73 protein-coding genes and 1 pseudogene are annotated in these 88,569 nt (G+C 69.2%); 42 read left to right on the top strand and 32 right to left on the bottom strand.

Annotated features, from left to right (window positions below; all coding sequences use genetic code 11):
• The first annotated feature begins 2 nt into the window (after positions 1–2).
• Together FMP39_RS14820 and FMP39_RS14815 are read left to right on the top strand one after the other, a co-directional pair.
• A complete protein-coding gene (locus tag FMP39_RS14820) occupies positions 3–1,754 on the top strand; it encodes an MDR family MFS transporter (protein ID WP_141590585.1) in 1,752 nt (583 codons plus the stop codon).
• A 9-nt stretch (positions 1,755–1,763) separates the two neighbouring features.
• Positions 1,764–2,690: a phosphotransferase gene (locus tag FMP39_RS14815; RefSeq protein WP_141590583.1), complete on the top strand. Its 927-nt coding sequence runs from the start codon at positions 1,764–1,766 to the stop codon at positions 2,688–2,690.
• Positions 2,691–2,698: 8 nt separating this feature from the next.
• On the opposite strand, the gene FMP39_RS14810 is transcribed toward FMP39_RS14815, so the two are convergent.
• The 4 genes from FMP39_RS14810 to FMP39_RS14795 form a co-directional block, all read right to left on the bottom strand.
• Complete coding sequence (locus tag FMP39_RS14810) at positions 2,699–3,025, bottom strand: hypothetical protein (protein ID WP_141590581.1); 327 nt, start codon at positions 3,023–3,025, stop codon at positions 2,699–2,701.
• Positions 3,026–3,213: 188 nt separating this feature from the next.
• Positions 3,214–3,984: a hypothetical protein gene (locus FMP39_RS14805; protein WP_141590578.1), complete on the bottom strand. Its 771-nt coding sequence runs from the start codon at positions 3,982–3,984 to the stop codon at positions 3,214–3,216.
• Positions 3,981–4,931 carry a hypothetical protein gene (locus FMP39_RS14800; protein ID WP_228558001.1) on the bottom strand — a complete coding sequence of 317 codons (951 nt, stop codon included), beginning with the start codon at positions 4,929–4,931 and terminating at the stop codon, positions 3,981–3,983. Before FMP39_RS14800 ends, FMP39_RS14805 begins: the two co-directional genes overlap by 4 nt.
• A 305-nt stretch (positions 4,932–5,236) precedes the next feature.
• On the bottom strand, positions 5,237–6,742 hold the full coding sequence (locus FMP39_RS14795) for a M20/M25/M40 family metallo-hydrolase (protein WP_141590573.1): 1,506 nt from the start codon (positions 6,740–6,742) through the stop codon (positions 5,237–5,239).
• A gap of 450 nt (positions 6,743–7,192) precedes the next feature.
• Between FMP39_RS14795 and FMP39_RS14790 the strand changes: the two genes are divergently transcribed.
• The 6 genes from FMP39_RS14790 to FMP39_RS14765 all read left to right on the top strand — a co-directional run bounded on the left by FMP39_RS14790 (position 7,193) and on the right by FMP39_RS14765 (position 14,779).
• The gene (locus FMP39_RS14790; protein WP_090491067.1) at positions 7,193–8,866 is read left to right on the top strand and encodes a DUF262 domain-containing protein; all 1,674 of its coding nucleotides are present in this window, start codon (positions 7,193–7,195) and stop codon (positions 8,864–8,866) included.
• Position 8,867: 1 nt separating this feature from the next.
• On the top strand, positions 8,868–10,097 hold the full coding sequence (locus FMP39_RS14785) for a type II toxin-antitoxin system HipA family toxin (protein WP_141590571.1): 1,230 nt from the start codon (positions 8,868–8,870) through the stop codon (positions 10,095–10,097).
• Between the two features lie 13 nt (positions 10,098–10,110).
• Positions 10,111–10,857: a class I SAM-dependent methyltransferase gene (locus tag FMP39_RS14780; protein ID WP_141590569.1), complete on the top strand. Its 747-nt coding sequence runs from the start codon at positions 10,111–10,113 to the stop codon at positions 10,855–10,857.
• A 165-nt stretch (positions 10,858–11,022) separates the two neighbouring features.
• The gene (locus tag FMP39_RS14775) at positions 11,023–13,299 is read left to right on the top strand and encodes a PAS domain S-box protein (RefSeq protein ID WP_194858404.1); all 2,277 of its coding nucleotides are present in this window, start codon (positions 11,023–11,025) and stop codon (positions 13,297–13,299) included.
• A 42-nt stretch (positions 13,300–13,341) separates the two neighbouring features.
• Positions 13,342–14,418, top strand: coding sequence for an amidohydrolase family protein (locus FMP39_RS14770; RefSeq protein ID WP_141590564.1), 1,077 nt, complete (start codon positions 13,342–13,344; stop codon positions 14,416–14,418).
• Entirely contained in the window at positions 14,411–14,779 is a 369-nt protein-coding gene (locus FMP39_RS14765; RefSeq protein WP_090491072.1) for a metal-sulfur cluster assembly factor, read from the top strand. The genes FMP39_RS14770 and FMP39_RS14765 overlap by 8 nt, the downstream gene beginning before the upstream one ends.
• Before the next feature lie 51 nt (positions 14,780–14,830).
• On the opposite strand, the gene FMP39_RS14760 is transcribed toward FMP39_RS14765, so the two are convergent.
• From FMP39_RS14760 to FMP39_RS14740, 4 genes are all read right to left on the bottom strand, one after another.
• Positions 14,831–17,971: an efflux RND transporter permease subunit gene (locus tag FMP39_RS14760; protein WP_141590562.1), complete on the bottom strand. Its 3,141-nt coding sequence runs from the start codon at positions 17,969–17,971 to the stop codon at positions 14,831–14,833.
• Positions 17,972–17,985: 14 nt separating this feature from the next.
• On the bottom strand, positions 17,986–19,122 hold the full coding sequence (locus tag FMP39_RS14755; RefSeq protein ID WP_228558000.1) for an efflux RND transporter periplasmic adaptor subunit: 1,137 nt from the start codon (positions 19,120–19,122) through the stop codon (positions 17,986–17,988).
• A gap of 400 nt (positions 19,123–19,522) precedes the next feature.
• Entirely contained in the window at positions 19,523–20,167 is a 645-nt protein-coding gene (locus tag FMP39_RS14745; protein WP_141590560.1) for a glutathione S-transferase family protein, read from the bottom strand.
• Between the two features lie 87 nt (positions 20,168–20,254).
• The gene (locus tag FMP39_RS14740) at positions 20,255–21,325 is read right to left on the bottom strand and encodes an isopenicillin N synthase family oxygenase (protein ID WP_141590557.1); all 1,071 of its coding nucleotides are present in this window, start codon (positions 21,323–21,325) and stop codon (positions 20,255–20,257) included.
• A 62-nt stretch (positions 21,326–21,387) separates the two neighbouring features.
• On the opposite strand from FMP39_RS14740, the gene FMP39_RS14735 reads away from it, so the two are divergent.
• On the top strand, positions 21,388–22,599 hold the full coding sequence (locus FMP39_RS14735) for an MFS transporter (RefSeq protein WP_141590555.1): 1,212 nt from the start codon (positions 21,388–21,390) through the stop codon (positions 22,597–22,599).
• A gap of 30 nt (positions 22,600–22,629) precedes the next feature.
• Here FMP39_RS14735 and FMP39_RS14730 read toward each other — a convergent pair whose 3' ends face one another.
• The 3 genes from FMP39_RS14730 to FMP39_RS14720 are packed head-to-tail and all read right to left on the bottom strand — an operon-like array spanning position 22,630 to position 27,969.
• Complete coding sequence (locus tag FMP39_RS14730; RefSeq protein ID WP_141590553.1) at positions 22,630–24,624, bottom strand: acetyl-CoA carboxylase biotin carboxylase subunit; 1,995 nt, start codon at positions 24,622–24,624, stop codon at positions 22,630–22,632.
• 14 nt (positions 24,625–24,638) lie between these two features.
• Positions 24,639–26,255 (bottom strand): acyl-CoA carboxylase subunit beta, encoded by a 1,617-nt coding sequence (locus tag FMP39_RS14725; RefSeq protein ID WP_141590550.1) that lies wholly within the window; start codon positions 26,253–26,255, stop codon positions 24,639–24,641.
• Positions 26,256–26,259: 4 nt separating this feature from the next.
• Positions 26,260–27,969, bottom strand: coding sequence for an acyclic terpene utilization AtuA family protein (locus FMP39_RS14720; RefSeq protein WP_194858403.1), 1,710 nt, complete (start codon positions 27,967–27,969; stop codon positions 26,260–26,262).
• Positions 27,970–28,034: 65 nt separating this feature from the next.
• Here FMP39_RS14720 and FMP39_RS14715 point away from each other — a divergent pair, with 65 nt between their 5' ends.
• Both FMP39_RS14715 and FMP39_RS14710 read left to right on the top strand, forming a co-directional pair.
• Positions 28,035–28,703: a TetR/AcrR family transcriptional regulator gene (locus FMP39_RS14715; protein ID WP_141590546.1), complete on the top strand. Its 669-nt coding sequence runs from the start codon at positions 28,035–28,037 to the stop codon at positions 28,701–28,703.
• Between the two features lie 43 nt (positions 28,704–28,746).
• The gene (locus tag FMP39_RS14710) at positions 28,747–29,625 is read left to right on the top strand and encodes an SDR family oxidoreductase (protein WP_141590544.1); all 879 of its coding nucleotides are present in this window, start codon (positions 28,747–28,749) and stop codon (positions 29,623–29,625) included.
• 51 nt (positions 29,626–29,676) lie between these two features.
• Here FMP39_RS14710 and FMP39_RS14705 read toward each other — a convergent pair whose 3' ends face one another.
• The 3 genes from FMP39_RS14705 to FMP39_RS14695 all read right to left on the bottom strand — a co-directional run bounded on the left by FMP39_RS14705 (position 29,677) and on the right by FMP39_RS14695 (position 35,048).
• A complete protein-coding gene (locus FMP39_RS14705) occupies positions 29,677–30,831 on the bottom strand; it encodes a hypothetical protein (RefSeq protein WP_228557998.1) in 1,155 nt (384 codons plus the stop codon).
• A gap of 284 nt (positions 30,832–31,115) precedes the next feature.
• Entirely contained in the window at positions 31,116–31,592 is a 477-nt protein-coding gene (locus FMP39_RS14700; RefSeq protein WP_141590542.1) for a macro domain-containing protein, read from the bottom strand.
• Positions 31,593–31,640: 48 nt separating this feature from the next.
• Entirely contained in the window at positions 31,641–35,048 is a 3,408-nt protein-coding gene (locus FMP39_RS14695; RefSeq protein ID WP_141590539.1) for an amidohydrolase family protein, read from the bottom strand.
• A gap of 160 nt (positions 35,049–35,208) precedes the next feature.
• On the opposite strand from FMP39_RS14695, the gene FMP39_RS14690 reads away from it, so the two are divergent.
• From FMP39_RS14690 to FMP39_RS14675, 4 genes are all read left to right on the top strand, one after another.
• Positions 35,209–36,210, top strand: a complete 1,002-nt coding sequence (locus FMP39_RS14690; RefSeq protein ID WP_141590537.1) for a hypothetical protein — start codon at positions 35,209–35,211, stop codon at positions 36,208–36,210.
• Between the two features lie 68 nt (positions 36,211–36,278).
• The gene (locus FMP39_RS14685; RefSeq protein ID WP_141255415.1) at positions 36,279–36,731 is read left to right on the top strand and encodes a PaaI family thioesterase; all 453 of its coding nucleotides are present in this window, start codon (positions 36,279–36,281) and stop codon (positions 36,729–36,731) included.
• The gene (locus FMP39_RS14680; RefSeq protein WP_090491085.1) at positions 36,728–37,192 is read left to right on the top strand and encodes a PaaI family thioesterase; all 465 of its coding nucleotides are present in this window, start codon (positions 36,728–36,730) and stop codon (positions 37,190–37,192) included. The genes FMP39_RS14685 and FMP39_RS14680 overlap by 4 nt, the downstream gene beginning before the upstream one ends.
• A 157-nt stretch (positions 37,193–37,349) precedes the next feature.
• Positions 37,350–38,081 (top strand): DUF4142 domain-containing protein, encoded by a 732-nt coding sequence (locus FMP39_RS14675; protein WP_228557996.1) that lies wholly within the window; start codon positions 37,350–37,352, stop codon positions 38,079–38,081.
• 2 nt (positions 38,082–38,083) lie between these two features.
• On the opposite strand, the gene FMP39_RS14670 is transcribed toward FMP39_RS14675, so the two are convergent.
• Complete coding sequence (locus FMP39_RS14670) at positions 38,084–39,520, bottom strand: protein kinase (protein WP_141590534.1); 1,437 nt, start codon at positions 39,518–39,520, stop codon at positions 38,084–38,086.
• Between the two features lie 188 nt (positions 39,521–39,708).
• On the opposite strand from FMP39_RS14670, the pseudogene FMP39_RS38425 reads away from it, so the two are divergent.
• Positions 39,709–39,819, top strand: a pseudogene (locus FMP39_RS38425) (hypothetical protein); the annotation flags it as partial.
• Positions 39,820–40,500: 681 nt separating this feature from the next.
• Here the strand turns inward: FMP39_RS38425 and FMP39_RS14660 are convergent.
• From FMP39_RS14660 to FMP39_RS14650, 3 genes are all read right to left on the bottom strand, one after another.
• Positions 40,501–40,812 (bottom strand): pilus assembly protein N-terminal domain-containing protein, encoded by a 312-nt coding sequence (locus FMP39_RS14660; protein WP_194858402.1) that lies wholly within the window; start codon positions 40,810–40,812, stop codon positions 40,501–40,503.
• Positions 40,813–40,922: 110 nt separating this feature from the next.
• Positions 40,923–41,837, bottom strand: a complete 915-nt coding sequence (locus FMP39_RS14655; protein WP_228557995.1) for a sigma-70 family RNA polymerase sigma factor — start codon at positions 41,835–41,837, stop codon at positions 40,923–40,925.
• 359 nt (positions 41,838–42,196) lie between these two features.
• Positions 42,197–42,529 carry a hypothetical protein gene (locus tag FMP39_RS14650; RefSeq protein WP_141590527.1) on the bottom strand — a complete coding sequence of 111 codons (333 nt, stop codon included), beginning with the start codon at positions 42,527–42,529 and terminating at the stop codon, positions 42,197–42,199.
• A gap of 277 nt (positions 42,530–42,806) precedes the next feature.
• On the opposite strand from FMP39_RS14650, the gene FMP39_RS14645 reads away from it, so the two are divergent.
• The 4 genes from FMP39_RS14645 to FMP39_RS14630 all read left to right on the top strand — a co-directional run bounded on the left by FMP39_RS14645 (position 42,807) and on the right by FMP39_RS14630 (position 46,958).
• Entirely contained in the window at positions 42,807–44,159 is a 1,353-nt protein-coding gene (locus tag FMP39_RS14645) for an RtcB family protein (RefSeq protein WP_141590525.1), read from the top strand.
• 141 nt (positions 44,160–44,300) lie between these two features.
• On the top strand, positions 44,301–45,230 hold the full coding sequence (locus FMP39_RS14640; RefSeq protein ID WP_194858401.1) for a TIGR02266 family protein: 930 nt from the start codon (positions 44,301–44,303) through the stop codon (positions 45,228–45,230).
• Between the two features lie 184 nt (positions 45,231–45,414).
• Complete coding sequence (locus FMP39_RS14635) at positions 45,415–45,918, top strand: cupin domain-containing protein (protein ID WP_020477949.1); 504 nt, start codon at positions 45,415–45,417, stop codon at positions 45,916–45,918.
• 140 nt (positions 45,919–46,058) lie between these two features.
• On the top strand, positions 46,059–46,958 hold the full coding sequence (locus tag FMP39_RS14630) for an MBL fold metallo-hydrolase (RefSeq protein WP_141590521.1): 900 nt from the start codon (positions 46,059–46,061) through the stop codon (positions 46,956–46,958).
• Positions 46,959–46,967: 9 nt separating this feature from the next.
• On the opposite strand, the gene FMP39_RS14625 is transcribed toward FMP39_RS14630, so the two are convergent.
• Positions 46,968–49,244 (bottom strand): ATP-binding protein, encoded by a 2,277-nt coding sequence (locus tag FMP39_RS14625; protein WP_141590519.1) that lies wholly within the window; start codon positions 49,242–49,244, stop codon positions 46,968–46,970.
• Positions 49,245–49,488: 244 nt separating this feature from the next.
• Here FMP39_RS14625 and FMP39_RS14620 point away from each other — a divergent pair, with 244 nt between their 5' ends.
• On the top strand, positions 49,489–51,678 hold the full coding sequence (locus FMP39_RS14620; protein ID WP_141590517.1) for a tryptophan synthase alpha chain: 2,190 nt from the start codon (positions 49,489–49,491) through the stop codon (positions 51,676–51,678).
• Between the two features lie 71 nt (positions 51,679–51,749).
• Here the strand turns inward: FMP39_RS14620 and FMP39_RS14615 are convergent, their stop codons facing one another.
• Positions 51,750–52,304 (bottom strand): hypothetical protein, encoded by a 555-nt coding sequence (locus FMP39_RS14615; protein ID WP_141590515.1) that lies wholly within the window; start codon positions 52,302–52,304, stop codon positions 51,750–51,752.
• Between the two features lie 99 nt (positions 52,305–52,403).
• Entirely contained in the window at positions 52,404–52,901 is a 498-nt protein-coding gene (locus FMP39_RS14610) for an outer membrane protein assembly factor BamE (protein ID WP_228557994.1), read from the bottom strand.
• 182 nt (positions 52,902–53,083) lie between these two features.
• Here FMP39_RS14610 and ppk1 point away from each other — a divergent pair, with 182 nt between their 5' ends.
• Positions 53,084–55,246 carry a polyphosphate kinase 1 gene (ppk1, locus tag FMP39_RS14605; RefSeq protein WP_141590511.1) on the top strand — a complete coding sequence of 721 codons (2,163 nt, stop codon included), beginning with the start codon at positions 53,084–53,086 and terminating at the stop codon, positions 55,244–55,246.
• A gap of 32 nt (positions 55,247–55,278) precedes the next feature.
• Here the strand turns inward: ppk1 and FMP39_RS14600 are convergent, their stop codons facing one another.
• On the bottom strand, positions 55,279–56,400 hold the full coding sequence (locus tag FMP39_RS14600; RefSeq protein ID WP_194858400.1) for an App1 family protein: 1,122 nt from the start codon (positions 56,398–56,400) through the stop codon (positions 55,279–55,281).
• 153 nt (positions 56,401–56,553) lie between these two features.
• Here FMP39_RS14600 and FMP39_RS14595 point away from each other — a divergent pair, with 153 nt between their 5' ends.
• Positions 56,554–56,994, top strand: coding sequence for a DUF6209 family protein (locus FMP39_RS14595; RefSeq protein ID WP_141590507.1), 441 nt, complete (start codon positions 56,554–56,556; stop codon positions 56,992–56,994).
• 46 nt (positions 56,995–57,040) lie between these two features.
• Here the strand turns inward: FMP39_RS14595 and FMP39_RS14590 are convergent, their stop codons facing one another.
• Entirely contained in the window at positions 57,041–57,583 is a 543-nt protein-coding gene (locus tag FMP39_RS14590) for a hypothetical protein (protein WP_228556398.1), read from the bottom strand.
• Between the two features lie 86 nt (positions 57,584–57,669).
• Between FMP39_RS14590 and FMP39_RS14585 the strand changes: the two genes are divergently transcribed.
• Complete coding sequence (locus FMP39_RS14585) at positions 57,670–58,713, top strand: DUF2169 domain-containing protein (protein ID WP_141590503.1); 1,044 nt, start codon at positions 57,670–57,672, stop codon at positions 58,711–58,713.
• Between the two features lie 5 nt (positions 58,714–58,718).
• On the opposite strand, the gene FMP39_RS14580 is transcribed toward FMP39_RS14585, so the two are convergent.
• On the bottom strand, positions 58,719–59,504 hold the full coding sequence (locus tag FMP39_RS14580) for an immunity 49 family protein (protein ID WP_141590500.1): 786 nt from the start codon (positions 59,502–59,504) through the stop codon (positions 58,719–58,721).
• 74 nt (positions 59,505–59,578) lie between these two features.
• Between FMP39_RS14580 and FMP39_RS14575 the strand changes: the two genes are divergently transcribed.
• Genes FMP39_RS14575 through FMP39_RS14555 form a run of 5 tightly spaced genes read left to right on the top strand, consistent with a single transcriptional unit; the run spans position 59,579 to position 62,662 of the window.
• On the top strand, positions 59,579–60,451 hold the full coding sequence (locus tag FMP39_RS14575; protein ID WP_194858399.1) for an AHH domain-containing protein: 873 nt from the start codon (positions 59,579–59,581) through the stop codon (positions 60,449–60,451).
• 21 nt (positions 60,452–60,472) lie between these two features.
• Entirely contained in the window at positions 60,473–61,057 is a 585-nt protein-coding gene (locus FMP39_RS14570; RefSeq protein ID WP_141590495.1) for a DUF1629 domain-containing protein, read from the top strand.
• 17 nt (positions 61,058–61,074) lie between these two features.
• The gene (locus tag FMP39_RS14565) at positions 61,075–61,659 is read left to right on the top strand and encodes a DUF1629 domain-containing protein (RefSeq protein WP_141590493.1); all 585 of its coding nucleotides are present in this window, start codon (positions 61,075–61,077) and stop codon (positions 61,657–61,659) included.
• A gap of 6 nt (positions 61,660–61,665) precedes the next feature.
• On the top strand, positions 61,666–62,025 hold the full coding sequence (locus tag FMP39_RS14560) for a hypothetical protein (RefSeq protein WP_141590491.1): 360 nt from the start codon (positions 61,666–61,668) through the stop codon (positions 62,023–62,025).
• Positions 62,026–62,077: 52 nt separating this feature from the next.
• Entirely contained in the window at positions 62,078–62,662 is a 585-nt protein-coding gene (locus tag FMP39_RS14555; protein WP_141590489.1) for a DUF1629 domain-containing protein, read from the top strand.
• On the opposite strand, the gene FMP39_RS14550 is transcribed toward FMP39_RS14555, so the two are convergent.
• On the bottom strand, positions 62,619–63,740 hold the full coding sequence (locus FMP39_RS14550) for a hypothetical protein (protein WP_194858398.1): 1,122 nt from the start codon (positions 63,738–63,740) through the stop codon (positions 62,619–62,621). The two genes, FMP39_RS14555 and FMP39_RS14550, sit on opposite strands and share 44 nt — an antisense overlap.
• Before the next feature lie 120 nt (positions 63,741–63,860).
• Between FMP39_RS14550 and FMP39_RS14545 the strand changes: the two genes are divergently transcribed.
• Genes FMP39_RS14545 through FMP39_RS14535 form a run of 3 tightly spaced genes read left to right on the top strand, consistent with a single transcriptional unit; the run spans position 63,861 to position 68,378 of the window.
• Positions 63,861–64,325, top strand: a complete 465-nt coding sequence (locus FMP39_RS14545) for a DUF4150 domain-containing protein (RefSeq protein ID WP_090491111.1) — start codon at positions 63,861–63,863, stop codon at positions 64,323–64,325.
• Positions 64,322–65,662 (top strand): TIGR02270 family protein, encoded by a 1,341-nt coding sequence (locus FMP39_RS14540; protein ID WP_141590485.1) that lies wholly within the window; start codon positions 64,322–64,324, stop codon positions 65,660–65,662. The genes FMP39_RS14545 and FMP39_RS14540 overlap by 4 nt, the downstream gene beginning before the upstream one ends.
• Positions 65,663–65,702: 40 nt before the next feature.
• On the top strand, positions 65,703–68,378 hold the full coding sequence (locus FMP39_RS14535) for a hypothetical protein (RefSeq protein ID WP_141590483.1): 2,676 nt from the start codon (positions 65,703–65,705) through the stop codon (positions 68,376–68,378).
• A gap of 16 nt (positions 68,379–68,394) precedes the next feature.
• Here the strand turns inward: FMP39_RS14535 and FMP39_RS14530 are convergent, their stop codons facing one another.
• Positions 68,395–70,260 (bottom strand): glycoside hydrolase family 15 protein, encoded by a 1,866-nt coding sequence (locus FMP39_RS14530; RefSeq protein ID WP_141590480.1) that lies wholly within the window; start codon positions 70,258–70,260, stop codon positions 68,395–68,397.
• 22 nt (positions 70,261–70,282) lie between these two features.
• Positions 70,283–71,368: a glucose 1-dehydrogenase gene (locus tag FMP39_RS14525; protein WP_141590478.1), complete on the bottom strand. Its 1,086-nt coding sequence runs from the start codon at positions 71,366–71,368 to the stop codon at positions 70,283–70,285.
• A gap of 212 nt (positions 71,369–71,580) precedes the next feature.
• On the opposite strand from FMP39_RS14525, the gene FMP39_RS14520 reads away from it, so the two are divergent.
• On the top strand, positions 71,581–72,147 hold the full coding sequence (locus FMP39_RS14520; RefSeq protein WP_228557993.1) for a hypothetical protein: 567 nt from the start codon (positions 71,581–71,583) through the stop codon (positions 72,145–72,147).
• Between the two features lie 25 nt (positions 72,148–72,172).
• Here the strand turns inward: FMP39_RS14520 and FMP39_RS14515 are convergent, their stop codons facing one another.
• Positions 72,173–72,526, bottom strand: a complete 354-nt coding sequence (locus FMP39_RS14515; protein ID WP_141590474.1) for a hypothetical protein — start codon at positions 72,524–72,526, stop codon at positions 72,173–72,175.
• Positions 72,527–72,724: 198 nt separating this feature from the next.
• Here FMP39_RS14515 and FMP39_RS14510 point away from each other — a divergent pair, with 198 nt between their 5' ends.
• From FMP39_RS14510 to FMP39_RS14495, 4 genes are all read left to right on the top strand, one after another.
• Positions 72,725–73,624: an ABC transporter ATP-binding protein gene (locus FMP39_RS14510; protein WP_141590472.1), complete on the top strand. Its 900-nt coding sequence runs from the start codon at positions 72,725–72,727 to the stop codon at positions 73,622–73,624.
• A gap of 9 nt (positions 73,625–73,633) precedes the next feature.
• Positions 73,634–74,395 (top strand): ABC transporter permease, encoded by a 762-nt coding sequence (locus FMP39_RS14505; protein WP_090491119.1) that lies wholly within the window; start codon positions 73,634–73,636, stop codon positions 74,393–74,395.
• Positions 74,396–74,474: 79 nt separating this feature from the next.
• The gene (locus FMP39_RS14500; protein ID WP_141590470.1) at positions 74,475–75,485 is read left to right on the top strand and encodes an ABC transporter substrate-binding protein; all 1,011 of its coding nucleotides are present in this window, start codon (positions 74,475–74,477) and stop codon (positions 75,483–75,485) included.
• Positions 75,486–75,543: 58 nt separating this feature from the next.
• The gene (locus FMP39_RS14495; protein WP_141590467.1) at positions 75,544–76,314 is read left to right on the top strand and encodes an HAD family phosphatase; all 771 of its coding nucleotides are present in this window, start codon (positions 75,544–75,546) and stop codon (positions 76,312–76,314) included.
• Between the two features lie 6 nt (positions 76,315–76,320).
• Here the strand turns inward: FMP39_RS14495 and FMP39_RS14490 are convergent, their stop codons facing one another.
• Positions 76,321–76,812: a hypothetical protein gene (locus FMP39_RS14490; RefSeq protein WP_141590465.1), complete on the bottom strand. Its 492-nt coding sequence runs from the start codon at positions 76,810–76,812 to the stop codon at positions 76,321–76,323.
• Positions 76,813–77,434: 622 nt separating this feature from the next.
• On the opposite strand from FMP39_RS14490, the gene FMP39_RS14485 reads away from it, so the two are divergent.
• On the top strand, positions 77,435–78,400 hold the full coding sequence (locus FMP39_RS14485; RefSeq protein ID WP_141590464.1) for an NYN domain-containing protein: 966 nt from the start codon (positions 77,435–77,437) through the stop codon (positions 78,398–78,400).
• A 16-nt stretch (positions 78,401–78,416) separates the two neighbouring features.
• Here FMP39_RS14485 and FMP39_RS14480 read toward each other — a convergent pair whose 3' ends face one another.
• Positions 78,417–80,456 (bottom strand): PilZ domain-containing protein, encoded by a 2,040-nt coding sequence (locus FMP39_RS14480; RefSeq protein WP_194858397.1) that lies wholly within the window; start codon positions 80,454–80,456, stop codon positions 78,417–78,419.
• A 317-nt stretch (positions 80,457–80,773) separates the two neighbouring features.
• Between FMP39_RS14480 and FMP39_RS14475 the strand changes: the two genes are divergently transcribed.
• Both FMP39_RS14475 and FMP39_RS14470 read left to right on the top strand, forming a co-directional pair.
• Positions 80,774–81,268, top strand: coding sequence for a YkgJ family cysteine cluster protein (locus FMP39_RS14475; protein ID WP_141590462.1), 495 nt, complete (start codon positions 80,774–80,776; stop codon positions 81,266–81,268).
• Positions 81,269–81,378: 110 nt separating this feature from the next.
• On the top strand, positions 81,379–82,107 hold the full coding sequence (locus FMP39_RS14470; RefSeq protein WP_228557992.1) for a hypothetical protein: 729 nt from the start codon (positions 81,379–81,381) through the stop codon (positions 82,105–82,107).
• A gap of 10 nt (positions 82,108–82,117) precedes the next feature.
• Here FMP39_RS14470 and FMP39_RS14465 read toward each other — a convergent pair whose 3' ends face one another.
• A complete protein-coding gene (locus tag FMP39_RS14465; RefSeq protein ID WP_141590587.1) occupies positions 82,118–82,549 on the bottom strand; it encodes a hypothetical protein in 432 nt (143 codons plus the stop codon).
• Between the two features lie 28 nt (positions 82,550–82,577).
• Positions 82,578–84,473, bottom strand: a complete 1,896-nt coding sequence (locus FMP39_RS14460; protein ID WP_141590461.1) for a ribonuclease R family protein — start codon at positions 84,471–84,473, stop codon at positions 82,578–82,580.
• 319 nt (positions 84,474–84,792) lie between these two features.
• Between FMP39_RS14460 and FMP39_RS14455 the strand changes: the two genes are divergently transcribed.
• Positions 84,793–87,594 (top strand): serine/threonine-protein kinase, encoded by a 2,802-nt coding sequence (locus FMP39_RS14455; protein ID WP_228557991.1) that lies wholly within the window; start codon positions 84,793–84,795, stop codon positions 87,592–87,594.
• A 91-nt stretch (positions 87,595–87,685) separates the two neighbouring features.
• Positions 87,686–88,420, top strand: a complete 735-nt coding sequence (locus tag FMP39_RS14450; protein ID WP_141590459.1) for a head GIN domain-containing protein — start codon at positions 87,686–87,688, stop codon at positions 88,418–88,420.
• Positions 88,421–88,569 lie beyond the last annotated feature (149 nt).

Here is an 88,569-nt window from a genome sequence, read left to right as displayed (position 1 = left end):
CCATGGCCCCGCCCGCCGCTCCCGCCACCGACGATGCGCCGCCCGCCTTCCCGGCGTTCACGCGCTCCCAGAAGGTCTTCACCCTGCTGGGCGCGGTGCTGGGGCTGTTGCTCGCCGCGCTGGACCAGACGATTGTCGCCACCGCGGGGCCAGCCATCCAGGCGGACCTGCGAATCCCCGCCTCGCTCTACCCGTGGCTCACCACGTCGTACTTCGTCGCGTCGACGACGATGGTGCCCGTGTGGGGCAAGCTGTCGGACCTGCTGGGCCGGCGCGCGGTGTTGGCCGCGGGCATCCTCATCTTCCTCGCGGGCAGCTTCCTGTGCGGGGTGGCGCGCTCCACGGTGGCGCTCATCCTCTTCCGCGCCGTGCAGGGGCTGGGCAGCGCGGCGCTGTTCACCGCCGCGCTGGCAGTGGTGGCCGACCTCTTCGAGCCCCGTGAGCGCGGCAAGTACCAGGGCCTCTTCGGCGCCATGTTCGGCCTGTCCAGCGTGGTGGGGCCGCTGGCCGGTGGGTTCATCACTGACCACCTGGGCTGGCACTGGGTGTTCTTCATCAACCTGCCCGTGGGCGCGGTGGCGCTGGCGCTGGTGCTGTCGCGCATGCCGCGGCTGAAGCCCCAGCGTGAGTCCCGGGGCGGGCTGGACCTGGTGGGGGCGTTCGCGCTCGCGGTGGCGCTGGTGCCGTTGCTGCTGGCGCTCAGCCTGGGGCAGACGGACGGCGGCGACTGGGCCTGGACGTCGTGGCGCATCCTGGGACTGTTCGCGCTGGCGGCGGTGGGCCTGGTGGCCTTCCTCTGGGCGGAGCGGCGCGCGCCCGAGCCGCTGCTCGACCTGACGCTGTTCCGCCTGCGGGCCTTCAGCGCGGGCAACGCGGCGGTGTTCATCGTCGGCGGGGCGTTCCTGTCGGGCATCGTCTTCCTGCCGCTGTTCATGGTGAACGTGGTGGGGCTGTCGGCGACGCGCTCGGGGCTGACGGTCATGCCGCTGACGCTGGGCGTGGTGGCGGGGAACGTGCTGAGCGGGCAGCTCGTGTCCAGGGTGGGCCGCTACAAGGCGCTGCTGCTGGGCTCGCTGGTGTTGCTGATTGCGGGCTTCGCCGTCATGGCCTTCACGCTGACGCCAGACTCCACCCAGGCGGAGGTGACGGCGAAGATGGTGCTGGTGGGCCTGGGGCTGGGGCCTTCGATTCCGCTCTACACGATGGCCATCCAAAACGCGGTGCCGCCGGACCAGATTGGCGTGGGCACCGCGGCGGCCACGTTCTTCCGGCAGCTGGGCATGACGTTGGGCGTGGCGCTGCTGGGGACGGTGTTCGCGTCCACGCTGTCCTCGGAGCTGGAGGCGCGCATGGCGCAGGCCACCTCGGCGCTCCCGGACTCCGTGAAGGCCGAGGTGACGCGCGCCGCGCCCGGCGTCAGTGGCGAAGGCGGGCCCACCGGGCAGGTGTTCCGCGCGGATGAGGTGAAGGCGCGGGTGCGCGCGGAGTTCGACGCCGAACGGCGCCGTGCGGAGACAGCGGCCACTCCCGAAGTCCGGGCGAAGGTGGACGCGGACGAGCGGCAGGCACTGGCGGCGGTGGACGCGGCGGACCAGGCGCTGAAGATGGCGTTCACTCGCGGCGTCTCCGCCGTGTACCATGTGGCCCTGTTCATCGCCGGCGCGGCGCTGCTGGTGACACTGTTCCTTCCGGAGCAGGACCTGCGCCGCAAGCGCCGGCGCATCGAGTCGCGTGCCAGCGCCCCGGAGCAGTAGAGTCGCGGCATGGCTCACGACGCGGAACAGCCACCCGCGCTCACGGACGCGGAGGCCGCCGAGCGCATCCACGCGCGCTTTCCCTCGCTCGCGACGGCTCGAGTCGTCCGCCTGGGGGAAGGCACGGACCATCAAGCCTTCGAGGTGGAGGGGCGCTACGTCTTCCGCTTCCCCAAGAGCGACGAAGCCGCCGAGCACCTGAAGTGGGAGGCACGCCTGCTGGCGTGGCTCGAGCCCCGGCTTCCCCTGCCGGTCCCCGACTACCGTTTCCTCGCGCCCCCTGCCGCCGACCTCGCCGCAGGCTTCGCGGGCTACGCGAAGCTCCCAGGGACGCCCGCGCTCCTCGTCGAGCCTGAGCGGCTGGACCTGTCGGGCCTCGGCCGCAGGCTCGGCGCCTTCCTAGGCGCGCTCCATGCGCTCGACCCCGCCGAAGCCGATGCGCTCGGCGTTCCGGCGGATGACGACCCGGAACTCGAAGCGTGGTCGGCCGCCGCCGTGGACGATTTGCGGCTCGCCGTCGAACACCGTCATGTGGAGCCGCACCGGGCGGCGGACTGGGAGCAGCGGCTCAGGGTGCGTCCCACGGAGGGACGCGGCGTGCCCCGGCTGGTCCACGGCGACTTCGCCGCGGAGCATGTCCTGGTCGATGCCCACGGTATTCCCACGGGGATCATCGACTGGAGCGATGCCTGCGTCGCAGACCCCGCGAGGGATTTCGCCGGACTGCTCCACTGGGGCGGAGCGCCCATGCTGACCGCCGCGCTGGAGACGTATGGCGCGGTCAGCCCCGCCGTCCTCACGCGGGCGCGGTGGTTCGCCGCCTGCCGCGCGGTGGCCGACATCGCCTTCGGCCAGACACAGGGACGGCCGGAGTACATCGCCGCCGGGCAACGGGCGCTCACCGGACTTGGGGAGCACCCGCCCTTCGACGCGTAACGCGCGACTCAGGAGCCGCTGCAACGAACCTGGATTGGATGGCTCTCCAGCACCACGCACTCGCCGCTGCTGCACTTGAACAAGTCACAGATTTCCGGGGACTGGACACAGCGGATTTCGGGGCCCGAGCCCAGGTTGAACGAGGCGCAGGAGAGCCCCTCGGGGCATTGCTTCTGCTCCCCGGTACACGCCGGGCCGAGCACCTGGCCCTCCTTCAACGACAGCCTGGACTCGGTCTCCGTGGGCACCTCGCCCTCGGCGCCACGACAACCCGCCAGGATGAACGCGGCAATGACCCACTTCAGCCCCGGAACACGCGTGCCTTGCTTCATCATGAATGTCCTCCCACGAACCAGTGACTGTCCGAGCCGAGCAAGACATACGCCAACGTAGACGAGGCCCGTCAACTGAGCAGCCACCCGCGTGACGCCGGCGACGCCATGCTCCAAGGGGTGCCTCGGAAATCCAAGGGCCCCCAAGCCGCCCTCAGTTTCCCGAGGTCTTCGACTGACCAGAAGTGAGCTTAGAGATCGGCGAACAAGTCGACGGTCGCCTGAGCAAGCAAAGCCCGGTCGACCTCTTCGAGTCCTTCTGCATAGGCAATGATATCCAGCACACCTGCGGCATCTGTGCTCCAGAACAAGCGCTGCAGTTTGGCACGAAGCGCCTGCCCTTCCTCGCCGGCCTGCTTCAGTGATGCGCGCACGTCATCCAGCCCCACGAGCTTGACGTAGGCAAAGATGTCGAAGCAGTCCTTGGTCTCCGTTGGCCGCTGCTCCAACTTGGCGCGAACCTTCATCGAGAGGAATCCAACTGCGTCCGGCAGCCGGATTCGCAGCGAGGTCTCTCCCATGGGGAGCGATACGGGCTGACTTCCACGCAGCGCCAGCCGCGCATCCGGCAGCGGCGTCATGCTCGTGGGGAGTTGTTCCAGATCGACGCCAGCAGGTGCGAACAGGTCGAGGTGCATCACCCCTCCCGGAAGGGTTTTCGACCAACGAAAACTGCGCGTTCGCTCGTACCCCCGGAGCTTGAGGACCTCAGGTAGACGCTCCGCCCCGAATTCGGTGCCATCCATGTCGAAGAGCAGATCAGGCTCGTGGGAATAGCCGCGCTCAATCACGGCGCCTGTGTCGGTCGTGACGGCGATGACCCCCGACCCACCCTTGCGGAGCGACTCCAACGCGAGCACCTGCCCGCCGATGAGCACGACGTTCCAGGAGAGATCTCCCAGTTGCAGCAGGAGTTCACCCAGTTCTCGCAGAATCTCTTCGAACTGCTCCTGCTCGGTCATGGCGCTTCCTCTGAAATGGGCAGCGCTCGTGCGAATCGCTGCACCAACTCATCCGCCTGCTCCTTGCCGCGCCCCCCACTTTGATGGAAGTCCACGGTCAACTGAGGCAACGCCACACCCAGGCCATGAGGAAGCGTTCGTGGCGAAAAGAAGACCCCTCCGGCATCCGTCTCAGCCGAGGACTCCGCCCGCAGCACCCAGAAGTTATGAGGCATCAGACGGCGCAGCCCGAAGGCTTCGACAGCCGCGTCGATAGAGCCCGTGAGATAGAGCCCGTGAGGCAGTCCCGACACGAAGCGCTCTTCAGGCAGCAAGGCGCTTGCCAGCGTGTAGATGCCCCGAATGCCTTGGGCCTTCAATCGCTCAAGGCCCTTCCCCAACAACTCCGGCGTGGTGGAAGGTGCGTTGAAACCGTCCAGGGTCACGGAGGTCTTCTCTCCACTTGCCATCCACGCCCTCAGCAGGCGCACAGGAGCCCTCAGCCGAAACCCACTCCGCTTGCCGACCGGCTCGACATACCCATCGAGCACGAGGTGGCGGACGACGCCGTACGCATAGGAGTAACTGGTCTGCGTCCGCTCCGACAACGCGCGGACCGTCTGCGCTTCTCCCGGCGACTGCAACAGGGTCCGGACGATGCGGCACCCCTTCCCGTGGAACACCGGCTCACGGGGACGCCGCTGCGACGGTTCGCGCCCCTGTACACGAATGAAGGTGCTGCCTGAGCGCAGGAAGAATGTTCCTCGCTGATCAACCAATGCGACGTCTTCTTGCTCACAGGCCGCGATGACTCCAGATGACGCGGAATCCGTCGCAATCATCGGGATGCGGACAACGGGCAGGCGCTCGGCAGTCCCATCCCGCTGGTCCAGCGCCACGCTCGCCGCGCGCAGGCGTTCCCGAAGTGAGTGCACGTCCGCCGGGAGCAACGGCGCGCGGTAGGCCATCAGGACCGGCACTCGTACCTGGGGGAGGACCACCTCGGCGAGCTCATAGATCGCCTGCCCACCAGGCCCTCGGCGCGGCAACAGAAAGACGTCTCGGCGCAGGAGCTCCACCCCCCGAGGTAGCCGGAGGTCCTGCTTCCAGAATGCGTCTCGAAACTCCGCAGTCGAGTCCATTAATTCTGTCGATAATACGCAATATGCACAAAATACGTGCGCATATTTCGCCAGAAGCGACCATTATCGACAAAATTTAAAGAATCATGCGGTCCAAGAGCATCCCGGCTGGCCTCCCCCCAAGCGGCCCCTTAGTTCCCTGAGGTCTTCGGCTGCTGCGCGGGCGCGGTTACTGGCGCGGGCCCACGTGGTGTCGGCGCCTCGGGGCGCGCGAGTGTGCCGGGCATCTCCGCCAGCGCGTACGTCATCCACGCCACGGCGGCGGTGCTGCGCGCCAGGTCCTGCGGGTCCACCTTGTCCAGCGTGTCCGCCTCCGTGTGGTGCACGTCGAAGTAGCGGCTGCTGTCCACCTCCACGCCGAAGAAGGGCACGCGCGCGGGCATCAGCGGGCTGATGTCCGCCCCGCCCGCCTCACGCGCGGAGAACTGCGTCACGCCCAGCGCCGTCAGCGGCGGCAGCCACGGGCGCAGCAGGTCCTGCCCGCCATCGCCCGCGCGCACGCTGACGCTCACGGGCCGCCCGCCGCCCGCGTCCATCTCCAGCGCGCCCATGTGCCGGGGCAGCTCCGCCGCGTGCGCCTCCGCATAGGCCCGCCCGCCGCGCAGGCCGTTCTCCTCGTTCATGAAGAGCACCACCCGCACCGTGCGCCGGGGCGCCTGCGGCAGCTTCGCGATGAGGCGCGCGGCCTCCATCACCATCACCACGCCCGCGCCGTCGTCATGCGCGCCCGTGCCCACGTCCCACGAATCCAGGTGCGCGCCAATCAGCACGATTTCCTGCGGCTTCTCCCGGCCGCGAATCTCCGCCACGACGTTGGAGGAATCCGCGTCCGGCAGCTCGGAGCTGCCCAGCATCAGCTTCACGCGCACCGGGCCGCCCGCCAGCAGCCGGTGGAGCAGGTCCGCGTCCTCCGTGGCCACCGACGCCGCCGGAATCCGCGGCCCCTCACTGGGGAAGTACGTCGAACCCGTGTGCGGCGTGCGCAGCGACGCCGTGGCCAGCGAGCGCACCAGCGCGCCCACCGCTCCGTGGTTCGCGGCGGCCAGGGGGCCTCGCGAGCGCAGCCCCGCGAAGCGCCCGTAGTCCGCGGCCACCGTCATGGTGTGGTTGAAGAAGACGAACTTCCCCTTCACCGCCGCGCCCAGCGACTCCAACTGCTCCAGCGACGTCACCTCCACCACCTCGGCGGTGAGTCCCTCGGGCGCGGTGGGCGGACTGCCGCCCAGGGCCAGCAGCGCCAGGGGGTGCCCCCGCGTGCGCTCGGAGGCCAGCACCTCGCCGGACGCCTCGCCTCGCACCCAGTGCGGCACCTTCACCGGCTCCAGCCACGCCTTCACCCCGTCGGCCTTGAAAGAGCGCAGCGCCCACTGCACGGCGGCCTCGGCGCCCGGCGAACCCGACAGGCGCGGGCCAATGCCGTCCGTCAGCTCGGCGAGCCGCGCATAGGCATGGCCATCCGTGAGCGCGGGCCCAATGAGCTTCTCCGCGGTCGCCTGCGCATACACGGGCGCGGCGCGCTTCGCGGTGGCGGTGGGCTTCGCGGGGACGGCCTTGGGCGCCGACTTCGCGGCGGGTGCGGCTCCCGACAACAACTGGAGCGCGAGAGAGGCGGGCAGGATGAAGGTGGCGACGGGCAAGGGGGCCTCCAAGGGGAGGCGCTCACTCTCCGTCGAGCCCCTGGGCCTCGCAAGCGACGGGGAGCGTCACCACCGACGAAGCGGATGACGCCCGTGCGTCATGCATGCAGGGAACCGAGGGGCGGAGCGAGAATCCCAGGGGCCACCGCGCGCCGAGAGGGGGAACGCGGCGCGCGGGGCTCAACTGGGACTTCCACGACGGTGTCGCTTTTGGGGGAGGCAATCACCGCCGCCGCGTCTCACTCCGAAGAGGAAACGTGGACGGCATGTTGAAGGGCGAGCGAGCGCCCGTCAAGCACGCGCCCCCTCCGAGCCCATAATCGAACATTCACACCCGGTGAACACAGACGATTCCACTGTCACTGTCCAAATCAGGCGTTCCCCGAGGGCAGCCACCGGAAGGCGGGCATCCCGTGCGGGGCGTGTTACAGGCCGGACAGAGGTAAGCGCATGCAATCCACCCTGACGCGGCGGCCCCAGGCGACGGCATTCAGCATCGAGGACCTGCTGGACCGCGTCCGGCGAGGTGAGGTGCGGCTGCCCCACTTCCAGCGGCCCCTGCGCTGGGAGGCCGGCGATGTGAGGGATTTGCTCGACAGCGTGTACCGCGGCTACCCCATCGGCACGCTCCTCTTCTGGAAGCGCGAGGCTCCCGCCGCCAGCGTGAGCTTCGGCCCGGTGCGCATCGACGCGCCCTCCCACAGCCAGGCGCTGTGGGTGGTGGATGGGCAGCAGCGCATCACCGCGCTGGCCGCGGTGCTCCTCCACCCGGAGCAGGAGCCCGCCGCGCGGGACGGCTTCACGCTCTTCTTCGACCTGGACACACACGAAATCGTCCAGCCCGCGCACGGCGAGCCGACGCCTCCGCACTGGCTGCCGCTCAACCGGGTGCTCGACAGCGAGCAACTGCTGGGCTGGCTGGACCGCTACCCGGGGCGCGAGAAGAACCCGGAGCACGTGCGCGCGGCCATCCGTCTGGGCAAGGCGGCGCGCGAGTACCAGATGCCCGCGTACGTCGTCGAAGCCGCGGAGGAGAAGACGCTGCGCATCATCTTCAAGCGGCTCAACACCTCCGGAAAGCCGCTCACCGACGACGAGGTCTTCAACGCGCTCTACGGCGGCACCGCGGGCTCGCGGCTGCCCAACCTGAAGGCGCTGGCCACCAGCCTGCTGGAGCTGGGCTTCGGCCGCATCGATGAATCCCTGCTGCTCAAGGCCGTGCTCGCGGTGCGCGGCCTGGACTTCACCCAGGACTTCCAGAAGCAGCTTCGCGAGGAGGACGACCTCACGCAGACGCTGCTCCAGACGGAAGCGGCCCTGCGCAGCGTCATCGTCTTCCTCAAGCGCGACGCGGGAATCCCCCATGGGCGCCTGCTGACGAACCCGCTCTACTTCGTGCTGCTCGCGCGCTTCTTCCACCTGCACCCGGAGCCGTCGCCGCGCACGCGGGATTTGCTCGCGCGCGGGTTCTGGCGCGGCAGCCTGGTGGACAGCTTCCTCGACAGCCGGGCCCTGTCGCCGCAGGAGCTGCTGGCCGCCATCGGCCCCGACGAGGAGCAGTCCGTCCAGTCCCTGCTGGCGCAGGTGCGGCCCCTGTCCGACGAATGGCTGGCCCAGCACGCGCAGCCCGCGACGTTCGGCCTCGCGCTGCGCTCGCGGGGCATGGCCCTCAATGCCTTGTACGCGCTCCAGCCGCGGCACCTGCGCACCGGCGCCCTGCTGGAGCCATCCCAGCTCTTCAGCGACACCGACCCCGCCAGCCTCAGCCCCGTGCTCAAGTCCCTCACCGTGCAGGAGCCCGACGCCGAGCTGAAGCTGGACCCCGCGCTGTACCGCTCCTTCCTCTACACCCCCGCCAACTACCTGATGCACCCGCCCCTGCCCGGTCAGCCCCTGCTGGACGTGCTGCGGGACGAGCCCGCGCCGCCACCCGAGGTCCTCCAGAGCCAGGCCATCACCCCCGCCATGCGCGACACGCTGCGCGAGGGCGGCACGCTCGAATTCCTCATGCAGCGCATGGAGCTCATCGATAGACACATCATCGAGTTCCTGCGGGCCCGCACCCGCTACGAGGAGTCGGACCGTCCGTCCCTCCAATCGCTGGTCGTCGAGGAGGAGGACTGACTTGGAGCCCACCCGCACCACGGCCGGAATCCTCGACGTCCACCTGGGCGACGTCCACGTCGGCACGCTGACGCTCCTGGAGGACGAACGCATCGAGTTCGTCATCGCGGAGGAGTACCGCCAGCGCTACCCACGCCCGGTGCTGGGACAGATTTTCGAGGACGACCTCTCGCGCCGGCACGTCAGCCGCCTGCGCCTGCCTTCGTACTTCTCCAACCTGCTCCCGGAAGGCTCACTGCGCGAGCTCATCGCCGAACGCGAGCAGGTGGCCCGCCAGCGCGAGTTCTTCCTCATCGCGCGGCTGGGTGAGGACCTGCCCGGCGCCATCGTCGTGCGGCCCGCCAGCGTACTGTCACTCAGCGGAATGGAGCCGCTGGAGGAGCCCCAGACGCCCCACGCGCCGCAGGAGCAGGAGCCGCTGCGCTTCTCGCTCGCGGGCGTGCAGCTCAAGTTCTCCATGCTGCGCCGGGACAAGGCGATGACGCTCCCGGCGGGCGGACGCGGCGGCAACTGGATTGTGAAGCTGCCGGACAACCGCTACGACCGCGTCCCGGAGAACGAGTTCTCCATGATGACGTGGGCCCGCGCCGCCGGCATCACCGTCCCCGAGGTGGCGCTGCTGGACGTGGCCGACATCCAGGGCCTGCCCGAAGGCATCACCCTGCGCGAGGACGTGGCCTACGCCGTGCGCCGCTTCGACCGCCCCGAGCCCGGCCGCCGGGTCCACATGGAGGACCTGACGCAGGTGCTGGGGCTGTACGCGGATGAGAAGTACAAGAAGTACAACTACGAGACGGTCGCCAACGTCATCTACAAGGTCGCCGGACTGGACGCGCTGCACGAGTTCCTGCGGCGGCTGGTGTTCATCACCGTCATTGGCAACGGGGACGCGCACCACAAGAACTGGTCCCTGCTCTACCCGGACGGCACCCGCGCCACGCTGTCACCCGCGTACGATTTGGTGTCCACGCTCCAGTACATGCCGGCGGACACGCTCGCGCTCAACTTCGCGAAGTCGAAGCGCTTCGAGGACATCTCCCTGGGCAGCTTCGAACGGCTGGCGCGCAAGCTGGCGCTGCCCCCCAGCGACGTGCTGCCGGTGGTGACGTCCTCGGTGGAAGCGTCGCTCGACACCTGGTCCTCGCTTCACGCGCAGCTGCCCCTGCCGGATGAGAGCCGCCGCCGCATCGAAGCCCACTGGAAGCGCGTGCCCCTGCTCCAGGGGCACTGAACCGGAGCCCGCCATGAGCGAAGACGCCTTCTTCACCGTCTATGACAACCTGCCCCGTCACGGCCCTGGCAGCGACGACTGCACCCGGGAGGCCCTGCGACGGCTGCCTCCGCTGCCACCGCACCCGCGCGTGGTGGACCTCGGCTGTGGCGCGGGCGCGCAGACGCTGGTGCTCGCCGAGGCGCTGCGCACCCGGGTCATCGCGGTGGACCTGCACAGGCCCTTCCTCGACCAGCTCCAGGCGCGGGCGCGCGAGCGGGGCCTGGACGCGTTCATCGAAATTCAGCAACAGGACATGGGCGCACTGTCGCTGCCCGAGGCGTCCTTTGACCTCCTCTGGTCCGAAGGCGCCATCTATCACCTGGGCTTCGGTCCGGGACTGCGGCGCTGGCGCCCGCTGCTCGCGCCCGGCGGCCTGGCTGCCGTCACCGAATGCACCTGGCTGACCGATGAGCGCCCCGACGAAATCGCGCGCTTCTGGGGTGAGGTCTACCCCACCATGGGTACGGTTTTGGAGAACCGCGCCGCCGCGGAAGCCGCGGGCTACGAGGTGCTCGACACCTTCACCCTTCCCGCCTCCGCATGGTGGGACACCTACTACACGCCCCTGCTTCAGCGCGTCGCACACCTGCGCGCCCACGGTGACGCGTCATTGGAAGACGCGCTCTCGGCCGCCGAGCAGGAGACCCGCCTCTATCGCCAGTACGAACACACCTACGGCTACGTGTTCCATCTGTTGCGCAACCCGTCAGCGCTTTGACTCCGCGTATGAGCGGCCCCATCCACCAAATCAGGACATGCAATTTTTCCACAAATAGTGTCTATGTCCTGGAAAGCGCAAAGGCGTCTACGAACACCTCGCATGCCATGACCCGGCCTTCCCCCCAAGCCGGCGTTGGCTGCGCCCTGGCAACCCAAGGGAAGCATGTCGACCGAGCAGTGGGCCCACCGCTTCTTCGAGCTGTCCACGGAGCCCTACGTCATCCTGGGCCGTGATGGCGTGTTGCTCGAAGCCAATCCTGCCTTTGGCCACCTGGTGGGCCTGCCTTTGACGTCACTGCGTGGCATGGCCTTGCAGGATTTCATCCCCATCGAAGACGCCGCCGCCCTGTTCGCGCATCTGGGTTCCACAAGCCCCACCTCGCTCACCTGTCGCTGGCGCCGGCCGGATGGGTCCTGGCTGCCTCTGTCCTGGCGCATCACCGCCGCTTTGGAGTCGGAGCCGCTCTACTGCACGGTGCAGCAGGCCAAGGAACCATCCGCCGCCCCCTGGCCGGAGAGTGATTACCTGCCCTTCGGCCTCTACCTGGTCGACATCCGCACGCGCCGGGTCCACTACGTCAACCACCGCTTCTGCCAGCTGTGGGGCATCACCGCCTTGGAAGGCGCCATCCAGCGGGGTGAGGTCTCCCATGACGAGGTGATCCAGCACTGCCTCAAGGCCGGCGACGCGGCGGAGTTCCTGCGCCTGTGCGCGGCCCCGGACCAGGACTGCGTGCCGGGCCTGGTGGAGGACGAAGCCAGGATGTCGGATGGGCGCACCCTGCGCCGGCTGTCCACGTCCTCCTCGGTGGCGGGGGACGCCATGCGCTACCGGCTGTTCGCGTTCGAGGACGTCACCGAGAGCAAGCGCACGCAGGAGGCGCTGCGCCGTTCAGAGGAGAGCTTCCGCAGGCTCATCGACCGGGCGCCCGAAGGCATCTTCGTGCACACCCAGCGGCGCTTCATCTACGCCAACCCCACGCTGCTGCGGGCCCTGGGCTACGACGACCCGGCCGAGCTGATGGCCAAGCCCATCTGGAGCATCGTCCATCCGGATGACCTGGAGCTCGTGAAGGACCGCGTGCACACCGCGGCCGTGAAGGGCGCGCTGGCCCCGCTGCGGGAGGTCCGCTACCTGCGGCGAGACGGCACCTGGTACGACGCGGAAAGCGTGGGCATCCCCATCGAGTTCGACGGGCACGAGGCCGTCGTGGTGATGGCGCGCGACATCACCGAGCGCAAGCAGGCCCAGTCGCAGCTCCTGCAGAACGACCGCATGGTGCTGGCCGGCACTCTGGCGGCGGGCGTGGGGCACGAAATCAACAACCCGCTGACCTACGTCATGGCCAACCTGGCCTCGGCCCTGGAGTCCGTGAGCCGCCTGGGCGTGGAGCTGACGCGGGCCGGAGAGCGCGGTCCCAGCAGCGTGGCGTGGCCCGCGACGCTGCATGACGCGGAGGCCCTGCTGAAGGAGGCGCAAGAAGGCGCCATGCGCGTGCGCAACATCGTGCGGGACTTGAAGTTCATCTCCCGTCAGGATGAGGAGCGGCGCGAAGCGGTGGACGTGCGGCAGCCGTTGGACTTCTCCATCAACATGGCCGCCAGCCAGCTGCGTCACCGGGCGCGGCTCATCAAGAAGTACGAGTCCGTCCCCCGCGTGTACGCGGACGGCTCACGCCTGGGCCAGGTGTTCCTCAACCTGCTGGTGAACTCGGCGCAGGCCATTCCCGAAGGCAACGCGGAGGAGCACCACATCACCGTGTGGGTCCGCGCCGGACCGCCGGGCAGCGTGCTGGTGGACGTGAGCGACTCCGGCTGCGGCATGACGCCCGCGGTGCTCTCCCGCGTCTTCGACCCCTTCTTCACCACCAAGCCCGTGGGCAAGGGCACGGGGCTGGGGCTGTCCATCTGCCACAGCCTCATCCGCAAGCAGGGCGGTGACATCACGGTCCGCAGCGAACTGGGCCAGGGCACCACCTTCACCGTCACCCTGCCCACGGCGCCGGACACCGTCCCCACCCAGGCCGCGCCGGTGGCGCCCGCGCCCCACGCCGAGCGGCGGGGACAGGTGCTGGTGATTGACGACGAGCCCGCGGTGGGCCGCTCCCTGGCGCGCATCATCGGCATGCGGCACCGGGTGACGGTGGTGAACAACGGCGAGGACGCGCTGGCGGTGCTGACGTCGGGCGCGCCCTTCGACGCCGTCTTCTGCGACCTGATGATGCCGGGCATCTCCGGCATGGACGTCTACGAGCGCGTCCGTGAGCGCGGAGATGGCATCGCCGAGCGCTTCATCTTCATCACCGGCGGCTCGTACACCACGCGGGCCCGCCAGTTCCTGGAGCGCGTGCCGAACCTGCAGATTGAGAAGCCCTTCGACGTGGAGTCGATTCATCAGGGCCTGGGACAACTCCTGGGTGCCTCTCGTGGTAGCGAATGACGCCGGGCGTCCTCCCGGCCCAACTGTGAAAGGAGTCCTCGGGTGATTGACGGCAACTTCGTCATCGATGCGGTGACACACGCCTACAACCTCCATCCCACGAACTACCGCGCCGGCAAGTACGCCGAGTCGCTCGCGGGGCTCATCTGGGGGCTGCACAGCGGACTGTCCGGGGAGACGCACCGCGTCCCCACGGCGGAAGGCTTCCTGAAGAACTGGTCCGTGCAGGAACTGGCGCACCTGCTCTTCGTGGAGAGCGGCGTCGACCTGGCGGTGCACCACGTGCTGCCGCTCCAGACGCTGTACCACGATGGCCTGTGCTCCTATGAGAAGACGCTGGAGATTCACCGCAACTATCCCCACCGCTTCCTGGTGTACGCGGGCGTGGACCCGCTGCGCGGCACGGCGGCGCTGGATGATTTGGAGCAGCAGTACGAAACGCTCAAGCCCAGCGGCCTGAAGCTCTACCCGGCGGCGTGGCTGGGCGACAAGTTCCGCCACACGGGCTGGCGCATGGATGACCCGACCATCGCCTTCCCGCTCTTCGAGCGGGCGCAGAAGCTGGGCATCAAGAACATCGCCGTGCACAAGGGCCTGCCCATGGGCGCGGTGCCGCTGGAGCCCTACAAGGTGGATGACATCGGCGGGGCGGCGGACGCCTTCCCCGACCTGAACTTCGAAATCGTCCACGGCGGCATGGCCTTCCTGGACGAGACGGGCATGCAGCTGTCGCTGTTCCCCAACGTGTATGTGAACCTGGAAGTGACGGGCGCGCTCATCGTGAAGCGTGAACGCTGGTTCGCCGAGTCCCTGGCGGCGCTGCTGAAGTGGGCGGGCCCGGAGAAAATCATGTGGGGCTCCGGGACGGTGTTCAGCCACCCGCACCCCGCGCTGCACAAGTTCTGGCATGAGTTCCAGCTGCCGGACGACCTGGTGCAGGTGGCGGGCATGCAGGTGACGCCGGACGTGAAGCGGATGATTCTGGGCGGCAACTACGCGCGCTACGCGGGCGTGGACGTGGAGTCGGTGAAGAAGAAGATCGCCAACGACAAGTTCGCCAAGCTGAGGGCGCGCGGCGACATCCAGCCGTACGGCTACCGGGAGAGCCTGTATGAGTGAGCAGGCCCTGCGCGAGCGCATCCAGGACATCCCCGACCCGTGCAGCTGCGCCACGGGCGTGCCGCTGGGCATCGGGGAGATGGGGCTGATTGAGTCGGTGAAGCGCACGGAGGGCCAGGTGACGGTGCGCCTGCACATCACCTCGCCCATGTGCATGATGGCCGCCTACTTCATGCGGGAAATCGAGCAGCGGTTGCTGACGGTGGAAGGCGTCACCGCGGTGAACGTGGAGTTCGACCACGACCTGAAGTGGACGCCGCAGGACATCGAGCCGGAGGCCCGCCAGCGGCTCGCGGCAAAGCGCATCACCATGCTGGGTGGCCGCCTGCTGCCCCAGGACTCGGCGCAGCGCCGCTCCTGAGGGGTGATGCGGCGCTGGCGGGAAGCCTCCACCCGCCAGCGCCCGGCCGCGCTAGCCGTTCTCCGCGGGCGCGTGCTTCACGAGGGGAGCCGGGCTCGGCGACTCGCGCCGTTTGAGCAGGCTGCGCACGGCGACATAGAACGCGGGCACCAGGAAGATGGCCAGGACGGTGCCTGACACCATGCCGCCGAACACGCCCGTGCCGATGGCCCGCTGCGTCTCCGCGCTCGCGCCGCTGGCCACCACCAGCGGCACCACGCCCAGGGCGAAGGCGAGTGACGTCATCAGGATGGGACGGAAGCGCAGCCGCGCCGCCTCCACCGCGGCCTGGAGCGGTGAGCGCCCCTGCTCCTCGAGCTGCTTGGCGAACTCGACGATGAGAATCGCGTTCTTCGCGGACAGGCCGATGATGGTGATGAGGCCCACCTTGAAGAAGATGTCGTTCATCAGTCCGCGTGACATCACCGCGGCCAGCGCGCCGATGAGTCCCAGCGGCACGACGAGCATGACCGACAGCGGAATCGACCAGCTCTCGTAGAGCGCCGCCAGCACCAGGAAGACGACGAGCATCGACAGCGCCAGGAGGATGGGCGCCTCCGAGCCGGAGAGCCGCTCCTGGTAGGAGAGCCCCGTCCACTCCACCGCGAAGCCGGCTGGGAGCTCGCCCGCGATGCGCTCCATCTCCGCCATGGCGTCACCGCTGCTGAAGCCCGGCGCCGCCGCCCCGGCGATGCGCACGGCGGGGTAGCCGTTGTAGCGGACCAGTTGCATGGGCCCCCGCTCCCAGACGGGCTCGGCCACCGAGGACAGCGGCACCATCTGCCCGCGCGCGTTGCGCACGGGGAGCTTGAGCACGTCCTCCACCTGCATCCGGGACTCCGCGCGCGCCTGCAGGATGATTTGCTGCATGTAGCCCTTGTTGGGGAAGTCGTTGACGTACGTCGACCCCAGCGCGGTGGAGATGACCGAGTTGATTTCCGCGAACGACACACCGAGCGCCGCCGCGCGCTCGCGGTCCACCTGGATTCGCACCGTCGAGCCGTCCGGCAACCCCTCCTGATAGGGGAAGGCGACAACGGGACTGTCCGAGGCGCGCTGGAGGACGTGGTTCATGGCGTCGTTGAGCGCCTGCGGGCCGTGTCCGGCACGGTCCTCCAGCCGCATGGCGAAGCCCGCGCTGTTGCCGAGCCCGTCCACCGCGGGCGGCAGCACGTTGATGACCATGCCCTCCCGCGGAGAGGCGAAGCGCGCGTTGGCGGCGGCGACCTCACCCGCCGCCGTCTCCCCCTGGCGCTCGTCCCAGTCGCGCATCATCACGAACATGAGGCCGGCGTTCGCCCCCGAGCCGAAGAAGCCGAAGCCCTGGATGGTCAGCACGTCCTGGATGCCCTCGCGCTCGCTCAAGAAGGCCTCCAGCTCCCCGAGCACGCTGTTCGTCCGCTCGGCCGTGGCGTCCGACGGGAGCTGCACCGAGACGTTGAGGAACCCCTGGTCCTCCTCCGGGAAGAAGGCGCCCGGCAGCCGCCAGAAGGCCAGGGCCACCATGGCAACCACCACGGCGTACGCGAAGAATGCCCGGCCCAGGCGTCCGACAATGGCCCGGGTCCAGTTCGCATAGCGCCCCGTCACCCGCTCCAGGAGCCGGTTGAACCCGCCGAAGAAGCCGCGGCGCTTCCCCGCGTGGCCGGGCTCCACGGGGCGCAGCAGCGTCGCGCAGAGCGCCGGGGTGAGCGTGAGCGCGAGGAACGCGGAGAAGAGAATCGACACGGCCATCGCCAGGCTGAACTGGCGGTAGATGGTGCCGACGGAGCCCGTGGCGAACGCCATGGGGATGAACACGGACGTCAGCACCAGGGTGATGCCGATGACGGCGCCCGTGATTTCCTTCATCGCCTTCTTCGTGGCCTCGAGGGGAGAAAGCCCCTCCTCCGCCATGAGGCGCTCGACGTTCTCGACCACGACGATGGCGTCATCGACGATGATACCAATCGCCAGCACCATGCCGAACATCGTCAGGACGTTGATGGAGAACCCCGACGCCAGCATCACCGCGAAGGTTCCCAGCAGCGCGATGGGCGCAACGATGGCGGGAATCAGCGTGTAGCGCACGCTCTGCAGGAAGAGATACATCACCGCGAAGACGAGCAGCATCGCCTCGAAGAAGGTCTGGACGACCTTCTGGATGGAGACGCGCACGAACGGCGCCGCGTCGTACGGAATCGTGTACTCGACGCCCGCGGGGAAGGCCCGGGAGAGGTCCGCCATCCGCTCGCGGATGCGCTCGGAGGTATCGAGCGCGTTCGCCCCCGGGGCCAACTGCACGCCGAACGTGGCGGCGTTCTTCCCATTCTGCCGGGTGGACGAAGCGTAGCTCTGGGGCCCCAGCTCCACCTTGGCGAGCTCCTTGAGCAGCACGTTCGAACCATCCGGATGGGCCCGGATGATGACGCGCTCGAAGTCCGCGACGTCCAGGAGCTGCCCCTGGAGCATCAGCGGGGTGGTGACGCGCTGGCCTGGAACCGCGGGCATGTCCCCCAGCCGTCCGGGAGAGGCCTCCGCGTTCTGTGCGCGAATCGCCGCCGCGACCTCATCCACGGAGATTCCGTGCGAGATGAGCCGCGCCGGGTCCAACCAGACGCGCAGCGCGCGGGCCGGCGTGAAGAGCTGGACGCGCCCCACGCCGGGCACGCGGCGCAGGTCCTCGACCACGTTGCGGCTCAGGAAGTCCCCCAGCTCGGCCTCGTCGTAGCGGCCGTCGCTCGACACGAGCGTGGAGAAGAGCAGGAAGTTGGTGGTGGTCGTCTCCACCTGGAGCCCGAGCTGCCGGACCATCTGCGGCAGCCGCGATTCGACAGTCTTCAAACGGTTCTGGATGTCGACCTGCGCCAGGTCCGGGTCCGTTCCGGGCGCGAACGTCACCACGATTTGCGCGATGCCCGACGTGTCGCTCGACGACTCGAAGTACAGGATGTTCTTCACGCCGGACAGGCCGCGCTCAATCAACGACACGACGCTGTCGTTCATCGCGGCCGGCGTGGCGCCGGGATAGGTGGCGGTAATCGTCACGCTCGGCGGCGCGATGGACGGGTAGCGCTCGATGGGGAGCCGGGGAATCGAGATGGCTCCGGCGAGCACGATGAAGATGGCAATCACCCAGGCGAAGACCGGGCGTTCAATGAAGAATCTTGGCACGGCTCACTCCAGGTTCAGCGCGAGGCCGGGGCGTGCTGCCACTCGACGGGGGTGACCTGCTGGCCTGGCGCAAGACGGTCCTGCCCCTCGACCACGACACGCGCTCCGGCGGAGAGTCCCTCCTCCACCAGGTAGCGTCCGCTGACGATGCGTTCGGCGCGGACGTTGCGCGCCTCCGCGGTGTTGTCCTCTCGGACGATGAAGACCTGCGCCTGGCCCTGCGCGTCGTGAAGCACGGCCTGCTGGGGAACGAGGAGCGCACCGGCCACCTCTCCGAGCACGACGCGCGCCTTCACGAACATGCCCGGCAGGAGCTTGCGCTGCGCGTTGGGGACCAGGGCGCGCACCGTGAGCTCGCCGGACCCGGGGTCGACCGAGATGTCCGAGAACTGAACGCGGCCTCGCTCCGGATAGGGCGTCCCGGACGAGGAGAGCACGATGACCTCCGCCCCCGCTTCCCCGTCACCGCGCTGGAGTGACTGCAAGCTCGCCGCGCGCTCCACGGGTGACTTGATGTCGACGAAGACGCGGTCAATCTGCTGGATGACGCTCAACGGCGTGGCATCCGCGGGGCCGACGAGCGCGCCTTCATTGACCTGGGAGATGCCGATGTGCCCCGCGATGGGGGCGGTAATCGTGGCGTAGTCCAGGTCGACACGGGCCCTGTCCAGCGCCGCGCGGGCGCGCGCCACCTCCGCGTTCGCGATGGCGAGCGCGGCCCGGGCGTCATCGTGCGCCTGCTGGGTGCTCGCGCCTTTCTCGAAGAGGGACTGGATGCGCCCCGCATGCAGCTCCGCCTGGAGTCGCCCAGCCTCACTGGCCGCATGGGCCGCCGCCGCGCCTTCCACATTCGCGCGGAACACCGCCGCTTCCAGTTGGTAGAGCGGCTGCCCCTTCTGGACCGTGTCTCCTTCGGAGAAGCGCCGGCTGCGCACGAGCCCGCCCACCTGCGGGCGGACTTCCGCGACCCGGAACGCGGAGACACGCGCGGGGAATTCGTCGTGAAGGACAACGGCCTCCCCTTGCACCTTCAGCGTGGACACCTTCTGGACCGGCGGTGCGAAGGCTGCTTCTTCCTGCTTGCCGTCACAGGCGAGCAGCGGGAGCAGCGTCCATGCAAGGAGAAGGCGCTTCGACCGTTGGATAGACATTGTCGTCTGGCGAGGAAAACGTCGAAGAACACGTAAAAACATACTTTTCACGCAGCACCGCGCCCTGGTCCGCCAGCAGCCAGGGAATGAAACGTCACCTGCGCCCGAGCAGATGACATGACGAATGGGGCATCTCGAGACACAAGCCGGTCACGGACGGCTCCCTCATGGGAGGCCCTGACAAATGAATTCTTGGCCGAGGTATTAGCCGGAGACAGACACACTGACGGTGAGGAGCGCCTACTCCCGGGTGAGCTCCTCGAGCCTGCGGGCCTGATTCCCTGGTCCTCGAGCAGGTCCGCGAACCACGGACCGTCGGTCGCGAGCCTGCAGATGATGGATTCGAGGGCCTGAAAAGGCCCTCATTTCAGGTGCCTACGCCCGGCGGCCCTCCAGACGCTCAAGCGCGAGGCTGCTGGAACGGCGCCATCTGGGCCGCCAGGGCACGCTGGAACGCGGGCCGGGCCTCACAGCGTTCCTTGTACGCCTTCAGCGTGGGAAAGCCATCGAGCACGTCCGTGTGCCGGAGGATGCGGAGCACCGTCACCATCATCAGGTCGCCCGCCGTGAAGCAGTCTTCCAGGTACTCGCGCTCACCCAGATGCGCCGCGAGTTCTCCCAGGCGCGCCTTCAGCGACTCCACCACGCCCGGCCTGCGCAGCTTCGCCCACTCCTCCTGGGCGAAGAACAGGTCCACTTCGGCGAGCGGCTGAATCACGATTTCGATGGAGTTGAGCGCCGCGAAGAGCCACGTCACCGCGCGAGCCCTGCCCGCCGCGTCCGCCGGCAGCAGCGCCTCACACTTGTTGGCGATGTGGAGCACGATGGCGCCTGATTCAAAGAGGACGAGGCCGTCCTCCTCCAGCACCGGCACCTGGCCGAAGGGCTGGAGCTTGCGGTAGTCGGGCGAGGCCTGGACTTTGTTGTCGATGAGCTTCACCTGATACGGCAACCCCGCCTCCTCGAGCGCCCACCGCACCCGGAGGTCCCGCACCAGGCCCTGTGCGAACGGCGGAACCCACTTGAACGCACTGACGGTCATCATCGTGATGTCTCCTGGTCGGTGAGCGGTTTGGGCGCGCCGAAGCGCGTCATCCGGCACAGCGCTCTCAATCATGCGCCCCGGGCTCCGTCAACGCGGTAAGGGTCCTCGGGGTGTCTCCTCCAGCGGTGCCGTGGGCGCGCGCTCCCACACCCGCCGCACCAGCTCCGGAAACACCTTGGACACCTTGCCCAGCAGGTAGTCGCCGTACGTCCCCTGGAAGGCGTGGACGCTGGCGCCGTCCCAGCGGCGGGCGCGGTCCTCATCTACGTCAGCGCCCGCGCCGCGTGGCAGGGGGTGGACCTCGGCGGCGAAGTCCGGGTCGAAGAAGAGTGGGAAGGACAGCCTGTCCTTGCCGCTCACGTTCTTCACCCGGTGCGGCGTGGAGCGGTACCAGCCGCCTGTCATCCGGTCGAGCATGTCGCCGATGTTGCACACCAGCGTCCCGGGCAGCGGCGGTGCCTCCACCCAGCCGCGCGGCGTCTTCACCTGCAACCCGCCGTGGTCGTCCTGGGCCAGCAGCGTGAGCAGCCCGTAGTCGGTGTGCTCGCCCACGCCCCAGCGCTCCTCCTCGTGCTGGGGCTCTGCGGGGTAATGGAAGATGCGGAAGAGCACCGTCGGGTCCGCCGTGTAGTGCCGCCGGAAGTAGTCCCCGTCCAGGCCCAGGCTCAGCGCCATGCCCTCCATCAGCGCATGCGCGGCGCGCGTGCAGGCCGCCATGTAGTCGAGCACCGCCGCGCGCAGCTCCGGCACCTCCGCGGGCCACAGGTTGGCGCCGTGCAACGGCCAGCCGGCCTTGACGCGCGGGTGCTCGCTTCCGAGCTCCGTGCCCAGATACAACCCCTCCTTCCGGTCCGGACGCCCCGAGGTCAGCTCCCCCCCGAGTGGAAACCAGCCGCGCCACGCGACACCGCCCATCGACATGGTGATGGCCTCCTTCGCCGCCCGGGGCAGCGCGAAGAAGCGGTGGCTCTCCCGCTCCAGCCGCGCGAGCACCTCGCCCGACACGCCGTGGCCCGTCACGTAGAAGAAGCCGCTGTCGCGACAGGCCTGCTCGATTTCACGCGCGACGCGCGCACGCTCGGTGACGCGGGATGCATCGAACAGAGACGCCATGTCGATGACGGGCAAGCCGCCCCGTGCGGAATCCGGACCTGTCATTCCCGGGAGCCTACACAGGTCTGGACCCCGGCAGGGCGCGGCGCGAGAGTCCGTCCGCCTCCATGACGATGCATTCCCCTCCGGAAGCTCCCCACACCACGCTGTCCACCGGGCTCGTGTGGCTGATGGCCGCCGCCTCGGGCGCCACCGTCGCGAACCTCTATTACAACCAGCCGCTGCTGGGAGACATCGGCGAGGCCCTGGGGGCCTCAGGGAGCGCGCTGGGGCTGGTGCCCATGCTGACGCAGGTGGGCTACGCGGTGGGGATGCTCTTCATCGTCCCGCTGGGCGACAGCCTGGAGCGGCGGCGGGTCATCGTCACCATGAACACGCTGGTGGCGCTGGCGCTCGTGGGCGTGGCTCTCGCGCCGACGCTGCACTGGATGGTGGCCGCGAGCTTCGTCGTGGGCGTCACCACCATCATTCCCCAGCTCCTCGTCCCCTTCGCGGCGCACCTGGCGCCCGCCGCGCAGCGGGGCCGCGTGGTGGGCACCGTCATGAGCGGTGTGCTGATGGGCATCCTCCTGTCCCGGACGGCGGCGGGCTTCATCGGGACGCACCTGGGATGGCGCACCATGTTCTGGATTGCGGCGGGGCTGATGCTCGCGCTGGCCGGCGTGCTGCGCTTCACGCTGCCGTCCCAGCCGCCCATGGCCTCCATGCCATATCCGCAACTGCTGCGCTCGCTCATCCACCTGGCTCGCACCGAGCCCGTGCTGCGGCTACATGCGGTGCTGGGCGCACTCAGCTTCGGCGCGTTCAGCGTGTTCTGGTCCACGCTGGCGCTGTACCTCCAGAGCCTGCCGCAGAAGTATGACGCGCAGGTGGCGGGGCTGTTCGGCGTCGTGGGCGTGGCGGGCGCCGCCGTGGCTCCGCTGGTGGGCCGCCATGCCGACAAGCGCGGGGACCGGCGCATCAACGGAGCGGCCATCGTCGTGTTGCTGCTGTCGTTCGTCGTGATGTGGCCCCTGGGACGCTGGCTGTGGGGCATCGCGCTGGGCGTGGTGCTGCTCGATTTGGGCGTCCAGGCGAACCAGATTTCCAATCAGACGCGGGTGTACTCGCTGCGTCCGGAGGCCCGCAGCCGGCTGAACACGCTCTACATGGTGACGTACTTCGCGGGCGGCGCCGCGGGCTCGTGGCTGGGGACCTTCGCCTGGACGCACTGGGGATGGAGCGGGGTGTGCGCCTCCGGCGCCGCGCTGTGTGTCGTAGCCCTGTTGGTGCTCAAGCGAGGGCCGAAGGGCGGCGCGCCTGAAGCGGCGGAGGCCTGACGCTCCGCCGCTCGAGCCAGGCCGAATCGCTCAGGAAGCCTTCTCCGCCGCCAGTGACACCAGGAGCTGCTTCGCCTTCACCTGGCTGCCCACGGACACGTTGAGCTCCGCGACGGTGCCCGTGACGTCCGCCACCACCTGGAACTCCATCTTCATGGCCTCCAGCACCACCAGGACGTCCCCGGGCTTCACCGCCGCGCCCACCTGCGTGTCCACGCGCAGGATGCGCCCGTCCATGGGCGCCGCCAGCCGTCCGCTGCCCACGCCGTCCGACTTCGACGGCGGACGGAACGTGACGTCCGTCACGGCGTGCGCGCCCGAGCCCAGGTCCAGCCACAGCGTGTCCCCCTCCCGCAGGTAGCGTGCGCGGCCCCGCGTCCCGGCGCAGGAGAAGTCGAGCACGCCCGCGGACAGCCCCAACACGGACACGTCGAACGACGCATCCCCCACGTCCACCTCGTACCCTTCCGCGGACACGGGCTGGACGGTGACGGACGCTTCCGCGCCACGGCTCAGGAGCTTCATCCGAACAGGGTGGCGGTGGGACGTGTTCCAGTTCAGCAGGGACACATCCAGTCCCGCCGTGTCCGCCAGCTTCAGGCCTTCGTCGTGGAAGAGCAGCGCCGCCGCCAGCGCCCGCGTCTTCGCGCTTGCCTGATACAGCCCTTCCACCTCCGACGCCGCCGCGTGCTTCGCGATGAACGCCGTGTCGTACTCCCCTGAACGGAACGCCGCGTGCTCCAGCACGTACAACAACAGGTTCTTGTTGGTGGTGACGCCGAACACCGTCAGCTCGCGCAGCGCCTCCACCAACCGCCGGCGCGCCGTCTCCCGGTCCGGGCCGTGCGCAATCACCTTCGCCTGCATGGAGTCATAGAAGGGCGGAATCTCCTGCCCCTCCCGCACGCCGTGGTCGATGCGCACGCCCTCACGCACCGGCAGCCTCCACGTCAGCAGCCGCCCGGCCTGGGGCGCGTAGCCCTTCGCCGGGTCCTCCGCGCAGAGGCGAACCTCGATGGCATGCCCCGACGCGGAAATCGCCTCCTGCGTCCGGGGCAGCGTCTCCCCCGCCGCCACGCGGAGCTGCCACTCCACCAAGTCCAACCCGGTAATCAGCTCCGTCACCGGGTGCTCTACCTGGAGGCGCGTGTTCATCTCCATGAAGTAGAAGTCACCGCTCGGCGCGAGGAGGAACTCGATGGTCCCCGCTCCCCGGTAGCCAATCGCGCGAGCCGCCGCCACCGCCACCTCGCCCATGCGCGCGCGCAGCGCCGGGCTCACCGCCGGTGACGGACTCTCCTCCACGATTTTCTGGTGCCGGCGCTGCACCGAGCAGTCCCGCTCGCCCAGGTGCACCACGTTGCCGTGTGTGTCCGCGAAGACCTGGACCTCCACGTGCCGCGCGTCGATGACGGCCTTCTCCAGGATGAGCTCGCCGCTCCCGAAGGCATTCGTCGCCTCCGAGCGCGCCGCGCGCAGGGCCGCGCGAAGCTGCGACGCCTCGTGCACCAGCCGCATGCCGCGCCCGCCGCCACCCGCCGCCGCCTTGACCATCAGCGGGAAGCCGATGCGCTCGCCCTCCACCGCCAGCGCCTCATCATCCAGGTCGGACGCCTCGTAGCCAGGAATGCAGGGCACGCCCGCCGCAATCATGCGCAGCTTCGCCTGGCGCTTGTTGCCCATCAGGGTGATGGCCTCGGCCTCCGGGCCGATGAACACCAGGCCCGCGTCGCGGCAAGCGCGCGCGAAGTCCGCGTTCTCCGACAAGAAACCGTAGCCCGGGTGGATGGCCTCCGCGCCGGACGCCTTCGCCGCTTCCAGAATCTTCCCGATGACGAGGTAGGACTCCTTCGCCGGAGACGGGCCAATGGCCACCGCCTCGTCCGCCGCCAGCACGTGCGGCGCGCCGCGGTCCGCCTCGGAGAACACCGCCACGGTGCGGTAACCCAGCCGCTGACAGGTGCGAATCACCCGGACGGCAATCTCGCCGCGGTTCGCGATGAGGACCTTCTTGAAGCGCTCCATCGTGTCCGCTCCTCTCACAGCCGCGCGACGCCGAACGTGTTGGGATGGACCTGCCGCCGCTTCGCCTCACGGCACACCGACAGCGCGAACCCGAGCACCCGCCGCGTGTCCCGCGGGTCGATGAGCCCGTCGTCGAACATCCGCGCGCTGCAGTTGAACGGATGCGACTCCTTGTCGAACTGGTCGATGATGGGCTGGCAGAACGCCTTGAGCTGCTCCTCGTCCACCACCTGCCCCTGCCGGGCCAGCTTCTCTCCGAAGACGATGGACATCACCTTCGCCGCCTGCTCGCCGCCCATCACCGCGGTGCGCGAGTTGGGCCACCCGAAGATGAAGCGCGGATGGAACGGACGGCCGCACATGCCGTAGTTGCCCGCGCCGAACGCACCGCCAATCAGCACCGTGAGCTGCGGCACCGTCGCGTTGGCCACGGCCTGAATCATCTTCGCGCCGTGCTTCACGATGCCCCCCTGCTCCGGCTGCGTGCCCACGAGGTAGCCCGTGGTGTTCTGCAGGTACAGGATGGGTGTGTCCTTCTGGCAGCACAGCTGGATGAACTGCGCCGCCTTCGTCGCGCCCTGGGGCGAAATCGGCCCGTTGTTTCCGATGATGCCCAGCGGGTGGCCGTACAGGTTCGCCCAGCCGCAGACGGTGTGCGCGTCGTACGCGTCCTTGAAGCCGGTGAACTCCGAGCCGTCCACGATGCGCGCGATGACCTCGCGGCAATCGTAGGGTTTGCGGTAGTCCACGGGCACGGCGCCGCAGAGCTCGTCGGGCGAGTACACGGGCTCGGCATAGGCGGGGCGCTCGGTGGGCGGAAGCTGCGCGTTCCACCCGAGCTTCGCCACGATTTCGCGGGCCATGCGGATGGCGTCCGCGTCGTCCTCGGCCAGGTAGTCCGCGGTGCCCGCCACCGTGGCGTGCATCTGGGCGCCGCCCAGCTCCTCATCCGTGGCGACTTCCCCCGTGGCCGCCTTGAGCAGCGGTGGGCCCGCGAGGAACACCTTCGCCTTCTTCTTCACCATCACCACGTAGTCGGACAGGCCCGGCAGGTACGCGCCGCCCGCCGTGCTGGAGCCGTGCACCACCGTCACCTGGGGGATGCCCGCCGCCGACAGCCGCGCCTGGTTGTAGAAGGTCTCCCCACCCGGGATGAAGATTTCCTGCTGGTACATCAGGTTGGCGCCGCCGCTCTCCACCAGCGACACCATGGGCAGCTTGTTCTCCAGCGCCAATGCCTGCGCGCGCAGCGCCTTCTGCACGCCCCATGGCGACGCGGTGCCACCCTTGATGGCGGAGTTGTTCACGAAGACGATGCACCGCACCCCGGACACGTAGCCGATGCCGATGATGCTGTTGCCGCCCGCCAGCGAGCCGTCACTGTCGTCGTGGTAGCCATAGCCACACAGCGTGGACAGCTCCAGGAAGGGCGAGCCCCGGTCGAGCAGCAGCATCAGCCGCTCCCGAGGCAGGAGCTGCCCGCGCTTGTGGAACTTCTCCTTCGCCTGGTTCTCCGTGTTGCGGACCTTCGCCTCGATGGCGCGCAGCTCCGAAACGCGGGCCAGCATGTCCGCGTGGTTCGCCTTGAAGGATTCGGAGCCCGGGTCGATTCGCGAGGTGAGGCGTGGCATCGGTCTACTCCTGTCCTTCGCGCAGCAGCGCCTCGGGAATGTCCATGTGCCGCGAGCGCAGCCACTCGCCCAGCGCCTTGCCCTGCGGGTCGAAGCGGGTGGACGAGGAGACGCCCTCCCCCAGTAAGCCATCCACGACGAAGTTCAGCCCCCGCAGGTTGGGGAAGACGTGCCGCTCGATGCGCAGCGGCGCGGCCTCCGGGAGCAGTTCGCGCAGCTTCTCTTCCGTGAGTGCATGCGCCAGCCACCGCCAGGCCGCGTCCGTGCGCGCCCAGACGCCGATGTTGGCCGTGCCGCCCTTGTCACCACTGCGCGCGGCGACGATGCGTCCCAGCGGAACCCGGCGCGTGGGACCGCCCGGCACTGGCGGCGGCAGCGGAGGTGGCGCCACGGGCTCCAGCGAGCGCGTCTCCCCGGGAGGCGTGATGGCGGTGCGCGCTCCATTCTCGAGGACGGCGACATGCTCCACACGCCCCGCTTCGACATAGGCGGGCGTGTAGACGCCATACGGCGCGCCGTCGGAGGGAGGCGCCGTCATCGTGAAGCCGGGATAGCTGCCCAGCGCCAGCTCCACCGCCGCGCCGCTGAAGGCCCGGCCCACCACCTTCGCGTCGGCGTCCTTCACCACCACGCGAAGGAAGGCGGCGGCCTGCTCCTCGGTGGCCGCGTCCTCGCGGTCCGTCCGCGTCAGCATCCACTGGAGTTCCTTCGGCTTGCGCGTCAGCGCCGCCTCCAGTTGCTCGCGCACCAGTCTCGCCTTCTCCTCGATGTCCAACCCCACCAGGATGAACGTCGCCTCGTTCCGGTACCCCCCCAGGTTGTTGAGGCACACCTTCATCGTGGGCGGTGGCGGCTCGCCGCGCACCCCGGAGACGCGGACGCGGTCCTTGCCGTGTGACGCCAGGGCAATGGTGTCGAAGCGCGCCGTGGCGTCCGGGCCCGCGTACCGCGCCCCGGTGATTTCATAGACGAGCTGCGCCAGCACCGTGTCCACCGTCACCGCGCCGCCCGTGCCCGCGTGCTTGGTGATGACGCTGCTGCCGTCCTCGTACAGCTCCGCCAGCGGGAAGCCGGGGCGCCGCGCGTCCAGCTCCGTGAAGAAGGAGAAGTTGCCGCCCGTGGCCTGCGTGCCGCACTCCAGGACGTGGCCGGCGACCATGGCCCCCGCCAACCGGTCCCAGTCATCCACCTTCCAGCCGAAGTGCGCCGCCGCCGGGCCCACCACCAGCGAGGCATCCGTCACCCGTCCCGTGACGACGATGTCCGCCCCCGCGCGCAGGCACGCGGCGATGCCCCACCCGCCCAGGTACGCGTTCGCGGTGAGCGGCGAGCCCAGGCCCAGCGCGTCCGCCTGCGCGGAGAGGTCATCTCCCTCCACGTGCGCCACGCGCACCTTCACGCCCAGCTTCGCGGCGACCTCGCGCAGGGCGGCGGCCAGCCCCGCGGGGTTCAACCCTCCCGCGTTGGTGACGACCTTGACCTTCTTCTCCACCACCAACGCCAGGCACTGCTCCATCTGCTTCAGGAACGTCTTGGCATAGCCGGTGGACGGGTCCTTCATCCGGTCCCGGCCCAATATCAGCATCGTCAGCTCGGCCAGGTAGTCGCCAGTCAGGACGTCGAGCTGGCCGCCTTCGAGCATCTCCCGGACCGCCGAGAAGCGGTCTCCATAGAAGCCCGAGGCATTGCCGACACGCAGGGGGGACGCAGGCATGAGCTCTCCACTCGGCAGCAACGAAAGACGCGTGAGTCTGGGCAGGTGGGCCTAAAAAAGCAAGCGTGCTTGCTTTTTTAACGCCTGACTCGCATCCTGGCCGGGTGAGTGAGGCATCCAGTACGCCCGGCAGGCAGGAGCAGGAGCGCAGCCGCGTCACGCGCCAGCGTCTGATGGAGGCGGCCATTGGCGCGCTCTCCGAGCTGGGGTGGGCGGGCGCGACCATGACTGTGATTGCCGAGCGAGCGGGTGTGTCCCGGGGCGCCTGTCAGCACCACTTCCCCACCCGCGCCGACCTGGTGGCCGCCGCCGTGGAGTATGTGGGGCACCAGCAGGTGGAGGCCGTGCTCCGCAAGGCCGCCCAGTTGCCGGCCGACGCTCGCCGCACGGAGGCCATCCTCCACATGCTGGCCGGCATCTACCTCAGCCCTGTCTTCACCGCCGCGGTGCAGCTCTGGGTGGCCGCCGTGGCGGACGCGGAGCTGCGCGCGCAGTTGGCCCCGCTGGAGGCCCGCGTGGGGCGGGAGTTCCACCGGCTGACGGTACAGCTGCTCGGCGTGGATGACAGCGTCGCGGAGGTGCGCGAGCTGATTCAGGGCACGCTCGACCTCATCCGGGGACTCGCGCTGGCCAATCTGCTGAGAGACGACAGCGCGCGCAGGAAGAAGGTCCTCCACCGCTGGGCGCTCACCCTGGACGAGGCCCTGAGCGCCCGGCGCACCCGCAGAGGCTGAGGACCACGGGTTTCATGAACGACCTCCACATCAGGAGCTGACCATGGGCTACCGCTCTCTCTTCGCACCGGGCTGTTTCAGCAACCGCACCATCGTCGTCACCGGCGGCGGCAGTGGCATTGGCCGCTGCACCGCGCACGAGCTGGCCTCACTGGGCGCCAACGTCATCCTGGTGGGCCGCAAGCCCGACAAGCTGGAGGCCGTCGCCCGGGAAATCCAGGAGGACGGCGGCAAGGTGTCCTTCGAGGTGCTCGACATCCGCGACGAGGAGGGCGTGAAGGCCACCGTGGCGCGCATCATCGCCGCGCATGGCCCCATCCACGGCCTGGTCAACAACGCGGGCGGGCAGTTCCCCTCGCCGCTGTCGGCCATCTCCAAGAAGGGCTTTGACGCGGTGGTGTCCACCAACCTCACCGGCGGCTTCCTGATGGCGCGGGAAGTCTATCTCCAATCCATGAGCAGCCACGGGGGCTCCATCGTCAACATGCTCGCGGACTCGTGGGGCGGCATGCCGGGCATGGGGCACTCCGGCGCGGCGCGCATGGGCATGCTCAACCTGACGCAGACGGCCGCCGTGGAGTGGGCCGCGTCTGGCGTGCGCGTGAATGCCGTGGCGCCCGGCTGGGTGGCCTCCAGCGGCATGGACAGCTACAAGGACGAGGGCGTGCGGGCGATGATTCCCCTCCTCAAGAAGGAGGTACCGCTCCAGCGGCTCGCCACCGAGTCCGAGGTGAGCGCCGCCATCGTCTTCCTGCTCACCGACGCCGCGGCCTTCATCACCGGCGACGTCATCAAGATTGATGGTGGCGCGTCGTGCAACACCAAGATTTTCCCGCTGGAGGAGACCACCGCCTCCAAGCCCTACGAGGGCTTCCACCGCGCGTCGGCGCCGCGCATCCTCGGGGGTGAGTCGAAGGAGTAGGAACGACACCCCGCTTCCGCCAACGTCGCGCGGAAGCGGGGCGCCGCCAGCTCAGAGGCCGTCCGGGTAGCAGAAGCCGTAGGTGCGGTCGTAGCCGCCACCCGCGAGCGGGTAGGACACGTAGCCCAGCTCCTCACCAGGGCCGCAGTCGGAGCGAGCACGGGCGTAGGGGAAGCAGGTGCCGCGGCCCGTGCCGTTCAGGTCGAGACACACGCCGCGCGCGCCCTCGGCGCCGCAGAACTCCGCGTAGCCCAGGGTGCACTCCTCGCCGATGAGGGCCGGGTCGAAGTCGAAGCCACTGGCCACCTGCACGGCCTGCTCCTGGCACAGCCCCTGGACGCCGCACACGGTGCCCGTGGGGCAACCCGGGTCGGCGGCCATGAAGTCACACGTGGCCATGCACGTGCTCGACGAACCCCAGGCCGTCGTACAGGCGTAGCCCTCCGCGCAGTCCGTGGCCGCCAGTTCGTACTCGCTGGTGGGCGCCGTGTACGTGCACGCCTCGCCGTGCGTCTTGGTGCCGAGCGACCGCTCCAGCGTGCCGTCATCCGCGGCGCGGTTGGTGGCCACGCAGGTGTGGCCGGGGAGGTTCGCCGTCAGCGAGCCCTCGCGAGGGTCACACCCGCCGTTGCGGGCGGTGTTCCACGTCGCGAAGCGAATCCACCGGCACTCGCCGCCCGCCACCGGCTCGGTGCCGGTGTAGGGCGCGTACAGCGGCGGCGCGGCCACGGACTGGCGCAGCGTCACGTTGGCCAGCGCGCCAATCGTCTGCTGCGGTGTCACCTTGAGCGCGAGCAGCAGCGTGCCCGACTCCGCCACGAAGGTCTTCGCCGTGGAGGTGCCGGCGTCCTGGACACCCCAGACACACTGTTCACACGTGAAGAGGTTGGCACCTCCAGTCGCCAGGTCATAGACGCCCGGCGCCGTCTTCACGTCCAACCGGATACGGGCGACATCTGCTACCGCCGGGTCGCCCTGGTCGGAGAACGAGCCGACGTAGGTCGGCTGCGGGCCATACTGCACCGGCGTCCGCTCGATGCCGTTCGTCAGCTCGCCCATCGTGATTTCGGTACACCCGGCGGGCGGCGACAACAGCGCCGCCTGCTCCTCCGCGGCGCGCAACGTCTCCTGCTCAGTGGCAGGAGGCGGGGGGTCCACCGGCTTCTCCGGCGCACCACAGCCCACCACCGCGGTCAGCAATGCCACACTCCAGCGCCACCCACCTGCAAATGCAACTCCAGAACGTCGATTCGCCATGAGGTCCCGTCCAGTTGCCAATCCGGCCATTCGGCTTGCCTCGATTGATTCAAGGCCAAGCGAGAATTAGTCGCAGGGTCTGACATCGAACAACGGGCCGCTCCAGTCCCTGACGAATGCTTTCGCGGCGGTGCCTATTGGCTTTCGCCCCGTGGAGGGTTGGCCCAAAACGACGCGGCACTTCTGGCACAAAGGAGACTCGGCGATGAATCCACTGTTCCTGGTCCCTGCATTCACCTGACGGGCGATGGCCGGAAGCGCACGACGCTCACGTCGAGGGCGCCAGCTTCCACATCCAGGACCTGGCGCATCAGTTCCAGCGCGCGCGCTTCATCAAAGCTGCCGGAGCCCGCGCCAATGACGGGGAAGGCGACGGAGCGCAAACCCTGCTCGCGGGCCTTCGCCAGGGCATTGCGGACCGAGTCCTGGATGGAGCGCTCGGAGGCGCGCCAGAGCATGTCGATGCCCGCCACGTGGATGATGGCTTTGAATGGCAACCGCCCGGCGGAGGTCACCACCGCCGAGCCCAGGGGCATGGGGCCTGCCTTCGCCACCTCGCGGAAGGGCCCGGCCCCGCCCCTCCGCTTGATGGCGCCGGACACCCCCTGCGGCAGCAGCAGCCACCAGGGGATGATGTTCCGGTTCCAGGCATTGACGATGGCCTCCACCGGCTGGTCCAGCAAATCCCCTTCGACGACAGAGACGGGCATGGCGCGGACTCTAGCGCCAGCCCGCCTCGGATGGGGGTGCCTGGGGGCTCAGTCGCACGCGTGCGTGTGCGTGTGCTCCGTGGCCTTCGGGCTCCAGCCTTCGTTCCCGTCCTTCTCGAAGAAGAACTTCGCGCGCGGGCGCTGGCGCGTCCCCACCTCGTTGAGCGTGGCCGCGTCGTACAGGCGCCCGTTCACCATGGTGTAGCGCACCGAGCGGCTGTGCTTGAGGTCCTGCAAGGGATTGCCATCCAGCACGATAAGGTCCGCCAGCTTGCCCACTTCCAAAGAGCCAATCTCTCCGTCCAGGCCCAGGTAGCGCGCCCCGCTCAGCGTCGCCGAGCGCAGCGCCTGGAGCGGCTTCATCCCGCCATGGCCGAACATCCAGACCTCCCAGTGCGCCGCCAGGCCTTCACGCTGGCCGTGCGCGCCCAACTGCACGCTCACGCCCGCGTCACTCAGCTCGCGCGCCACGGTGGCGGCGGCGAAGTGGTTGAACTCGTCATCCGGCACGTGCATGGACGGCCGGCGGCTGCGCGAATCCACCACCCGGCGCGGGGCGAAGGACAACAGGCGCTCGTCCTCCCACACGTTCGTCTTCTGGTACCAGTAGTTCTCACCCCAGACGCCGCCGTAGGCCACGCCCAGCGTCGGCGTGTAGCCGGTGCCGCTCTTGCCCCACAGCTGCTTCACGTCCGCGTAGATGCGCGCCACCGGAATCGCGTGCTCCACGCCCGTGTGCCCGTCCACCACCATCGTCAGGTTGTGCTGGAGCAGTGAGCCGCCCTCCGGCACCACCAGCATGTCCAGCTCGCGCGCCGCCTGGAGCACCTTCTGCCGCTGGTCTCTGCGCGGCTGGTTGTAGCTCTTCACGCTGAAGGCTCCCATCGCCTTCATCCGCCGCAGGTGCGAGCGCGCGTCGTCCACCGTCTCAATGGGCGCGCGGTAGCCCGCGCCGGACGCGCCGTAGAGGATCGTGCCCGTGGAGAAGATGCGCGGCGCCACCACGCCGCCCGCCCGGGCCAGCTCACTGGCGGCGAACACCTCTTCCGACGTGTTCGACGGGTCGTGCAGCGTCGTCACGCCGAAGGCCAGGGACGACGCATGCACCCAGCTCTGCTCGGGCATCAGCCCGTCCATGCCCATGGCTCCGTGCCAGTGCACGTCGATGAGGCCGGGCATCAACGTCTTGCCCTTCACATCCACCACCTTGGCCCCGGACGGCACCTGCACCTTGCCCACCGGGCCCACTGCGACGATGCGGTTGTTCCGCACCACCACCACGCCCTGCTCGATGACCTCGTCACCCTTCATGGTGATGACGCGGCCTCCCACCAGGGCCAGCGTGCCCTCCGGCGCGTCCGCCTTCACCGGGAAGGAGAGGTCCACGCCCTTCTCCGGCGCCTCCGGCAGCTTCTCCGGCGCGCCGTCGATGAAGGCGAAGCTCTCCTTCAGCGCGCGCGTGAAGAGCTCGGGCCCCAGCGCCCAGTGCAGGCGCTGGCTGTCGCCGGACCAGTGCAGGTACTCGCCCGCGTCCCGGCTCACCTTCGCCAGCGGCAGTGCCTTCGCGCCGGGCCCCACCGTGGCCGACTTCGCGCCCAGCGCGAAGGGAACGACGAAGGCGTTGAAGTTCTCCCGGAACGCCACCCACCGCTCGTCCGGGGAGACGCGCAGCTCGGTGGCCTCGGCGCTGGTCAGGTGCGTGCGCTCCTCGCTCCCGCTCAGCCCAATGCTCTTCAGGGAGCGGACGTCCTCCTTCTCCTTGTGCTCCACGTGCAGGAAGTACACGCGGTCCGAGCGCGCGCCGAAGTGAGGCTGCTCACCGTCACGCGCCAGGCGCTTCGGCGTGCCGCCACCCGCGGGCATCGCGAACAGGCCCGTGTTCCGGCTCCACAGCCCAGGCATCAGGTAGCCGTCCCCGGACGCGCGGTACACCAGCGTCTTGCCGTCCGGGCTGAGCGCGGGCTCCACGTAGTAGCCCGGCTGCTTCGTCAGCACCTTGCCCTCGCCGCCGGTGGCGGGCACCACGCGGATGGTGCCCAGCTTCTCGTCGTCCCACGTCGTGTAGACGATGGAACGCCCGTCCCGGGAGAACGACGGGTAGAACTCCAGGTGGTCGTCCTGCTTCGTCAGGCGCCGGGGCGTGCCCGCCGGCAGCTGCTTCACGTACAGCTTGCCCAGCGCCTGGTACACCACGCGGTCCCCCTGGGGGGACACCTGCACCCAGCGCAGCATCTTCGTGGAGAAGCGCTCGGGGGCCACCGCCTGCGGGCTGCGCACGGCCTCGAAAATCGTGCGCGTCCCCCGCACGCGGAAGGCAATGGGCGTCACCTTCTTCGTGGCCACGTCGATGCGGTGCAGCTTGCCGCCCGCCCAGAAGACAATCGCCTTGTTGTCCGGTGTCCACGCCATGCCCGGATACACGCCGTGGATGGCCCACGTCTCCTGCATGTCCCGGTCGAGCCCGTCGTACAGTGGGCGCTCCGCGCCGGACGCCACGTCGGTGACGTAGAGCACGCTCCTGGCGCGCACCCGGCGGACGAAGGCCAGCTGCTTACCGTCACGTGACGGCGTGGGGCGGATGGCGCCGCCGGGGCCCGTGATGAAGGGCTCGATTTCCTTCGTCTCCAAATCCAGCCGCTGGATGGCGTAGATCTGCCCGTTGGGGTCCTTGTTGTATTCGAAGCTCTTCCCCGGCGAGACGTCCTGGCTGAAGTAGACGTGGCGCCCATCGGGTGAGAAGGCGGGCTCGCCCAAATCCTTCTGGTCGCTGGTGCGCTCGGTGAGCTGCACGCCCTCGCCGCCGGCGCGGTGGTACATCCACACCTCGCCCGCGCCCAGCGAACGCCGCGCGGTGAAGTGCTTGCGCGCCACGATGAACTGCCCGTCCGGACTCCACGCGGGGCTGTTGAGCAGGCGGAACTTCTCCTCCGTCACCGCCCGCGCATTCGAGCCGTCCCGGTCCACCACCCAGATGTTGTCTCCGCCGCCCCGGTCACTGGTGAAGACGATGCGCTTGCCGTCCGGGCTGAAGCGCGGCTGCATGTCCCACGCGACGCCGGACGTCAGCGCCTTCGCTTCACCGCCGCCCATGGGCAGCACGTAGATGTCCCCCAGCAGGTCGAAGACGATTTCGTCTCCGCGCGGGCTGACATCCACGTTCATCCACGTGCCCTCGGTGACGTCGATGTTCACCTGGCGAGCGGGGAAGCCCGGCGCGTCCACCTTCCAGGTGTCTCCCCCTTCCTTCTCCGCCTTCTGCGCGGCCTCACCGGACGGCGGACGCGGGGCGTCTACCTCGGCGGCGCGGGCCGCGTCGCGCGCGGCGTCCTTCGTGTCGGGTGCCGGCCGTGGCGGGTCCTGCCGGACCGCGGGAGGCTTCGCCGGAGCCTGCTGCGCGGCCATGGGCGCGGCGGGCATCAGCAAGACGGCGAGGAGGGAGGAGGTCAGTCGTTTCACCAGAAGTCCTCTTGAGGAAGAAACCGTGTGTCGGGTGGCGGAGACTATCCGGCCCCCAGGGGCTGTTGGATGCCGGCTGAGAACAGGCGAACAGGCGAGCCTCTTCCGGGCCGTGTAGGCTCACACCCGCCGAGCAGCACTGATTCCGGGGGGAGTCTCCATGCAGACGCGTCAGAAGCTCGCCGTGCTCGTCATCCACGGCATTGAAGTGGATGACCCGGGTCTCTATGACACCGCCGTGCGCCTGCTGCGTCAGCACTTCGCGCAGCACGCGGGGGCCGCGCCGGACACACTCGCCGTCGAAACGGTGAACTGGGCCTCCGTGCTGGAAGGCGCGGAGAAGGACCTGCTCGCCCGCTACGCCCCTGCGGATGCGGACACGTACTGGAAATCCCTTTATGACAGCGTGCGCACGGTGAACCAGGGTCACGAGTCCGCGCTCGTGCCGATGATGCTCCGCTTGATGCGGCCGTCCCTGCGCGGCATGGACCTGCGCTACCCCGGCCTGCGGTGGATGCTGGTGCACTTCGTGGGCGACATCATCGCCTACCAGACGAACCCCGCCGACCCGGACGTCTACACGGGCATCCACCGCAAGGTCGCCGAGGCCCTGGGCCGCCTGCGCCAGCAGGCCGGTGACACCGCTCCGCTCTGCGTCATCGCGCACAGCCTGGGCAGCGTCATCGCCAGCAACTACTTCTACGACTTGCAGGCTCAGCGACTGGCCGGGCGGGACATCATCGAGGAGACGGTGCGCGCGGCCCAGGGCAGCTCGCCCCTGGAGCGCGGCGAGACGCTCAGCCACTTCTACACGCTGGGCAGTCCCATGGCCCTGTGGAGCCTGCGCTATCCCCACGCGGAGCTCGACCAGCCCGTGCAGGTCCCCGCGCCGGAGCTGGCACGCCACCATCCGGGACTTCGCGGACGGTGGCTCAACTTCCACGACGAGGACGACGTGTTCGCCTGGCCGCTCCAGCCCCTCAGCGCCGCCTATCACGCCGCGGTGGAGGACCGCGCCGTGCGCGTGGCGGGCCCGCTCTTCTCGTGGACACCCCTGGTCCACCCCTTCTACTGGTCGGATGACGCGGTGATGCGGGACATCGGCACGTCGCTTGCCGGCGCGTGGAAGCAGCTCTCCAGCGCCGCGGCCGTGGCCTCCTAGCGTGGCGTTGCGGGCGCCCGTCAAAACACAGTGCGCCATGCGGCCTTGAATCTGGTATCGCGCCCCTCATGTCGGACGACTTCACGCTTCCTGAAGACAAGGCCGAGCGGATGGAGCGCTGCGCCATCTTCTACACCGACGTCGTGCCCCACAATCACGCGCTGGGGCTGAGGCTGGTGGACATCCGCGCCGCCGAGGCCACCGTCGAGCTGCCCTACGCGGAGAACCTCGTCGGAAACCCGGAAACCGGCGTCATCGCCGGCGGCGCGGTGACGACGCTCATCGACGCCACCTGTGGCACCGCCGTTTTCCTCAAGCTGGGCCGCTTCGCCCCACTCGTCACGCTGGACCTGCGCATCGACTACCTGCGCCCCGCGCGGCCCGGCATCGTTCTCACCTGCGTGGCCGAGTGCTACCGGCTCACCCGCCAGGTGGCCTTCGTCCGCGCGTTCGTCCACCAGGGCGACCCGGGCCACCCCGTGGCTTCCGCCCAGGGCACCTTCATGCGGACAGAGGAATGACGACCATGTCCGAGTCCACGAAGCCTCCCCTCGCCGAGCTGGTTCGCCAGGTACGCAAGACGCGCGAGTACAAGCGCCTCACCGACGCCATCCCCTACACGCGTTTCATGGGCATCGGCGTGGAGAACCTCGCCGGCGAGATGCTCTGCCGCATGGCCTTCAACCCGAGGAACATCGGCAACAGCCTGATTCCCGCCCTGCACGGCGGCACGCTCGGCGCGCTGCTGGAATCCGCCGCCGTCTTCGAGCTGCTGCTGCAGACGAACACCGAGCGCGTGCCGAAGGTCATCTCGCTCACGGTGGACTTCCTTCGCTCCGGCAAGCCGCAGGACACCTTCGCCAAGGCGTTCGTCACCCGCCAGGGCCGGCGCGTGGCCAACGTCCGGGTGGATGCGTGGCAGGACGACCGCACGCGGCCCATCGCCAGCGCGCACGCGCTGTTCCTGCTGTCGGAGCCATAAGCCTTCCGGGACTGGCGCCGCTGACGGCGGGATGCCCTCGAAACCCCGGAGGCACTGAGACAGGAGCCCTCGCCCCGCTGCCCGCCCCACTTGCTCGGCGCCATCCTCCGCCTCCACCTTCGGTTTGATGTCTCGCTCGGGACATGGGAGGCAGACGATGAAGCGATGGATGGGTGGGGTGGTGGCGGGCACGCTCGCACTGGGCGGCGGCGCCCTGGCGCAGCAGAACGGCACGGACGACACGGAGAGCATGGTCCGCATGGGCCGTCCGGAGGCCATCGACCAGGGGCAGGCCCCGGAGCCGTTCGAGGAAGGCACGGGGGGTGCCGGTTCCCAGGGCACTCCGCCTGATGCGCGCGGCGTGGCGCTGCTGCGGCAAGGCCTGCTGCCCATCCCCACCGACGAGAAAGCGTTCCTCGACGAGCTCCACCAGGCCAACCAGCACGAGGTGAAGCTGGGCCAACTCGCTCAACGGCAGGGCAGCGCCCAAGGCGTGAAGGACTACGGCGCGCGGCTGGTGAAGGACCACGGGCAAGCAGACCAACGCCTCATGGCCTACGCCCGGAAGCAGAACCTGACGCTGGCCGAGCCCCAGGCGGACACCGACTTCGCCAGGACGATGGAGCGCGCGGAAGAAGCGTCGATGGCGAAGCTCCAGTCCCTCCAGGGCCCCGCGTTCGACCGCGCCTTCCTGGCCGCCATGGTGGGCGACCATGACGCGGACATCGCCAAGGTGATGGCGGGGCAGCAGCAGTTCTCCGGCAACGCCGGGCTGCAAGCGCTGCTCGGAGACATGCTGCCCACGCTGCGCGAACACCGGCAGCAGGCGTACCGGCTGCTGGGACAGGAAACGCCCCGCCAGGCACGCAGGGCTCCCGGCGGACGCTGACGTCAGCGCGCGGTGACGTCCAGGACTCGGGACTTCATCTCTCCGGCGTGGCTCCACGTAATCAGGTCCGTGCTGCCCGCCTCCTTCCCCCTCAGACGCACCACGCCCTGACGCGGCACGGTGACTTCGACGAGGCTCGGTTCGCCCACCGCGATGCGCTGGAGTCCAGGAACGACCAGTTCGTGCACGTCGCCGACGCGCAGGACAACCGGCGATGCCGCCATGCGCCCGGGCCTCTCGGCTCGCGGCGTGGCGGCATCGGACTGGAACAGAAAAGACGGCTTCCACAGGAGCACGCCCAGGACCACCAGGGAACCCGCTCCCGCCAGAGCCAGGATGCCCCGGCGGCCCCATGCCGGCGAAGGCAGGGAGAGCACCGCCATCAGCGCCTCCATGCTGGGGAAGCGGTCCTCGGGCGCGTTCGCGAGCCCCCGCGCCAGCGCGGTGCGGAGATGCCTCGGCAGGCTCGACGTTCGCGGTGCGGCGGAGGCAGCACGGTGGCCGGGGCGCTCACCGTGGAGCGCTTCGTGGAGCGCGACGCAAAAACTGTACTGGTCGCCGCGGGCGTCCACGACCCTTCCCGCGCGCTGCTCCGGAGACATGTATGCCGGCGTTCCCGCGGCCTGCCCCCACTCCGTGAGCATGGAGGCCTTCGATGCACCCTCGCTCACACCGGCCGGCGCCTCGGGAGACACGCCCGTGCCGTGCCTCGCGAGCCCGAAGTCCGTGACGCGTACCCGGCCGTCGCGCCCCACCAGCACGTTGGACGGCTTGAAGTCTCGGTGCACCATCCCCGCGCGATGGGCGGCGGCCAGCCCCGCTCCCGCTGCCAGGAAGACCTCCAACACGTCCCGCCATGGACGCTCGCGTTCCCGAAGCCAGTCCGCGAGCGTCGTGCCGTCCACCCACTCCATGGCCAGGAAGTCGTGCCCCTCCGCCGTCCCCAGCTCGAAGAGCGGCAGTACGTTGGGATGTGAGAGCCGCGCCATGGCCTGGGCCTCGCGAAGCAGCCGCTCACGCCCCTGGTCCTGTGCGCCCGCGAGCAGCGGCCTCAACAGCTTGAGCGCCACCCGCCGCCCCAGCCGCAGGTCATCCGCCGCGTACACCACGCCCATCCCTCCCATGCCCAACACGCCCTGCAGCAGATAGGCCCCCAGCCGCGTCCCTGGCGGCAGGACCGGCTCCTCCCGCGCGTCCGGCAACGTCGCCGCTCCCGTGTCCCACCGCGTGGGCGCCTCCACCTCACGCTCAACGGCGACTGCGCCCGGCAGGGAGGAACTGGCCGCCACCGCCGCCACCAACGCCCGACAGTCCGCGCAACCGTCGAGGTGTGCTTCCACCAACACCACCTTCCCCACGGGAGCCGAGCCACTGACGAAGGCCGCGAGCAGGTTCTCATCCGGACATGCGGACATCGGAGGACGGTGCAACGGGTTCATGGCGCGCCTCGAATCATCGCAGCCCGGGTCCGCGCCGAACAGCCCACCCGAGTTTCCCACCTTCGAAGGCAGCTCCGCTGGCGCGCCGACCCGACCTCCCACCTCGTGTCAGCCCCTCCCTGTAGACAGGTCGTCGTGGAGGGAACGTTCCTTCCACGCGACGGCCGCGAAGGCAGGGGGACGGGCGGATGTACACGTTGGCGGAGATGCGCGCTTTCAGGCTGCGTGACGCGGCGGAGCTGCTGGCACAGCGGGGGTTCGACAACGTCCGGGCCGCGGAACTGGCCCGGGCCACGCGGCTCTCGGTGGGCTCGCTGTATCGTTACTACGGCAGCAAGCAGGGCATCGCGAGGGCGATACGGACCCTCACCGAGCGCGAGCTGTCCTACACGGGTTTCGTCGCTTACCAGATGGCGGATGGCGACCCGCTGCGGCAGGGCTTTCGCGACGTCTTCATCGCCTTCTGGCGCGAGTTCGCGACCTGGGCGCTGTTGCAGCCCCACCTCGTGGGCTTCACCTTCCTTCACAACCATCCGGACACGGACCCACCGGGCGAGCATGACGGACGGACGCGCGCGCAGGTGCTGGAGGTCCTCGAGCATGGCGAGCGCGAGCAGGTGTTTCCCAAGGGCCGCACCTGGCTCCATGAGTGCATGGTGTGGGGCATGCTGTCGGAGCTCGTGCGCCGGGCGGGCCGGGGCGAGGTGGTGGGTGAAGAAGACGTCGAGACTGCCGCGGAGGTCCTCTGGAAGGCGCTCTCTTCAGATGAGCCCTCCAAGCCTCGAGGTGGTGGCCATCCACCTCCGGGAGGTGACCACGCGCATCCAGCGCTCACGGCGGAGACGTCAGCTCGGACAAGTGGTGCGGTCCAGACGGCGCGAAGCCCTGGTCCAGCGGCGCCCACGCCCCTCATCCCTGCGCGGAGGAGCGCGGCTTCCATTCATGTCACATGGCGGCACCATGGCCACCGATGCCCTGCATCAATCGGTGACGACGATGCGGTAGCTGCTCCGCTTGTTCTCGGGCCCTGCCCACACGAGCAGCGCTGTCTCACCGGCCTGCTTACCGATGATGCGCAGCACCCCTTTGCCGAGTGCCTTGATGTCCGCAGTCTCCGGTTCGTCAATCGCGATACGGACCATTCCCGGAATTTGAAGGTCGCGATGGCTGCCCTTCTTCACGACCACCGTTTCCTCGGTGGTGGCCGAAGCCCCAGAAGACGGGACCGGCTTCGACTCCTCCGCCAGCGCAGGTGCTCCCACCAACGCCAGCGCAACCAGGGCAAGGCCCATTCTGTGATGCATGGTGTGTGTCCTCCAAGAGGGGGTTGTTCCACCTTCACCCGGATGACACCGGCCAGGTCGGAGCGTTGCACGCGGCCGCGAAAAAAGTCCGCGGACCCTCAGGAAGCCCCAGACGTGCTCAGCAGGGACGGCAGGCTCAGGTCCAGCTCTCCCTGTACCACCCGCATCAGGCTGTGCAGTTCGCCGGAGGTGAGCCGAAGCCGCTCCGCCAGCCGCTGACGTGTGCCCTCCAGCGCCGCTTCCCGGGCGCGGGCCACCCAGCGTGACACGGTGGACTTGTGCGTCTGGTACATGGTGCCGATGCGCTCCAGGCTCAGCCCCTCCACCACGTGCAAGCGCAGCACGGTGCGCTCCCGCGTGGGCAGGGCATTCAGTGCCTCGGAGAGCGCCGTCTGGAAATGCTCGCGGTGGTTCTTGCGCAGGTAGTCCAACTCGACGTCCGCCATGTCCGCATGGGTTGGCAGCGGGAGCGCCTCCGCCTCCTCTTCTGCGTGGGCCCTCCGGCGCTCCGAGCGCTGGAGGTTGAGGGCGGTACGCACCGCTGCCGCCCGCAACCAGGCCGCGAGCGGACCACTGCCCTGGTATTCCGCCATGCGTCCGGGCCGGTCACCTTCTGGGACGAGCAGCCGCTCGCGCAGGTGTTGAACCACCTCAGAGGGGTCCACACCCGTGTCCCGCATCCGAGCCAAGGACGCCGCCGCCTTGGGAAGAACGTGGCGCTCCAGCGCGGCATGCGCCGCAGCGTTCCCCCGCACACAGGCGCACGCCAGAAAGAGGTCCGCGGCATGCACGGTGGCCAGCACCCGTGAGGGGTCCTCGTCCCGTGGCAGGCACGAAGCAAGGTGGCGTAGGAAGTCTTCCTCCCCCAGCGTCACGCCCGGCCAGGCCTGCCGCGCCGCGGCGCAGAGCGCGACCAGCGTGTCCTCCAGTCCGGGCAGGGCCTCGTAGCCCTCACGTGCCCCGGGGCCGAGCTGCTGGAGGAAGACGAGCGAGCGGCTCTGCTGCGTTCGCATGCGCACCTCGGCACCGCGCGTGCCTGGAGCGGCACGGCTCACCCGCCTTGTTACCCCGTTCCCTCCCCCCGTTTCCACCCGGCCATGACGACAGTTCGGCGAGCAACTGCGCCAGGAAATCGCCAAGGGCCTTGACCTTGGGCGGCGTGGGGCGCGCGGGCGGCCACACCCGCGACAAGGCTCCCCGCTGCACCCTGTGCTCGCACACGAAAGACCGGACGCGGGGCTCGCGCGGACGCTGAGCCCCGCCCGCCTGGGCATCCTGCCCGGACAAGGCCACATGGCCCACGTCACCGCGCCTGAATTGCTGGCGCGCGAGGTCTCCGCGTTCCTCCGCGAATCGCCCGCGCGCCTGGGGCCTACATGGACACGGACTTGCTCGGGTCGAGCTGCTTCTTCTCGGGCTCGCGCGTCCGGGCCTGCGTGTCCGCCTTCTTCGAGGTGTCCCGGCTCTTGCGTGGGGCCTCGACCTCCGCCTTCACCGGCGCCTCGCAGTGGTCACCCTTCCGATTCGGGTGGCAGTGTCGGATGCCATAGACATGGTGACACCCACAGGGGTCCACCCGCTTCTTCGCGCACGCGGAGGGATTGAACACCGGGGCTGCCACCTCCACCGGCGTCTGTGCCTGCTCCTTCTCCACGGGTCCCGCCTGCAACGCCACCGCCAGGAAAATCCCACCAAGGAAACCCATCGCCCACCCCCTACCTGGATGCTGCGGAATGGATGGGAATGGAATCCGGACGTGACAAGTCCCGGGGCGATCGGAACCTCGCCGTCCGCTCTCGGGCTGACTTTCGCCCGGCCGGGCACGTCCCGGCCGCGGCCTCGTGCGGCTCCGAATTCGCTCGCCTTCCCGCCTGTGCCCCCAGCATCCTCTGCTCCTGTTTTCGGGTTTCGGCTCCTGGCGTCAGCTTCCCTGGACGCTCCCGTCGCTGCCGCGTGTTCATCCCGCCTGGGGGATAAGAGTCATGAGTTGGAAGCAGCGGCTGGAGAAGGTCTCAGAGGGCCATTACGTCCTGGCGAAGACCAAGAGCATGAAGGTCGATGCGGACCTGTTCCTGTCCGACAAGTTGCTGTGGGGGGAGGGCCCCGAGCAACCTGGACTGGAGGACTCTGTCTTTGACCAGGTGGTGAATGCGGCATCCTTCCCCGGGGTCACCCGCGTGGCTGTCACACCCGACTGTCACCTGGGCTACGGCGTCCCCATTGGCACGGTGGTGGAAACGGACGGCATCCTCCTGCCCACCGCCGCCGGCTACGACATCGGCTGCGGCATGGTGCAGTTGCAGACGACGCTCACCGCCGAGGACGTCGCCGACGCCACGAAGCGCCGCCGCTGGATTGAAGAGGTGACGAAGCGCATCGCCGTGGGCGTGGGCGCCAGCCGCGTGCAGAAGCAGCGCAGGGTGACGGACCGCACCTTCTCGGACGTGGTGCGCCACGGCGCCAAGGCCCTGGGCCGGGGTTCGTCCGTCACCGAGCGCGACTACATCCCCGTCGAGGACGACCGGGTGGACATCCCCGAGCGCGCCTTCGGCAAGCGTGAGCAACTGGGCAGCCTGGGCGGCGGCAACCACTTCACCGAGATGCAGGTGGACCAGGACGGCCGCGTGTGGGTGATGCTGCACACCGGCAGCCGCGGCTTCGGGTGGAACATCGCCAAGCACTTCTTCGTGGAGGGCGCCGCGCAACTGGGCCTCAAGAGCCGCAGCGAGGACCATGTCTGGCTGGACGCGGAGAGCCCGCTGGGCCGCGACTACTGGAACCTCCACAACATGGCGGCCAACTTCGCGGTGGCCAACCGGCTCATCATCGGTGAGGCGGTGTGCGCGGCGCTGGAGGACGTCTTCGGCGGCACGGCCAGCGTGTATTACGAAATCTCCCACAACCTCATCCAGAAGGAGGCGGGGAAGTTCGTCGCCCGAAAGGGCGCCACGCGCGCGTTCCCCGGAGGACACCCCGCGCTGAAGGGCACGCCCTGGGAGAAGACGGGCCACCCCATCCTCATCCCGGGCTCCATGGAGACGGGCAGCGCCATCCTCTTCGCCGAGCCGGGCGCACAGAAGTCCATCTATTCGGTGAACCACGGCTCCGGCCGCCGCATGTCGCGTGGCGAGGCGCGGCGCGTGCTGAAGCAGGACGTCACCGACCAGCGCATGGCCGAAGCGGGCATCCTCCTCAATACCCGCCAGACGCCGCTGGACGAGTCCGGCCCCTGCTACAAGAACCTGGACGATGTCCTGGAGACGGTGGAGATGGCGGGGCTGGCCCGGGTGGCCTACCGGCTCAAGCCGGTGGCCTGCATCAAGGGCGCGGACTGAGGCGGCCCGGGCGGCGCATGGCCGCCTGCCTGCCGCCAATCCCTGGGAGGCGGGCGGCCCGGGTCATTTCCGGCTCGGCGCGTGGGGCTCGTGGGGCCGTCCGGGGGACGCTACAGTAGGCACCCCTGGAGTCCTTCGCCCATGAGCTCGCCGTCCCCTGCTGCCCGCATGCCCCCAGCTGCTTCCCGTGAAGCGGAGCTGGCTCGCGCCGAGAGCGAGCTGTCCACGCTGGAGGGCCGGCTCCATGAACAACTCGCCCAGGCCACGGCGGAGGCGTCCGCGCTGGCCACCCGGCTGGAGCAGACGCGGCAGGCGCTGACGCGGGCCCACCAGGTCCCCGGTGCCGACCCCATGTTGGGGGAACAGGCCTCCCGGTTGCAGTTGGCCGTGGCGCCCGCGCTGGACGTGGAGGCGCCGCGCATCCGGGCACTGGAGGCCCGTCAAGCGGCGCTCCAGGCTCGGCGGCAAGCAGGTTCGGAGATGCAGTCACTGCTGCGAGCCCACCAGGAGCAGGCGGCGCAGGTGGCCCGCGCGGTGACCGAGGCGGAAGCGGTGCTCAAGCGTCAGGCCGAGGCGGCCAGGGCCCGCCAGGAAGCCGCGTCGCGGGCACAACACGAAGCCGCCAAGGCCCGCCAGGCCGAGCTGGCGCGGGCGGCCGCCGCGGCGAGGGCCCAGGGGCACGCGCCTCTCCCAGCAGCCGCGGCCCGGCCCGCCACTCCGCCGGAGAACGACGCGCGGCGCAACGGACGGGTGCGGATGCACACGTCCATCGACATGCGCAGCGACTCCAACTTCTTCACGGGTTTCTCACTGGACCTCAGCGAGGGCGGCGTCTTCATCGCCACCGTGGACGCGGTGCCGCGCGGCACGCAGGTGGAGCTGGACTTCACGCTGCCGGGCGGCCGGCCCATGAAGGTGACGGGCGTGGTGCGCTGGGTGCGCGAGGCCAATTCCCGCACGCCGGAGCTGATGCCAGGCGTGGGTGTGCAATTCACCGGGCTGCCGGAGGAAGTGGCCAGCGCCATCTCCTCGTTCGTCACCACGCGTGACCCGATGTTCTTCCCGGACTGAGCTCGAGACAGACGCCTTCGTGACACGCGGGCGCGATGTTTCACGTCATCCGTCGGGTAGTCGACCTCGCGGCCACTCCCGCGCGCTGACAGGCGGGATTATCCTCCGCAGAAGACAGACACTCCGACGACGAACTCATGGCGCAAGCCAATGCAGCGGCGCCGCGGAAGGAGATGACACCCGCATGAGCGCGCCTCATCGCAGCCCCACGGTCCTCGCCGGACGTCGTCCGCGCTGGGACTCCCGCCGCCACGCCGACACTGCCCGTGCCTTGGAAGGCACGGGCACCCCGCCCGCGCGCGACGCCCTGGAGACGCCGGCCCCCGAGGTGGACAAGGTCAACCTCGCGCAGAAGCTGGCCCTCTTCTCCGAGCACTGGTCCCCGAAGGTGGTGGGCGAGCTGAACGGCCAACACGTCCGGCTGGCCCGGCTCCACGGCCCCTTCGTCTGGCACCAGCACGACGCCGAGGACGAGCTGTTCCTCGTGCTCCACGGCCAGCTGCGCATGGAGCTGCGCGAGCGCACGGTGGACGTGGGCCCAGGCGAGTTCATCATCATTCCTCGCGGCGTGGAGCACCGGCCCGTGGCGGAGGAGGAGGTCCACGTCCTGCTCTTCGAGCCCGCCACCACGCTCAACACCGGCAACGTCCGCGAGGAGCGGACGGCCGAGCACCTGCAGCAGCTCTGAAGCGGACATCCAGGCACCCCCGCCGGGCGGGCGAGCCTCCTGCCATCCCGCTTGCGCGGATTCCTCCGTGGCGTCGCGCGGCGCACCTTTAGCTCCGGACCCGGGCCGCCCGAGCGGCTCCCTGCCGAGGAGCGGAAGCGATGCGCATCCACCACCTGAACTGCACCACCATGTGCCCACCGGGCGGCCGGCTGGTGGACGGGCGAAAGGGCTTCACGGGGCCCGCGGCGCTGACGTGTCACTGCCTCCTGGTGGAGGGCCAGCAGGGACTCATCCTGGTGGACACCGGCTTCGGCCTGGAGGACGTGAAGCACCGGCGCCCCCGGCTGTCGCCCCTGTTCCTCGACCTGCTGACGCGGCCCCAGCTCAACGAGGGCTCCACGGCCATCCGGCAGATTGAGCGCATGGGCTTCCAGGCCAGGGACGTGCGCGACATCGTCCTCACCCACCTGGACTTCGACCATGCCGGCGGCCTGGACGACTTCCCGCACGCCCGGGTCCACCTGCTGTCGGACGAGTACCAAGGCGCCGTGGCCCAGGCGACGCCGTTGGACCGGCGCCGCTACCGGCCGTTGCAGTGGATGCACGAGACGCAGTGGGTGACGTACCCCTCCGGTGGAGACGGTGAGCGCTGGTTCGGCTTCAAGTGCGTGCGGGATTTGGCAGGACTGCCGCCGGAAATCCTGCTGGTGCCGCTGCCGGGCCACACCCTGGGCCACGCGGGCGTGGCCATCCAGAATGGCGGCGGCTGGCTGCTGCACGCCGGAGACGCGTACTTCTACCACGGCGAGATGGCCCCTGACCGGTACCGGTGCACGCCAGGGCTGCGCGCCTACCAGAAGCTGATGCAGAAGGACGGCTACCTGCGCTGGCACAACATGCGCCGGCTGCGCGAGCTGGTGCAGCGGCACGGACGGGACGTCACGGTGTTCTGCGCGCATGACTCGCTGGAGTTCGAGCTGCTGGAGGAGCAGGAGAAGGCGCCGGAGCGGTCGCCCCTTCGGACCTTCGTGGACACCCGGCCGCCGCTGCACGCGTGACGGGCGGGCTCACGAGTGCAGGGGAATATCGGGTGGCTCACGCAGCTCCGAGCCCAGCAGCATCAGCGGCAACTCCACGATGAAGGTGGCGCCCTCGCTGGGGGCGCTCTCCACGCGGATGGTGCCGCCGTGCGCCTCCACCAGCTGCCGGACGATGTAGAGCCCCAGCCCGAAGCCCGCATGCTGGCCGCCGGAGGGCTCTCTTTCAAAGCGCTCGAAGATGCGCCGCTGCGCCTCCGGGGCAATGCCCACGCCGTGGTCTCTCACACACAGCCGCGCCCGCGCCACGCCCGCGTGCTCCACCCGGACCTCCACCGGCCGTCCCCTGCCAAACTTCAGCGCGTTGGACAAGAGGTTCGTCACCACCCGGTCCAACCGCAGCCGGTCCCACCGGCCCACCAGCCCCAATTCCGCGCCGAACTCCAGCTTGCAGCCCGCCTCCGCAGCCTGTTCGGCGAAGCGCTCCACCACCTCGTGCACCAGGTCCGAGAGGTCCACCGGCGCCACGTCCAGCATCAGCTTCCCCGATGACAGCCGCGACAGGTCCAGCAGGTTGTGCAGCAGTTGCCCCAGCCGCTGCGTCTGCTTCAGCGCCGCCGCCAGCCCGTCGCGCGCCTTCTGCTCCTCCGCGAGCGCCATCCGCTGAAGCCTTCGCAGCAGCAACTGCAGCGTGTTCAACGGATTGCCCAAGTCGTGCGCGGCCACGCCGATGAGCTCCACCGCGTCCTGCGCCTCGCTCCAGAGCCGGGCGTTGTCCAACGCGAGCGCGGCGCGTCCCGCCACCTCCTCCACGAAGACCTGGTCCGTCACCGTCAGCCGGCGCTCCGGCGCGGACGTCAGCAGCACGAACACCCCGCGCGTCTGCCGCCCCACCCGCAGCGGCACGCCGAGGTAGGAGCGCACGCCCACCTTCTCCATCAACGAGAGGTGCTCGGGGCCCACCAGCCCCCGGGCCAGGGTCTCCGGAGACACGTCGCTCTTGAGCTCGGAGCGCCCCGTGCGCATCACCTGCCAGATGCCCCACGGAGACTCTGGCGGCGGCGGAAAGCGCCGCGCCGCGTCCCACAGCCACGCTTCCTTCTCCGGCATCGCGTGCGCCACCGCGCGAGGCCAGAGGTCGCCACTGGCCGTCAGCAGGTAGAGCAGGCAGGCGTCCGCCACCTCCGGCACCATGATGCGCGTCAGCTCGGCCACCGTCTGGTCGGGGTCCTGGAACTGGTGGAAGAGGCCCCCTGCCTCCGCCAGCAGTTGCTGCGTGCGCTCGGCCCGGCGCCGCTCGGTGATGTCGCGCGTCACCTTGGCGAAGCCACGCGGCTGCCCACGCGCGTCCTGGAGCACGGTGACGTTGACGTCCGCCAGATAGCGCGAGCCGTCCTTCCGCACTCGCCAGCCCTCCGTGTGCAGCCGCCCATCCCTCCGGGCCCGCACCAGGTCCTTGTCCGGAATCCCCGCCGCCACCGCATCCGGCGGGTAGAAGACGCTGGAGGGCTGCCCCAGGATTTCCGCCTCGCGGTAGCCCATGATGCGCTCCGCGCCCGGGTTCCAGCTCTCCACCCGGCCCCGCGCATCCAGCAGGAACAAGGCGTAGTCGCGCACCCCCTCCACGAGGAGCTGGAAGCGCTCGGCGCTGGCCTCGGCCTCCTGTTGGATGGGCCGCAGCTTGCGCGTCAGCGTCCACGCCAGCATCGTGGCGCCCGCGAGGCCCAGGCTCCCCGCGAGCAGCGACAGCCCGAGCGCGCTGCGGTCCGTGGCCAGGCTCTCATGGATGCCCTCTGACAGCCGGGCCTCCGTCTGATGGTGGAGCATCCGGAGGCTGTCCATGGCACGACGGCGCGTGTCCGCCACGTGGCCGTCGAAAATCTGCTCCAGCCGCTGGCGGGGCGCGCCGTCCTCGCGCTCCATGATGAGCGCCTGCATGGCCTCCTCGTGCTCCAGCTCCGCGTGGGAGACGGCCTCCAGTTGCGTGGCCAGGGGCTCCTGGGTGAGCCGGCGCTTCAGGGCTTCGTAGGTGGCGATGAAACGCTCGCGCGCGACGGACATGTCCTGGGCGAAGAAGGTATCTCCCGATAAAGCGAAGCCCCGGCCACTGACGACCTTGTCGTTGAAGGTCCGCTCCAGTTGTTTGATGTCCAGCACGTCCCGGGACAGCTCCAGGATGCGCGCCTTGTGATTGGCCCGCACGGAGAGCAGCGCCACCACGGACGTTCCCGCCAGCACGAGCGCCACCACCAACGAGATGATGAAGCCGGCGCCCGCGCGCTGCGCGAACGTCCACGGACGTGCCACCTCCCCTCCTCCCCAGACGGTCCACCGCCCATGCCCTCGGGCAGGGTGAAGCGCTCCGCATCCTGAATCCAGGGGGCTCGCCGGGTGACGCGAACGTTGGAAACCAGGCGCCCGGGCAGACGGCGCCCGTGCCCGCGCGTCGCGGTGTGTGCACCGTCCAACCCCGCCTTACACCCTGGCTGGGCACGCGCGCAGCCCGGACCCACGTTGGGCGCGGGTGGTGGCCTGGGCGGGATGGGAGCGCATGCGCGGAGCGGGGCGGCGGGGAGCGTGGTTCTGGACGTGTGGGCTGGTGCTGTGGGTGGCGTGCAGCCAGACACAACCGTACGAAGACGCGGACAGCCGCCGGCCGGTGTCCTCCTGCGAGCCCATGACGTGCGCCTCCCAGGGCATGGACTGCGGCATCGCCATTGACGGCTGCGGCGGCACGCTCGACTGCGGCGCCTGTGGCCCCGGTGAGGTGTGCGGAGGCGGTGGCCGGCACAACGTGTGCGGACCGGCGCCCTGCGAGCCCACCACCTGTGAGGCCCTGGGGAAGGATTGCGGACCAGTCTCGGATGGCTGTGAAGACGTGCTCGACTGCGGCACCTGCACGGCGCCCGAGTCCTGCGGCGGCGGGGGCGCACCCAACGTATGCGGCGAGCCCACCTGCACGCCGGATACCTGTGAGTCGCTGGCGCGCGACTGCGGCGCCGTACCGGACGGTTGTGGCGGCATGCTCGACTGTGGCGTCTGCGCGGACGGACTGACGTGCGGGGGCGGCGGCGCGCCCAACGTGTGTGGCCACGGCATCTGCAAGCGGGCCACCTGCGACGTGCTGGGGAAGGACTGCGGGCCGGTGTCCGACGGCTGCGGCGGCATGCTCGACTGCGGGGACTGCGCGGGCGGACTGACGTGTGGCGGCGGCGGCGTGCCCAATGTCTGCGGCAACTCGCCGTGTACGCCGGGGACGTGTGAGACGCTGGGGAAGAACTGCGGGCCGGTGGCGGACGGGTGCGGCGGCATGCTCGACTGCGGCGTCTGCGCGGACGGCCAGACGTGCGGCGGCGCCGAGCCCAACGTGTGCGGCGGCGGCGTGTGCACCCCGCTCACCTGCGAGTCCCAGGGAAAGAACTGCGGCACCGTGCCCGATGGCTGCGGCGGACTCCTGCACTGTGGCCTCTGCCCGGCGGGCGAGACATGCGGCGGGGGCGGCGTGGACCACGTCTGTGGCCGTCCCCTCTGCACACCGGCCACCTGCGAGTCGCTGGGCAAGGACTGCGGCACCGTGCCGGACGGGTGCGGCGGCGCGCTCCAGTGCGGGGCATGCGCGAATGGCGAGACGTGTGGAGGTGGCGGCACGCCCAACGTGTGCGCGGCGCCTTCCTGCCGCCCCTTCACCTGCGGCCTGCTGGGCAAGGACTGCGGCACCGTGCCGGACGGGTGCGGCGGGTTCCTGGAGTGTGGCACCTGCACGGCGTCCGAGTCCTGCGGAGCGACGGGCGTTCCCAACGTCTGCGCGGCGAGCGCGTCCGTGTGCGTGGACCGGAACCTGGGCAGCGTGTTGCCGGTGATGGTGAAGGGCTCCACCGCGCACGCGGGGGATGACCATCAGTCCTCGTGCGGTGGGAGCGGCGCGCCGGACCGGGGCTTCCTGTGGACGGCGCCCAAGAGCGCGCTCTTCACCTTCGACACGGCGAAGTCGGCCACCCGCTCACTCGTCTCCGTGCGCAGCGGCGGCTGCGGGGGCGCGGAGCTGGCGTGCGCGAAGGACGGCATCAGCTACGGCGGCGGCGCGCGTGTCTCGGTGCCGCTGGTGCAGGGACAGACGGTGCTGGTGGTGGTGGACTCGGCGAGCCTGGACCGGTTCAGCGCGGGGTACTTCGAGCTGCACATCGATGAGCTGCGGGCCAGCGAGGCGGGCTCCTGCTTCGACGGCATGGACAATGATGGGGACCGCTGGGTGGACTGCGCGGACACGGACTGCCACGACGCGCCGGGCTGCGGCGGCCGTGGCTGCGCGCACCATGACTTGGGCAGCGCGCTGCCGGTGACGTTCCACGGCGAGACGGCGGGTTCCGGTGACGGCTTCCAGGGCACCTGCGGCGCGCTGCTCCAGCAGGACCGCGCACACCTGTGGACGGCGCCGCGGGCGGGCACCTACGTCTTCGAGACGGCACCGAGCGAGTGGGGCAACGCGCTCTACGTGCTCACGGGTTGCCGGGGCACGGAGCTGGGCTGCGCCTCCAACGCGAACGGGAGTCCCCAAGGCTCGCCCGCCGTGAAGGTGACACTGGCGCAGGGCCAGACGGTGCTGGTGGTGGTGGACGGCATGGCGAATCCCGACCAGGACACGCCCATCCGGTACACGCTCCACATCAGGGAGGACGCCGCCACGGATACGGACCGGTGCGCGGATGGCGCGGACAACGATGCGGATTCCCACTGCCGGTAACGAAAGGCAACCCTCGTGGCGGAGTACCTCGATGGAGCACGCCCGCGCTCATGCGTTGGATTCCCAGCGTGTCAGCGATGCGCCTGCCGGAGCGCCTTCACCACGACGTCACGGACGCCAACGGCGCGCGCGTAGGTTTCTCCCTCTTCCTCATCCGTGGAATACAAGTCGTAGGCGGGCGCCGTGAACGCCACCGTGCCGCGCTTCGTCCCCCTGACACCACCACAGGCCCACTCGACCGTGGTCACGTAACGGGTCGGCGCATCACCTGAGGCCGACTCGGACTCACGACGAAGCATCACACTCGTCAAATCCTGGAGGATGCGCTCACCTTCGGCCCGGGACAGCTTCCTCGGACTGAGTTTGACCGGGTCTTCCCAGTCGTCCCCTCGGCCAGAGACCTCCGCGCCGCTTTGCGTCACCTTCAGGTAGAAGGTGCTTTGGGTGAACACCCAACAACCCGTGAGGACATAGTCGACCTTCACCGTCACGGGCAGGTCCTCACTGAGGCAGCGCAAGGCCTCCTCGCTGGGCGCTTCGTACCCGATGACGTCGTCAGACGCCGCCGCGGACCAAAGCCCCGCTACCGCCAGGAGAACCGCGAGCCCCCGAGAGAACCGCCGCATGGTGCGACCTCCGTTGCATGGAACGGAGGGAGCCTGGCACCCGTGACTCGCGGGCAGCCACGCATGGTTCCATCATCGTTTCGGCATGAAAGGCCCTGCTCAGCCTTCCTGCGCGGGCGTGGGCGCCGCGTCCGCGGGCTCGCCGCCCGGCGCCGCGAACGTCCCCGTGGCGGGGTCCACGTTCCAAGCGGAGTACTGGTGCGTCTTCACGTCCCGCAGCTTCCCGTCCTCGTAGCAGACTGAATAGATGAGGAACTGCGGGTTGACGAAGTTGGGCTGCCCGTAGCGGTAGCACTCCGCCCCGCTGGTGTCCCGCTCCAGGGTGATGGGCCGTCCGAGCACCGCGCGCACCTGCTCCGTCGTCATCCCACCACGCATGGACTTGAAGCCTTGGGGCGTGACGATGCGGAACGTCTTCTCCTCGCCCTTGGCGAGGGTCCAGAAGCCCACGCCCAGCACCACCGGTATCAGGGCCATCAGCAGGGCGCCCGCCCACCGTCCCCGAGGCACCTTCCTGTCCTTCTGGAAGGCCGTGAAGAGGCCGCTGGCCGCGTCCGCCTTGGGGGTCGTCTCCGTCGCGCTCACGTCGCCTGACATGCAGTCCTCATATCGCGGATGCAACAAAGTCCACGCCTCCCGCCCTTTCTCCCTGCCCGCCCACCTGGGAGGGCTTACATCGCCTGACGGCTCCCTCTCCCAAGTAACACGCGAGTTTACAATGAACAGGGGGGCGGCCTGCTACATCCCCTCCAAGGGAGTCAACGAGGAGTCAAGTCACCATGCCGAAACGCGGCGGCGGCGGTCGCGGCGTCACCCAGAAACCCTCCAACCGGGACGTGCTCCCGGCCGGCGCGGAGTCGAAGGACACGGAACTCTTCTTCAACCGAGAGCTGTCCTGGATGGCCTTCAATGACCGCGTCCTCCAGCTCGCCGAGTCTCCGGAGATTCCGCTGCTGGAGCGGCTGAAGTTCATCGCCATCTACGCGCGCAACCTGGACGAGTTCTTCATGATTCGCGTCGCCCGTCTACACGAGCAGATTCGCGGCGGCGTGGCACGCCTGGTTCCCGACGGAGCCTCTCCCAGCGATACCCTGGACAAGCTGCACGACGGCATCCTCAAGCAGACGCGCCGGCACGGCGACGCCTTCGAGAAGGTGCTCCGCCCCGCCCTGGCCGAAAAGGGCCTGCGCATCCTCTCCGCCAGGAAGCTGGACGCCGAGCAGCGCGCCCAGGTGGACCAGCGCTTCAAGGAGCAGATTTTCCCCGTCCTCACCCCGCTGGCCATCGGCCTGGGGCGGCACTTTCCCTACATCTCCAACCTGTCGCTCAGCCTGGCGGTGCTGCTGAGAGACCCGGACGCGGACGAGGAGAGCGTGGCCCGGGTGAAGGTGCCCAAGGAGCTGCTGCCGCGCTTCCTGCCCCTCAAGGGCAACGTCTTCGTCCCCTTGGAGGAAATCATCGCCCAGCACCTGGGGGACTTGTTCCCCGGCATGGAGGTGCTGAGCTGGGGCACCTTCCGCGTCACCCGCGACGCGGACTTCACCGTGTCCGAGGACGCGGAGGACCTGCTCAAGGCCGTGGAGACGGAGCTGCGCGAGCGCCGCTTCGGCGACGTCATCCGCATGGAAGTCCAGGCCGGCATGAGCCCCAAGCTGCTCGAGCCGCTGGTGGAGGCCATGGGCCTGGAGGCGCGTCAGGTCTACGAAGAGCACGGCCTGGTGGGCCTCAACGACTTGCAGTCCATCGCCTTCGCCCCGGGCTTCCCGGAGCTGAAGGACCCGCCGTGGGTCCCCGTCACCCAGGCCCGCCTGCGCACGGACGCGGACGCGCCGGATGGCGGCACGGTGATGTCGTCCATGCGCCGGGGGGACCTGCTGGTCCACCACCCCTACGAGTCCTTCGCCACCTCCGTGGAGCGATTCGTCACCGAGGCCGTGGCCGACCCGGACGTGCTGGCCATCAAGCAGACGGTGTACCGCACGTCGGACAGCTCGCCCCTGGTGCCCGCGCTGATTACCGCCACCGAGCGCGGCAAGCAGGCGGTGTGCATGGTGGAGCTGAAGGCCCGCTTCGACGAGCGCACCAACATCCGCTGGGCCAACGCACTGGAAGAGGCGGGCGTGCACGTCGTCTACGGGATTCCGTCCCTGAAGACGCACGCGAAGGCCATCCTCATCGTCCGGCGCGAGGGCGACAAGGTGCGGCACTACGTGCACATCGGCACGGGCAACTACAACCCGAAGACGGCGCGCCTCTACACGGACATGGGCCTGTTCACCACGGACCCGGACATTGGCGCGGACGTGGCGGACGTCTTCAACTACCTCACCGGATTTGGCCGGCCGAAGAGCTTCCGCAAGCTGCTGGTGGCTCCGCTCACCATGCGCCAGGGCCTGCTGGAGGAAATCAAGCGCACCGTCGCCGCGCACACGGCCGAGCGCCCCGCGCGCATCCAGATGAAGATGAACGCGCTGGTGGACCCCGGCATCATCCACGCCCTCTACGGAGCGTCCCGCGCGGGCGTGAAGGTGGAGCTGAACGTGCGCGGCATCTGCTGCCTGCGCCCGGGCGTTCCCGGCGTGTCGGAGAACATCCGCGTGGTGTCCGTGCTGGGCCGCTTCCTGGAGCACTCGCGCATCTACATCTTCGAGCGCGGCCCGGAGCTGCGTTGCTTCATCGGCTCGGCGGACTTGATGCCGCGCAACCTGGACCACCGCGTGGAAATCCTCGCGCCGGTGGAGGACGCCAGCCTGGCCGCCCAGGTGAAGGACTCGCTGGAGCGCTGCATGGCAGACACCACGTCCGCCTGGGAGCTGACGGCGGATGGCGGCTGGCGCCGCCGGCTGCCGCGCGCCGGTGACGAGAAGCGCTGGGCCCAGGGCGAGATGATGGAGCGCGCCCAGCGCATGGCCCAGTTCCAGGGCGGCCGTCCGCTGTCCTGACAGCACCTGCACCTCGGTGGGCGCCGGGAGCCTCAGCGCGCGGCGTCCTCGCGACGGTGGGCCTCCACCTCGCGCACCTCGCGCCACTGAATCCACCCCTCGCGCGCGGCGTGACGGGCGGCCTCGGTGGTGTCATCCACCGCGAGCATCTGGCTGCCCGCGGCGCGGATGTCCTCGGCGATGAGCGCCAGCTCCTCGGCCCGGCGCTGATGCCCGGGCACGTTGCGGATGTAGACGCAGAGGATGCGCCCGGGAAACTCACGGACGATGGTGCGGTAGTGCTCCGCGTCCTCCTGGCCACTGTCGCCAATGAGGATGAAGGGCAGGTGCGACAGCGTGCCGAGCACCGCGCGAATCTTCTCCAGCTTGTGCCCATGGCCCCCGCCGGGCGCGAAGCCCTGGCTGGACAGGCCCCAGTCGCGCAGCAGCAGCGGACCGGTGGGGATTTTGTGCAGGGAGAGGAACTCGTCCAGGTGCTCGTAGAGGTTCCACGGGCTGCTGGACACGTAGAAGATGGGGTTGTCCGCGCTCGTGCCCCGGCCGTGCTGGAGCGCGGCATAGAAGGCGTCCACGCCCGGAAAGGGCAGCCGCACGCGGTGCTCGGTCAGGAAGAGCGCCCAGGCCCGCTTCAGCAGGTCGGTGACGCCGGTGACGATGACGGTGTCGTCGATGTCGCTGATGACGCCGAACTCCGCGCCGGGCCCGGCCATCCGCACCGGCGCGGCCACGCGGGACACGCCCTCCGCATCCGGCGACAGCAGCTCCAGCTCCACCATGTGCCAGCCCGAGCGCACCCCGTCCGGTGGAGGCACCCACAGCTCCAGGAAGCCCTCCTCGTCGGTGGTGCCCTCCCAGCGCTTGTCGCCCCAGCGCACCGCGACGTGCGCGCCCGGCACCTCGCGCGTCATGTAGCGCTTGTAGGAAGCCACCGCGCTGCCCACCAGCGTGTAGCGCTCCTGCGGCGGGCGCACGTGCCGGTCCTCCAGCACGCGGGCCTTGATGACGGCGCGCTCGGGCGTGCCATAGCCCCGGTAGGGGAGGATGCGCAGCGGCGGCGCGATTCCCAGCTTCTGGCGAAGCTTGCGGCTCAGCGCGTCATAGTGCGCGTCCACGCGGACGGCGAGTCGATAGAAGCGAGGAAGAAAGTCGGCCATGGCGCGGAGCGTAAAGGTGAGGAGCCTGACTCTAGAGGAGTCCACGATTGAGCGGCACAAACCCGTGAGGGTCCACTGGCGGACCGTCACAGCCCTTGCCTGCCACGCTGTGCGTATCCGCAACGCAGCTTCCTCTCAACCTGGAGCTTTGCCTTGCCGCGTCAATCCCCCCGCTGGTGTCTCGCCGCCGCCGTCGCCGTGCTGCTCGCCGGAACGGCCGCTGCCTCGCAGTCCTCCTCCAGCATCACCTTCCAGTCGCCGGCGCAGGGCTGGAACGTGTTCGCGTCCTCCACCCCGCTGCCCTTCGGTTCCACCGCGGCCATCCACTACAGCGCGGACCGGCTGACGCAGTGTCGGGGCACCATCAACGGCACCACGCCCGGGTGGACGATCACGGGCTACTACCAGTTCAACAACGGGCCGGTGCAGCGCTTCTGGGTGGCGGGCTTCTCCTCCACGCCCAACCCGCCCGCGCCGTCCATCCCACTCAACACGCGGGGCACGCTGGCCATCTGGTTCGAGAACACCAGCCGCTGGGGCTGCCAGGCCTGGGATTCGAACTTCGGCAACAACCACCTCTTCACCGTGCAGTGACGGCGGGCCCATGGGCGCGGGTTGCACCCCCACGCCCACGGGGCATTCAGTGGGCCTGCGTGACGAGCTCCACCCGGCCCAGGGGGCTGTGGCCCTTCGCCAGCAGCCGCCGCGCCGCCAGCACCGACACGCAGTCATCCGTGCTGTGGATGTCTCCGTAGAAGGTGAGCAGCGTGGCCGGGTCCACCACGCGAATCCCCCCGGCGTCCACGGACGGCACGCGCCGGACGAAGACGTCGAGCAGGACCTTGCCGCCCTCATCGTGCCGGGCGTAGCGGTAGAAGTGCGTGGAGGTGGCGTCGAAGCGCGTCCAGATGCGGTGGTAGCCGCGAGCGGTGAGCACGGCGATGAGCTCCGGGAAGCGCGCGGGCTCCACGAAGAGGTCCACGTCCTTGTGGTCGTGGAAGCGCTTCAGCTCCTCGTGGGGCGGGGCCATGAAGTGCCAGGCCCAGCCGCCGGACACCGTCACCCAGGGCGCCAGGGCGCGCACCTCCGCCTCGCAGGCGCGCAGGCGCTCCAGGTTCCAGCGCTCGTGCGCTCGCTTCGGATTGCGTGGGTCTCCCATGGCCGTGTCCTTGTGTGAGGGCACGGCGTGGACGGAAGGTGGAGCGCGGGCTGACAGCCGGGCTCCGGCGGCCCGTGTCCCAAATGGGTGAGGGCTGGTAGACATGTTTCATGGGGCACCCCTCCACCGAGAACCTCACGCCCTTCACCTTCGAGCCGCTGTTCCTCACCGACGAGGCGCTGCGGCCCCTGTTCGTGCCCGTGTTGAAGGCCACGTTCGACCTGCGGCCTCGGGGCGCGCCGGCGCTGTCCGCGGAGCAGGCGCCGCTGCTGACCGGGGGTGAGCGCTGGGAAGGCGGGGATGCGGCCAGCCTCCGCCTGGAGCCCGAGGGCGCCTTCTTCAAGGCCGCCACGGATGTGGTGCTGGTGGGACATGCCCATGCGCCCGCGGCGGGGACTCGCGAGCTCCTCGCGGAGTTGCATGTCGGGCCGGTGCACAAGCAGGTCCGTGTGCTGGGGGACCGCACGTGGTTCAAGAGCATGGGCGGCATCGGGGTGACGCAGCCCCTCCCCTTCGAGCGCATCCCCTTGCGCTATGAGCGCGCCTTCGGCGGGAAGGACGGCAGCGCCTTCGAGCCGCGCAACCCGCTGGGCACGGGCTTTCGCGAGAAGGGCAGCCGCTTCGAGGAGAACCTGCGGCTGCCGAACCTGGAGTCCCCCGCCGAGCCGCTGAAGTCCTGGGGCCAGCGTCCTCCGCCCACGGGCTTCGGGTTCATCGAACCGCACTGGCAGCCGCGGGCCGGCTACGCGGGCACCTACGATGACGCGTGGAAGAAGTCGCGCAGCCCGTTGCTGCCGAAGGACTTCGACCGGCGCTTCCTCAACGGCGCGCCGCGGGACCAGCTCGTCCCGGGCTACCTGCGAGGGGGCGAGGCCGTGCTGCTGAAGCACATGGCGCCGGGTGCGCCGCTGACGTTCAGGTTGCCCGCGCTACCGTCTCCGGAGGTCCTCGCGCCCAGGGCCCGGGGGCTGGATGACCTGGAAGGCGCGCTGCGGCTGGACACCGTGGTCCTGGACACGGACGCGATGAAGCTGTTCCTCGTGTGGCGCGGCACCTTCGCGTTGCAGCGCGAGCCCACGGAGCTGCGCTCCATCCAGGTGACGTGCGAGGGCGCGGAGACGCTGGAGCCGGGACAACCCGTCGGAACGGACTGACGGGGTTACCGGGTCGGCGCCGTGTTGACGGCCCAGTCGCCCGAGTACATCGTCGTCATCGGGACGCGGGCCAGGGGCGGGCAGTAGCGGAAGCTGGTGTCCTCGGGTGCGATGCTGGCGCGCTCGGCGAGGCGCAGGAGGGCCAGCCCTTCGAGCCAGACGAACCGGTGCGGCGCGAAGGACGTCACGGGTGTGGCCAGCGAGCGGGCGCGCTTCTCCGTGACGATGCCGTGGTCCAGGCAGGCGACGGCGAAGGCCTCGGCGAAGGCGGCGGCGTCCCTGGACACCAGGGCTCGGGCCATGGCCACCCGGCTGAGGTAGGGCTCCTGGCCCACCTTCTCCAGCGGGACGAGGATGGACTCCAGTGGAGCGGACGGCATGCGGGTGAGGTGCTGGAGGGCGGCGGCCCAGAGGAACTCATCCTCGTATTCGGCGCCCTGCTGCCACTGGGTGGCGGAGCTCGCGGCCACGGCCTCCGCGAGGGAGAAGTGGCCGGCGGCGAGCGCGCCGAGCAGAGGCGTGTTGCGCCGCGCGGGCGGTGGCGGAAGGCCCCGGTCCGCGAGGAGGCGCTGCACCCGGCGGCCGTTCTCCGCCATCCGGCAGAGATTGAGGAAGAACCCCTGAGGATTCCCATCGACCAGCAGCGTGGCCACGGCGATGAGGTGCAGGTCGAGCGTGATGGCGTCCAACCGCGCGAGAATGCTGGAGCGGTCCGCGCCCGGGTCGAACCGGCTCAGCCTTTCTCCCAGAGAGTCAGCGGCATCTGCACGGAGGGAGATGAGACGGGCCATGATGGGAGGTGCGGGTGAGCGTAGCCTGGAACGGGGCGTTCGGGCACCATACAACGTGAGAGGTGGGTACGCGCATGAGCAACCTGAGTGCGAGCGAGATGAACACGGAGCTGGCGCAACGGCTCCTGTCCATCTTCGAGCGAAGCAGGGACCGGAAGTACACGGCGGCCAAGGCGGCGAAGAAGAAGAAGCCGAAGCCCGCGGCCAGCGCCGCGGACGACGCCGACCACGTGGACGACAGTGCTCCGCCCCGGGGGGTGCTCGGCAAGGACAGCGACTACGCGCAGAACGGCTCTGACTACATCGCGTCCCTGGACGGGCGTGACGTGTACCGCGTCTTCGACCACTCCTACCTGGATGAAATCCGGGACCTGGTGAAGCAGACCGCTGAGTTCCCGGGGGGACCGCCGGAGAATTTCAACCCGAGGGCCAAGGACAAGGACAAGAAGCCCGCGCTCCAGAAGTACCCGTACGCATGGGAGGCGCACCACATCCTCCCGGGCTCGGCGTTCTATTACGAGTTGAAGGACGGGCCTGCCTTCACGTACCGGCAGCTCCGCCTCATCCTCCAGTCCGACTACAACCTGAACCACGGCCACAACATCATCATGTTGCCGGACCAGGCCTGGGCCGTGCCCGTCCACGCGCTGCTGCAGCACCCGGGCGACCATCCCATCTACACGCACGAAGTCATGCTAGATCTGAAGGTCATCAGCCAGAAGCTGCAAAAAGAAATAGACGCACAGAAAGACCACGCGGCGCTAGTCGCAAGCATTTTCGAGCAGCTCAAGGATTTGGAAGAAAAATACTGGGACCTGCTCGTGGGATTGAGCCGAGCTGTCGTTGAATCCATCACAGCGGGAACGCAGTACGTGCATGAATTCGTGCGCTACGCGCCCAAGGACAAGAAGGCCAAGAGCCGCTACGAGTGGGGCTCGCTCTACTAAGAGCATTGAGGTTCTGAAACCATGAAATACTTCGTCTTTAAAATTCGAGGTACTGAAGCAGGGTTTATTGACTCCTATCCTCGCAACAGCCCGACGGAATGGAAATTTGCCGAGGGTATCAGCCTCGCCAAGGATTTCCCCATTGGCGGCGAAGTCTCCTTTTCCGATAACTACCCTGACCATCGGAACCTTTACGACTTTCAGCCCAATCTGATGAACGGGCATCTTGTGTCAGGAAAAGCTCGCAGCGTCATCGATTCGTTGGGAATCACCAACGCAGAGTGGTTGCCGGTCGTCGTCAAAGACCACAAGGGCAACGTCGTAGGTCCCGACTACGCTTTTCTCAACCTATTGGGAGCGGAAGACGCCATCGACATGGAGCGCTCCGTCTACAAGATGGACCATCTCGAAAAGGATCAGATCGGTCGCATCAAGAAGCTTGCGCTCAAATACGAGGCCATTGACTCCCAGGCCAAGATGTTCCGTTGCACCATGGAGCGTCGTCTCATTCTCATTCGAGAAGACGTTCATGCTGCATTCCTTCAAGCAGGACTCACTGGCTTCAAAGTCTATAGTGCCGAGGGATGGAATGGTCTGATGCTTTAACCAAAGGACCGCCCCAGATGAAATACTTCGTATTCAAGGTGATGGCTGAAGAGGCGGGGTTCATAGAGAGCTACCCGCGTGGAAGTCCGACAGACTGGAAGTTCGATATGGGCATCAGTCTTGCCAAAGACTTTCCCGCGGGAGGCGAGGTCTCCTTCTCCGATAACTACCCGGAGGACAGGAACCTCTACGACTTCCAGCCCAACCTCATGAGCGCATTGCTCGTCTCTGGGCGAGCACGCAAGCTCATCAATTCACTCGGTGTCTCCAACGCTGAGTGGCTTCCCGTCGTCGTCAAGGACCACCAGGGCGCTATCGTCGGTCCGGATTACGCTTTCCTCAATCTCCAGGGGGCAGAAGACGCCATCGATATGGAGCGCTCGAACTACGAGATGAATTCGATCGACAAGGAGCAGATCGGGTTCATCGACAAACTGGCCCTGCAGACCACCGCCATCAGTCCCGACGCAAAGCTGTTCCGCTGCACGAAGGAACGCCGTCTCATTCTCATCCGTGAAGACGTCCACGCTGCTTTCGAGCAAGCGGGCCTGACCGGTTTCAAGGTCTACGAAGCTGAAGGCTGGGACGGACTGGAGCTCTGACCCATCATGTTCGAAGCCAATTGCATAGAAGAGCAGCCCGCCGACATCGTCGCTCGAGTTCTGACGGAACAGTCTCCGTGCTTCGTCACCGCACGCGAGGGCGTCCGGGGGGTACTGGTGCCCTTGGATGAGGTCTACACGGAGGTGCTGGAGGCGCATCCGCGCGTCATCAATGCCCGGATGAAAGACCTGGTCCGCCCAGGCAAGGACATGGCCATGTACTGCGTCCAGGTCAGCCTGTCTGATGAAAAGGACGCCATCCGCTTCACGGACGAAGAGGGAGAGCCAGTGCTCGCCTTGGTCGGCGCCATGCGTTTCCTACGCTGGCTTGAAGAGGAGGACGGCGAAGTGGACGAAGAATCATGAGGTACAGCCACCAGGGGATGGCCCGGCATCTCATGCAGGATTGGAGTCGTCCGTGAACTACTTCGTCTTCAAGGTCCAAGGCATCGAGGCAGGTTTCATCGATGAATATCCCCGGGGAAGCCCGGCAGACTGGAAGTTCGACGAAGGCATCAGCCTCATCAAACAGTTTCCTGTGGGTGGTGAGGTCTCCTTCTCCAGGAACTATCCAGACGACCGGACTGTCTACGATTTTCAACCGAACCTGATGAGCGACCTGCTTGTCTCAGGCCGCGCGCGCAAGCTCATCGAATCCCTGGAAGTCACCAACGCGGAATGGCTTCCTGTCGTGGTCAAGGACCATCAAGGCGCCGTTGTGGGTCCCGATTACGCCTTCCTCAATCTCCAGGGGGCCGAAGACGCCATCGACATGGAGCGGTCGGTCTACAGGATGAACGCCATCGCCAAGGACCAGATTGGCCGCGTGAAGAAGCTCGCCCTGAAGTACGACGCCATCTCCCCGCAGGCGAAGCTGTTCCGCTGCACCATGGAGCGCCGCCTCATCCTCATCCGCGAGGACGTGCACGCTGCCTTCGTCCAGGCGGGCCTCACCGGCTTCAAGGTCTACGCAGCCGAGGGTTGGAACGGCCTGGAGCTGTGAGGTGAATCACGGCGCGCTCCCCTGCTTCCGCGGAGGAGAGCACCAGCACCGACGACGTGGGCGCGTAACCTCGCGCCAGCCCCCGGAAGACCAACGCCGTGGCCACCGCTCCCGAGGCCACCCCCGTGTGTCCGAAGCTCTTGGCCGGCATCCACACCGCGCCTTGCTCGAAGCGGGCGTCTGTCTCCCTCAGCCGGACCTGGAGCATCCCCCACTCGAAGGCGCGCGCGTATTGCCCGTCGTGGTCCGACACCATCAACGGCGCGGACGCGTCCTGTCCCAAGGGCCCCAAGGCCGCGAGGACCTGCCGCGCCAGTTCCTGCCCGTCCGGTGGCTGCTCCCCATCCAGCGGCGCCGCGTCGCGTCCCTGCGCCACCCGCACCACGGCCATGGAGGACTCTGCGGTTTCCTCGCGCGTGAGCAGCAAGGCCACCGCGGCCTCGCCCGCCATCAACCCTGTAGGCCGTCCCGGTGTCTTCAGGCGCTGCTGCTGGTGCAGCAACGTCAACGTCTCCGGGGAGATGAAGCTGTCCACCGCGCAGACGAGCGCACGCTCCACCTTGGACACCCGCAGGTCCTCGCCCGCCGCGGCCAGCGCTTGCGCGAAGGCCACGTTCCCCGTGGGGAACGCGCGCACCAGCCCCTTCCACGCAGGCCATCCCAGCGCCTGCCACGTCCCCTTCACCAGCCGGTCCACCAGCCGCGCGATGCGCTCGCGTGCGTCGTCCGGATCTTCCTCGTAGGGGTCCTTCCCCGTCGTGAAGCCCCGTGCCTCCGGGTCGGGCAGCACCAGGTAGAGCCCCACGCCGGGCCCCAGCGCCGCGACGTCCACCCACGTCCCCAGGTCCACCAGCGCTTCCGCCAACAACGCCACCAGCCGCCCCACGCCCGAAAACCCCAGCGTGGCTTCTCCCGCCGCGTGCACGGTGACGGGGCTCGGCGCCTCGTCGCCCTTCAGGAAGACCTCGAAGTCCGGCGCCGCCGAGGGCAAGGACATCCCCGCGCGGAACGCCGCCGAGGCAGGCACCAGCCCACCCAGCGACGACGCCATTCCCATCGCCTGGACCCATCCCAACATGCGCGACACAGCCTCCTACACCGGAGGGACAGCCTTCCACGGCACGATACAACGAGCCACCACCCTGGCTCGTGACACGAGGCCAGGAGCGATACACTCCCGGGACGAGGAGCCATCCGCATGAGCGCGACCGTTGGCGTCAACAAGCTGTCCGTCGTCCACAAGGACACCGGAGGGACCACCATCGCCTTCCCGGACGTCTGCAAGACGCCCAGCCCCGCCGGTCCCGTGCCCATTCCCTATCCCAACGTCGCCATGTCCTCGGACACGGCGAAGGGCACGACGAAAGTCTCGGTGGATGGCAAGCCGGTGTGCGTCGAGGACTCGAACTTCAGCACCAGCACCGGCGACGAGGCGGGCACCGCGGGCGGTGGCGTCGTCTCCGGCAAGACGAAGGGCAAGGCCGAATTCGTCAACTACTCCTTCGACGTGAAGTTCGAGGGCAAGAGCGTGGCGCGGACCTTCGACCTCATGCTCCACAACGACAAGAACACCCCACCCGCACCGCTGCTCCAGGGGCCGGTCATCGCGCTCGGCAAGAGCGACACGAAGGCCAGGTGCCTCGTCTGTGAAAAGGAGCTGTGAGGCCCTTGTCGCCACGCCGTCCAACGGTCCGCTGGGAGCTGCTGGAGCGCCACCTCGAGGAAGCCGAGTTCCTGTGGACGCAGTGGGAGCACGGCCTCTGGAGCCCGGAGCTCACCCTGTCCTCGCTGGCCGAGGGCGATGAAGGGCGCCTGCGGGCCCACCTCGATGCACTCGTGCTGGGAGGCAGCGCCGCCGCCACCCGCTTGCTGCTCCCCGCGCTGGCCTCCGAGGACCCCGCGCGCGTGGCCAGCGCGGCGTGGGCCCTGCTCTCCGCCGAGGACGCCGACTGGCGCGAGCCTGTGTTCCAACAGTTGGAGCAGGGGTCCGAAGAGACGCATCCGGGCCTCCTCCGCGCGCTGGAGCTGCTCGACCGGCCAGACCTCCACGCCCTGCTCCTGAAGAAGCTGCCGACGTTGCAGCCAACGCTCCAGGCGGGAGCGCTCCGGGTCGCGCGCGTCCGTCACCTCGACACGAGCGTCGCGCTCGAGAAGCTCGACTGGGAGGCCGACCCGGCGCTGCATGCCGAGGCGCTTCGTGCCCTTCCCTTCGCTCCCAGGACGCAGGCAGGGGATGCCCGGCTGTCACGCGCCCTGAGCCATGCCCATCCCACCGTGAGCAACGCCGCTCTGGAGACCGGGTTGCTGCTGGGCTCGCGTGAGGCCTGGGAGCACGCCCGGGGTTCCTCGTCGCGCGGCGCGCTCCTCGCGCTCGCCGTGGCGGGTGAGTCGAAGGACCTCACGGGCCTCCTCGCGCGCCTGAAGGATGGCTCCACACCGGCGGAGGTCATCTGGGCGGTGGGCTTCAGTGGCAGGCTCCTGGCGGCCGAGGCGTTGCTGCCGCTGCTGCGTGATGAGGCCCAGGGCCCGCTGGCCGCGGCCTCCTTCGCCGCCATCACCGGACTCCCCATGGTGCCTCCTTTCCTCGTGGAGGCACCCGCCGACGAGGAGGAGGACGCGGAGGAGGCCGAACCCGAGGCCGAGGACCTCCAGGCGTGGCTCCCCAGCCCCCGGGCGCTTCCCAGCGAGGTGGACGCCCAGGCCGTGGAGACCTGGTGGACGCGGCGGCGCGGCGGCTTCACGGAAGGCGCTCGTTTCCTGAGGGGCATACCCCTCACCGTGGAGGTGCTGGTCAGGGCCCTGGAGACCGAGCCCATGAGGCGGCGCCCCTCGCTCGCCTGGGAGACGGCCCTGCGCAGCGGGGGCACGCTCCAGATGGAGTCCCGGCAGTGGACGCGGGTGCAGCGCGAGCAGGCGCTTCCCCTGCGGGGGCAGCGCCCGGAATGGCTCGTCCGGGCAGGGAGCTGGCCGCAGGGCCGCCGAGGCGACACTCCCGCCTGATGGGGTAGAGGCATGCCACCTCGGTGGATAGGGTGCATCCATGGCAACCTGGAGCCCCACTGCCTTCGCCCGCGGACTCGCGTCGCTGCGCGCCTTCGCCAACGCCGAGCCGGAGCTGTCCGCGAGCGCTCGTGCCGACTTTCCAACGACGTGGGCCGACGAGCGGTTTCCCTGGATGAGCGCCACCCTGATGGCGTGGACCCTCCATGGACGGGAAGACGCCGAGGGCCGCACCGCGGCGGACCGTCAGCTCCTCAGGGACGGGCAACGCCTGTCGCGCGCCGAGCGCGGCTTGCTGTCAGCCCTGGCCGCGTCCTGGTGCTCGGTGTTCGAGGTGGAGGAGGTGCGGCTCGGCCAAGGACTGCGCTTGAGGGACCTCGTGCTCGACGAGGTGCTGGAGGTGAAGGAGCGCAGCCTCACCACGCAGGTAGCCCGCTACGACTTGATTGCGAGCTGGGTGATACCCACCGAGGACCACCTGGAGCTGGTGGGAGGCATCGTCGCGATTCCCCGCCCCCTGCGTGAGCACGTCGTCGTCGCCGCGCGTCACGCGTTCGCCACCCATCAGCCTCCAGCCGACGACGTGCCCGGCCGCCGCAGGCAGGCACGGCGGCTGACGCCCTTTCTTTTCACGCGCGTGCTGGAGCTGCTCACCACTGATCGGCCACTCCTCAACTTCGAGGACGAGCCGCTACGCCTCTGCACCGCGCGCTTCCGCATCCGCCACCCGGCGAAGGTCGAAGAGCACCTGCGCCGGCACGACGGCTTCACCCGCGAGGGCGAGGGTCACTACAACTGGGAAGGTCCTCGGGCGGCGGTGTGGGGCTCCCTCACGGTGGATGGCAAGGTGCTGGTCCTCACCACCCACTCCGCGCAGCGTCTGGAGAAGGGCAAGGCCCTGCTGGAGGAGTTGCTGGGCGCGGAGGCCGAGCACGAAGAGGACACGGTGGGGCCGGTGCAGTCCGTCCGAGGAGAGCCCGCGCGCGCCCTGCCAGACGACGCGCCCCCTCAGTTGGCGGACGCATTCGCGTTGATGCTCGCACAACGGGCCCGGGAGGAGCTGTCCCGGGGAATCCCCGCCTGGGGTGGAAGGAGCGCCAGCGACCTGATGCGCTCCACCGAGGGCCGCGCCCAGGTGCTCGAATGGCTGAAGGACTGGGAGTCGCAGGTGTCTCACCTCTCCGACGCCGCGGACCTGCTCTGGGATGACCTCTACGCGGAGCTGGGTCTGTCGCGTGACGAACGCATCCCGCTGACCCAGGTGTACAGCTCGAAGGAGGTCCCACGCCTCGAGCCCGTCCGCGCGGAGCTCACCACCACCGAGCTTCCCGAGGACCTCTCTCTTGAACCTCTTCCTCGCCGCCGGGCCTTCCAGGATGCCGCCCGGCGGAAGCCTCGACGGAAGCCCCCAGCACCCGAGTTGGAGCCAGGGGCCCTCTATGCCTTCAAGCTGGGCCCCATCGACGTCGGAGTGGACGGACGCACCTCCGTCTACGTCGCGGTGACGTCCGAAGGTGAGGCGCTGCCACCCGTGTTCGGGCGTCGCGACGCGGAGGGCCTGGAAGGCCTGGCGAGGGACAACGCCGGACTCAAGCGTTACTGCGAAAGCCGGCTGGCGCGTGCTGGAGCCGGCCACGGCTTCGCGTCGCGGCCCATGCCGGACTCCGTCACCCGGTTCCGGGCGGCGCTGGCCCTCCAGATGCACTGGGCCTCGGTGGAGCCGGGATTGATGGTGATGCCAGAGGTGACGGAGGCGCTCCTTGACGCCACGGCGGCGCTCATCCGCGCGGAGCCTTGGGAGAGCTGGACGAACGAAGAGGTCTTCACCGTGCATCTGGAGGGCACCGTGCGGGGCACCCGGGAGCTGTCCGTCATGGGGAGTGGGAGCAGCGAGTTCGGCTTCGCCCTCTTCGACCGGGCCGGCTCCGTGGAGCGGATGAGCATGTCCGGTCTGCCGGGCGGCAACGTCGACGTGCTCATCCCGGACTCGCTGGGCGTGACGCTCGAGGACGCGCCGGACTGGGTGGTGAAGACGGTCAAGGACGTCACCGGCCTGCCCTTCGTCCCCGACGTGATGCGCGTCCAGCGCAACACACCGCGCCTGGGCAACGCCGAGGAGCTGGTGCTGGCGGCGGCGGTGGCCCAGGCGCTCGCCCTGGCACGTCCCGAGGAGCGCGAGGTGAACGTGGAGCTGAAGGTTGGAGACCTCCGCGTTCGGGTGCAGCTGGAAATCCCCCTGCCGCTGCTGACGGGAAGCTACGTGGGAAAGCTCGACCTGCTGTCGCTGGCCACCCGGCGGCCCAAGGCGACCCACGCGCCCACGCGCTCGCTCCCCACGAAGAAGGTCTCCGAAACGCTGCTCGAGTTCGCCAAACCCATCCTGGAGGACGTGGAGGACTCGGAGGATCCGCAGGCCGAGCTCTTCACCTGCCTGGCGCTGGCCCTGAGCGCGTGGAACGCCGTGGTGCAGGACACCTGGGAGCCGGAGAAGGGCTGGGTGGAGCGGGCGCGCGCCACGCTGAAACGGATGCCCCGAGACGTCCGAGAGATGATGCTCCACGATTTCGAGCTGCTGGTGGAGCGCAAGCGGCGCCACTTCGCGGACGACCCCCGGCTGCTCGACGCCCTGGACATCGCCCGGCGGCCGGATGACCTCAGCGTCCGCCTGGCCGGCGTGGTGACGCCAGGCGCCTGGTCCGAATTCGTGGGCGTGTAGGGCGAATGACGCGGCCTCAGTCGCGCCGGCCCAGCGTGCGGTCCAGGTTGTAGGCGGAGCTGATGAGCGCCAGGTGGGTGAGCGCCTGCGGGAAGTTGCCCAGGGCCTCGCCGGACATGCCCGTCTGCTCCGCGTACAGGCCCACGTGGTTGGCGTAGCCCAGCATCCGCTCGAAGATGAGCCGCGCCTCCTCCAGCAAGTCGGGCCGGGCCACGCTGGCGCGCGTCATCGCCTCCACCAGCCAGAAGCTGCAGAGGTTGAAGGTGCCCTCGCTGCCGGCAATCCCATCCAGCGTGGCCTCCACGTCGTAGCGGAACACCAACCCGTCCGACGCCAGGCCGCCTTGAGATGGCGGCTTGCGCATGACGTCCAGCGTCTGGAGCATGCGCGGGTCCACCGGGGACAGGAAGAACACCAGCGGCATCAGCAGATTCGCCGCGTCCAGCGCGTGGCCGCCGTAGTACTGGACGAAGGCGCCCCGCTCCGGGTTCCAGCCCTTGTCCATGATGTCCTCGAAGATGGCGTCCCGCACCTTGTGCCAGCGGGCCCGGTCCGCCGGGAAGCTGCGCTTGTCCGCCAGCCGGATGGCCCGGTCCACCGCCACCCAGCACATCAGCTTCGAGTACACGAACTGCCGCTGCCCGCCCCTCACCTCCCAGATGCCCTCGTCCGGCAGCTCCCAGTTGTCACACACCCAGTCCACCAGCCGCCGCAGGTGCCGCCAGAAGTCATAGGAGATGGGGGCCGCGTACTTGTTGGACAGGTACACCGAGTCCATCAGCTCGCCGTAGATGTCGAGCTGCAACTGGTCCGCCGCCGCGTTGCCGATGCGCACCGGGCGCGCGCCGCCATAGCCCGACAGGTGCAGGAGTTCCTGCTCCTCGGGCACGCGCTTGCCGTCGATGCCGAACATCAGGGGCAGCGGCCCGTCGTCGTACTCCGCGCAGCGCGCCTCCACCCAGCGCATGAAGGCCGCCGCCTCCTGCTTGAAGCCGATGCGGAGGAACGCGTACACGGTGAAGGCCGCGTCGCGCAGCCAGCAGAAGCGATAGTCCCAGTTGCGCGTTCCGCCCGGTGACTCCGGCAGGCTGCAAGTGGGCGCCGCGACGATGGCGCCCGTGGGCGCGAAGGTCATCAGCTTGAGCGCCAGCGCCGAGCGCTGCACCGTCTCCCGCCACCGGCCCGTGTACTGGCAGCCCGACAGCCAGTGGCGCCAGTACTCCACCGTCTCCCGGAAGAGCTCCTCGGAGGACTCATGGTTGTGCACCACCGCCTCGCAGGACGTGCGCGCGCCCGGGTGCAGGGAGAAGACGGCGGACTGGTTCTCATGCAGGGTGAAGGACGCGGTGACGCCCCGCTCCGTCTTCTTCAGCTTCACCGACGAGGACAGCGTGAGCCGGAGCGTGTCAGAGGAGAAGGTGGCCCCGCTGTGGATGAGCTTCGTCTCGTGCGTATCCCGCGCGTAGTTGAAGGCCGGGAAGCACTCCATGCGGAAGACCATCTGTCCACGCACCACCCGCACGCGCCGGAGGATTTCCCGCTCCTCCTTCATCCCCTTCCTGCCCGACATGGGCATGAAGTCGACCAGCTCGCCCACGCCGTCCGGCGTGTAGAAGCGCGTCACCAGGACGTTGGTCTCCGGCCAGTAGAACTGCCGCTTCATCACCCCGTCGGGCTCCGGCGCGATGCCCCAGTGGCCTCCCTTCTCACGGTCCAACAGCGCGGCGAAGACACTGGGACTGTCGAAGTGCGGAAAACAAAACCAGTCGATGGTGCCCTCGTTGCCCACCAGCGCCACCGTCCGCAGGTCGCCGATGATGCCGTGGTCCTCGATGGCCACCGGCTTTCCCGTCACCGAAGCGCCGCCGCTTCCCGTTGCCATGCGTCACTCCTTGCCGAAGGGGTCAGATGAAACGGATGACGTCCTTGATGCCGCCGGACTTCTTGCCAGTGACGACGTCGCAGAAGTCCTCGGGCGAATGACTGGCGCAGATGAGCCGCTCCAGCCCCCCGGGCCAGCGGGCCTGGAAGTGCTGCAAGTCCTCCAGCGCCATGTCGAAGTCGACATCCGCCGCGTTCACCGTGCCCACCAGCACCTGATTGCCCAGCACCACGTCCTTGAGCACCGGTGCCACGTCGAAGGGCTCCTCCTTCGACGGCACCCCCGTGAGGATGCAGACGCCGTTGGGGCCCAGCGCCTTCAGCGTCTCCAGCGCCGCCTTCGCCACGCCCGCGGCCTCGTAGATGACGTCCGCGGCGCCGACCCTGCGGACCAGCTCCTCTGGCCGCACCTCCTTCGAGGAGATGTAGGGCACCCCCATCGCTTCCGATGCCTCGGCCTTCACGTTGGGCTTGGGACTGCGCGAATACACCGTGGTGGCATAACCCCGGCGTGCCAGCGCCATGGCGCCCAGCAACCCCACCGGCCCCGCGCCCAGCACCACCGCGCGGCCCGGACCCGCCCGCCAGGGCAACCGGTCCTGGAAGCGCTCCAACTGGCGGAGGGCCTTCTCCGCGATGGTGAGCGGCTCGGTGAGCACCGCCACCTCGCGCAGCTCCGTGGGCACCCGGTGCAGGTAGGCCACGTCCTCCACGAAGGACTCGGCGCCGAAGCCGTGAGCGCCCTTGATTCCCCGCTCGGTGTAGTCGCCGGTGATGCAGAAGTCCGGATGGCCCCCGCGGCACGGCGGGCAGGTGGCATGCGGGCACGGCCGGCGCACGCGGGGCACCACCCAGTCCCCGCGGCTCAGGCCCCGGACGGCCTCGCCCACCTCCACCACCTCGCCCAGACACTCGTGGCCCAGGATGAGGTGGTCCGAGCCCGGCGGCGGGGAGCCGTAGACGAACTCGATGATTTCCTTGTCCGTGCCACACACCCCGATTTCCCGCGTCCGCACCTTCACCTGCGTGGGGGACTGGATGCGGGGCTCGGGGGCGTCGGTGATGACACGCACCTCGCGCTTCTGGGGGAAGACGGCCACGGCCTTCATACGGGCTCCTTGCGATGCACGTCCCGGCACGCGGCCAGACGCGGACCAGGACACGGTGATGCCTGCCTGGTACGGCTGCCCGCTCAGACACGGACCCGTGGCGGCACGGGCCCGCTGGTGAACAGCGCCCGCTCCCACGTTGCCCAGGGGTCAACGCTGTGCATGCACGAAACCGCTGCCCACCCGGCCCGCCCGGGTCTATGAGGAGAGGTGTGAGCGAGCCCCAGTCCTCCTACTCCGATGACGAGCCGCGCCGCAGCCGCACCACGGCCATTGCCGCGGCGGCGTGCGTGCTGCTCGCCCTGCCCTTCCTCGTGCTGGGCCCCTACCTGCTCAACGCCAAGGCCCGCGTGGAGCTGCGGTGCCAGCCCGGCGGCGTGTGCCTGCTGTTCCATTCCAGCTGGCTCACCCGCGACGAAGTGGCCAGCTTCGCGATGAAGGATGTGCAGGGCGTCAAGGTGGACCGGACCCGGGCCGCCCGCCGCAACCGCGTGCCCATCTTCCGGCCCACGCTGGTGACGGTGCACGGCGAGTACCCCCTCTTCTTCCAGTGGGCCACCGAGGAAGCGGAAGCCACGCGCGTGGAGGCGCAGTTGGAGGCGGCCTTCGCGAACCCCGGCGGAAAGACGGTGGAGTTCGTCCGGGATGACCGCAACGCCTCCCTGCGCGTGGGCGGCGCCTTCAGCGGCGTGGGCGTGCTGCTGCTCGTCTTCGCGACGTGGCTGGGCCTGCGAACGCGGACGCACCTGCGCACCGAACAGGCGAGCCGCGCCGCCTGAGCCCCCGGGACGAAGGGCCTTCGCCTCAGCCCCCGGCGAACAGCGGGACGCCGACGAAGCGGGCCAGCACGAAGCCCGTCGTGACGCAGAAGGCCGCGCCGAAGCGCTCCAGGTCGAACCGGAACTTCCAGTCCCACAGCTTCACCTTCTGGAAGCCGGCCACGACGGCGCCCACGACGAAGGGGGCCAGCAACCCCGCGGGCCACGCCAGCCACTCGTCGTCGATGAGGGGCTCGGCGGAGAGGGCCAGGCTGCCCGCCCCCAGCAGCACGCCCAGGCCCAGCAGGAGCATCAGCCCGGCGGCGCCGAAGCGGCTCTTGTCCGAGTAGGTCTCCAGAACGCCCCGCATCAGCTTGATAATCCCGTCGTCCTCCAGCATGCCCCCATGTCTAGGACAGCCGGGCAGGCGATGAAAACACGCGTCTGAAGCGTCACCAGGTTCTACCGGGTGGGACAAAGGCCGTGGGCCACGAGCCCCTCTCCGCGCGCAAAGCAGGCGAGCAGGCCAGGAGGCCCTCAATGGGCTCTTTGCCTGCTCCCCCTTCCCACTTGCACCTACGTGCCTAGTTTGTGGCGGATGCTGCGCGCCCTCCTTGGCCGTTGGAGAAGTTCCCTGCGCCTGCTCCAGCCGGCGCATGTCGGCGCGGAGCGCGCGAAAATCAGCGTTGCCCGGCTGGACCACGAGTACGCCAACAAGGTGGTCGCCTTGCAGAACGTGGACCTCAACGTCCGCTCGGGCGAATTCGTCTGCCTGCTGGGCCCGTCCGGGTGCGGCAAGTCCACGCTGCTCTACGCGCTGGCGGGGCACGTGGTGCCCACGGGGGGCTCGGTGTCCATCGACCGGCAGCCCATCCACGGGCCCGGGCCGGACCGGCTGCTGATGTTCCAGGAAGCCGCCCTGTTCCCGTGGCTCACCGTGCGCGGCAACATCACCTTCGCGCTGGCCGCCCGGGGCGTGCCCCGCGCCGAGCGCCGCGAGCGGGCGGACACCTATATCCGGCGCGTGCAGTTGGGCGGCTTCGAGGACGCGCTGCCCCACCAGCTCTCCGGCGGCATGAAGATGCGGGCCTCGCTCGCCCGCGCGCTGGCGGTGGACCCGGCCGTGCTGCTGATGGACGAGCCCTTCGGCTCGCTGGACGCGCAGACGCGCATCCACATGCAGGAGCTGCTGCAGTCCATCTGGGTGCGCACGGGCAAGACGGTGGTGTTCGTCACCCACGACGTCCATGAAGCGCTGATGCTGGGCACCCGCGTGGTGTTGATGGCGCCCCGGCCGGGACGCGTGGTGCGGGATTTGGAAGTCCACCTGCCCATGCCGCGCCAGCCGGAGGACGCGGCGCTCAATGAAATGGTGCGGCACGTCGGTGGCCTGCTGCGTGAGGTGGAGGGCCGCGCCCACACACGCTCGCTCCGGCCAGCGCCCACCCGGGCCCCCGCCCAGCCCGTGCTCCGTCCGCAGGTGATTCCCGGCCCGTAGAGGTGCGTCATGAAACACCATGCCCAGAAGCTGCTGGTGATTGCGTTGCTGATTGGCCTCTGGGAGCTGGTGGCCCGGATGGGCGTCTGGTCTCCCCACCTGCTGCCCCGGCCCCTGACGGTGGCCCAGAGCCTGGTGGCCATGGTCACCGACGGGCGACTGGTGGGCGCGGCGGGACGCTCCCTGGGGCGGCTGCTGCGCGCCTACCTGATGTCGGTGGCCCTGGGCGTCCCCCTGGGCCTGCTGATTTCCCGCATCCCCTTCTTCCGCAACGCCGTGAAGCCGGTGGTGATGGGGCTCCAGGCGCTGCCGTCCATCTGCTGGCTGCCGCTGGCGCTGCTGTGGTTCGGGCTGACGGATGGCGCCATCCTCTTCGTCGTCGTCATGGGCAGCGTGCTGGGTATCGCCATCGCCACCGAGGACAGCGTCAACGGCGTGGACCCGCAGCTCACCCGCGTGGCCAGCACCCTGGGCGTGCGAGGGCTGCGCTTCCAGTTCGGCGTGCTGCTGCCCGCGGCCCTGCCCGGCATCGTCACCGGCCTGAAGCTGGGATGGAGCTTCGCCTGGCGCGCGCTGCTGGCCGGTGAGCTGCTCTTCGTCTCCGGCGGCCTGGGGCAGTTGCTCACGGTGGGCCGCGAGCTGATGGACGTGCCCCAGGTCATGGCCGTCATGGTGGCCATCGTCATCATCGGCACCGCGGTGGACCGTGTCCTCTTCCAGACGGTGGAGGTGCGGCTGCGGCGGCGGTGGGGGCTGACGGCGACGACGTGAGGCCCATGGCCGTGTGGCGCCTGACGCTTGGATTCGGCGGGCGTTGAAATCCCGCCGCCGCGTCACACCTTCAGCAGCCATGCGTGTCTTCCACTTCCTGTTGCCCGTGGTGGTCGCTGGACTGGCGGTGCTCGGCGCGGGCTGCAAGCGCGAGTCCGCCGCGCGCGGCCCGGACGCGCCACTGCGCCTGGGCTTCTTCCCCAACATCACCCACGCCCAGGCCCTGGTGGGCAACGCGGAGGGCACGTTCGCCTCCCAGCCGGGTGTGGGCCGCCTGGAGGTGATGCAGTTCAACGCGGGCCCCGCCGCCATGGAGGCGCTGGTGGCCGGTTCACTGGACGTGTCCTACGTGGGCAGCGGTCCAGCCATCAACACGTTCCTCAAGGCGGGGCGCGAGCTGCGCGTCATCGCCGGCGCGGTGAACAACGGCGCGGTGCTGGTGGTGCGCACGGTGAAGACGCCCGCGGAGCTCAAGGGCAAGAAGCTGGCGTCGCCACAGTTGGGCAACACGCAGGACATCGCCCTGCGCTACTGGCTCAAGCAGCAAGGGCTGACGACGCGCCTGGACGGCACCGGGGACGTGCAAATCTTCCCGCTGAGCAACCCGGACATCCTGGGCCAGTTCCTGCGCGGCGGCATTGAGGGCGCCTGGGTGCCGGAGCCCTGGGGCGCGCGCCTGGTGGCCGAGGGCAAGGGCCACATCCTGGTGAATGAGAAGGACTTGTGGCCCGGCGAGCACTTTCCCACCACGGTGCTGGTGACGACGCGACAGGTGCTGGAGACACAACGCCCGCGCGTGGTCGCCCTGCTGCGCGCGCACGTGCGACTCACCGAGCGCTGGCAGGAGGACCCGGCCGGGTTCACCACCGCGGCCAACGCCGCCTTCGGCCAGCTCACGAGCAAGCCGCTGCCCGCCGGCATCCTCCAGCAGGCCTTCTCCCGGCTGGAGCCCAGCCTGGACCCGGTGCCGCGGGCGCTCGCCACCGCGGCCGAGCACGCGAAGACGCTGGGCTTCATCACCGATGCCAACATCGACGGGCTGGTGGACCTGAGCCTCCTGGACGAGGCACGAGCGAGCGCCGCGAAGTGATGACGACGGAACACGGCTGGGGTGACGCGAGCTCGAGGCCGGGGGAGGATGCGCGCCCATGAAGATGGAGCGTGTAGAGGAGACGCTGGAGCGCATCCGGTTGGAGGCCGAGCGCGCCCCCGGCGGGGTGCTGGCCTTCGACGGCGATGGCACGCTGTGGAGCGGAGACGTCGGAGACGACCTGTTCCTGGCCCTGCTGGAGCACGGCGACATCCGCCCGGAAGCGCACGCCGCCCTGGAGCGGCTGGCCACCGCACATGGCTTCGAGAAGGGCCTGCCCGCGCGCGAGCTGGCACACCAGCTCTTCGCCGCCTTCGAGGCGGGGCGGATTCCGGAGAAGGACATCTACGAGATGGTGGCGTGGCTCTTCGCCGGTTGGCGCGTGGACGCGGTGCGCGCCTTCGCGAAGGACGTGGTGGCCCGCCACGCAGTCAAGCAGCGCATCCACCCGGAGAGCCGCCGCGTCGTCGAGTGGGCCCGCGGCCAGGGCATCCCCTGCTACGTGGTCAGCGCCTCGCCGCTCGCCGTCGTGGAGGCCGCCGTTCATGAAGTGGGGCTGGACCCCTTGAATGCGCTGGCCTGCACGCCGCGCACGGAGGATGGGACGGTGCTGGCCGGCATCGTCGAGCCCATTCCCTACGCGGCCGGGAAGGTGCATTGCCTGCGCTCGCGCACGTCCCAGCCGCTCTACGCGGCCTTCGGGGACAACGTGTTCGACCTGGAGTTGCTGGCGGCCTCGCGCGTGCCGGTGGCCATCCGACCCAAGCCGCGGCTCCGGGCGAGGGCAGCGGAACTGCCCTCGCTCGTCCAACTCCACCCGGAGGACTGAAGCGCGTCAGTCCTTCGGCTGCACCTCGCCGGCGAGCGCCAGCGCCACGTTCTCCGTGGTGTTCTCCACCTGGTAGACGGCCACCACGTGCTGGCCCTTCTCCGGCTGCTTGCGGATGCGCAGCGCGCTCAGGTCCAGGGGCACCACGGCGCCGGGCTCCGTCTCCAGGTAGAGCATCTGCCCGTTGAGCTTCAGCACCTTGCCGGACAGGCGCTTCATCTCCTCCTGGTCCGGCGTCACCTCGCGGATGGGCATGCCCACGCCATTGGCCTGAGGGCCCACGCGCAGGTTGCGCTGACTGCCGCTGCTGGAGCGGTCAATGGACATGGTCGCGCCGAAGTTGGTGAAGCTCCGGTCCAGGCCCTCCTGTCTGGGCACATTGCCAGCGCCGGAGCCGTCATCTGGGATGTTGACGGGTTCACGGGCCAGGACAGCCACCGGTACCATCAGCGCCGCCACGGCGGCGGCCCGCCAGTTCCCAGCGTGCATTCGTTTCATGGGTCCTCCTCCTGGAGGGGCCGTGAGCCCCCCGTTGCCGACAAGCTAGGCCCTGACCCGAGGCCCCACTCCTGTGGACAGAACGTTCCGTCGCACCAAGGGCCGTGTGCCATGCGGCGCGCCGGGCCCACGAGCGGACCTGCTGGCCAGGTCCGAAGCCGGCGCGCGCGTTCCAGGCAGGCGGGCGGAGCGTGCCCTCAGCCGTGGTCCCGCCCCTCCCACCTGCCTTCCGTTCCCCCAACGGACCGTGGACGTCGCATCCCCAGAAGCGGCTTGCGTGCAGCCCCCCGGTGCACCCAGCAACACCAGACAGGTGATGCGCAGCGCGTTTTCGTATCAAGCATGGTGTGTCTTTGAAGCCTGAAGCGTTGACGACGCGGCTTCCCCCTGGCCCATACAAGCGCCTGGTTTCAACCCAGCCAATTCACCATCATTGCGTCAAGCTTTGTCCCCGAGTAACATCCAATGACACATCGGCATCCCTTGTGTGAGGACCGTCCAATATTCAGCCGGTCCTTACCGGGAGCATCCTCTCTCCTCGAGCAATTCGAGCTAGGGTGCGCCGTCCTGCCCGGACCCCTTTCCCCACCGCCTTCGAGGCGGCACCACGCAGAGGCCGCACGTGAACGGTCGCAACGCTGAGCACCGCATCGCCCTCTTCATCGACTTCGAGAACCTCGTCACCAACACGGGCATCAGCTCCGCGAGCTTCGACTTGCAGCCCTCGCTCGACCGGCTGCTGGAGAAGGGCAAGGTCGTCTTCCGCCGCGCCTACTGCGACTGGTCCCGCTTCGCCGAGGCCAAAATCCGGCTGCACGAGTTCGGCGTGGAGCTCATCGACGTGCCGCCCTCCACGCGCGCCGGCAAGAATGGCGCGGACATGCGCCTGGTCATCGACGCGCTGGAGCTGTGCTACGCGCGCGAGAGCATCGACACCTTCGTCATCGGCTCCGGGGACAGCGACTTCTGCCCGCTGGCCTACAAGCTGCGTGAGAACGGGCGCACCGTCATCGGGCTCGCGGTGAAGGAGTCCACGTCGCCGCTCTTCGTGAAGGCCTGCGACGAATTCATCTACCTGCGCCCGCGCCAGTCACGCTCCGACAAGGGCGACAAGGAGAAGGGCCGGCAGAGCGTGTCCGCCGAGGAGGCGGGACACGGCAAGCGCGGCGGCCGCCACGCGCGCGACGAGAAGGGCCGGGGAGACAAGGAGAAGACGCCGCAGGGTGGCGGCAAGTCCCAGCAGCCGAAGACGGAGGTGCCGGACATCGCCCGCGAGGTGGTGCAGAGCATGCTGGCGCGCGCCACCGGGCCGGTGAACCCGTCCCTCATCAAGGAAGCCATCGTCCGCAAGGAGCCCGACTTCGACGAGCGCGAGCACGGCTTCTCCACCTTCGCCCGGCTGCTGGCCGCGCTGGAGCAGCAAGGCCTGCTGCGCCGCATCCAGCAGGGCCGCCAGTGGTACGTGGTGGCGGCGGACTTCGACGTCGGCAGTGGCGACAGCAAGGGCAAGAAGCGCGGCCCCGCGCACACCGCCGAGGAAGACGAGGAGCTGGAGTCCTACCCGGACCCGGACGAAGACGAGGGCTGAGCCCCCGTCCCCGCGACTACGCCCCCGCCGGGGGCGTGGTGGCCTCGAAGAGGTGCTCGAGGAACTCGGGCAGCAGGCTGGCGGAGATGACCCACAGCTTGCCTTCGCCCAGGTCCGCGAGCGACGCGCGCTCCACGTACTCCACGCAGGCCGCTTCCACGTAGTGGATGAACACCTTGCGCTCACGCGCGCGGTACCAGTCCGCCGCGTGGGCCAGCAGCGCCACCATGGCGTCCTGGGCCTCCTTCGTCGCGTCGTCCACCAGCGGCACCAGCCGCACGCCGTCCAGCACGTTGAAGAGGTTGAGGCCCGGCTGCGCCGTCTCAAACACCGCCAGGACGACGGGCTTGCCCTCATGCCGCGCCACCACCAGCTCGCGCTCGCGGCCCATGCCCGCCTCGCCCCAGCGCTCCTTGGCGCGCTTGAGGTCGAAGCGCTCCGGCACCAGGTCCAGCGCCTCGCGGTAGGCCAGCGGGCGCGTGCGCTCCACCTGCTGGAAGAAGGCCGCGCGCTCCGCTTCGGTGGGCGTGCCCACCTCGATGCCCGCGGGGATTTCCCAGGCCCCGTCCACCTCCGCCTCCATCAACTGGAAGGGCACGAGGCACGTCTGGCCCGTGTGCTCGTACCAGGTGGCGAAGTCGAACTTGGTGAAGCGCACCCAGCGCACGCGCGCCTCGCAGAAGGCGAAGAACCACTTCACCTCCGGGTCCACCTGCGTGGGCTCGTAGCCGCGCAGGTAGATGTCGCGCAGCGCCTCGCGCGCCGACGTGCGGCTGCCCTTCACCGGCTGACGCGCCAGCTGGTGCGCCATCCAGCTGCCTTCGTACGGCTTCACCACCGACAGCGTGGCGCCCACGGACTGCCCCTCCGGGTGCACCACCCGGTAGCCCAGCCGCGTCCGGCCCTCCAGCCGCGCCAGCGTGGCGTCGAAGCTGGGGTGCGCGTCCTCGAAGTCCTCCGGCGACTTGCCCGGCAGCCGGAAGTAACCCGAGCCGTCGAAGAGCTTCCAGGTGGCATCCCCCCAGTCACCCTCCACCTGGGTGGCCGGGTGCATCTGCGCCTCCACCAGCGCGCGCCAGGCCTGCGCGCCCGCCGCATCCAGGGGACGCACGGACATGCCGCAGCGACGGCCCGCCGCGGTGCTGGAGATGTTGCGCACCTCGGCGCGCAGCCGCACCGGCGCCATTCCTTCCGTCGCGACCTCCAGCACCGGCTGGCGCAGGCCCGGGTACAGCAGGTCCTCGCCGGGCTCCGTCAGGAAGGCGATGCCCTCATAGGACAGGTCCAACACCTGACGCCGCACGTGCACCTGCGGCCACAGCGGATGGTCGAAGGACAGCGTGCAGGCACGGCTCGGTGGCGCGCGCCGCAGCCAGCGGTGGCGGTAACGAACGAGCTCCCGGGGCAACGGCATCAGCACCAGGCCGGACTCCTCGCGCGCCTCGCTGACCTCCAGGTGCACCACGCTGCTGTAGCCGAAGGCCTCCAGGGTGAAGGGCTGCGCGGGCAGTCCGCCCTCGAAGCGCCAGCCCATGCGGCCTTCGCGCGGGTCGAAGTACGCGGCCGTCACCGGCACCTTGCGCCCGTCCGCGGTCCGCGCCATGCCGCGCGCCTGTCTGCCCACCAGCGCGTCGCAGATGCGCCGCACGCGGTCGGGGTGCTCGATGCGCTCCTTCCACACCGGCCGCGTCTCTGGCGGGAGCAGCAGGCCGTTGTCACGCAGGGCCTCCAGCACGGAGACGATGCGGCGGCCCGCGTCCAGGGGCGGCGCCAGGAAGCGCATGCTCACCTCCGGCGCGCCGCGCACGTCCATGACCTCCACGTCCAGCGCGGTGGCCCATCGCTCGCCATGGCCCAGCACCACGGAGGCGGTGTCGCCCGGCTTCGGCGCCGCCTGCGTACCGAGGTTCAGCGTCAGGTGCTCCAACGACAGCTGCACCAGCCGACACGGCGCCTGGAGGTTTCCGAATGACGCCACCGCCGTCAGTTCCGTCCCCATCCGGTAACCGAGCATCGACGCCCGGCCGCTCAACCCTTCCAGCGTGTCCGCCTGCATGACAGCTCCGTTGTCTGAAGGACGCCGATTGTACGGCTTCACAGGTGCGAGACTTGAGAATTCTCACTGGAAGCGTGAGCACGAACGAGCCGCGCGTAACCTGTTCTCCAGGACAGGACTGGATGTCTGATTTTTCAAGTGTCGCACGGATGGTCATTTCCCTCTCAGACGGGATGTGCGCCCGCATCCCATCGGGTCCGTGTGCACCCAGGTTTTTTGGGGGTGAGGGGGTGTGGCATGGCCACCGGGAGGGTGAGCGCTCGTACGCCTGCTCGCTGAGGTGGAACCAGCTCCGTCAGCGGGTTAGGGGAAGGAGCATGCCGCGCAACACCCTCTGCCTTCGTTGCGGCATGTGCTGTGACGGAACGCTTTTCACGCACGTGTCGCTCCAGCCGGAGGAAGCCCTGGCGCTCCAGCGGCGGGGACTGCCCGTGGGCGCACGCACGGATGGAAGCCTCGCCTTGATGCAACACTGCGCGGCCCTGGATGAGCGCACGTGCACCATCTACGAGGACCGCCCTGCGAGCTGCAGGCGTTATCACTGTCAGTTGTTCTCCGCGCTGACTGAGAAGGAAGTCTCGCTGGACGAAGCGCTCGCGGTGGTGGACGAGGCCCATGCGCGAGTGGCCACCGTGGCGCGCACGCTGGCGCCTGCTTCGAAAGGGGCGCCGCGCTCGGTGCTGCAACGCGCCCGGCGCGCGAACCTGCTCGAGCACGGCGGCCCGCTGTCCGCGACGGACCTGGCCACCTACGAGCATGCGGAGGTCTATCTGGATACACACTTCCGGGGGCGCTTCGGACGGCAGGATTGAGCGCGGCGACGCGGTGAATCCCAGCCGCATCGCACCCCCCGTGTGGCTACGATGCGGGCGCGATAATCCGGGCCGTGCTTCCACGGCGCCGCGTGACACCGAGGACTTCGATGAAGACGAACGCGTCCGTGCTGGCGGTGATGACGTGCTCCCTGCTGACGGCGCCGCTGGCCATCGCGGATGACACGGCCCCTGTGAAGTCCGCCTCGGTGGATTTGAACGGTGATGGCACGCCGGAAGCCGTGTCCATCCAGTTCGACGAACCGAAGAACGAGTTCATCCTCAAGGCGGGCGGCGCCACCATCCGGGGCCCCGGTGATGACAATGAGCCCGCGGGCGTGTTCATCGTGGACCTGGACAGCCGGGACAAGCGCAAGGAGCTCGTGGTGCGCACGGGGCAGACGGACTACGACCAGCGCTCGTACATCTACGGCTTCGACGGCAAGGCGCTGAAGCTGCTGGGCACCGTGCCCGCACTCACCGAGGCCAAGGGCAACGGCATCATCCTGTCCGACTCATGGCAGGGCTTCTGGAACCGGCGCGACAAGTACGTCGTGGATGCGAAGACGGGCAAGGTGTCCGAGGTGCCGCAGGACCTGTACGCCGTTGGCGTCGAGGCCACAGTGAAGCAGTCGTTCCCGCTGGCGCGCAGCCGCACGGACAAGAGCGTCGTCGCGACGTTGGCCCAGGGCTCGAAGATTCAGGTACTCGCCGCCGTGCCCTCGGGCCGCAAGGGTGAGGATTACCTCTACCTGGTGAAGTCCTCCACGGGGCTGCTCGGGTGGGCCACCGCGAAGGATTTGACGGGGAAGACGGACGGCCTGCCGTTCGCGGGTTGAGGGCCGGTGGCTAGCGCTGGACGGCGAGAATGCGCCAGCCCCGTATGTCGATGGCGTAGGTGGCTGCCTCGGTCGCGGTGGCTCCTTCGCTGCGACATGCGCCTTCCTTCACCAGGAATCTGACGAGCACGACTTCATCGTTCAGTGGAGCCGCCTCGACATCGTAGGAGTCGCGACGATGGAGGCACACGTCATCCGGCGTGGCGTCCCGAGGCGGCTTCACATCCCGAGGAAGCATGTCGTCCATCGCGAGTTCGATGGCAGCGGCCAGGTTCGCCGGCACCCGCACACGGCCTTCCGATGGGAGCCACAAGGGGTAAGGCAGCTTCGCCGCCTCCTCCTTGGAGGCATGCTCCGGGCGAAAGGGCCGCTGGAAGAGGGCGCAACCGGGGAGCATCACCAACGTCAGCAACAGGGCAACCTTGGCCCAACGAAGGCTCATCCGGGCGTCCCTCCCACGCCTGCGCCGGTTACTCGGCCAGTGCCAGCTCGATGCGGCCGAGCTGCTCGTCGGTGGAGGTCACCTTCACCGTCACTGGCATGCCCACGGTGAAGGTCCGCTCCTTGCCCACCAGGGACAGCTCGCGCGCGTCCGGCCGGAAGGGGCCTCCGGACAGGGCATCCGCGGGCACCACGCCTTCCACCAACATGCCATCCAACTGCACCACCAGGCCGAAGGGCCGCACCCGCGTCACACGCGCCTGGAACTGCTTGCCCACGTGCCCCGCCATCCACCGCGCCTCCAACTCGCGGTGCCGGTCGTTCTCCGCCCGCGTCGACGCGCGCGCCTTCGCGTTGATGTGCACCGCGAGCGCCTCCATCCCCGGGTCTTCATCCACGAAGTCCCGGCGCCCACGCAGGTACCCCTTCAACGTCCGGTGCACCGCCAGGTCCGCGTAGCGGCGAATCGGTGACGTGAAGTGCAGGTACAGCGGCGCCGCCAGACCGAAGTGCGGCCCCGGCTTCACCGTGTAGCGCGACGGGCCCAGTGAGCGCCGCAGCACCGAACGCAGCGCCGGCTCCGCCACCGCGCCTGCGATCTGCCGGTCGAACGCCGCCAGCGCGAGCGGCGTCAGCTCCCGTCCGAAGCCCGCCGCGAAGCCGGACGTCTCCGCGAACGCATTCAGGTCCGCCACCCGCAACGGGTCCGGCTGCTCGTGCACGCGGTACACCCCGGGCAGGCCGCGCGCCAGCAGCCACCCGGCGATGGACTCGTTCGCCGCCACCATGAAGCGCTCAATCATCGCGTGCGCCGACGTCGGCTTCTCACTCACCAGCCCGGACAGCTCGCCCGTCGCCTGGTCGAAGGTGAAGCGCGCCTCGTCCCGCGCGAACTCCATGCCACCTCGCGCGGCCCGCGCCACCGCCAGCCGCGCCGCCGCCAGCCGGAACCACGGCATCACCTCGCGCACCGGCTCCATGGGCGCCGACACCTCACCCCGGTCCAGGAAGGCGGCCACCTCGTCGTAGTTCAGCCGCGCCCACGAGCGGATGACACTCTCGTACACGTCCGCCGCCGTCACCCGGCCCTGCGGGTCGATGCGCAGCTCCACCGTGAGGCACAGCCGCTCCTCGCCCGGCATCAGGCTCAGCCAGTGCGAAGACAACGCTTCCGGCAACATCGGCAGCACGCGCCCCGCCAGGTACACGCTGGTGGCCCGCTCACGTGCCTCGGCGTCCAGCGCCGTGCCCTGCTTCACGTACTCCCCCACGTCCGCGATGGACACCAGGAGCCGCAGCGCCCCGTCCGGCCCCGCCGGCAGCACCGAAATCGCGTCATCGATGTCCCGCGTGGACGGCGCATCCACCGTCACCGTGGGCACGTCCCGCAAGTCCCTCCGCGCGCCCACCGCATGCGGCACCGCGCGCGCGCCTCGCGCTTCCTCGACGACTTCCGCGGAGAAGTCCTTTCGCAGCCCGTGCCGGGCGATGACGCGCTCCAGGGAGCGGTCCTCCCCTTCCTCCACCCGGTAGAGCAGCACCACCTTGCCTTCGTCGATGCGCGCCACCACCGCGTCACCGGCCTGCACCTGCGTCCCCGCCGGGTCGAGCACCCAGTCCGCGTTGGCCACCTCGCGGTCCACGTGGAGCAGGGTCGCGCCCTTGCGCAGCACCACCTCGCCGTAGACCTGCGTGCGAGGCCGCTCCACCAACGACAACTGGCTGGCCGACCAGCGCCCATCCGCGCCCGCCGTCACCGTGGCCGTGACGACGTCCCCGGCGAAGTACGGATTGAGGTCGGGCGGAGGGACGAAGGCCGACAGCACCTCGGGCGAGCCGGGCGTCTGAACGGTGAGGAAGCCGAAGCCTCGAGGGTGGACGTCGAGACGGCCGGTGACGGTGCGGGGCGAAACAGAAGTATCCATGGAACCTTGAGCGCGTGTTTAGCCCACTCCCATCCTGGGAAAGCAGGGCTCGCGCGGGAAAATGTCAGCCCCCGGGAGCACGGCCCATGGAGGGCCTGCGTCTCACCGGGAAAGCCATCGCCAGGAATTGGCGACCTGCTGCCGGGGACGCAGCCGGGCCCGCGCACCTGACATCCTCCGTCCGGGCCGCCCACGATTCCCCACCTGAATCCGGCTTCAATTCCGCCCTACCCGGGAAGTCATCAGGTCCGGTAACGAACCCGTGAGGGACGGGGCTTTCGCGTCCATCCGGCTCGCGGTGTACATTCGGCGCCATTCAATGAGTGGGAACACGCTGCCGCTCGCGCCGGAAGCGCGCTCGCTGGGCAAGTACGAGGTGCTCTGCCGCCTGTCGACGGGCGGGATGGCGGAGATTTTCCTCGCGTCCCAACGTGGCCTGGCGGGTTTCCACAAGCTGGTGGTGCTGAAGCAAATCCTCCCCGACATCCGCGGCGAGGAGGAATTCGTCCGGATGTTCCTGGACGAGGCCAAGGTGACGGCCGCGTTCAACCACCCGCACATCGCCCAGGTGTACGACCTGGACATCGCGGATGGAGAGCTCTTCCTCTCCATGGAGTTCGTCCCGGGCGCCACGCTGGTGGAGGTGGCCCGCGCGTGCCGGCAGGCCAACACCCCCATCCCCATGGGCTACAGCCTGATGGCGGTGCGCGATACCGCCGTGGCGCTGCACTACGCACACACCTTCACGGATCCGCTGGGCCGCCCCTCTCCCATCATCCACCGGGACGTGGCGGAGAAGAACATCATGGTGACGTACGAGGGCGTCACCAAGCTGCTCGACTTCGGCATCGCCAAGAGCCTGGCCCGCGCCAGCCGCACCGCGGTGGGCATGGTGAAGGGCACCAGCGGGTACATGTCGCCCGAGCAGATCATGGGCGAGCCGCTGGATGCGCGCAGCGACCTGTTCAGCCTCGGCGTGGTGCTGCACGAGTGCCTCACCGGCATGCGGCTGTTCTACGCCAAGCAGGCCGAGGCGATGATGAACGCGGTGCTGCGCTGCGAGGTGACGCCGCCCTCGCGCACCAACAAGCACATACCGCCGGAGCTGGACGCCATCGTCATGCGCGCGCTGTCCAAGCGCCGCGAGGACCGATACGCCTCCACGCTGGAGTTCGCCCGCGCCATCGAGCGCGCCGTGGGACCGCTCATCTGGCATCCCGAGCAGAGCAGCGAGCTGATGCTGCGCCTCTTCTCCGACCGACGAGAGCAGACGCGGCAGCTCCTGATGAGCGGGCAGAACGACACGGGAGACACCACCGGCGTGGTGAACCTGGCCAAGGTGATGGCCATGGGGGTCGAGCCGTCCGAGCTGCCCACCGGTGGCGTCACCTTGCCGCCGTCGCCTCGGGCTTCGGGAGCGCCTCGGAACGCCGCGCCGCCCCCCGCGCCCCGGCGTCCCACCACGGGCGCTCCCGCCGCGTCCCCTGAAGCCGGCACCGTTCGCAAGGCCGTGCTTCAGGCGCCTCCGGGCAAGCGGCTGGCCTCGCGCGCGTCTCCCGCTGACGCACACGCTCCGCCGCCTCCTCCCGCCGAGGCGACGACGCTCCCTCCGTCCGGGGGGCAGCACGTGCGCACCCAGCCGGGGATGCCGGCCCACTCCCCGGAGCACACGGTCCGCACGCAGGTGCCGGGCACTGGCCGGGACGCGGGCGCCTCTGCGTCCGCGCCGGGTGAGGCCTCCGCACGTCAGGGCTCGCGGGCCTCGGCGGCCGAGGCCCAGAATACTGATCGGGAACAGACCCAGGTCCGCGGGGTGCGTTCCCCGGAGCCACCCGCTCCGCCAGCGCCCGGGGAAGCTCGCGCCCGACCGATTCGCACGCCGGATACGCTCCCTGTCGCGGATGATGCGCCTCGGGCACGCTCGTCTCGCACGACTGAGTCGGCGCCTGCTGGCGATGACGCGCCTCGGGCCCGTTCATCCCGCGCACATGAGCCGGCTCCCACCTCCGATGATGCTCCACGGGCCCGTTCAGCTCGCACGCCCGAGCCTTCCCCGCCTGTGGACGAGCCCTCGCGTGCCGAGGCACGGTCCCGCGCGTCCCGCACCCAGGACGGCCTGCGCGCCTCCGTGCCCACGCCGCCCCCCGCCGAGCGCGACCTTCAGACGGCGATGATTCGCATGCCGGTGCTGCCCCCCGAGCGTGGCGGGGACACGGTTCCGGTGACGCCCTCACCGCGCCGCCCCATTCCTCCCCGCCGCAGGCAGGGTGGCTCCTCGACCGAGCCCACCACCCAGCCCGTCCGCTTCCACGACATGCCCATGGAGGAGGACGAAGAAGAATCCACGGTGCAAAGCCGGGGGAGCGACACGACAGGCCCCAGGCGCGCACGGGCCCCCCAGGTCCAACCACAACCTCGGCGAAGCCGGGCCTTGATGGCTGTCACGGCGGTGGTGGGCGTGCTGGCGCTGGGCGTCGCGGTGGTGATGCTGGGGCTGGATGGTGGCGTCGTGTCCTCCCGGCTGAAACCCCTGCTCGGCCAGGGTGCCCCACTGCCCTCCCAGCAAACCGCCGGGGCAAGGCCTCCGGTGAACGCGGAAAAGAACCTGGCGGCGGGGACAGCGACGCCCGCGGCCCCACCGGTGAACGATGGGCCGAAGGACACGGGTGATTCGGCCCTGGCCATCGCGGATGTGGACCCCGTCACCCTGACGGATCAGGTCCCCGTGCCGGATGAGAGTGCCCCGGACTCGGACTCCGCCACCGAGGACGACGCCCCGCTCAAGGAGCCCCGAACCTTCAAGCGCGTCCGCAACGGGACGCAGCGGAGCAAGGCGGTCGCCACGGTAGCCCGCAAGGCACCGGCCACGCCGCCCTCCTCGGAGAGCGTACCGACGGGCGAGCCCGGCTTCCTCACCCTGGTCACCGAGCCCAAGGCCCAGGTGTTCCTCGGCGGCCAGGACCTGGGCAAGACGCCGCTCTTCAAGGTGAAGCTGCCCGCGGGCCAGCACACCCTGAAGCTGGTGGATGCCACCACCAAGGCGCACCAGGTCCCCGTAGACATCAAGCCCGGGGAGACGACCTCCGTCCGCGGCCCGTTGAGCCTGCTTTCGGACCCCTGAACGGCGGGGCAGGCAATCAATGCGGGGACCGTGCGTACCTTGAGCACGCCGGGGCCCATGTCGTGGCCCCCTTTTCCATTGGAGCGTGCCCATGTCCCCCGCCCGCGTCTCAATCGTCGCCGCCTTCCTCCTCTTCGGTGCCTGTGCCCATGCCCAGGATTCTCAAGCCGGTGCGTCCGCTTCCGCACAACAGCAGCGAGGCGATGTCCGGGAGGTGCCCGACTTCGACGAGGTATCGGTGAGCCACGGCATCCGGGCCGAGGTGAAGGTGGGCCCCAAGTCCGTGCGCCTGGAGGGACCGGCCGAACTCGTGTCCCGCATCGAAATGGATGTGCATGACGGGACGCTGCGCACCCGCGTGGACAAGAAGCTCTTCAGCGGATTCAAAGGCGGCAACGTCCGCCTGTACGTCTCCAGCCCGCGCGTCGAAGGCATCCACGCCAGCGGCGGCAGCCACGTGGACGCGGACGCCACGCGCACGGACGAGTTCGACGTCGAGGCCAGCGGCGGCGCCATCGTCAACGTCCGCGGCGTGGATGCACGCCAGGTGGAAACCGAGGCCAGTGGTGGCTCGAAGGTGACGCTGGCGGGACGGGCATCGGACTTCGACGTCGAGGCCAGCGGGGGCTCCATCGTGCGGGCCCTGGACGTGAAGGGCGTCAAGACGCTGGACGCGGAAGCGAGCGGCGGCTCGCGCGTGGAGGTGGATGCGTCCGACCGCGTCAGCGGCGAGGCCTCCGGGGGCAGCATCCTCCAACTCGTGTCCCGCCCGAGCCAGAGCGACGTGCGCGCCAGCGGAGGCTCCAAGGTCGTCTACAAGGACTGACGCGCCCGCCGCCGTGGAAGGCGTGCCGCGTCAATGACAACCCACGGGTGGGGTGAACGGGACAGCACCCGGAGTGGCGGGTGGGCCGGCTTGCTCCCCAAGGGCCGGGGCGGCTGGAATGCGCGTCCCCACCCCTCGCGGAGATTCCC

This window comes from Myxococcus sp. AB056, assembly GCF_006547365.1.
Taxonomy (GTDB): domain Bacteria; phylum Myxococcota; class Myxococcia; order Myxococcales; family Myxococcaceae; genus Myxococcus; species Myxococcus virescens.
This window is presented reverse-complemented; position numbering and strand designations above follow the sequence as displayed.

Excerpts from the sequence above, each read along its gene's own strand:
- FMP39_RS14820 (WP_141590585.1), top strand. The coding sequence starts at position 3 with ATGGCCCCGCCCGCCGCTCCCGCCACCGACGATGCGCCGCCCGCCTTC.
- FMP39_RS14815 (WP_141590583.1), top strand. The coding sequence starts at position 1,764 with ATGGCTCACGACGCGGAACAGCCACCCGCGCTCACGGACGCGGAGGCC.
- FMP39_RS14810 (WP_141590581.1), bottom strand. The coding sequence starts at position 3,025 with ATGATGAAGCAAGGCACGCGTGTTCCGGGGCTGAAGTGGGTCATTGCC.
- FMP39_RS14805 (WP_141590578.1), bottom strand. The coding sequence starts at position 3,984 with ATGACCGAGCAGGAGCAGTTCGAAGAGATTCTGCGAGAACTGGGTGAA.
- FMP39_RS14800 (WP_228558001.1), bottom strand. The coding sequence starts at position 4,931 with ATGGCCTACCGCGCGCCGTTGCTCCCGGCGGACGTGCACTCACTTCGG.
- FMP39_RS14790 (WP_090491067.1), top strand. The coding sequence starts at position 7,193 with ATGCAATCCACCCTGACGCGGCGGCCCCAGGCGACGGCATTCAGCATC.
- FMP39_RS14780 (WP_141590569.1), top strand. The coding sequence starts at position 10,111 with ATGAGCGAAGACGCCTTCTTCACCGTCTATGACAACCTGCCCCGTCAC.
- FMP39_RS14775 (WP_194858404.1), top strand. The coding sequence starts at position 11,023 with ATGTCGACCGAGCAGTGGGCCCACCGCTTCTTCGAGCTGTCCACGGAG.
- FMP39_RS14765 (WP_090491072.1), top strand. The coding sequence starts at position 14,411 with ATGAGTGAGCAGGCCCTGCGCGAGCGCATCCAGGACATCCCCGACCCG.
- FMP39_RS14755 (WP_228558000.1), bottom strand. The coding sequence starts at position 19,122 with ATGTCTATCCAACGGTCGAAGCGCCTTCTCCTTGCATGGACGCTGCTC.
- FMP39_RS14745 (WP_141590560.1), bottom strand. The coding sequence starts at position 20,167 with ATGATGACCGTCAGTGCGTTCAAGTGGGTTCCGCCGTTCGCACAGGGC.
- FMP39_RS14740 (WP_141590557.1), bottom strand. The coding sequence starts at position 21,325 with ATGACAGGTCCGGATTCCGCACGGGGCGGCTTGCCCGTCATCGACATG.
- FMP39_RS14735 (WP_141590555.1), top strand. The coding sequence starts at position 21,388 with ATGACGATGCATTCCCCTCCGGAAGCTCCCCACACCACGCTGTCCACC.
- FMP39_RS14730 (WP_141590553.1), bottom strand. The coding sequence starts at position 24,624 with ATGGAGCGCTTCAAGAAGGTCCTCATCGCGAACCGCGGCGAGATTGCC.
- FMP39_RS14725 (WP_141590550.1), bottom strand. The coding sequence starts at position 26,255 with ATGCCACGCCTCACCTCGCGAATCGACCCGGGCTCCGAATCCTTCAAG.
- FMP39_RS14720 (WP_194858403.1), bottom strand. The coding sequence starts at position 27,969 with ATGCCTGCGTCCCCCCTGCGTGTCGGCAATGCCTCGGGCTTCTATGGA.
- FMP39_RS14710 (WP_141590544.1), top strand. The coding sequence starts at position 28,747 with ATGGGCTACCGCTCTCTCTTCGCACCGGGCTGTTTCAGCAACCGCACC.
- FMP39_RS14700 (WP_141590542.1), bottom strand. The coding sequence starts at position 31,592 with ATGCCCGTCTCTGTCGTCGAAGGGGATTTGCTGGACCAGCCGGTGGAG.
- FMP39_RS14690 (WP_141590537.1), top strand. The coding sequence starts at position 35,209 with ATGCAGACGCGTCAGAAGCTCGCCGTGCTCGTCATCCACGGCATTGAA.
- FMP39_RS14685 (WP_141255415.1), top strand. The coding sequence starts at position 36,279 with ATGTCGGACGACTTCACGCTTCCTGAAGACAAGGCCGAGCGGATGGAG.
- FMP39_RS14680 (WP_090491085.1), top strand. The coding sequence starts at position 36,728 with ATGACGACCATGTCCGAGTCCACGAAGCCTCCCCTCGCCGAGCTGGTT.
- FMP39_RS14675 (WP_228557996.1), top strand. The coding sequence starts at position 37,350 with ATGAAGCGATGGATGGGTGGGGTGGTGGCGGGCACGCTCGCACTGGGC.
- FMP39_RS14670 (WP_141590534.1), bottom strand. The coding sequence starts at position 39,520 with ATGAACCCGTTGCACCGTCCTCCGATGTCCGCATGTCCGGATGAGAAC.
- FMP39_RS14660 (WP_194858402.1), bottom strand. The coding sequence starts at position 40,812 with ATGGGCCTTGCCCTGGTTGCGCTGGCGTTGGTGGGAGCACCTGCGCTG.
- FMP39_RS14655 (WP_228557995.1), bottom strand. The coding sequence starts at position 41,837 with ATGCGAACGCAGCAGAGCCGCTCGCTCGTCTTCCTCCAGCAGCTCGGC.
- FMP39_RS14650 (WP_141590527.1), bottom strand. The coding sequence starts at position 42,529 with ATGGGTTTCCTTGGTGGGATTTTCCTGGCGGTGGCGTTGCAGGCGGGA.
- FMP39_RS14645 (WP_141590525.1), top strand. The coding sequence starts at position 42,807 with ATGAGTTGGAAGCAGCGGCTGGAGAAGGTCTCAGAGGGCCATTACGTC.
- FMP39_RS14640 (WP_194858401.1), top strand. The coding sequence starts at position 44,301 with ATGAGCTCGCCGTCCCCTGCTGCCCGCATGCCCCCAGCTGCTTCCCGT.
- FMP39_RS14635 (WP_020477949.1), top strand. The coding sequence starts at position 45,415 with ATGAGCGCGCCTCATCGCAGCCCCACGGTCCTCGCCGGACGTCGTCCG.
- FMP39_RS14630 (WP_141590521.1), top strand. The coding sequence starts at position 46,059 with ATGCGCATCCACCACCTGAACTGCACCACCATGTGCCCACCGGGCGGC.
- FMP39_RS14620 (WP_141590517.1), top strand. The coding sequence starts at position 49,489 with ATGCGCGGAGCGGGGCGGCGGGGAGCGTGGTTCTGGACGTGTGGGCTG.
- FMP39_RS14615 (WP_141590515.1), bottom strand. The coding sequence starts at position 52,304 with ATGCGGCGGTTCTCTCGGGGGCTCGCGGTTCTCCTGGCGGTAGCGGGG.
- FMP39_RS14610 (WP_228557994.1), bottom strand. The coding sequence starts at position 52,901 with ATGTCAGGCGACGTGAGCGCGACGGAGACGACCCCCAAGGCGGACGCG.
- ppk1 (WP_141590511.1), top strand. The coding sequence starts at position 53,084 with ATGCCGAAACGCGGCGGCGGCGGTCGCGGCGTCACCCAGAAACCCTCC.
- FMP39_RS14600 (WP_194858400.1), bottom strand. The coding sequence starts at position 56,400 with ATGGCCGACTTTCTTCCTCGCTTCTATCGACTCGCCGTCCGCGTGGAC.
- FMP39_RS14585 (WP_141590503.1), top strand. The coding sequence starts at position 57,670 with ATGGGGCACCCCTCCACCGAGAACCTCACGCCCTTCACCTTCGAGCCG.
- FMP39_RS14580 (WP_141590500.1), bottom strand. The coding sequence starts at position 59,504 with ATGGCCCGTCTCATCTCCCTCCGTGCAGATGCCGCTGACTCTCTGGGA.
- FMP39_RS14575 (WP_194858399.1), top strand. The coding sequence starts at position 59,579 with ATGAGCAACCTGAGTGCGAGCGAGATGAACACGGAGCTGGCGCAACGG.
- FMP39_RS14570 (WP_141590495.1), top strand. The coding sequence starts at position 60,473 with ATGAAATACTTCGTCTTTAAAATTCGAGGTACTGAAGCAGGGTTTATT.
- FMP39_RS14565 (WP_141590493.1), top strand. The coding sequence starts at position 61,075 with ATGAAATACTTCGTATTCAAGGTGATGGCTGAAGAGGCGGGGTTCATA.
- FMP39_RS14560 (WP_141590491.1), top strand. The coding sequence starts at position 61,666 with ATGTTCGAAGCCAATTGCATAGAAGAGCAGCCCGCCGACATCGTCGCT.
- FMP39_RS14550 (WP_194858398.1), bottom strand. The coding sequence starts at position 63,740 with ATGTTGGGATGGGTCCAGGCGATGGGAATGGCGTCGTCGCTGGGTGGG.
- FMP39_RS14545 (WP_090491111.1), top strand. The coding sequence starts at position 63,861 with ATGAGCGCGACCGTTGGCGTCAACAAGCTGTCCGTCGTCCACAAGGAC.
- FMP39_RS14535 (WP_141590483.1), top strand. The coding sequence starts at position 65,703 with ATGGCAACCTGGAGCCCCACTGCCTTCGCCCGCGGACTCGCGTCGCTG.
- FMP39_RS14530 (WP_141590480.1), bottom strand. The coding sequence starts at position 70,260 with ATGGCAACGGGAAGCGGCGGCGCTTCGGTGACGGGAAAGCCGGTGGCC.
- FMP39_RS14525 (WP_141590478.1), bottom strand. The coding sequence starts at position 71,368 with ATGAAGGCCGTGGCCGTCTTCCCCCAGAAGCGCGAGGTGCGTGTCATC.
- FMP39_RS14515 (WP_141590474.1), bottom strand. The coding sequence starts at position 72,526 with ATGCTGGAGGACGACGGGATTATCAAGCTGATGCGGGGCGTTCTGGAG.
- FMP39_RS14510 (WP_141590472.1), top strand. The coding sequence starts at position 72,725 with ATGCTGCGCGCCCTCCTTGGCCGTTGGAGAAGTTCCCTGCGCCTGCTC.
- FMP39_RS14505 (WP_090491119.1), top strand. The coding sequence starts at position 73,634 with ATGAAACACCATGCCCAGAAGCTGCTGGTGATTGCGTTGCTGATTGGC.
- FMP39_RS14500 (WP_141590470.1), top strand. The coding sequence starts at position 74,475 with ATGCGTGTCTTCCACTTCCTGTTGCCCGTGGTGGTCGCTGGACTGGCG.
- FMP39_RS14495 (WP_141590467.1), top strand. The coding sequence starts at position 75,544 with ATGAAGATGGAGCGTGTAGAGGAGACGCTGGAGCGCATCCGGTTGGAG.
- FMP39_RS14490 (WP_141590465.1), bottom strand. The coding sequence starts at position 76,812 with ATGAAACGAATGCACGCTGGGAACTGGCGGGCCGCCGCCGTGGCGGCG.
- FMP39_RS14480 (WP_194858397.1), bottom strand. The coding sequence starts at position 80,456 with ATGCAGGCGGACACGCTGGAAGGGTTGAGCGGCCGGGCGTCGATGCTC.
- FMP39_RS14475 (WP_141590462.1), top strand. The coding sequence starts at position 80,774 with ATGCCGCGCAACACCCTCTGCCTTCGTTGCGGCATGTGCTGTGACGGA.
- FMP39_RS14470 (WP_228557992.1), top strand. The coding sequence starts at position 81,379 with ATGAAGACGAACGCGTCCGTGCTGGCGGTGATGACGTGCTCCCTGCTG.
- FMP39_RS14465 (WP_141590587.1), bottom strand. The coding sequence starts at position 82,549 with ATGAGCCTTCGTTGGGCCAAGGTTGCCCTGTTGCTGACGTTGGTGATG.
- FMP39_RS14460 (WP_141590461.1), bottom strand. The coding sequence starts at position 84,473 with ATGGATACTTCTGTTTCGCCCCGCACCGTCACCGGCCGTCTCGACGTC.
- FMP39_RS14455 (WP_228557991.1), top strand. The coding sequence starts at position 84,793 with ATGAGTGGGAACACGCTGCCGCTCGCGCCGGAAGCGCGCTCGCTGGGC.
- FMP39_RS14450 (WP_141590459.1), top strand. The coding sequence starts at position 87,686 with ATGTCCCCCGCCCGCGTCTCAATCGTCGCCGCCTTCCTCCTCTTCGGT.